Annotated in this window: 91 protein-coding genes, 1 other RNA gene and 1 riboswitch (2 of these 93 only partly in view); of the genes, 15 read left to right on the forward strand and 77 right to left on the reverse strand. The window is 70.1% G+C overall.

Annotation, left to right across the window (positions count from 1 at the left end; translation table 11 throughout):
* The 4 genes from HEP73_RS17915 to HEP73_RS17930 all read right to left on the reverse strand — a co-directional run.
* Window positions 1–173: the 5' portion of a Nudix family hydrolase gene (locus HEP73_RS17915; RefSeq protein ID WP_185820971.1), read on the reverse strand. It extends 790 nt beyond the left edge of the window; only the first 173 of its 963 coding nucleotides appear in the window; its start codon is at window positions 171–173; the stop codon falls past the left edge of the window.
* Window positions 174–396: 223 nt separating this feature from the next.
* Complete coding sequence (locus HEP73_RS17920) at window positions 397–780, reverse strand: VOC family protein (protein WP_458309628.1); 384 nt, start codon at window positions 778–780, stop codon at window positions 397–399.
* Window positions 781–1,266: 486 nt separating this feature from the next.
* Window positions 1,267–4,005, reverse strand: coding sequence for a preprotein translocase subunit SecA (secA, locus tag HEP73_RS17925; protein ID WP_185820972.1), 2,739 nt, complete (start codon window positions 4,003–4,005; stop codon window positions 1,267–1,269).
* A gap of 163 nt (window positions 4,006–4,168) precedes the next feature.
* Window positions 4,169–5,116, reverse strand: coding sequence for a M23 family metallopeptidase (locus HEP73_RS17930; protein WP_185823474.1), 948 nt, complete (start codon window positions 5,114–5,116; stop codon window positions 4,169–4,171).
* A gap of 10 nt (window positions 5,117–5,126) precedes the next feature.
* Here HEP73_RS17930 and HEP73_RS17935 point away from each other — a divergent pair, with 10 nt between their 5' ends.
* A complete protein-coding gene (locus HEP73_RS17935) occupies window positions 5,127–5,603 on the forward strand; it encodes a DUF721 domain-containing protein (RefSeq protein ID WP_185813901.1) in 477 nt (158 codons plus the stop codon).
* Window positions 5,604–5,751: 148 nt separating this feature from the next.
* Here the strand turns inward: HEP73_RS17935 and lpxC are convergent, their stop codons facing one another.
* The 15 genes from lpxC to HEP73_RS18010 all read right to left on the reverse strand — a co-directional run bounded on the left by lpxC (window position 5,752) and on the right by HEP73_RS18010 (window position 23,306).
* Window positions 5,752–6,663, reverse strand: a complete 912-nt coding sequence (gene lpxC, locus HEP73_RS17940) for a UDP-3-O-acyl-N-acetylglucosamine deacetylase (RefSeq protein WP_185813902.1) — start codon at window positions 6,661–6,663, stop codon at window positions 5,752–5,754.
* Between the two features lie 246 nt (window positions 6,664–6,909).
* Window positions 6,910–8,130 carry a cell division protein FtsZ gene (ftsZ, locus tag HEP73_RS17945; protein ID WP_046979230.1) on the reverse strand — a complete coding sequence of 407 codons (1,221 nt, stop codon included), beginning with the start codon at window positions 8,128–8,130 and terminating at the stop codon, window positions 6,910–6,912.
* Between the two features lie 307 nt (window positions 8,131–8,437).
* Window positions 8,438–9,673 (reverse strand): cell division protein FtsA, encoded by a 1,236-nt coding sequence (gene ftsA, locus HEP73_RS17950; RefSeq protein ID WP_003465508.1) that lies wholly within the window; start codon window positions 9,671–9,673, stop codon window positions 8,438–8,440.
* Window positions 9,670–10,512, reverse strand: coding sequence for a cell division protein FtsQ/DivIB (locus HEP73_RS17955; RefSeq protein WP_185820973.1), 843 nt, complete (start codon window positions 10,510–10,512; stop codon window positions 9,670–9,672). Before HEP73_RS17955 ends, ftsA begins: the two co-directional genes overlap by 4 nt.
* A gap of 127 nt (window positions 10,513–10,639) precedes the next feature.
* Entirely contained in the window at window positions 10,640–11,599 is a 960-nt protein-coding gene (locus HEP73_RS17960) for a D-alanine--D-alanine ligase (RefSeq protein WP_185820974.1), read from the reverse strand.
* The gene (gene murC / locus HEP73_RS17965) at window positions 11,596–13,032 is read right to left on the reverse strand and encodes a UDP-N-acetylmuramate--L-alanine ligase (RefSeq protein WP_185820975.1); all 1,437 of its coding nucleotides are present in this window, start codon (window positions 13,030–13,032) and stop codon (window positions 11,596–11,598) included. The genes HEP73_RS17960 and murC overlap by 4 nt, the downstream gene beginning before the upstream one ends.
* Window positions 13,029–14,300, reverse strand: a complete 1,272-nt coding sequence (murG, locus tag HEP73_RS17970) for an undecaprenyldiphospho-muramoylpentapeptide beta-N-acetylglucosaminyltransferase (protein WP_185820976.1) — start codon at window positions 14,298–14,300, stop codon at window positions 13,029–13,031. Before murG ends, murC begins: the two co-directional genes overlap by 4 nt.
* Window positions 14,297–15,619: a putative lipid II flippase FtsW gene (gene ftsW / locus HEP73_RS17975; protein WP_185813906.1), complete on the reverse strand. Its 1,323-nt coding sequence runs from the start codon at window positions 15,617–15,619 to the stop codon at window positions 14,297–14,299. The genes murG and ftsW overlap by 4 nt, the downstream gene beginning before the upstream one ends.
* Window positions 15,619–16,704 (reverse strand): phospho-N-acetylmuramoyl-pentapeptide-transferase, encoded by a 1,086-nt coding sequence (gene mraY, locus HEP73_RS17980; protein ID WP_185813907.1) that lies wholly within the window; start codon window positions 16,702–16,704, stop codon window positions 15,619–15,621. The genes ftsW and mraY overlap by 1 nt, the downstream gene beginning before the upstream one ends.
* On the reverse strand, window positions 16,694–18,232 hold the full coding sequence (locus tag HEP73_RS17985; RefSeq protein ID WP_185820977.1) for a UDP-N-acetylmuramoyl-tripeptide--D-alanyl-D-alanine ligase: 1,539 nt from the start codon (window positions 18,230–18,232) through the stop codon (window positions 16,694–16,696). Before HEP73_RS17985 ends, mraY begins: the two co-directional genes overlap by 11 nt.
* Window positions 18,229–19,722: a UDP-N-acetylmuramoyl-L-alanyl-D-glutamate--2,6-diaminopimelate ligase gene (locus tag HEP73_RS17990; protein ID WP_185820978.1), complete on the reverse strand. Its 1,494-nt coding sequence runs from the start codon at window positions 19,720–19,722 to the stop codon at window positions 18,229–18,231. Before HEP73_RS17990 ends, HEP73_RS17985 begins: the two co-directional genes overlap by 4 nt.
* Window positions 19,719–21,584, reverse strand: coding sequence for a peptidoglycan D,D-transpeptidase FtsI family protein (locus HEP73_RS17995; protein ID WP_185820979.1), 1,866 nt, complete (start codon window positions 21,582–21,584; stop codon window positions 19,719–19,721). Before HEP73_RS17995 ends, HEP73_RS17990 begins: the two co-directional genes overlap by 4 nt.
* On the reverse strand, window positions 21,581–21,844 hold the full coding sequence (gene ftsL / locus HEP73_RS18000) for a cell division protein FtsL (protein ID WP_185813911.1): 264 nt from the start codon (window positions 21,842–21,844) through the stop codon (window positions 21,581–21,583). Before ftsL ends, HEP73_RS17995 begins: the two co-directional genes overlap by 4 nt.
* Complete coding sequence (gene rsmH / locus HEP73_RS18005; protein WP_185823475.1) at window positions 21,841–22,890, reverse strand: 16S rRNA (cytosine(1402)-N(4))-methyltransferase RsmH; 1,050 nt, start codon at window positions 22,888–22,890, stop codon at window positions 21,841–21,843. Before rsmH ends, ftsL begins: the two co-directional genes overlap by 4 nt.
* Before the next feature lie 14 nt (window positions 22,891–22,904).
* Window positions 22,905–23,306, reverse strand: coding sequence for a division/cell wall cluster transcriptional repressor MraZ (locus tag HEP73_RS18010; protein ID WP_255423810.1), 402 nt, complete (start codon window positions 23,304–23,306; stop codon window positions 22,905–22,907).
* Between the two features lie 372 nt (window positions 23,307–23,678).
* On the opposite strand from HEP73_RS18010, the gene HEP73_RS18015 reads away from it, so the two are divergent.
* Both HEP73_RS18015 and rnpB read left to right on the forward strand, forming a co-directional pair.
* The gene (locus HEP73_RS18015; RefSeq protein WP_185820981.1) at window positions 23,679–24,467 is read left to right on the forward strand and encodes an NRDE family protein; all 789 of its coding nucleotides are present in this window, start codon (window positions 23,679–23,681) and stop codon (window positions 24,465–24,467) included.
* A 57-nt stretch (window positions 24,468–24,524) separates the two neighbouring features.
* Window positions 24,525–24,890, forward strand: an RNA gene (gene rnpB / locus HEP73_RS18020) — RNase P RNA component class A.
* 193 nt (window positions 24,891–25,083) lie between these two features.
* On the opposite strand, the gene rsmI is transcribed toward rnpB, so the two are convergent.
* The gene (gene rsmI / locus HEP73_RS18025; protein WP_185820982.1) at window positions 25,084–25,908 is read right to left on the reverse strand and encodes a 16S rRNA (cytidine(1402)-2'-O)-methyltransferase; all 825 of its coding nucleotides are present in this window, start codon (window positions 25,906–25,908) and stop codon (window positions 25,084–25,086) included.
* Window positions 25,909–25,989: 81 nt separating this feature from the next.
* Here rsmI and HEP73_RS18030 point away from each other — a divergent pair, with 81 nt between their 5' ends.
* From HEP73_RS18030 to HEP73_RS18045, 4 genes are read left to right on the forward strand one after another with little or no spacing between them, the layout of a single operon-like run.
* Complete coding sequence (locus tag HEP73_RS18030; RefSeq protein ID WP_185820983.1) at window positions 25,990–27,717, forward strand: penicillin-binding protein activator; 1,728 nt, start codon at window positions 25,990–25,992, stop codon at window positions 27,715–27,717.
* Window positions 27,707–28,075 carry a YraN family protein gene (locus tag HEP73_RS18035; protein ID WP_185820984.1) on the forward strand — a complete coding sequence of 123 codons (369 nt, stop codon included), beginning with the start codon at window positions 27,707–27,709 and terminating at the stop codon, window positions 28,073–28,075. Before HEP73_RS18030 ends, HEP73_RS18035 begins: the two co-directional genes overlap by 11 nt.
* A 1-nt stretch (window position 28,076) precedes the next feature.
* Window positions 28,077–28,622: a metal-dependent hydrolase gene (locus tag HEP73_RS18040; RefSeq protein WP_185820985.1), complete on the forward strand. Its 546-nt coding sequence runs from the start codon at window positions 28,077–28,079 to the stop codon at window positions 28,620–28,622.
* The gene (locus HEP73_RS18045; RefSeq protein WP_185820986.1) at window positions 28,619–30,004 is read left to right on the forward strand and encodes an FAD-binding oxidoreductase; all 1,386 of its coding nucleotides are present in this window, start codon (window positions 28,619–28,621) and stop codon (window positions 30,002–30,004) included. Before HEP73_RS18040 ends, HEP73_RS18045 begins: the two co-directional genes overlap by 4 nt.
* A gap of 231 nt (window positions 30,005–30,235) precedes the next feature.
* On the opposite strand, the gene HEP73_RS18050 is transcribed toward HEP73_RS18045, so the two are convergent.
* The 13 genes from HEP73_RS18050 to HEP73_RS18110 form a co-directional block, all read right to left on the reverse strand.
* The gene (locus HEP73_RS18050) at window positions 30,236–30,964 is read right to left on the reverse strand and encodes a response regulator (RefSeq protein ID WP_185820987.1); all 729 of its coding nucleotides are present in this window, start codon (window positions 30,962–30,964) and stop codon (window positions 30,236–30,238) included.
* Window positions 30,954–33,644 carry a sensor histidine kinase gene (locus HEP73_RS18055; RefSeq protein ID WP_185820988.1) on the reverse strand — a complete coding sequence of 897 codons (2,691 nt, stop codon included), beginning with the start codon at window positions 33,642–33,644 and terminating at the stop codon, window positions 30,954–30,956. Before HEP73_RS18055 ends, HEP73_RS18050 begins: the two co-directional genes overlap by 11 nt.
* Window positions 33,645–33,711: 67 nt before the next feature.
* Window positions 33,712–34,347 carry a potassium-transporting ATPase subunit KdpC gene (kdpC, locus tag HEP73_RS18060; RefSeq protein ID WP_185820989.1) on the reverse strand — a complete coding sequence of 212 codons (636 nt, stop codon included), beginning with the start codon at window positions 34,345–34,347 and terminating at the stop codon, window positions 33,712–33,714.
* Window positions 34,348–34,387: 40 nt separating this feature from the next.
* Window positions 34,388–36,448, reverse strand: coding sequence for a potassium-transporting ATPase subunit KdpB (kdpB, locus tag HEP73_RS18065; protein ID WP_185813924.1), 2,061 nt, complete (start codon window positions 36,446–36,448; stop codon window positions 34,388–34,390).
* Window positions 36,449–36,458: 10 nt separating this feature from the next.
* Complete coding sequence (kdpA, locus tag HEP73_RS18070) at window positions 36,459–38,180, reverse strand: potassium-transporting ATPase subunit KdpA (RefSeq protein ID WP_185820990.1); 1,722 nt, start codon at window positions 38,178–38,180, stop codon at window positions 36,459–36,461.
* 16 nt (window positions 38,181–38,196) lie between these two features.
* The gene (locus tag HEP73_RS18075) at window positions 38,197–38,289 is read right to left on the reverse strand and encodes a potassium-transporting ATPase subunit F (RefSeq protein ID WP_046977662.1); all 93 of its coding nucleotides are present in this window, start codon (window positions 38,287–38,289) and stop codon (window positions 38,197–38,199) included.
* Window positions 38,290–38,307: 18 nt separating this feature from the next.
* Window positions 38,308–39,036, reverse strand: a complete 729-nt coding sequence (locus HEP73_RS18080; RefSeq protein WP_185820991.1) for a TorF family putative porin — start codon at window positions 39,034–39,036, stop codon at window positions 38,308–38,310.
* 187 nt (window positions 39,037–39,223) lie between these two features.
* Entirely contained in the window at window positions 39,224–40,801 is a 1,578-nt protein-coding gene (locus HEP73_RS18085) for a CocE/NonD family hydrolase (RefSeq protein ID WP_185820992.1), read from the reverse strand.
* Between the two features lie 626 nt (window positions 40,802–41,427).
* Window positions 41,428–42,405 (reverse strand): thiamine-phosphate kinase, encoded by a 978-nt coding sequence (gene thiL / locus HEP73_RS18090; protein ID WP_185820993.1) that lies wholly within the window; start codon window positions 42,403–42,405, stop codon window positions 41,428–41,430.
* Window positions 42,406–42,525: 120 nt separating this feature from the next.
* Window positions 42,526–43,002, reverse strand: coding sequence for a transcription antitermination factor NusB (gene nusB, locus HEP73_RS18095; protein ID WP_185820994.1), 477 nt, complete (start codon window positions 43,000–43,002; stop codon window positions 42,526–42,528).
* A complete protein-coding gene (gene ribH / locus HEP73_RS18100; protein WP_058362180.1) occupies window positions 42,999–43,466 on the reverse strand; it encodes a 6,7-dimethyl-8-ribityllumazine synthase in 468 nt (155 codons plus the stop codon). The genes nusB and ribH overlap by 4 nt, the downstream gene beginning before the upstream one ends.
* A 102-nt stretch (window positions 43,467–43,568) precedes the next feature.
* Complete coding sequence (gene ribB, locus HEP73_RS18105) at window positions 43,569–44,705, reverse strand: 3,4-dihydroxy-2-butanone-4-phosphate synthase (protein ID WP_185823476.1); 1,137 nt, start codon at window positions 44,703–44,705, stop codon at window positions 43,569–43,571.
* A gap of 106 nt (window positions 44,706–44,811) precedes the next feature.
* Entirely contained in the window at window positions 44,812–45,411 is a 600-nt protein-coding gene (locus HEP73_RS18110) for a riboflavin synthase (RefSeq protein ID WP_185820995.1), read from the reverse strand.
* 78 nt (window positions 45,412–45,489) lie between these two features.
* Window positions 45,490–45,662, reverse strand: a riboswitch (FMN riboswitch).
* A 218-nt stretch (window positions 45,663–45,880) separates the two neighbouring features.
* Between HEP73_RS18110 and HEP73_RS18115 the strand changes: the two genes are divergently transcribed.
* Window positions 45,881–46,507, forward strand: coding sequence for a hypothetical protein (locus tag HEP73_RS18115; RefSeq protein ID WP_185820996.1), 627 nt, complete (start codon window positions 45,881–45,883; stop codon window positions 46,505–46,507).
* A 123-nt stretch (window positions 46,508–46,630) separates the two neighbouring features.
* On the opposite strand, the gene ribD is transcribed toward HEP73_RS18115, so the two are convergent.
* The 6 genes from ribD to HEP73_RS18145 all read right to left on the reverse strand — a co-directional run bounded on the left by ribD (window position 46,631) and on the right by HEP73_RS18145 (window position 51,907).
* The gene (gene ribD, locus HEP73_RS18120; protein WP_185823477.1) at window positions 46,631–47,746 is read right to left on the reverse strand and encodes a bifunctional diaminohydroxyphosphoribosylaminopyrimidine deaminase/5-amino-6-(5-phosphoribosylamino)uracil reductase RibD; all 1,116 of its coding nucleotides are present in this window, start codon (window positions 47,744–47,746) and stop codon (window positions 46,631–46,633) included.
* 11 nt (window positions 47,747–47,757) lie between these two features.
* The gene (locus HEP73_RS18125) at window positions 47,758–48,249 is read right to left on the reverse strand and encodes a GNAT family N-acetyltransferase (RefSeq protein WP_185820997.1); all 492 of its coding nucleotides are present in this window, start codon (window positions 48,247–48,249) and stop codon (window positions 47,758–47,760) included.
* A gap of 11 nt (window positions 48,250–48,260) precedes the next feature.
* On the reverse strand, window positions 48,261–48,791 hold the full coding sequence (nrdR, locus tag HEP73_RS18130; protein WP_009576486.1) for a transcriptional regulator NrdR: 531 nt from the start codon (window positions 48,789–48,791) through the stop codon (window positions 48,261–48,263).
* 106 nt (window positions 48,792–48,897) lie between these two features.
* On the reverse strand, window positions 48,898–50,151 hold the full coding sequence (gene glyA / locus HEP73_RS18135) for a serine hydroxymethyltransferase (protein WP_185820998.1): 1,254 nt from the start codon (window positions 50,149–50,151) through the stop codon (window positions 48,898–48,900).
* A gap of 124 nt (window positions 50,152–50,275) precedes the next feature.
* Entirely contained in the window at window positions 50,276–50,737 is a 462-nt protein-coding gene (locus tag HEP73_RS18140) for an RcnB family protein (RefSeq protein ID WP_185820999.1), read from the reverse strand.
* A 255-nt stretch (window positions 50,738–50,992) separates the two neighbouring features.
* Window positions 50,993–51,907 carry a helix-turn-helix transcriptional regulator gene (locus tag HEP73_RS18145; RefSeq protein WP_221899355.1) on the reverse strand — a complete coding sequence of 305 codons (915 nt, stop codon included), beginning with the start codon at window positions 51,905–51,907 and terminating at the stop codon, window positions 50,993–50,995.
* 133 nt (window positions 51,908–52,040) lie between these two features.
* Here HEP73_RS18145 and HEP73_RS18150 point away from each other — a divergent pair, with 133 nt between their 5' ends.
* A complete protein-coding gene (locus HEP73_RS18150) occupies window positions 52,041–53,534 on the forward strand; it encodes an MFS transporter (protein ID WP_185821000.1) in 1,494 nt (497 codons plus the stop codon).
* Window positions 53,535–53,680: 146 nt separating this feature from the next.
* Complete coding sequence (gene ettA, locus HEP73_RS18155) at window positions 53,681–55,342, forward strand: energy-dependent translational throttle protein EttA (protein ID WP_185813935.1); 1,662 nt, start codon at window positions 53,681–53,683, stop codon at window positions 55,340–55,342.
* Between the two features lie 186 nt (window positions 55,343–55,528).
* On the opposite strand, the gene def is transcribed toward ettA, so the two are convergent.
* Entirely contained in the window at window positions 55,529–56,044 is a 516-nt protein-coding gene (gene def / locus HEP73_RS18160) for a peptide deformylase (RefSeq protein ID WP_185821001.1), read from the reverse strand.
* A gap of 385 nt (window positions 56,045–56,429) precedes the next feature.
* Here def and HEP73_RS18165 point away from each other — a divergent pair, with 385 nt between their 5' ends.
* Window positions 56,430–57,446, forward strand: a complete 1,017-nt coding sequence (locus HEP73_RS18165) for a DUF4434 domain-containing protein (protein WP_185821002.1) — start codon at window positions 56,430–56,432, stop codon at window positions 57,444–57,446.
* An 18-nt stretch (window positions 57,447–57,464) separates the two neighbouring features.
* On the opposite strand, the gene HEP73_RS18170 is transcribed toward HEP73_RS18165, so the two are convergent.
* The 23 genes from HEP73_RS18170 to HEP73_RS18280 form a co-directional block, all read right to left on the reverse strand.
* Window positions 57,465–58,598 carry an acyl-CoA dehydrogenase family protein gene (locus tag HEP73_RS18170; RefSeq protein ID WP_185821003.1) on the reverse strand — a complete coding sequence of 378 codons (1,134 nt, stop codon included), beginning with the start codon at window positions 58,596–58,598 and terminating at the stop codon, window positions 57,465–57,467.
* 3 nt (window positions 58,599–58,601) lie between these two features.
* On the reverse strand, window positions 58,602–59,282 hold the full coding sequence (locus tag HEP73_RS18175) for an alginate O-acetyltransferase AlgF (RefSeq protein ID WP_185821004.1): 681 nt from the start codon (window positions 59,280–59,282) through the stop codon (window positions 58,602–58,604).
* Window positions 59,279–60,760: an AMP-binding protein gene (locus HEP73_RS18180; RefSeq protein WP_185821005.1), complete on the reverse strand. Its 1,482-nt coding sequence runs from the start codon at window positions 60,758–60,760 to the stop codon at window positions 59,279–59,281. Before HEP73_RS18180 ends, HEP73_RS18175 begins: the two co-directional genes overlap by 4 nt.
* A 27-nt stretch (window positions 60,761–60,787) precedes the next feature.
* On the reverse strand, window positions 60,788–61,018 hold the full coding sequence (locus HEP73_RS18185; protein ID WP_185813941.1) for an acyl carrier protein: 231 nt from the start codon (window positions 61,016–61,018) through the stop codon (window positions 60,788–60,790).
* Between the two features lie 13 nt (window positions 61,019–61,031).
* A complete protein-coding gene (locus HEP73_RS18190; protein WP_185821006.1) occupies window positions 61,032–62,612 on the reverse strand; it encodes an MBOAT family O-acyltransferase in 1,581 nt (526 codons plus the stop codon).
* Window positions 62,613–62,625: 13 nt separating this feature from the next.
* Window positions 62,626–63,750, reverse strand: a complete 1,125-nt coding sequence (locus HEP73_RS18195; RefSeq protein ID WP_255423547.1) for an alginate O-acetyltransferase AlgX-related protein — start codon at window positions 63,748–63,750, stop codon at window positions 62,626–62,628.
* A gap of 3 nt (window positions 63,751–63,753) precedes the next feature.
* A complete protein-coding gene (locus HEP73_RS18200; RefSeq protein ID WP_185821007.1) occupies window positions 63,754–64,752 on the reverse strand; it encodes an alginate O-acetyltransferase AlgX-related protein in 999 nt (332 codons plus the stop codon).
* Between the two features lie 50 nt (window positions 64,753–64,802).
* A complete protein-coding gene (locus HEP73_RS18205) occupies window positions 64,803–67,637 on the reverse strand; it encodes an NfrA family protein (protein ID WP_185821008.1) in 2,835 nt (944 codons plus the stop codon).
* Window positions 67,638–67,641: 4 nt separating this feature from the next.
* Window positions 67,642–69,780, reverse strand: a complete 2,139-nt coding sequence (locus HEP73_RS18210) for a glycosyl transferase family protein (protein WP_185821009.1) — start codon at window positions 69,778–69,780, stop codon at window positions 67,642–67,644.
* 6 nt (window positions 69,781–69,786) lie between these two features.
* Window positions 69,787–72,006, reverse strand: a complete 2,220-nt coding sequence (locus HEP73_RS18215) for a hypothetical protein (RefSeq protein WP_185821010.1) — start codon at window positions 72,004–72,006, stop codon at window positions 69,787–69,789.
* Window positions 72,003–73,187: a non-hydrolyzing UDP-N-acetylglucosamine 2-epimerase gene (gene wecB, locus HEP73_RS18220; RefSeq protein ID WP_185821011.1), complete on the reverse strand. Its 1,185-nt coding sequence runs from the start codon at window positions 73,185–73,187 to the stop codon at window positions 72,003–72,005. The genes HEP73_RS18215 and wecB overlap by 4 nt, the downstream gene beginning before the upstream one ends.
* 475 nt (window positions 73,188–73,662) lie before the next feature.
* Window positions 73,663–78,165: a cellulose synthase subunit BcsC-related outer membrane protein gene (locus HEP73_RS18225; protein ID WP_185821012.1), complete on the reverse strand. Its 4,503-nt coding sequence runs from the start codon at window positions 78,163–78,165 to the stop codon at window positions 73,663–73,665.
* Window positions 78,153–79,316 carry a cellulose synthase complex periplasmic endoglucanase BcsZ gene (gene bcsZ / locus HEP73_RS18230; RefSeq protein ID WP_185821013.1) on the reverse strand — a complete coding sequence of 388 codons (1,164 nt, stop codon included), beginning with the start codon at window positions 79,314–79,316 and terminating at the stop codon, window positions 78,153–78,155. The genes HEP73_RS18225 and bcsZ overlap by 13 nt, the downstream gene beginning before the upstream one ends.
* A complete protein-coding gene (gene bcsB / locus HEP73_RS18235; RefSeq protein WP_185821014.1) occupies window positions 79,313–81,628 on the reverse strand; it encodes a cellulose biosynthesis cyclic di-GMP-binding regulatory protein BcsB in 2,316 nt (771 codons plus the stop codon). The genes bcsZ and bcsB overlap by 4 nt, the downstream gene beginning before the upstream one ends.
* A gap of 47 nt (window positions 81,629–81,675) precedes the next feature.
* Window positions 81,676–83,826, reverse strand: a complete 2,151-nt coding sequence (gene bcsA, locus HEP73_RS18240) for a UDP-forming cellulose synthase catalytic subunit (protein WP_185821015.1) — start codon at window positions 83,824–83,826, stop codon at window positions 81,676–81,678.
* A gap of 96 nt (window positions 83,827–83,922) precedes the next feature.
* Window positions 83,923–84,345 carry a hypothetical protein gene (locus HEP73_RS18245; protein ID WP_185821016.1) on the reverse strand — a complete coding sequence of 141 codons (423 nt, stop codon included), beginning with the start codon at window positions 84,343–84,345 and terminating at the stop codon, window positions 83,923–83,925.
* Window positions 84,346–84,396: 51 nt separating this feature from the next.
* Entirely contained in the window at window positions 84,397–84,855 is a 459-nt protein-coding gene (gene bcsD / locus HEP73_RS18250) for a cellulose biosynthesis protein BcsD (protein WP_185821017.1), read from the reverse strand.
* A 218-nt stretch (window positions 84,856–85,073) separates the two neighbouring features.
* Window positions 85,074–86,255: a nicotinate phosphoribosyltransferase gene (gene pncB / locus HEP73_RS18255; protein ID WP_185821018.1), complete on the reverse strand. Its 1,182-nt coding sequence runs from the start codon at window positions 86,253–86,255 to the stop codon at window positions 85,074–85,076.
* A 122-nt stretch (window positions 86,256–86,377) separates the two neighbouring features.
* Window positions 86,378–87,367, reverse strand: a complete 990-nt coding sequence (locus HEP73_RS18260) for a glycoside hydrolase family 113 (protein ID WP_458309629.1) — start codon at window positions 87,365–87,367, stop codon at window positions 86,378–86,380.
* Window positions 87,349–88,863 carry a hypothetical protein gene (locus HEP73_RS18265; RefSeq protein WP_185821019.1) on the reverse strand — a complete coding sequence of 505 codons (1,515 nt, stop codon included), beginning with the start codon at window positions 88,861–88,863 and terminating at the stop codon, window positions 87,349–87,351. The genes HEP73_RS18260 and HEP73_RS18265 overlap by 19 nt, the downstream gene beginning before the upstream one ends.
* Window positions 88,811–90,715 (reverse strand): glycosyltransferase family 2 protein, encoded by a 1,905-nt coding sequence (locus tag HEP73_RS18270; protein WP_185823480.1) that lies wholly within the window; start codon window positions 90,713–90,715, stop codon window positions 88,811–88,813. The genes HEP73_RS18265 and HEP73_RS18270 overlap by 53 nt, the downstream gene beginning before the upstream one ends.
* A 35-nt stretch (window positions 90,716–90,750) precedes the next feature.
* On the reverse strand, window positions 90,751–91,719 hold the full coding sequence (locus HEP73_RS18275; protein ID WP_185821020.1) for a hypothetical protein: 969 nt from the start codon (window positions 91,717–91,719) through the stop codon (window positions 90,751–90,753).
* Window positions 91,720–91,890: 171 nt separating this feature from the next.
* A complete protein-coding gene (locus tag HEP73_RS18280) occupies window positions 91,891–92,736 on the reverse strand; it encodes a glycosyltransferase family 2 protein (RefSeq protein ID WP_185821021.1) in 846 nt (281 codons plus the stop codon).
* A 369-nt stretch (window positions 92,737–93,105) separates the two neighbouring features.
* Between HEP73_RS18280 and HEP73_RS18285 the strand changes: the two genes are divergently transcribed.
* From HEP73_RS18285 to HEP73_RS18300, 4 genes are all read left to right on the forward strand, one after another.
* Window positions 93,106–94,254 (forward strand): phosphotransferase enzyme family protein, encoded by a 1,149-nt coding sequence (locus HEP73_RS18285; protein ID WP_185821022.1) that lies wholly within the window; start codon window positions 93,106–93,108, stop codon window positions 94,252–94,254.
* Window positions 94,255–94,407: 153 nt separating this feature from the next.
* The gene (locus tag HEP73_RS18290; protein WP_185821023.1) at window positions 94,408–96,570 is read left to right on the forward strand and encodes a TonB-dependent siderophore receptor; all 2,163 of its coding nucleotides are present in this window, start codon (window positions 94,408–94,410) and stop codon (window positions 96,568–96,570) included.
* A gap of 239 nt (window positions 96,571–96,809) precedes the next feature.
* Entirely contained in the window at window positions 96,810–97,391 is a 582-nt protein-coding gene (gene pnuC / locus HEP73_RS18295; protein WP_185821024.1) for a nicotinamide riboside transporter PnuC, read from the forward strand.
* Window positions 97,392–97,743: 352 nt separating this feature from the next.
* Complete coding sequence (locus HEP73_RS18300) at window positions 97,744–98,481, forward strand: UTRA domain-containing protein (RefSeq protein WP_185821025.1); 738 nt, start codon at window positions 97,744–97,746, stop codon at window positions 98,479–98,481.
* 106 nt (window positions 98,482–98,587) lie between these two features.
* Here HEP73_RS18300 and HEP73_RS18305 read toward each other — a convergent pair whose 3' ends face one another.
* From HEP73_RS18305 to HEP73_RS18370, 14 genes are all read right to left on the reverse strand, one after another.
* Entirely contained in the window at window positions 98,588–99,421 is an 834-nt protein-coding gene (locus HEP73_RS18305; RefSeq protein ID WP_185821026.1) for a glycosyltransferase, read from the reverse strand.
* Between the two features lie 6 nt (window positions 99,422–99,427).
* Entirely contained in the window at window positions 99,428–101,728 is a 2,301-nt protein-coding gene (gene gspD, locus HEP73_RS18310; RefSeq protein ID WP_185821027.1) for a type II secretion system secretin GspD, read from the reverse strand.
* A gap of 11 nt (window positions 101,729–101,739) precedes the next feature.
* Window positions 101,740–102,531, reverse strand: coding sequence for a type II secretion system protein XpsN (gene xpsN, locus HEP73_RS18315; protein ID WP_185821028.1), 792 nt, complete (start codon window positions 102,529–102,531; stop codon window positions 101,740–101,742).
* Window positions 102,521–103,315 carry a type II secretion system protein GspM gene (gene gspM / locus HEP73_RS18320; protein ID WP_185821029.1) on the reverse strand — a complete coding sequence of 265 codons (795 nt, stop codon included), beginning with the start codon at window positions 103,313–103,315 and terminating at the stop codon, window positions 102,521–102,523. The genes xpsN and gspM overlap by 11 nt, the downstream gene beginning before the upstream one ends.
* The gene (locus tag HEP73_RS18325) at window positions 103,296–104,420 is read right to left on the reverse strand and encodes a PilN domain-containing protein (RefSeq protein ID WP_185821030.1); all 1,125 of its coding nucleotides are present in this window, start codon (window positions 104,418–104,420) and stop codon (window positions 103,296–103,298) included. The genes gspM and HEP73_RS18325 overlap by 20 nt, the downstream gene beginning before the upstream one ends.
* Window positions 104,417–105,277 (reverse strand): type II secretion system minor pseudopilin, encoded by an 861-nt coding sequence (locus HEP73_RS18330; RefSeq protein ID WP_185821031.1) that lies wholly within the window; start codon window positions 105,275–105,277, stop codon window positions 104,417–104,419. Before HEP73_RS18330 ends, HEP73_RS18325 begins: the two co-directional genes overlap by 4 nt.
* Complete coding sequence (locus HEP73_RS18335) at window positions 105,274–105,924, reverse strand: type II secretion system protein J (protein WP_185821032.1); 651 nt, start codon at window positions 105,922–105,924, stop codon at window positions 105,274–105,276. The genes HEP73_RS18330 and HEP73_RS18335 overlap by 4 nt, the downstream gene beginning before the upstream one ends.
* Window positions 105,921–106,337: a type II secretion system protein XpsI gene (gene xpsI / locus HEP73_RS18340; protein WP_185821033.1), complete on the reverse strand. Its 417-nt coding sequence runs from the start codon at window positions 106,335–106,337 to the stop codon at window positions 105,921–105,923. The genes HEP73_RS18335 and xpsI overlap by 4 nt, the downstream gene beginning before the upstream one ends.
* A complete protein-coding gene (xpsH, locus tag HEP73_RS18345) occupies window positions 106,334–106,783 on the reverse strand; it encodes a type II secretion system protein XpsH (RefSeq protein ID WP_241093847.1) in 450 nt (149 codons plus the stop codon). The genes xpsI and xpsH overlap by 4 nt, the downstream gene beginning before the upstream one ends.
* A 79-nt stretch (window positions 106,784–106,862) precedes the next feature.
* Complete coding sequence (gene gspG / locus HEP73_RS18350; RefSeq protein WP_185813971.1) at window positions 106,863–107,297, reverse strand: type II secretion system major pseudopilin GspG; 435 nt, start codon at window positions 107,295–107,297, stop codon at window positions 106,863–106,865.
* A gap of 694 nt (window positions 107,298–107,991) precedes the next feature.
* The gene (xpsF, locus tag HEP73_RS18355) at window positions 107,992–109,206 is read right to left on the reverse strand and encodes a type II secretion system protein XpsF (protein ID WP_185821034.1); all 1,215 of its coding nucleotides are present in this window, start codon (window positions 109,204–109,206) and stop codon (window positions 107,992–107,994) included.
* A 112-nt stretch (window positions 109,207–109,318) separates the two neighbouring features.
* The gene (gspE, locus tag HEP73_RS18360; RefSeq protein ID WP_185823482.1) at window positions 109,319–111,010 is read right to left on the reverse strand and encodes a type II secretion system ATPase GspE; all 1,692 of its coding nucleotides are present in this window, start codon (window positions 111,008–111,010) and stop codon (window positions 109,319–109,321) included.
* 399 nt (window positions 111,011–111,409) lie between these two features.
* Complete coding sequence (locus HEP73_RS18365; RefSeq protein WP_185821035.1) at window positions 111,410–113,299, reverse strand: S8 family peptidase; 1,890 nt, start codon at window positions 113,297–113,299, stop codon at window positions 111,410–111,412.
* Window positions 113,300–113,460: 161 nt separating this feature from the next.
* A protein-coding gene (locus HEP73_RS18370; RefSeq protein ID WP_185821036.1) for an ESPR-type extended signal peptide-containing protein crosses the window boundary here: on the reverse strand, window positions 113,461–115,343 show its final stretch. 6,337 nt of this gene lie beyond the right edge of the window; only the last 1,883 of its 8,220 coding nucleotides appear in the window; its start codon lies beyond the right edge, outside the window — the gene reads right to left on this strand; its stop codon occupies window positions 113,461–113,463.

A 115,343-nucleotide genomic window follows, 5' to 3' on the forward strand; every position in this document is an offset into this window, starting at 1 on the left:
AGCTCGCGCACCAGGGCCTGCTCGGAGGTCTCGCCCGGCTCGCGCTTGCCGCCGGGGAACTCCCACAGGCCGGCGAGATCGCGCCCTTCGGTACGCCGGGCCAGCAAGATACGGCCGCGGGCATCGGTGATGACCCCGGCGACGACATGGATGGATCTGAGCGGTTCGGACATGGCGCAAGCTTGCCGTCTTCGGCGGTGCCAACGCAATGAATCCGGTTCACATCGTCGGCGATCCGCGTAGCGCGGCAGCGATCCGCACGCATTCGGCCGACGTACGGCGAGGCGACGGCCTGGACGACGCGGCAACAACGACGAAACCGACCGCATGCGGCCATGCACATGGACAATCCGCGGACGGTGGCGCCGGCGGTACCGAAACAGCCCGGTCCCTCCCTCACCCAGGAAGGTCGTGCCCGATCCGCCACAGCACTCCACCCGGATCGTGCAGGGTGAAGTCGCGCATGCCCCACGGCCGATCCTCCGGCACGCCGATGCGCGCACCGTAGCGGCCGGCCAGATCGGCGGCATCGAGCCGCCGCCACCAGGCATCGGCATCCTCCACCCACAGGTGCAGCATCAGGTTGTGCGCCAGCGCCTGCTCGTAGAAATCCTGCAGCAGGAACGCACAGCGCTCGCCATGGCGAAAACAGACGAGTCCGTCGCCAAGCGGCTCCGCCACGAAGCCCACCTCGCGATAGAACTCCACGGACTGCGCGAAGTCGCGCGCCGGCACGAACACCTTCAACTCAAGACTGGCGGAACGCTCCACGGCATGCATCCAATGGCAATAGCGACAGCGAGCACCCTACCCGCAGAACACGCGACACGCCACACCGGCAAGCACGCTCCCAAGCCTCCCCAAAACCAAAACGCCCCGCGCAAGGCGGGGCTATAGATACAAGGGCTTGACCAATCACCGCACCGTCTGGAGCAAAGCCTAGCCCCTCTCCCGTCGGGAGAGGGGTTGGGGTGAGGGTACGGCGCGAAGCGTCTCGCGGAGTTGGGGGCGCACGAGGCTTCGCCCGTACCCTCATCCGGCCCTGCGGGCCACCTTCTCCCGGCGGGAGAAGGAACAGCCGCTTAGCCCCTCTCCCCCCGGGAGAGGGGTTGGGGTGAGGGTACGGCGCGAAGCGTCTCGCGGAGTTGGGGGGTGCGCCGACAGGTGCGAAGTTTTGGAGAGTGATGCGCCGGACTCCACATTTTGCGAAGCAAAACGTAGCGCTGTTGCGCGAATGCGCAACAGCGCTCACGACAGCGCTCCCTCTTAACTCAACTGCCCATGGCAATGCTTGTACTTCTTGCCGCTGCCGCACGGGCACGGATCGTTGCGGCCGACCTTGGGCGCCTCGCGGGTGACCTGCGCCACCTGCTGCGGGTTGTCGCCCAGCGCCATCTGCTCGACTTCCTCGTCGGCGCTGTAGCCGCCGGCGTCCTGATGCTGGAACTGCGCCTGGCGCAGCTGCGCCTCCATCTGCTGGCGTTCCTGCGCTTCCAGCGCCGCCACCTCTTCCTCGCTGCGAATGCGCACGCGCGCCAGCAGGGTCACCACTTCGCGCTTGGCGTGCTCAAGCATCTCCGAGAACAGTTCGAAGGCTTCCTTCTTGTATTCCTGCTTCGGCTGCTTCTGCGCATAGCCGCGCAGGTGGATGCCCTGGCGCAGGTAGTCCATGCGCGCCAGGTGCTCCTTCCAGCTCTGGTCGAGCACGGTCAGCATCACGTGCTTTTCCAGCGCGCGCATGGTCTCGCCGCCGACCGCCGATTCCTTCTCCTGGAAATGGCGATCGACTTCCTCGCGCACCTTCTCGGCGATGCCGGCCGCATCCAGTTCCTCGTGGCGCTTGACTAGGTCGGTCAGCGACAGCGGCAGGCCCAGGTCGCTGGACAGGGTCGCTTCCAGCCCGGCCAGGTCCCACTGCTCGTCGATCGAGTTCGGCGGCACGAATCGCGCCACCAGGTCGTAGATCACGTCGTCGCGGATGCCGTCGACGTTGTCCTTGACCGACTCGGCATCGAGCAGCTCGTCGCGCTGCGCGTAGATCACCTTGCGCTGGTCGTTGTTGACGTCGTCGAAGTCGAGCAGGTTCTTGCGGATGTCGAAGTTGTGCGCTTCGACCTTGCGCTGCGCCTTTTCGATCTGGCGGCTGACCATGCGGTCCTCGATGACGTCGTCTTCCTTCATGCCCATCATCCGCATCGCCTTCTGCACCCAGTCGGAGGCGAAGATGCGCATCAGGTTGTCTTCCAGCGACAGGTAGAAGCGCGAGGAACCCGGATCGCCCTGGCGGCCGGAACGGCCGCGCAGCTGGTTGTCGATACGCCGCGATTCGTGGCGCTCGGTGCCGATGATGTGCAGGCCGCCGGCGGCCTTGACCGCGTCGTGGCGCTCCTGCCAGGCGGCCTTCAGGCGCGCGCGTTCGTCGTCGCTCAGGTCGTCGCCCAGCGCGTGCAGCTCCGCTTCCAGCGAGCCGCCGAGCACGATGTCGGTACCGCGGCCGGCCATGTTGGTGGCGATGGTCACCGCGCCCGGCTGGCCGGCGTTGGCGACGATCTGCGCCTCGCGCTCGTGCTGCTTGGCGTTGAGCACCTCGTGCGTGACCCCGGCCTTGCGCAGGTGCTCGGAGAGCATCTCCGAGGTCTCGATCGAGGTGGTGCCGACCAGCACCGGCTGACCGCGCTTGGCGCAATCCTCGATGTCGGCGAGCACCGCGTTGAACTTGCCCTGGCGGTTGAGGAACACCTGGTCCGGCCAGTCCTTGCGGATGGTCGGGCGGTTGGTCGGGATCACCACTACTTCCAGGTTGTAGATGCTCTGGAATTCGTAGGCTTCGGTATCGGCCGTACCGGTCATGCCGGACAGCTTCTTGTACATGCGGAACAGGTTCTGGAAGGTGATGCTGGCCAGCGTCTGGTTCTCGCGCTGCACCGGCACGCCTTCCTTCGCTTCCACTGCCTGGTGCAGGCCGTCGGACCAGCGCCGGCCCGGCAGCGTGCGGCCGGTGAACTCGTCGACGATGACCACTTCGCCGTCGCGCACGATGTAGTCCACGTCGCGCTGGTAGATCGCGTGCGCGCGCAGCGCGGCGTTGAGGTGATGCACCACGCTGAGGTTCTGCGCGCCGTACAGGCGGTCCTCGTCGTTGGTCAGGATCCCGGCCGCGCGCAGCAGCTCTTCGGCGTGCTCCATGCCCGCCTCGGACAGATGCACCTGCTTGCCCTTCTCGTCGACCCAGAAGTCGCCCTCGCCTTCCTCGGACTCCTGCTTGGTCAGCTGCGGCACGATGCGGTTGACGCGGATGTACAGCTCCGGCGAATCGTCGGCCGGGCCGGAGATGATCAGCGGGGTGCGCGCCTCGTCGATCAGGATCGAGTCCACCTCGTCGACGATGGCGTAGTTCAGGCCGCGCTGATAGCGGTCGGCCTTGGACAGCGCCATGTTGTCGCGCAGGTAGTCGAAGCCGAATTCGTTGTTGGTGCCGTAGGTGATGTCGGCGGCGTAGGCGGCGTGCTTGTCGCTGTGCGGCATGCCCGGATAGACCACACCCACGCTCAGCCCCAGCCAGTTGTACAGCTTGCCCATCTGCGCGGCGTCGCGGCGCGCCAGGTAGTCGTTGACGGTGACCACGTGCACGCCCTTGTCTTCCAGCGCGTTGAGGTACACCGGCAGCGTCGCCACCAGGGTCTTGCCTTCGCCGGTGCGCATTTCCGCGATCTTGCCCAGGTGCAGGACCATGCCGCCAATCAGCTGCACGTCGTAGTGGCGCATGCCGAGCACGCGGCGGCTGGCCTCGCGGCACACCGCGAAGGCTTCCGGCAGCACCTTGTCCAGGCTCTCGCCGCCGGCGATGCGCCCGCGCAGTTCCGGGGTCTTGGCCTGCAGCTGCGCGTCGGAGAGCTGCTCCATCTCCGGTTCCAGCGCATTGACCTTGGCGACGATACGGTGGAGCTGACGCAGCTGGCGTTCGTTGCGACTACCGAAAACGCGAGTAAGCAGACTGTTGATCATTGAAGGAACCGGTTGGAAAGGAACGCCCGTACGGCCCAATCCCCCAGGGAATCGGCGGGCCGCAAACGAAACAGGGCGCGAGGCGCCCTGTCGTGGCAAAGCGTATTGTAGCTTGGGGCGGGCTCCGGCGATTCAAGCGCCGGCACGCCGCCCCAGGCCCGACTCAGCCGCGGCCGCGGCGGCCCACCGGGGTGGCGCCGTCGCCGAGGAACTTGGCCGGATTCATCACCACGCCGTCCTTCCAGACCTCGAAGTGCACGTGCGCGCCGGTGGAACGGCCGGTGGAGCCGGCCTTGGCCACTTCCTGGCCGACCCGCACCAGATCGCCGACCTTCACCGACAGGCGCGAATTGTGCGCGTAGCGAGTGACATAACCATTGCCGTGATCGACCTCGACCACATTGCCGTAGCCGCCGCGCACGCCCGAGTAGCTGACCACGCCATCGGCCACGGCCAGCACCGGGTCGCCGACGTTGGCGTGGAAGTCGATGCCCTTGTGGTTGCCGGCGCCACCGCCGAACGGATCGGCGCGGCCGCCGAAACCGGAGGTGATGTAGCTGTTGCGGATCGGCATCCGCGACGGCACCGCGTTCTGGTCGAGCTGGTGGTCGAACAGCAGCGATTCGAGCACCGACAGCTGCTGGCCGGAGGTGGCGAACTGCTGCTGCAGCCCGTCCAGCTCCTTGTTCAGCTGCGGCGCCGGCATGTCCTGGCTGACCTCGTCGTCGCCGCCACCGACGCCGACCGGCTGGTCGAAGTCGAATTCGCCGTCCTGCAGCTTGCCCATGCGGGTCAGGCGTTCGCCCAGCGCGTTCAGGCGCGTGGCCTGCGCCTGCAGTTCGCCCAGCCGCGCGGCCAGCGCGTTGACCTGGGTCTGCGCGTCGCGGCGCACCTGCGCCAGCTCCGCGTCCTGCCGCTGCACCTTGGCCCGCAGCTGCGCCGAACCGACGAAGCCGGTCGCGGCGCTGACGCCGATGCCGAGTACCATGCCCACCGCCAACACCGTGCCCAGCACGGCCAGGGGACGCCGGTCTGCGAACTCGCGCAGACGCCACGGCAGGTCCTTTATCCCCTTTTCACGCGAATTGATTACGATCTTCTTAAACGCCATATGAGTTTTCATGTCTAAGCGAAAGTCCGGCGAGGGCCATACCACCGCGCCGATGCCGGCGTTGGACGCCGCATTGGCGGACAAGGTGGGCGACCCGTTGCGGCGTGCCTTGTGGCTCGACGCGCTGGACCGACAGTTGCGCCCCCATCTGCCGCCGAATCTGGCCTCCCGTTGCCGGTTGGCCAATGTGAACGGCGAACAGCTCGTTTTTCTCGTTGACTCTCCGGTCTGGCACGCCCGGGTAAGGCTCGCCGAGGCCGATATCCTCGCTGCGGCCCGGTCCCTCGGGCTGAAGGCCACCAGGGTGACCGTCAAGACTGCGACTGCATCCGCGCATTCCCCAATGCAACAGGCAAGAAGCAGGCCAGCACCGGTTTCCGCTGCGACGCACAAGGGTTTGCGCGACGCGCTGGCGTCCTTGCAGGACGTCGATTCCACGACGCCTGAAGCAACGACGGCCTCCGGCCGACGCGGTCTGCGTACGTAGACACGCACGACACGACCCGACGCATCCTAGCGGGCGCCGACGTCGAGGTCGTTATCGATTCGTTAAATAGAAGTTAAGAAGGGCCGAAGACGCGACGGATCGCCCATTCCGTGATCCCTGACCGGCCCCGGCCGCGGGCTGGAAAACTTTAGGCGTAAGCCACGGCCCCGTAGGCCACCGGTGCCGGCACGGCCTTGGAATCGAAGCTCACCCACTCCCACGCGGCCTGCTCGGCGAGCAGCGCGCGCACCAGCTTGTTGTTCAGCGCATGGCCGGATTTGTAGCCTTCGTAGGCGCCGAGGATGGCGCCGCCGGCCAGGTACAGGTCGCCGATCGCATCGAGGATCTTGTGCCGCACGAACTCGTCGGCATAGCGCAGGCCATCGTCGTTGAGCACGCGGAACTCGTCGAGCACGATGGCGTTGTCCATCGATCCGCCCAGCCCTAGGTTGCGCTCGCGCATGTACTCCAGATCGCGCATGAAGCCGAAGGTGCGCGCGCGGGAGATTTCCTTGATGTAGGCCATGGTCGAGAACTCGATTTCCTGGCGCGACTGCTTGGCCGGGATCATCGGGTGGTCGAACTGGATGGTGAAGCCCAGCTTGTAGCCGTCGTACGGCTCGAAGCGGGCGATCTTGTCGCCGTCGCGCACTTCCACCGGACGCTTGATGCGGATGAAGCGCTTGGGCTTGCCCTGCTCGACGATGCCTGCCGACTGCAGCAGGAACACGAACGGGCCGGAGGAACCGTCCATGATCGGCAATTCGGCCGAGGACAGCTCGACGATGGCGTTGTCCACGCCGAGGCCGGCCATCGCCGACATCAGGTGTTCCACCGTCTGGATCTTGGCGTCGCCACGGCTCAGCCCGGTGCACAGCGTGGTCTCGGTGACCAATTGGGCATCGGCCGGCACTTCCACTGCCGGTTCCAGATCGACGCGCCGAAACACGATGCCGTGATCAGCCGGCGCAGGACGCAGGGTCATGTAAACCTTGTCGCCGCTATGCAGGCCTACGCCAGTGGCGCGGATCGTGTTCTTGAGGGTGCGTTGCTGGGTCATGGGAGACAGTCTGGGAACGTCAGCTCACACGGGAACTGAACGGAATTGAGAATATCACGCGTTTAGCCAAATTTTAACAATGCGGTCACAGCGTCCTATTTGCGCAACGCTGGCAGAGGCCGGCGTCGCGGTCGCAAAAACCTGCCGGGTCGAGACGACCCGGCAGCAAAGGACACGGCGCGCCGAACGGGCGGACACTCCCGCTCGGCGGTGTTGCGGCCGGCGCAGGGCCGGCCTGACGAAACCTCAGTCGGCCTGGCGGCGCAAGAACGCCGGGATGTCCAGGTAATCGTTCGGCAGATCGGCCGCCGCCGGTGCCGGTGCGGACGCGCCCATCGCATCGCTGCTCGGACGCCGCAGGCCCAGGCCCATCGCGCCGCCGACGGCCTTGGACACGGCGTCGCCGCCATGCTCGAAGTCGCCGAATTCCGGCTGGCCGGTGGTGGCGTTGCGCACCAGCTTGATCGGCGCGCGCTGCTCCGGACGCTGGGTCTGGCGCGACACGGCACGGTTCAGGCCGGTGGCGACCACGGTCACGCGGACCTCGTCCTGCATGTCCGGGTCGAGCACGGTGCCGACCACGACGGTCGCGTCTTCCGAGGCGAAGCCTTCGATGGTGCGGCCGATCTCGTCGAACTCGGCCATGGTGAAGTCCGGACCGGCGGTGATGTTGACCAGGATGCCGTTGGCGCCGGCCAGGTTGACGTCGTCCAGCAGCGGGTTCTGGATCGCCGCTTCGGCCGCGGCCTGCGCGCGGTCGTCGCCGCGGGCCGAGCCGGTACCCATCATCGCGAGGCCCATTTCCGACATCACGGTGCGCACGTCGGCGAAGTCGACGTTGATCAGGCCCGGACGCACGATCAGGTCGGCGATGCCCTGCACGGCGCCCTGCAGCACGTCGTTGGCGGCACGGAACGCCTGGATCATGGTGGCGTTGCGGCCGAGCACGGTGATCAGCTTTTCGTTGGGGATGGTGATCAGCGAGTCGCAATGCTGGCTCAGTTCCTCGATGCCCTTCAGCGCGACCTGCATGCGCCGGCGGCCTTCGAACGGGAACGGCTTGGTGACCACGGCGACGGTCAGGATGCCCATCTCCTTGGCCAGCTGCGCGACCACGGGTGCGGCGCCGGTGCCGGTGCCGCCACCCATGCCAGCGGTGATGAACACCATGTCCGCGCCCTGCAGCGCGTCCATGATGCGTTCGCGATCTTCCAGCGCTGCTTGACGACCAACCTCCGGATTCGCGCCGGCGCCCAGGCCCTTGGTGACGTTGGTGCCGAGCTGCAGCTGCAGCTTGGCGCCGCAGTTCTTGATCGCCTGCGAGTCGGTGTTGGCGGTGATGAACTCCACGCCGTCCACGCTGCTGCTGACCATGTGCGCGACCGCGTTGCCGCCGCCGCCGCCCACGCCGACCACCTTGATTACCGCGTTGGGTGCCATCTTTTCAATCAGTTCGAAATGCGCCATGTCCGTGTCCTCTTTGAGCCGGGATTCGGGATTAGGGAGTGGGGATTCGGAACAGCTCCGATCCTCGTTCCCGCCTCTCCGTCCGGCGAGTGTTGTTGTTTGGAAGCCGGGATTCGGGATTCGGGAATGGGGATTCGCAAAAGCACGATCGCCCAACCCGTTGCCCGCTCCGCGGCGGAATCACTACAAAAAAAACCTGTCGCCTACCTCTCTCCGCTCTCCGCTTTCTTGCTCTTGCTCTTGCTGTTGCTGTTGCTGTTGCTGTTGCCCTTACGAATCCCAAATCCCCAATCCCAAATCCCGGCCCTCAAAACTCACCGCGATACCAATTCTTCAATTTCTTGAACAGGCTGCCGGCGCGCCCGGTGGGCAGCGACGGACGCCGGGGGTGTTCGATCTGGCTGCCCATCAGCAGCAGGCCCACGCCGGTGGCGTGCACCGGGTTGCCGACCACTTCGCCCAGGCCGGTGACGTGCTGCGGGATGCCCACGCGGACCGGCATCTGCACCATTTCCTCGGCCAGTTCGACCACGCCTTCCATCTTCGAGGCGCCGCCGGTCAGCACCATGCCGGCGCGCACCAGTTCCTCGAAGCCGGAGCGGCGCAGTTCGGCCTGCACCATCTCGAAGATCTCCTCGTAGCGGCCCTGCACCGCCTGCGCCAGCGAATGGCGCGGCATGCGCCGCGGCGGACGGTCGCCGACGCTCGGCACCTGGATGCTTTCCTCGGCGGTGGCCAGCTGCGCCAGCGCGCAGGCGTAGCGCACCTTGATCTGCTCGGCTTCCGGGGTGGGCGTGCGCAGCATGTGCGCGATGTCGTTGGTGACGTGGTCGCCGGCGATCGGCAGCGAGGCGGTGTGGCAGATCGCGCCCTGCACGAACACCGCCAGGTCGGTGGTGCCGGCGCCCATGTCCACCAGCACCACGCCCAGTTCGCGCTCGTCGGCGGTCAGCACTGCCACCGAGGACGCCAGCGAGGACAGGATCAGGTCGTCCACCTGCAGGCCGCAGCGCTGCACGCACTTGCTGATGTTGGCCGCGGCCGACTGCGCGCACACCACCAGGTGCGCGTGCACCTCCAGGCGCACGCCGGTCATGCCGACCGGGTTGCGGATGCCTTCCTGCGAATCGTCGAGCACGTACTCGCGCGGGATCGCATGCAGGATGCGCTGGTCGGCCGGGATCGCCACCGCCTTGGCCGCTTCCAGCACCCGGTCCAGATCGTTCCAGGTGACCTCGCCGTCGCGGATCGGCACGATGCCCGGCGAGTTCTTGCACTGCACGTGGTTGCCGGAGATCGACGCGTACACCGAACGGATTTCGCAGCCGGCCATCAGCTCCGCTTCCTCGACCGCACGCTGGATCGACTGCACGGTGGATTCGATGTCCACCACCACGCCGCGCTTGAGCCCGCGCGATTCGTGCGAACCGATGCCGATCACCTCGATCGGATTGCCGGGCGAATACTCGCCGACCAGCGCGACGACCTTGGAGGTGCCGATGTCCAGTCCAACGATGAGGGATTTGTCGCCTTTGCGGTTCATGTCTTGGAGCCGGGAATAGAGAATGGGGAATTGGGAATGGGGAAGAGCGGGCTCATGCGCGGGGATGGAGGGTCGGCCAGTGCCGCATGGCGCGCGGGTTGGGTCGGAGCCGTGGGCTTTTTCTCCATTCCCGGTTCCCGGTTCACGATTCCCCGCTCCACGGTGAATCCATTGGTGTAGCGCAGGTCGGCGCGTGCGATCGGCGCCTGTTCCGGCGTGGCCAGTTGCGGCAGTACGCGGGCGAAGCGCGCCAGGCGGGCGCGGGCGTCGTCGCGGCCGACCACGACCTGCACGCCGTTGCCCAGTTGCAGCGACCAGCTGCCGCGCGCGTCCATCGCCACGCCATCGACCTGCAACCCGGCCGGCGCGAACAGCGCGCGCGATTCGTTGTACAGCGCGACCACGTCCTGCGCCTTGGCGTCCGGGCCGGCCAGCTGCGGCAACGCCATGCCGCGCAATTCGCTCGGCAAGGCGAAGATGCGACCCTGCTCGGACAGCATGCGATCGCTGCCCCAGCGCGCGAACGGACGGTGCTCGGTGACGCGCACTTCCAGCACGTCCGGCCAGCGCTTGCGCACCCGCGCGCTTTCCACCCACGGCAGCCGCTCGATCGCGTCCTGCGCGTCCTGCAGGCGGACCGCGAAGAAACCGCGGCGCGCATACGGCAGCACTACCTGGCGCAACTGCTCGGCCGGCACGCGCTTGAAATCGCCGCTGACCTGCAACCGGCTCAGCGGCCAGCGCTCGGCGCCGACCCAGCCGTTGAGCACCGCCACCACCGGCAACGCGACCAATGCCAGCGCCAGCAGCCAGGCCAGGATGCGCAGGAGGGCGGTCATGCGGCACTCCGTGCCGTGGGATTCGGGATTCGGAATTCGGGATTCGCGCAAGACACGCACGCGAGCGCAACGGCAGCGCGACGCTGCCGCTGTGCGAATCCCGAATCCCGAATCCCGAATCCCGGCTTCACAGCGTCTGCTCCAGCACGCGCCACACCAGTTCTTCGAAACCGATGCCGGCCTGGCGTGCGGCCTTGGGCACCAGCGAGTGGCTGGTCATGCCCGGCGCGGTGTTGGCTTCCAGCAGGGCGAAATCGCCGCTGGTGCCGTCGCGCATCACGTCCACGCGGCCCCAGCCGCGGCAGCCGGCGGCGCGGAATGCGGCCAGCGCCAGTTCGCCCAGGGCGCGCTCGTCGGCGCCGTCCAGGCCGGGGCACAGGTACTGGGTGTCCTCGGCCACGTACTTGGCGTGGTAGTCGTACCACTGGCCCTTGGGCACGATGCGGATCGACGGCAGCGCGGTGTCGCCGAGGATGGCCACGGTCAACTCGTCGCCGACGATCATCTGCTCCATCAGCAGCTCGCCGTCGTAGCGCGCGGCAAGGGCCACCGCCTCGTCCAGCTGCGCCGGTTCGAACACGCGGGTCACGCCGACGCTGGAACCTTCGTTGGCCGGCTTGACGATCACCGGCAGGCCCAGTTGCGCGGCCGCGGCGCGGATCGCGTCCGCTTGCGCGGTCGCCGCCAGGCGCACGTAGCGCGGCGTCGGCAGGCCCAGCGACAGCCACACCTGCTTGGTCCGCACCTTGTCCATGCTCAGCGCAGAGCCGAGCACCGGCGAGCCGGTGTAGGGCACGCCGAACGCGTCCATCAGGCCCTGCACGATGCCGTCTTCGCCGCCGCCGTTGTGGCCGTGCAGCACGTTGAACACGCGATCGAAGCGCTTGTCGACCAATGCCTGCGCCAACGCAGGAATGCCGTCCACCGCGACCGCATCGACGCCGCGTGTGCGCAGCGCCTCGAGCACGTTGCGGCCCGAATCCAGCGACACCTCGCGCTCGCTGGAGGTGCCGCCGAGCAGCACCGCGACGCGGCCGAACACGGCCGGGTCGGTGTGGCGCGGCGGCGCGAAGGTCGACGCGCTCATGCTTTCACCGCCGCGACGAAACCGTCTTGCGCGATGTGCTGGGCGACGTAGCCGATGTCGCCGGCGCCCATCATCAACAGCAGGTCGCCGTCCTGCAGCACGTCCGGCAGCACTTCGCTCAGTTCGGCGACCTGCCCGACCACCACTGGCTCGCTGCGCCCGCGCGCACGGATCGCACGCGCCAGCGAGCGCGCGTCGGCGCCGGGGATCGGCGCTTCGCCGGCCGGGTAGACCTCGCTGAGCACCAGTGCGTCCACTTCCGACAGCACCGCGGCGAACGCATCGAACTGGTCGCGGGTACGGCTGTAGCGGTGCGGCTGGAACGCGACCACCAGGCGCTTGTCCGGCCAGCCGCCGCGCGCGGCGGCGAACACCGCAGCCAGTTCGCGCGGATGGTGGCCGTAGTCGTCGACCAGGCGCACGCATGCGCCGGCGGCGGTGGTCACTTCGCCCAGGTCGTTGAAGCGGCGGCCGATGCCGGCGAAGCTCTGCAGCGCGCTGGCGATCGCCGCCGGCGCCACGCCCAGCTGCCAGCCGATGGCGGCCGCGGCCAGCGCGTTGAGCACGTTGTGCCGGCCCGGCAAGGCCAGCGTCACCGGCGTGCTGCTGCCTTCCGGCAGGCGCAGGGTGAAGCGCATGCGCGGGCCGTCCTGGACCACGTCCTCGGCGCGCACGTCGGCGTTCTCGCTGAAGCCGTAGCTCATCACGTGGCGCGGGGTCTTGGCGGCCAGCGCGGCCACTTCCGGATCGTCGATGCACAGCACGGCCAGGCCGTAGAACGGCAGGCGCTGCAGGAATTCGGCGAACGCGGCCTGCACCCGGGCGAAATCGTTGCCGTAGTTTTCCAGGTGATCGGCGTCGATGTTGGTGATCACCGAGATCAACGGATTCAGGCGCAGGAAGCTGCCGTCGCTCTCGTCGGCCTCGGCCACCAGCCACTGGCCGCCGCCGAGCTTGGCGTTGGCGCCGGCGGCAAGCAGCTGCCCGCCGATCACGAAGGTCGGGTCCAGCCCGCCTTCGCTGAGCACCGCCGCGGCCAGGCTGGTGGTGGTGGTCTTGCCGTGCGTGCCGGCCACCGCGATACCGCGGCGGAAGCGCATCAGCTCGGCCAGCATCGCCGCGCGCGGCATGATCGGGATGCGCTGGCTGCGCGCTTCCATCAATTCAGGGTTGTCGTCGCGGATCGCGCTGGACACCACCACGCAGTCGGTGCCGAGCACGTTGGCCGCCGAATGCCCGCGCATCACCCGCGCGCCGAGCGTGACCAGGCGCCGCGTCGCCGCGTTGTCGGCGTTGTCCGACCCGGACACTTCGTAGCCCAGGGTCAGCATGACCTCGGCGATGCCGCTCATGCCGGTGCCGCCGATGCCGACGAAGTGCACGCGCGGAAACGCGCGGACCAGATCGCCGGTGTCGTGGAGGCGGCGGATCACAGGGCACCTCCGGCGGAGGTGCCGGGATTGGGGATTGGGGATTGGGGATTGGTGGCGTCGCCGGTGGCCTGTTGCCGCGGCGCCTCGCCCTGTACGGATGTCTGCATGGTGTCCTGCTTGTGCTCCTGCTCTTTACGAATCCCCAATCCCGAATCCCGACTCCCGGCCTCTTCCAGAATGATGTCGGCGATCCGCTCGGCTGCATCCGGCTTGGCCAGGCTGCGCGCGGCGTCGGCCATGGACAGGCGGCGTGCGGGGTTGCCGAGCAGGTCGCGCAGCACGCCCTGCAGGTTGGTCGCCAGGGCGTCGTCCTGCTTCAGCAGCACGGCGGCGCCGCGTTCGACCAGGTATTCGGCGTTGCGGGTCTGGTGGTCGTCGACCGCGGCGGCGAACGGCACCAGCACGCTGCCGATGCCGACCGCGCACAGTTCGGCCAGGGTCGAGGCGCCGGCGCGGCACACGATCAGGTCGGCCCAGGCGTAGGCGGCGGCCATGTCGCCGATGAAGGCTTCGACGCTGGCGGCGACGCCGGCGTCGGCATAGGCCTGGGCCGCTTCGTCGCGCAATTTCTCGCCGCACTGGTGGCGCACTTCGACCTGCGCACCGAGCGCGGCCAGCGCGCGCGGCAGCGCCTGGTTCAGCGCACGCGCGCCCTGGCTGCCGCCGAGCACCAGCAGGCGCACCGCGCCGTCGCGCGCGGCGAAACGCTGCGCCGGCGGCGCCAGCGCGGCGATCTCGGCGCGCACCGGATTGCCTACCGCTTCCTCGCGCGCGGCGAAGCTGCCCGGGAACCCGGTCAGCACGCGACGCGCGACGCGCGACAGCACCTTGTTGGTCAGGCCCGGCGCGCGGTTCTGTTCGTGCACCAGCAGCGGCAGTTTCATCAGGCGCGCGGCGATGCCGCCCGGGCCGGCAGCGAAGCCGCCGAAGCTGACCACCGCGCGCGGCATGCGCCGGCGCAACACGAAACCGGCGGCGCGGATCGCGCGCATGACCCGCACCGGCGCGCCGAACAGCGCCAGCGCGCCCTTGCCGCGCAGCCCGCCGATCTCGATGGTGTCGATCTCGATGCCGTGCTGTGGCACCAGTTGCGTTTCCATGCGCCCGGCCGCGCCCAGCCACACCACCGGCACGCCGCGCGCGCGCAGCACCTTGGCCACCGCCAGCGCCGGGAAGATGTGCCCGCCGGTGCCGCCGGCGAGGATCATCACCGGGCGCGACGCAGCGTCGGTCACGACGGTGCTGGTCATCGGCACGGACACACTCATCCCAGCCTCCCGAAGGTCGGCTCGACCCGCGGCTGCATGCGGCTGGTACCGCGCGCCGGGGTGCCGGCCTGGATCGCCGCGGCCACCGCGCTGGCACTGGCCTCGCGTGCGGCCTGCAGGTCCTCAGCGCTGTCCACTGTTTGCCTAACCGGCGGCGCCGCATCGCTGCGCACCTTCGCCACCTGGCGCTCGGCGCGATCGAGTTCGTAGGACACGCGCAGCAGCAGGCCCATCGCCACGCAGGTCATCAGTACGCTGGAACCGCCGGCGGAGATCAGCGGCAGGGTCAGGCCCTTGGTCGGCAGGATGCCCAGATTCACGCCGACCGAGACGAAGCTCTGCAGGCTGATCCACAGGCCGATGCCGAAGGCGATGTAGCCGGAGAAGTGACGCTTCATTTCCACGCAGCGCATGCCCAGCCAGAACGCGCGCCCGACCAGCAGCGCGTACAGCGCGATGATCAGGCACACGCCGGTGAAGCCCAGTTCCTCGGCGATCACCGAGAAGATGAAATCGGTGTGCGCTTCGGGCAGGTAGTTGAGCTTCTGCACCGAGCCGCCCAGGCCGACCCCGAACAGTTCGCCGCGGCCCACCGCCATCAGCGCGTTGGACAGCTGATAGCCGGAGCCGAGCTGATCGGCCCACGGGTCCAGGAACGAGGTGATGCGGCGCAGGCGGTACGGTTCCAGGATCGCGATGAAGGCGAACACCGGCAGACCGATCACGATCGGCATCGACATGCGCGGCAGGTTGACCCCGCCCAGCACCAGCATGCCGGCGGTGATCGCCAGCAGCAGCGTGGAGGAACCGAAGTCCGGCTGCATCAGCAACAGGCCGACCAGCGCCACCGCCACGCCCAGCGGCTTGAGCATCGCCGGCCAGGTCGCGTTAACCTCGTCGCGGAAGCGCACCAGGTAGCTGGACAGCCACACGATGTACAGCACCTTCACCGCTTCCACGGTCTGGAACTTGGAGATGCCCAGGTTGATCCAGCGCCGCGCGCCGTTGACGCTGCTGCCCAGTCCGGGCACGAACACCACGATCAGCAGGCCGAAGCAGGCCAGCAGCAACAGCTGGTTGTACTGCTCGATGTTCTTCAGCTCGGTGCGCATCGTCCAGATCGCCAGGCCGATGCCACCGGCCAGGAACAACAGGTGCCGGGTCAGGTAGTAGAACGGGCTGACGGTCAGCTCGATCGAGCTGGAACCGACCATCACCACGCCCAGCGACGCCAGCGCCACCACGGCGCCGAGCAGCCACGGGTCGTAGCGGCCGCCGATGGCCTCGAGTCGGGTTGCCTGGCGTGCGGCATCGTTCATCAGCGCACCTTCAACGTGGCCAGGCCGACCAGCACCAGCACCACCGAGATGATCCAGAAGCGCACGATCACCCGCGGCTCGGGCCAGCCCTTCAGCTCGAAGTGGTGGTGGATCGGCGCCATGCGGAACACGCGCTTGCCGGTGAGCTTGAACGAGGCGACCTGGATCATCACCGACAGCGTCTCGACCACGAACACGCCGCCCATGATCACCAGCACCAGTTCCTGGCGCACGATCACCGCGATGGTGCCGAGCACCGCGCCCAGCGCCAGCGCGCCGATGTCGCCCATGAACACCATCGCCGGGTACGTGTTGAACCACAGGAAGCCCAGGCCCGCGCCGGCGATCGCCGCGCAGATGATGATCAGCTCGCCGGCACCGGGGATCGAGGGAATCTTCAGATAGGCGGAGAACACCGCGTTGCCCGAGGCGTAGGCGAACACGCCCAGCGCGCAGGCCACCAGCACGGTCGGCATGATCGCCAGCCCGTCCAGGCCGTCGGTCAGGTTGACCGCGTTGGAGAAGCCGACGATCCAGAAGTAGGCGATGGCGACGAAGCTGATCCCGGCCAGCGGCAGCGCGATCGACTTGAACATCGGGATGTAGAAGGTGATCGCGGCCGGCACGTCGGCGGTGTAGTACAGGAACAGGCCGGCAGCCAGGCCGAAGATCGACTGCAGCAGGTACTTCCAGCGCGACTTCAGCCCGTTCGGGTCGCGGCGCACGATCTTGATCCAGTCGTCGTACCAGCCGATCACGCCGAACGCCAGCATCACCGCCAGCACCAGCCACACGTAGCGGTTGCGCAGGTCGCCCCACAGCAGCACCGACAGCAGCACGGTCAGCAGGATCATCGAGCCGCCCATGGTCGGCGTGCCGGCCTTGGAGAAATGGCTCTGCGGGCCGTCCTGACGAATCGGCTGGCCGCCCTTGAACTGCGCCAGCTTGCGGATCACCGCCGGACCCAGCCACAGCGACAGGAACAGCGAGGTCAGCGCCGCGAGGATGCCGCGGAAGGTGAGGTAGCCGAACAGCCCGAACAGGCTCTCCAGCTGCTGCAGCCAGCGGGACAGTTCAAGCAGCATGCGGCGCCTCCTCTCCCTGCGCCAGCAGCGCGCTCACGATCTTGTCCATGGCGCTGCCGCGCGAACCTTTGACCAGGAGGGTGGGAGGAGCCGGGAGTCGGGAATCGGAAATCGGGAATCGGGGCGGCACAACGCCGTCTGCCACCGCGCCGGTGTTCTCATCCATCAGCTCTGTTTCCTGCTCTTGATCTTGCTCTTCACGAATCCCCAATCCCAAATCCCGACTCCCGGCCGCACGCAGATCCGCATGCAGCGCGGCGATCAACGCCGCATGGCTGTCGAACACGCGGCCGTTCTCGCCGAAGGCCTGTGCGGCGACGGCGCTGAGCGGGCCCAGCGCGTACAGCCGGGTCAGGCCGGCGTCGCGGGCGCGGCGGCCGCCGCTGGCGTGCAGCGCCTCGGCGCCGTCGCCGAGTTCGCGCATGTCGCCCAGCACCAGCCAACGCTCGCCGCCGGCCGCGGCCAGCGCGTCGATCGCCGCGGCCAGCGAACCCGGGTTGGCGTTGTAGCTGTCGTCGATCAGCACCGCGCCGCCGGGCAGCGTGTGCGCGATCTGTCGGCCCGGCACCGGCTGCACCTGCGCCAGGCCCGCGGCGATCAGCGCCGGCGCGATATCCAGCGCCAGCGCCAGCGAGGCGGCGGCCAGTGCGTTCATCAGGTTGTGCCGGCCCGGCAACGGCAGCGTGGTCTCGATCTCGCCCTGTGGAGTGACCAGCACGAACTGCGAGCGGTCCGCGCGCATGCTCAGCTGCGTGGCGCTGACCTCGGCGCTGGCCTGCAGGCCGAAGCGCAGCACGCGCGGGGCCAGCGGCGCCGGCAGGCGCTGTTCGAACCACAGCCCGAACGCGTCGTCGGCATTGACCACCGCGGTGCCGTCGGCGCTCAGTGCGGCGTAGATCGCACCCTTGGTCTCGGCGACGCCGAGCAGGCTGCCCATCCGCTCCAGATGCGCCGGCGCGATGTTGTTCACCAGCGCCGCATCGGGGGCGACGATGTCGGTCAGGTAGGCGATGTCGCCCGGCTTGCCGGCGCCCATCTCGTAGATCGCGTAGTCGGCCGCGTCCGGCGCTTCGATCACCGCCAGCGGCAGGCCGATCTCGTTGTTGCGGTTGCCGGGATTGGCGTAGACGCTGCCGCCGTTCACGCGGCAGGCATGCTGCAGGATCGCCAGCAGCAGCGCCTTGACGCTGGTCTTGCCGTTGCTGCCGGTGATCGCGGCCACCCGCGTGGCGCGGCCGCGCTGCATGCCGGCGGCGATCCGCGCCAATGCCAGCTGGGTGTCGGCGACCAGGATCTGCGGCAATTCGATTTGCGGCTGCAACAGCTCCACCAGCAATGCGCTGGCGCCGCGCGCGGCGGCATCGGCGACGAAGTCGTGACCGTCGAAACGTTCGCCGCGCAGCGCCACGTACAGGCTGCCCGGCGCCAGCGTGCGGGTGTCGTGGGCGATCGCATCGATCGCCACGTCGTCGCCGTGCAGCTCGGCGCCGGCCCAGTGCGCGATCATCGACAGCGGCAGGCGCTTCATCGGGCGTGCTCCACGGTCGGTGCGGCGCGCGCCTGCAGCGCCTGCGCGGCGACCTCGGTGTCGTCGAACGGATGCTGGATGCCGGCGATGTCCTGGTACGGCTCGTGGCCCTTGCCGGCGATCAGCACGATGTCGTCGGGACCGGCTTCGGCCACGGCCAGGGCGATGGCCTGCGCGCGGTCGCGCTGCACGCGCACCGCCTGCAGGTCGGTGAACCCGGCCAGGATGTCGGCGACGATGCGATCGCCGTCCTCGCCGCGCGGATTGTCGTCGGTGACGATCACCGCATCGGCCAGGCGCTGCGCGATCACCGCCATCTGCGGACGCTTGCCGGTGTCGCGCTCGCCGCCGCAACCGAACACGCACAGCAGGCGGCCGTGGACGTGGCCGCGCAGGCTGTCCAGCGCCTGCTCCAGCGCGTCCGGGGTGTGCGCGTAGTCGATCACCAGCAGTGGCTGCGCGTCGCTGCCGCCGAGGCGGTTCATGCGTCCGCGGATCGGCTGCAGCTGCGACAGCGTCGCGGCGATACGCGCCGGCGCCACGTCCAGCGCGTACAGCGCGCCGGCCACGGCCAGCAGGTTGTCCACGTTGAAGCGGCCGAGCAGCGGCGACTGCACCGAATGGCGCGCACCGTCGATCAGCAAGTCGAAACCGATGCCGCGCGCGTCCAGGCGCAGCGCCTCGGCGCGCAGCGTGGCGCCGGCCTGGCCGCGCGAGCTGACGCCGATGCGGCGCAGCGCCGGGTCCAGCGTCGCCAGCAGCTCGCGGCCGAACGCGTCGTCGAGATTGACCACCGCGGCCTTCAGACCAGGCGTAGCGAACAGCCGCGCCTTGGCCGCGCCGTAGCCGGCCATGTCGCCGTGGTAGTCCAGATGGTCGCGGGTGAGATTGGTGAACACCGCCACGTCGAAGTGCACCGCATCCACGCGGCCCTGGTCCAACGCGTGCGAGCTCACTTCCATCGCCACCGCCTGCGCGCCGGCGTCGCGCAGCTGCGCCAGCAGCGCGTGCGTCTGCAACACCAGCGGCGTGGTGAAACCGGTCGGCACCACGTCGCCGTACAGGCCGACGCCGAGCGTGCCGATGCTGCCGCTGCGCGTGCCCAGGCACTGCCAGGCCTGCGCCAGCAACTGCACGGTGGAGGTCTTGCCGTTGGTGCCGGTGACCCCGACCATGGTCATCGTCTGCGACGGATGGCCGTGGAACTGGTCGGCCATCGCGCCCATGCGCGCACGCAGGCCCGGCACCGCGATCGCGTCGGCCGGGGCCGGCAATTCGGCCGGCGCCGGCGGTTCGAACAGGATCGCCGCGGCGCCATTGGCCTGCGCCTGCGCGACGAAGCCCAGCCCGTGCGCGCCGAACCCGGCGATCGCCACGAACGCATCGCCGGCGCGCACCGCGCGGCTGTCCATGACCAGCCCGGACACCTGCACGTCGCGCGCCAGCGCCACGTCCGGCAGCAGCTTCGACAGCGGCAGCGCGCGGCTCACTGATGCGTCTCCTGCAACGGCACCGGCTGCGCGGCCGGCGGCGGCGCGATGGCGCGCGCGGTCGGCAGCGCGGCTTCGACCTCGGCGGCGGCGTCGGGCACCACGGCCGGGTCCGGCTCCACCGGCACCGGCGGCGGCGCATGGCCGCTCTTGCCGGCGGCCTGCGCCGCCAGCCACGCCTGGATGTCGTCCGGCGGCACGTCCATCAGCCGCAGCGCGCCTTCCATCACGTTGTGGAACACCGGCGCCGAGACCAGGCCGCCGTAGTACTTGGCGCCCTGCGGATCGTTGATCACGATGACCGTGGCGAAGCGCGGATTGCTCGCCGGCACCAGGCCGGCGAACAGCGCGTTGTAGTGGCCGCGGATATAGCCGCCGGGACCGTTCAGGCGCGCGGTGCCGGTCTTGCCGGCGACGTGGTAGCCGAGGATCGCCGCGCCCTTGGCGCCGCCCTGGGTCACCACGGTTTCCATCATCGATACCACTTCCTTGGCGATCGCCGGGCTCAGCACTTCCTTGGTGTCCTCGTGCTGGCCCTTGATGAAGGTCGGCGTGACCAGCTTGCCGCCGTTGCCGAGCGCGCAGTACGCGCGCGCGATCTGCAGCGGCGTCACCGACAGGCCATAGCCGTAGGACATGGTGGTCTTGGACGACCCGCTCCAGCGGCCCGGCGACGGCAGCACGCCGGCCGATTCGCCGGGGAAGCCGCTGTGCGGGGCGCTGCCGTAGCCGTAGCTGTGGATCTGGTCGTAGAAGGTCTGGTCCGGCAGCTTGGCCGCGATCTTGGCCGCGCCGATATTGGAGCTGCGGGTGATCACGCCGGTCACGGTCAGCACGCCGTTGTTGCGCGGCACGTCCTTGATGGTGAAGCGGCCGATCGCCATGTAGCCCGGGTTGGTGTCGATCAGCGTGTCCTTGGTCACCACCCCGGCCTTGAGCGCGGTGGAGATGGTCAACGGCTTCATCGTCGAACCCGGCTCGACCAGGTCGGTGACCGCGCGGTTGCGGCGCGCATCGGAATTGACCCCGGTGACCGAGTTCGGGTTGTAGGTCGGCAGGTTGACCATGGCCATGATCTCGCCGGTGGCCACGTCCATCACCACGATCGAGCCGCCGGCGGCATTGTTTTCCACCAGCGCGTTGCGCAGCTCCTTGTACGCAAGGAACTGGATGCGGCGATCGATGCTGAGGGTCAGGTCCTTGCCCGGCTCGGCCGGCTTGACCAGGTCGATACTCTCCACGATCGCGCCCTTGCGGTCGCGGATCACGCGCTTGGAGCCGGGCTTGCCGCGCAGCCATTCGTCGTACGCCAGCTCCAGCCCTTCCTGGCCGCGGTCGTCGATGTTGGTGAAGCCGAGCACGTGCGCCATCGCTTCGCCCTGCGGGTAGAAGCGGCGGAACTCGCGCTGCGAGAACACGCCCGGGATGCCCAGCGCGACCACCGCATGCGCCTTGTCCGGATTGATCCGGCGCTTGAGGTACATGAACTCCTTGTCCGACTTCTGCGACAGCTTGGCGGCCAGTTCGTCGCTCGGCAGTTCCAGCGCCTGCGCCAGCTGCGGGATGCGGTCGGGATTGCGCAGCAGTTCCTGCGGATTGACCCAGATCGATTCCACCGGCGTGGACACCGCCAGCGGCTCGCCGTTGCGATCGGTGATCATGCCGCGCGAAGTCGCGATCGGCAGCTCGCGCAGGTAGCGCGCCTCGCCCTGGCGCTGGTAGAAATCGCTGTTGATGATCTGCACGTAGGCGGCGCGGCCGATCAGGGTGACCGAGCACAGGCTCAGCGCCGCACCGACCAGCACCAGCCGACCACGGAGATTGAAGTTGCTGCGCGGGCGGTTGCGGCCGGTCTTGCTCATGGCCGCACCACCACGATGTCGCCGGTTTCCGGAAACTTCATGCCCAGCCGCTCGCGCGCGACCTGGTCGACGCGATTGCTTTCGGCCCAGGTCGCCTGCTCCAGCTGCAACCGGCCGAATTCGATGTTCAGCTCGTCGCGGTTGTGCTCCAGCCGCGACAGCTCGACGAACAGCTGGCGATGGCGATGGCGCATGTACACCACCCCGATCGCCGAAGAGATGGTGCAGGCGAGCAGGACGATGAGCAGCAGCCGGCTCATTGGGCGTCTCCTGCCGGAGACGCCGGGATTGGGGATTCGGAATTGGGGATTGGGCGAGCGCTCTTCTCCAATCCCGAATCCCCAATCCCGAATCCCAGCTTCTCAGCCACCCGCAGCACCGCGCTGCGCGCACGCGGGTTGCCGGCCAGTTCGTCGGCATCGGCCTTGATCGCGCCGCCATGCAGTTGCAGGGTCGGCACGAACGGCTGCGCTTCGGGCAGGCGGCGGTTGCTCGGCGGGGCCTTGGCGTGGCGGTTCATGAATTGCTTGACGATGCGGTCTTCCAGCGAGTGGAAGCTGATCACCGCCAGGCGTCCGCCCGGCTTGAGCCTGGCCAGCGCCGCGTCCAGCCCGGCTTCGAGGTCGGCCAGCTCGCGGTTGATGTGGATGCGGATCGCCTGGAAGCTGCGCGTGGCCGGATGGGTCTTGCTGTCGCCGCGCGGCATCACGCTGTCGATCAGCTCGGCCAGCTGCGCGGTGCGGGTCAGCGGCTGCTCGGCGCGGCGCGCCACGATCGCGCGGGCGATGCGCCGGCTCTGGCGTTCGTCGCCATAGGTCCACAGCACGTCGGCGATGGCGCGCTCGTCGGCGCGCGCCAGCCACTGCGCGGCGCTTTCGCCGGCGTCCGGGTCCATGCGCATGTCCAGGGGGCCGTCCTTGCCGAACGAGAAGCCGCGCGCGGCCACGTCCAGCTGCGGCGAGGACACCCCCAGGTCGAACAACACCCCGTCCAGGTCGGCGGCGGCGTCCCATTGCCCGAGTTCAGCGAAGCTGCCGCGGCGGATGCGCACGCGCGCATCGCCACCGAACGCAAGTTCGGCTTCGGCGATCGCTTCGGGATCCTTGTCCATCAACAGCAGCCGGCCTCCTGGGCCGAGTTTGTGCAGCACCCCGCGCGCGTGTCCGCCACGCCCGAACGTGCCATCCAGATAGATTCCGTCTTCGATCACCTGCAGCCCGTCCATGACCTGCGCGAACAACACCGGCACATGCGCCGCCGGCGGTTGCGACACCGGAAGGTGACCGGCCTGCGCCTGTCCGCGCATCCGGACACCCCGGCTCACAACTTCAGATCGAGCAATCCATCGCCCAGATCCTCATCAGACAATGTCTGCTGGATCAGTGCACGATGAGCCTGCTCGCTCCATAGTTCGAACTTGTCGCCCATGCCCAACAGCACGGCGCGCTTTTCGATGCCCACCGCGGCGCGGTGGCTCGGCGGGATGGTGATGCGGCTGTTGGCGTCCAGCTCCAGCGCGGCCGAGGAACCCACCAGCTTCTGCTGCAGGACCCGCACCACGCGCTGGGTGTTGGGCTTGGCCATGACGTCGTCACGGACCCGCGCCCACTCCTTTTCCGCGTACAGCCACAGGCATCCGGCTTCGAACGGGTTGTAGGTCAGCACCAGCCGATTGCCGCTCGCGCGCACGACGAGGTCGCGGTACGCGGTGGGAACCGCCATACGCCCCTTGTCGTCCACTGTGATTGCGGTCTCGCCCTGAAACACGACGCCTACACCTTTCCAAATCCGCCTGGACGGTCATTGAACCACGAAAAACCACAAAAAACCCGGTTTCCCCTCGAGTGCCCACCTTAGCAGCGCCCGAAAGGTTGTCAACAACTTTGCGAGCGATAAATCGCTAGCCACATCAATGGCTTGCGCCATTCTTTAGAGACTTGTTCAAAGCTTATCCACAAGTTGCTGTTTCGTCTCATATTTTGAGATTGAGCGGAAATTCAGCCCCGTGCACAAGGCGTTAAGACAGCGGCCAGCTGCCGCGGTCCCCACCGACCGGCTCGCAAGCCGCTGCGCAAAACCGCACAATCCGCCGCTATGTGCCTGGTCGCCCTCGCCCTCGAATCGCACCCGCGCTGGCGCCTGCTGCTGGTCGGCAACCGCGACGAATTCCACGCCCGCCCGACCGCGCCGCTGCAGCGCTGGGCGGCGCCGGCGGAGCGGGTGCTGGCGGGGCGCGACCTGCGTTCCGGCGGCAGCTGGGTAGGCCTGGACGACACCGGCCGCTGCACCGTGGTCACCAACGTGCGCGACCCGCTGGCGTCGATGTCCGGCGCCTCGCGCGGCGCCCTGGTCGCCGACTACCTGACCGGCGCCGAACCGGCGGCCGCGTTCGCCGACGCACTGGCGCTGCGCGCCGACGCCTATCCGCCGTTCAACCTGCTGCTGGCCGACGCCGACGGCGCCGACCACCTCGGCAACCACCCGCCGGCCCGGCAGCGCCTGGCACCCGGCATCCACGGCATGTCCAACGGCGCACTGGATGCGCCCTGGCCGAAAACGCTGCGCCTGTGCGAGGTCCTGGCGGGCTGGACCGCCGCCGGCGACGAGGACCTGTCCCCGCTATGGCGGGCGCTGGCCGACGAGACCCTCGCCGCCGACGCCCAGCTGCCCGACACCGGCGTGGGCCTGGAGCTGGAGCGGCGCCTGTCGCCGGCCTTCATCCGCGGCCACGACTACGGCACCCGCGCCAGCACCATCGTGGCGGTGGACGGCGACGGCCGCGGCTGGATCCACGAGCGCCGCTTCGGCCCGGATGGGGTGTTCCTGGGGGAGACGCGGCTGGAGGGGCTCGGGACCGGGGACTCGGGACTCGGGTCCCGGTAAGAGCGGAATCCGGACCGCGCGGCGCAGCGGCGCCGCACATGCGACAATAGCGACGGCGGAGTCGGCCAGACAGTCGCGTCATCCCGGTGCATTTCGGTGCAGTGAGATGCCGAGGAAAGTCCGGGCTCCATAGGGCAAGGTGCCAGGTAACGCCTGGGCGGCGCGAGCCGACGGAAAGTGCAACAGAAAGATACCGCCTAAGTCTGCGCAAGCAGACCGGTAAGGGTGAAATGGTGCGGTAAGAGCGCACCGCGAGTCCGGCAACGGACCGGTACGGCAAACCCCACCTGGAGCAAGACCAAATAGGGACCTCATGGCGCTGCCCGCGTCGGGTCCGGGTAGGTTGCTTGAGCGCCGCGGTGACGCGGCGCCTAGAAGAATGACTGTCCACGACAGAACCCGGCTTATCGGCCGGCTCCGCCACTTTCTCAAAAAATCCCCAGACTCCGGGCCAGACTCCCGGGTTCGGAGGCTTTAGCCTCGCTTTGACTCAACGCCTTTTAGGGCAAGCAGGTTTCCGATTCCGGCAGTCGCCTGACAGCGCATTCGCCTGGGAACGGCAGGTTCGCGATTGCCCGCTGCAGGTCAGCCGGCATCCGCTCGGTATGCGGCCACCTCAGCCCCCATACAACGCCTTGCGCGGCGCCCCGGTGATTTCCGCGGCCAGCTTGGCGGCGGTGGACGGCGGCAGGTGCGCGCTGAGCGTGGCGTAGACGCGGCGGCCCTCGGCCAGCTGCGCGTCGGCATCGTCGCCGGCGCCCTGCACGATCAGCACGAACTCGCCCTTGCGCTGGTTGGCGTCGGCTTCCACCTGCGCCTGCAGTTCGGCCAGGCTGCCGTCGAGCACGGTTTCGAACAGCTTGGTCAGCTCGCGTGCCAGCACCGCCGGGCGCGCGTCGCCGAAGGCGGCGCGGCAGTCGGCCAGGGATTCGACGATGCGGTGCGCCGATTCGTAGAACACCAGGGTGCGCGGCTCGCCGGCCAGGCGCGCCAGACGCTCGCGGCGGCCGGAGGCCTTGGCCGGCAGGAAGCCCTCGAAGCTGAAACGGTCGCTGGGCAGGCCGGCCACGCTGAGCGCGGCGATCGCCGCGCAGGCGCCGGGCACCGGGCTGACCCGCACCCCGGCCTCGCGCGCGGCGCGCACCAGCCGGTAGCCGGGGTCGCTGACCAGCGGGGTGCCGGCGTCGCTGACCAGGGCCAGCGATTCGCCGCCGAGCAGGCGCGCGACGATGCGCTGCGCCAGCGCGTCTTCGTTGTGCTCGTGCAGCGCGACCAGCGGCTTGTCGATGCCGAAGTGCGACAGCAGCTGGCCGCTGCGGCGGGTGTCCTCGGCGCAGATCGCGGCGACCGCGCGCAGCACCTCCTGCGCGCGCGGCGTCAGGTCGGCGAGATTGCCGATCGGCGTGGCGACGACATGCAGGGTTCCGGGCTGGGCGCTCATCTACGGCTTTCCATGGTCAAGGGTAGAATCGTAGCGGTTTTCCCCGGCGCGCCCAGGCGTGCCCTGCCGAATGGACCAGAAATGAACAAGCGATTCGCAAGGATTTCCGCCCTGTCGCTGCTGGCGCTGCTGTTCGCCGGCTGCGCCACCACCAGCGTGACGCAGAGCGCGTCGTCGCCGGCCCAATCCGCGGCGCTGGCGCTGCTCGACCAGGGCAAGCCGCGGGAAGCGGCGCAGCAGCTCGAGGCGCAGGCCGCCACCGCCACCGGCAGCGAGCGCAACCAGTTGCTGGCCGACGCCGCCTTCGCCTGGTACGAGGGCGGCGATGTCGCCCGCGCGCGCAGCCTGGCCGCGCAGGTGCAGCCGCGCCAGCTGTCGGGCCTGAGCAAGGTGCGGCTGGCCCTGGTCAACGCCGAGCTGGCGCTGGTCGACCGGCAGCCGGCGCAGGCGCTGCAGGCGCTGGGCAGCGATCCGCAGGCGGTGCCGCAGAACCTGCGCGCGCGCTGGCACCTGGCCCGCGCGCAGGCGCTGGAAGGCACCGGCGACGCCACCGCTGCGCTGGACGAACGCGCCCGCGCCGATATCGGCCTGACCGGCCAGGCGCGCAGCGACAACCAGCGCGCCATCGTGCGCCAGCTCGCGGCCTTGAACGACGCCACGCTGCAGGCCCGCGCCGCCGCGCTGCCGGCCGGCGATCCGCTGTACAACTTCGCCGGGCGCGCACTGATCAGCCGCGGCCTGGCGCTGCCGCGGCCGTTCGACCGCGGCGAGCAATGGGGCTTCGACACCAGCAAGCGGCCGCCGGCCGAGCGCGACGGCTACCGCCCGCCGGCCAAGCTGGCGGTGCTGCTGCCGCTGAGCGGCACCCTGGCGACCGCGGCCGCGCCGGTACGCGACGGCCTTCTCGCCGGCTACTACGGCGAGACCCGGCGCCGCCCGGAGATCAACTTCATCGACACCACCGGCACCGCGGCCGGCGCGCTGGCCGCGTACCAGAAGGCGATCGACAGTGGCGCCGACTTCGTGGTCGGCCCGCTGGGCCGCGACGAGGTCAGCGCGCTGTTCGCCCGCGACGCGCTGCCGGTGCCGCTGCTGGCGCTGAACCGCGGCACCAGCGCGCCGCCCGCCGGCAGCGCCGGCTTCTCGCTGGCGCCGGAAGACGACGGCATCGCCGCCGCCGAATACCTGCTGGCGCACGAGCGCCGCAACGCGCTGGTGATCGGCAGCAACGACGACAACGGCCGCCGCGCGGTGGCCGCGTTCCGCGAGCGCTTCAGCGAGCGCGGCGGCAAGGTCGCGGCCAGCGTCAGCGTGGCCGAGGTGCCGGGCGATGTCGGCGCGCAGCTGCGCAACGCCGGCGCCGCCGACGCGGTGTTCCTGGCGGTGAAGGGCGGCACCGCGCGCGCGCTGGCGCCGCAGCTGGCGCTGGCCGGCTTCGCCGGCAAGAGCCGGGTGGCGACCTCGCAGCTGGTGCTCGGCACCGGCAAGCCGGAGGACGACCTGGTACTGGACGGCATCGCCTACCCGAGCGAACTGTGGAACGTGCGCGGCGTCGGCGGCCTGCCGGCGGCGACCAGCGTGGCCGAAACGCTGCCGACCGCGCGCGGCCCAGGCGCGCGCCTGTTCGCGTTCGGCTACGACGCCTGGCAGATCAGCGCCTACCTCGAGAAGCTCGCCACCGGCGCCGAAGCCAATCTGCGCGGCGCCACCGGCGTGCTGCACCTGGACGGCTTCGGCAACATCCTGCGCACCCCGGCCTGGTCCACCTTCAGCGGCGGGCGCGCGACGCCGCTGCCCGATGGGCGTTGACCGCCGGCAACGCGGCAACGACGTGGAAGCGGCGGCGCGCGCCGAACTGGAACGCGCCGGGCTGCACCTGATCGCCGCGAACGTGCGCTATCGCGGCGGCGAACTGGACCTGGTGATGCAGCAGGCGCAGTGCCTGGTGTTCGTCGAGGTGCGCTACCGGCGCAACGACGCGTTCGGCGGCGGCGCCGCCTCGGTCGACCTGCGCAAGCGCCGCCGGCTGGTATTGGCGGCGCAATTGTTCCTGGCCGCGCATCCGCACTACGCGAACTGGCCGTGCCGCTTCGACGTGGTCGAAGCCGAAGGCGAACCGCCGCGGCTGACCTGGCTGCGCGACGCGTTCCGCGCCGACGACTGCTGACGTGCCGAGCATCTTCACCCACGCCGCGATCCCGCTGGCGCTGTGGGCCGCCGCCGATCGCGGACGCATTTCCACGCGCCTGCTCGGCGCCGGCATCGTCGCATCGATGCTGCCCGATCTGGACGTGGTCGCGTTCGCCCTGCACATCCCCTACGCCGATGCGTTCGGCCATCGCGGCGCCAGCCATTCGCTGCTGTTCGCCGCGGTGCTGGGCGTGCTCGGTGCGCTGCTGCACCGAGCGCTGCGTGCCGGCGCGCTGCAGGCGGCGACCTGGATGTTCGTCTGCACGGTCTCGCACCCGCTGCTCGATGCGCTGACCTCCGGCGGCCTCGGCGTCGCCCTGGCCTGGCCGTGGAGCGAGCAGCGCTGGTTCGCGCCGTGGCGGCCGATCCGCGTGTCGCCATTCGCCAATGGTTTCTTCAGTGCGCGCGGCGTGGCCACGCTGTGGTCCGAAGTGCGCTGGGTGTGGCTGCCGCTGGCGCTGGCGGTCGGCACCTGGAAACTGCTGCAGTCGCCTCCCTCTTCCACTTCGCGATCCCAGCCATGACCACGCCGCTGCCTGCCGCCCTGACCGACACCCTCGCCGCGCTGCTAGGTAGCAACGGCTGGCGTACCGACGATGCCAGCCGGCGCAGCTACGGCGAGGACGATTCGCGGCGCTGGGCGCTGGCCGACGCGGTAGCGCTGCCGCAGACCCGCGAACAGGTGCAGGCGATCGTGCGCGCCTGCCGCGAACACCGCGTGCCGATCGTCGCACGCGGCGCCGGCACCGGCACCGCCGGCGCCGCGGTGCCGTTCGACGGCGGCGTGGTGCTGTCGTTCGCGCGCATGAACCGCATCGTGCAGTTGCGCCCGCAGGACCGCTGCGCGGTGGTCGAACCCGGCGTGCTCAACGGCGAGCTGCAACAGGCGCTGGCGCCGCACGGCCTGTTCTGGCCGCCGGACCCGTCCAGCGCCGAGATCTGCAGCGTCGGCGGCAACCTGTCGACCAACGCCGGCGGCCCGCGCGCGGTGAAGTACGGCGCCACCCGCGACAACGTGCTCGGCGTGGTCGCGGTGACCGGCGCCGGCGAATTGATCCGCTGCGGCGGCGCCTACACCAAGGACGCCACCGGCTACGACCTGACCCACCTGCTGGTCGGCAGCGAAGGCACCCTGGCGCTGATCGTGGAGGCCACGCTGAAACTGTCGCCGCGGCCGCTGGCGCAGGCCGGGCTGCGCGCCTTCTACCGCGATGCCGGCAGCGCCGCGGCGGCGGTATCGCGACTGATGGCGCAGCCGACCACGCCGGCGATGCTGGAATTCATGGATCGCAGCGCGATCGCGTTGCTGCGCCGCAACGGCAGCGACGTGCCCGAAGCCGGCGCGATGCTGTTGATCGAAGCCGACGGCGACCACGACACCCTGCCCTATGCGCTGCAGGCGCTGGGCGCGGCGGCCGAGGGCGACGGCCTGCTGTCGCTGGACGTGGCCACCGACGGCGCCGCGCGCGACCGGCTGTGGGCCGCGCGCCGCGCGCTGTCGCCGGCGTTGCGCACGATCAAGCCGGGCAAGATCAACGAAGACGTGGTGGTGCCGGTGTCGCGCATCCCCGAACTGGTCGCCGGGGTAGAAGCGCTGGCGGCGGAATTCGACCTGCCGATCGTCGCCTTCGGCCATGCCGGCAACGGCAACCTGCACGTCAACATCATGTACGCACCCGACGATGCCGCCGAGACCGCGCGTGCCCACGCCGCACTGCCGCGCCTGTTCACGCTGGTGCTGGCGCTGGAAGGCACGCTGTCGGGCGAGCACGGCATCGGCGTGGCCAAGCGCGACTACATGGCGCAGGCGTTCGACGCAGCGACGCTGGACGCGATGCGCGCGGTGAAGCGCGCACTGGACCCGGACGGCATCCTCAATCCGGGCAAGGTGTTGCCGGATGCGTGAGCGGGACTCGGGACTCGGGACTCGGGACTCGGGACTCGGGACTCGAAGAATCGGCCTGATGCCGCGTGCAGGCAACCGTCGGCCGCTTTTTGTAGGAGCGGCTTGAGCCGCGACGAACGAAGCGGAAAAGGCAGACGACTTGGGAACCTGTCGGGGCTGAAGCCCCTCCTACAGTGCACCGGGCCAGGTTATCGACCGTCTTGCAGAACCGACTGCGATTGTCCGCGTGTCTCAGGCGCTGCGTTCGCTCACCCCGATGAAGCGCAGCCCCACGCCCGGCTCGGTGGCGATGTAGCGCGGCGTCACCGCGCTGTCGCCGAGTTTCTGCCGCAGTTTGCCGACCAGGATGCGCAGGTAGTGGGTGTCTTCCTGGTGGGTCGGCCCCCACACTTCGCGCAGCAGTTGCGGCTGGGTCAGCACGCGGCCGCTGTGGCGCAGCAGCAGCGCGAGCAGTGCGTATTCCTTGCGGCTCAGCGGCAGCGGCTCGCCGTCCAGGCGCACCTCGCGCAAGCCCAGGTGAATGTGCAGGTGGCCGTCGTCGAATACCGGCTCGGCTTCGCCGGCGGCGGGCTGTATGCGCAGCAGCACGCGGATGCGCGCCATCAGTTCCTGCACGCCGAACGGCTTGGTCACGTAGTCGTTGGCGCCGGCGTCCAGCGCCTGCACCTTCTCCGCTTCGCCGGCGCGCACGGTGAGCATGATCACCGGCACCGCGGACCACTGCCGCAATTCGCGCAGCACGCTGTGCCCATCCTGGTCGGGCAGGCCCACGTCCAGCACCACCAGTTCGGCGCCGTGCGCGGCCAGCTGCGCCAGGCCGTCGCCGCCGGTGGCCGCCTGCAGCACGCGGTAGCCCTGCGCGCGCAGGCTGATGTCCAGGAAACGCCGGATCTGCGGCTCGTCGTCGATGACCAGCACGCGCGGCGGCGGAATCGGATCGGCGTGGGACTCAGTCGGCATCGGGACGGGGTGGCGGGGCGGCGGGTTCGATCAACGGCAGAGTAATGCGGATCGTGGTGCCGCGACCATCGGCGCCGGGCAGCGCCTCGACGCTGCCGCCGTGCGCGCCGATCATGCCCTGGCAAATGGTCAGGCCCAGGCCGGTGCCGTGGCGGCCGCGGTCGCCGCGCTCGACGCTGTAGAACATGTCGAAGATGCGTGCACGCTCGTCCTCGGGAATGCCCGGGCCGCGGTCGCCGATGTCGATGCGCAGGCGCCCGTCGACCATCGCCGCGGCGACGCGGATCGCCTCGCCCTCCGGCGAAAATTTCGCCGCGTTCTCCAGCACGTTGAAGATCGCCTGCTCGACCAGCGCCGGATGCACCCACAGCGTCGGCAGTTCGGCGGCCAGGGCGATGTCCAGGCGCACCTGCGGCTGGTAGCGCTGCAGCCGCCGCGCGGCCGAGCCGATCAGTTCGTCCACGTCGATCCAGTCGCGGTTCAAGGTCAGCCCGGTGTGGCCGAGCTTGGTCATGTCGAGCAGGTTCTGGATGTAGCGATCCAGGCGCTCGCCTTCCAGCTGGATCGTTTCCAGCAGGCTGCGGCGGTCCTCGGCGTCCATCGCCTGGCCGTAGCTGGCCAGACTGCTGGCCGCGCCGATCATCGCCGCCAGCGGCGAACGCAGGTCGTGCGAGACCGACGACAGCAGTGCCGAACGCAGGCGCTCGGTCTCGCCGCTGACCCGCGCGCTTTCCAGGTCGGCGACCAGGCGCGTGCGCAGCGCCGCCTGGCCGATGTCCTCGACCATGGCTTCAGCCAGACGCTGCTGCTCCAGCCCGGGACGCTGCACGCCGGCGGCGAATTTGAGCCCGACCACGCCGATCGCGCCGCGCTCGTGGCGCACCGGCAGGAACCACCAGCTGGCGCCGGCCAGGGTGTCGGTGAAGCGGCCGGTGGCCTGGCCGTGGCGCTGCGCCCAGTCGGCGGCGCTGCGGTCCACCGCCGCCATCGACGCGGCGTAGTCGTGCGCGCCGTCCTGCGCGGCGGCGTGCGCCGCTTCCAGCGGCTGCAGCCGCACCCAGGCCTCGGCCTCGAGCGTGGCAGCCAGCGCGCGGCGCCCGGCCTCCAGCACCTGGCCCAGGTCGGCGGCGCTGGTCAGTTCGCGACCCAGCCGCTGCAGTGCGGTGGTCTGCGCGTTGGCCGCGCGCAGCGCCAGCACCTGCATGCGCAGCCGCGACGCCAGGCGCCCGGCGACCAGCGCGGCGACCAGGAACAGCAGCACCGTGACCACGCCCTGGCGCGCGCCGATGTGCAGCGTGTAGCGCGGTTCGATGAAGAAGAAGTTGTAGGCGAAGAAGCTCAGCAGCGCCGACAGCACCGCCGCGGCCATGCGCGTCTTCGCCGCGACCATCACCACCGCGACGATGAACACCATCGACAGGTCGTCGATGCCGACCCAGCGTTCGGCGATCCAGGCCACCGCCACCGCCAGCAGCGACGCGACCGTGGCGAACACCAGGTCGTCGCGCGACAGCCAGTGGCCGGGACTGCGCCAACGCCGCCGCGCGCGCGCGCGCGCCTCCGGCGAACTGATGATGACCAGTTCGTAATGCGCGCCGCGCTGCAGCAGCTGCTGGGTGAGCGTGCGGTTGATCATCCGCGCCAGCGGCCGTTCGCGGGTGCGGCCGAGCAACAGCGTGGACACGCCGTTGTGCGCGGCGTGGTCGAGCAGCGCATCGGCCACGCTGGCGCCGTGCAGCAGCGCGGCGTCGCCGCCGAGCCGCCGCGCCAGCGCGAAGGCGCGATCGACCTCCAGTTGCCACGCTTCCTCCGGCTGCGCCTGGGTCTGCACGGTAACCACGCTCCACGGCGCGCCGCGGCGCTCGGCCAGGCGCCGCGCCACCCGCACCAGATAATCGGACTGGCCGCGTCCGTCGATCGCCACCAGCACCCGCCGCCGCAACGCCACGCCGGGCCGGCCCTGCGCGGCGTGCTCGTCGCGCAGGTCGTTGTCGACGCGGTCGGCCGCGGTCTGCATCGCCAGTTCGCGCAACGCGGCCAGGTTCGACGGCGAGAAGAACGCCTGCAACGCCTGCCCCGCCTGCTCGGGCAGATACACCTTGCCTTGCTGCAGGCGTTCGATCAGTTCGCGCGGCGGCAGATCGACCAGCACGATGTCGCGCAGGCGGTCGAAGATCGCATCGGGCACGGTCTCGCCGACGCGGATGCCGGTGATGCGGTGGACCACGTCGTTGAGGCTTTCCAGGTGCTGAATGTTGACCGTGCTGTAGACGTCGATGCCGGCGTCGAGCAGTTCCTCCACATCCTGCCAGCGCCGCTCGTGGCGGCTGCCGGGCGCGTTGCGGTGGGCGAGTTCGTCGACCAGCACCAGCGGCGGGCGCCGTGCCAGCAGCGCGTCCAGGTCCATTTCCTCAAGGGTGCGGCCGCGGTACTCAACGCGCTGCCGCGGCTGCACGGCCAGCCCTTCCAACAAGGCGGCGGTCTCGGCGCGGCCGTGGGTCTCGACCACGCCGACCACCACCTCGCTGCCCTGCTGCTGCAGCTGGCGCGCGCGCGACAGCATCGCGTAGGTCTTGCCGACCCCGGGCGCCGCCCCCAGGAACACGGTCAGTCGCCCGCCGCGTTCGCGCTGGAGTGCGCCGATCAGCGCATCGGCCTGCTGGGTGCGTGAGTCGGACATTTGAGGAGCCGGGATTGAGGATTCGTGAGTAGGGATTCGCAGAGCCTACAGCCTTGGGCCGCCGGCACTACGGCTTTTGCGTTTCCCCATTCCCGATTCCCTTCTCCCCATTCCCGGCTCCATCCAACGCTAGGTTCAGCGCCAGCACATTCACCCGCGGCTGACCGAGCACGCCGAACTGGCGCGGCTGCGCCTGCGAAGCGACCAGCGCCGCGACGGTCGCCACCGGCAGTTCGCGTGCCTTGGCCACGCGCGCCACCTGCTGCTGTGCCGCGGCCACGCTGATATCCGGGTCCATGCCGCTGCCGGACTGGGTCAGCAGGTCGTCCGCCACCTGCGCCGGGGCCACGCCGTCGCGCGCGGCCACGCTGGCGCGCGCGTCGGCAATGCGCTTCTGCAGCTCGGGATTGCTGCGCGCCTGGTTGCTGCCGGCCGCGGCCATCGGGTCAAACTTGGCCGCGGACGGCCGCGGCTGGAAATAGCCGGGCGCGGCGAACGGCTGCGCGACCAGCGCCGAGCCGAGCACGCGGCCATCGCGTTGCAGCAGGCTACCGTTGGCCTGCGCCGGGAACAGCGCGCCGGCGAGCAGGGTGGACAGCAGCGAATACAGCGCGGCGGCGCCCAGCACCAGCAGCGGCAGTACCACGGCGGCACGCCAGCGCAGCGGTTCGCGGTAGGAAGAAGAGACCGGAGAAACGTTCATCGCAGGAGATCCGAAAAGAAGCGGGAGATCGGTGCCGGGCTCAGCCCAGCGCCACCAGGATCATGTCGATCAATTTGATCCCGACGAACGGCAGCAGCACGCCGCCGACGCCGTAGATCAGCATGTTCCGGCGCAGCAGCGAGGTCGCCGTGGCCGGGGTGAAGCGCACGCCGCGCAGCGCCAGCGGGATCAGCGCCGGAATCACCAGCGCGTTGAAGATCAACGCGGCCAGCACCGCATGCACCGGGCTGGACAGGCGCATCACGTTCAGCGCGGCCATCTGCGGGATCGAGGCGGCGAACAGCGCCGGCAGGATCGCGAAGTACTTGGACACGTCATTGGCCAGCGAGAAGGTGGTCAGCGCGCCGCGGGTGATCAGCTGCTGCTTGCCCACTTCCACCACCGCCAGCAGCTTGGCCGGATCCGAATCCAGATCGACCATGTTGCCGGCTTCCTTGGCCGCCTGCGTGCCCGAGTTCATCGCCAGGCCGACGTCGGCCTGAGCCAGCGCCGGCGCGTCGTTGGTGCCGTCGCCGACCATCGCCACCAGGCGCCCGCCGGCCTGCTCGGCACGGATGCGCGCGAGCTTGTCTTCCGGCGTGGCCTCGGCGATGTAGTCGTCGACGCCGGCCTCGGCGGCGATCGCCGCGGCGGTGAGCGGATTGTCGCCGGTGATCATCACCGTCTTGACGCCCATCGCGCGCAGCCGCGCGAACTTCTCGCGCACGCCGTGCTTGACCACGTCCGACAGTTCGACCACGCCGAGCACATGCCGGCCCTCGGCCACCACCAGCGGCGTGGCGCCGCTGCGCGCGACCTGCTCGACGCGGCCCTTCAGTTCCGCCGGCACCTGCCCGCCCAGCGCGGTGACGTGGCGGATCACCGCATCGGCCGCACCCTTGCGGATCGAACGCGGCGGCTGTTGCCCCTGCGCGGCCAGATCGACGCCGGACATGCGCGTCTGCGCGGTGAAGGCGACGAAGCTGGCGCCGTCCGGATCGGCCGGCGGCATGCCCTGCTCGCGCGCCAGGCGCACGATCGACTTGCCTTCCGGGGTCGGATCGGCCAGCGAGGACAGCATCGCCGCCTCGCGCAGTTGCACCGCATCGACGCCGCTGAGCGCATGGAACGCGGTGGCCTGGCGGTCGCCGTAGGTGATGGTGCCGGTCTTGTCCAGCAGCAGCACGTCGACGTCGCCGGCCACTTCCACCGCCTTGCCCGACTTGGCCAGCACGTTCGCCGACAGCGCGCGGTTCATGCCGGCGATGCCGATCGCCGGCAGCAGCCCGCCGATGGTGGTCGGGATCAGGCACACCAGCAGCGCGATCAGCAGCAGCGGATCGATGCGCACGCCGACATAGCCGGCGATGATCGGCAAGCTCGCGACCACGATCAGGAAGGTCAGGGTCATCGCCGCCAGCAGCATGGTCAGCGCGATCTCGTTCGGGGTCTTCTGCCGGTTGGCGCCTTCGACCAGCGCGATCATGCGGTCCAGGAAGCTGTGGCCCGGCTCGGCGGTGACCTTCACCACGATCTCGTCGGACAGGACCTTGGTGCCGCCGATCACGCCGGAACGGTCGGTGCCGGCCTCGCGCAGCACCGGCGCCGATTCGCCGGTGACCGCGGCTTCGTTGATGGTGGCCACGCCGTGCACGATCTCGCCGTCGGCCGGGATCAGTTCGCCGGCGGAGATCACCACCAGGTCGCCGGGCTTCAGTTCGGCGGCGGGAATGCTGGTTTCGCCGTCCAGTTGCGCGCTGCTCACCCGGCGCGCCACCAGGTCCTTGCGTGCGCGCCGCAGCGAGGCGGCCTGGCCGCGGCCGCGCGCCTCGGCCACCGCTTCGGCGAAATTGCCGAACAGCACGGTGATCAGCAGGATCGCGGTCACCGCCCAGCCGAACGCGGGCGCGCCCTGCCCGGCCACGGTGATCAGCGCCGACAGCAAGGTGCCGGCGAACACCACCGCCATCACCGGACTGCCGAGCAGATGGCGTGGCGAAAGTTTCAGCACGCTGGCGCGCAGCGCCGCACGCAACGCGGGGCCGTCGAGCAGACCGGGCTTGTGGACGGAAGAAGAAGCTTGCGGAAGCGGGGTGCTCATGGTCGTGGTCTCAGTGCGCGGCAAGCGTCAGGTGATCGGCGATCGGGCCCAACACCAGTGCCGGCGTGAATTGCAGAACGGTCAGGACCGCGATGACCGCGATCAGGGTCAGCGCGAAGGTCGGTGTTTCCACCTGCAGGCTGCCGCCGGTTTCCGGCGCCACGCGCTTGCGCGCCATCTGCGCGGCCACGATGAGCGGCACGATCAGCGCCGGATAGCGACCCAGGATCAGCACCAGCGTGCAGGTCAGGTTCCACCAGGGGATGCCGTCGCCGAGGCCTTCGAAGCCGGAGCCGTTGTTGGCGAACGCCGAGGTGTACTCGTAGAACACCTGGCTGATGCCGTGGAAGCCGGGATTGGAGGTGGCGGTGATCGCCGCCGGCATGGCCAGGGTCAGCGCGGTGAAGCCGAGCAGCACCAGCGGCTGCAGCAGGATCAGCAAGGCCAGCAGGCGCACTTCGCCGGCTTCGATCTTGCGCCCGAACAGCTCCGGCGTGCGCCCGGTCATCAGCCCGGCCAGGAACACGCTGAGCAGCAGGTACACCAGGAACTGCTGCAGGCCGCAGCCGATGCCGCCCCAGATCGCGTTGACCAGCATGTTGACCATGGCCACGCCGCCGGTCAGCGGCGCCAGCGAGTCGTGCATCGCATTGACCGAGCCGTTGGAGGTCTGCGTGGTCAGCGACGACCACGCCGCCGAGGCATCGGCGCCGAAGCGCACTTCCTTGCCTTCCATCAGCGCCGCACTCGCGGTGCTGGCCGAATGGCCTTCGGACCACACCGACACAGCGGTGGAAGCCAGCGACATCGCCAGCATGCTGCCGAACACCAGCACGGTGAATTTGCGCCGGCCGGTGAACGGCCCGACCATGAACGCGATCGCCACCGGGATCAGCACGATCGCCAGCATCTCCAGCAGATTGGAGAACGGGGTCGGGTTCTCCAGCGCCATCGCGCTGTTGGGGCCGTACCAGCCGCCGCCGTTGGTGCCAAGCTGCTTGATCGCCACCATCGCCGCGACCGGGCCGAGCGGGATCTTCTGCGCGGCCATGCCGGCGCTGGCGTCCAGCGGCGTCGCGGTGGGGCCGGCGGCCAGCGTGGACGGCACGCCCTGCTGGGTCAGCAGCACGGTCCACAGCAGGCACAGCGGCAGCAGGAAGCGCAGCGTCGGCCGAATCACATCGGCCCAGTAGTTGCCGACGTCGGCTTCGTCGACGCTGAGCGTGGCGCTCTGCGAACCGCCGCTCGCCGCGGCCGTTCGCCCGCCGAACAAGGCACGCAGCGTCGCCACCACCAGCGCCAGGCCCATCATCGGGGTGACGAACTGCAGCCCGACCACGCCCACCGCCTGCGACAGATACGACAGCTGCGCCTGGCCGGAGTAGTGCTGCTGGTCGGTGTTGGTCAGGAACGAGACCATGGTGTGCAGCGCCACGTCCCAGCGCATGTTGGGCACCGCATCGGGATTCAGCGGCAGCCACGCCTGGGTCACGAACAGGACGAACACCAGCACGCCCAGCACGAGGTTGCTGGCCAGGAACGCGCCGGCATAGCCGCGCCAGCTCATGCCGCGCGCCGGATCGGTGCCCAGCAGGCGGTACAGCGGCCGTTCGATCCAGCCGAACAGCGCGTCGCCGCGCATCGGCGCACCGCGCATCACCTTGGCCAGGTACAGGCCCAGCGGCCAACCCAGCAGCAGCGCGAGCGCATAGACAAGCAATGTATCGATCATGGAAGTGGCACTCGGCTCAGAAATCTTCGGGACGCAGAATCACGTACAACAGGTAGCCGGCGGCGACGATCACCGCCACGCCGCAGATCAGCGATAGCCAGGTCGGCATGTCATCTCTCCTCGGAACTCAAAAGGTGGCTTGCAACGCGGCTTCGACCCGCGTGCCGGCCATGTCGGGGAACAGCCGCTCGGCGGCGCGGTCGGTGTCGTGCGCGGTCAGCCGCAGCTCCAGCCCCGGTCCGCCCTGGCGGATGCTGGGCAGGGTGAACACGGCGCTGACCAGCCCATGCGTGTAGCTGTCCGCGTAGCTGCGGGCGAGCCAGTAATGGCCCACCGCCGCCTCGACGCGGAAGCGCTCGTTGAACGGATAGCGCGCGCCGAGCTGCGCGTAGGTGCCGGTGCTGTCGCTGGCCAGCGCATCGTCGGACCAGCCCAACTGCGCCCACACGCGCTGCTTCCAGGTCACGGTGGCGCCCAGCTCGGTCCAGTTCAGCGCGGCGGCCGAGGGGTATTGGTAGCGGGTCAGGTTCGCGTCCCAGGCCCAGTCCGGCGTCCACTGGCCGCGCCAGCCGATCACGCCATCGACTTCGGTGCTGGCGTGCGGGGTGCTGTCGAACTTGATCGACGAGGCCCACAGCGACGCGTACGCGCCGTTGTCGGCGGCCAGCGCCAGACCGGCCTGCACGGCGGGATCGCCGTCGCTCTGGGTGCTGCCGCGCCAGACGTAGTCGCTGGTCAGCGTGGCATTGCCGCTGACGCTGGCGGCATCGGCCGCTGCGCTGCCGGCAACGAGAAAAAGCGCAAGCGCGCCGCGCGACAGGCGTCGGCGGGCGGCACAGGAAAGCGGGGAACGCATGACGTCGGATCCAGGGCGGAACCATTCCGCCTACCTGGTCATGTTCCGGCGCGGGGCCGTAAAGTCGCTATCGGCCGATGCCGGCTGCCGCGTAAATTTCGCGTAATTTCCGTGACCGCGGGGCTGCGGGGCTACGGCAAGACGCAGGAAAGGCCGGCATTGCGCCGGCCTTTCCGTCACACGCAGGTCAGTGCAGCGGCACGCTCAGGCTGGACGGCGCGGCCGCCGGCGAACTGAAGCTGACGCTGCCGCCGAAGCGGCTGGCCGAGCTGTAGCGCGGATCGGTGGTGTCCACCACCAGCACCAGGCGGTTGCCGGCCGGGATATCGGCGGCGGTCGCCTGCAGCGGCAGGTCGATCGTGGTCGCCACGCCCGGGGGCGCGTTGCGCAGCGTGTACGGCGCGTGGCTGAGCAATTGCGCCACGCCAAGCCCGTTCATGCTGTAGAGGTAGGCGAACAGCGACACGTTGGCCTGGCTCGGGGTCACCGTCACCCGCAGCGACGGGCTGCCGGCCAGGCGCTTGGCGCTGGTGTACACCGGCCCGCTCCACACCGCCGCGCCGTTGCGATCCACCAGCGGGATCGAGGTGGTGACCGGCTGGCCCAGACCCTGCAGCAGGCCGCTGACCAGCAGCACGCCCGAATCGGCCAGGGTCGGTACGCCGGTGGCGATGCCCTTGCTCCAACCGCTGCTGGTACCGCTGCTCAGCGCGCCGGTCGCGATCAGGCCGCTCGGGCGGGTCAGACCATAGCGGGTCGCACCGGCCTGCACGCTGTTCCAGTCGGCGTAGCGCAACCAGGTGCCGTTGAGCGTGGCCAGTTGCACCGGCTGCTCGCTGTCCACGCCGTTGGCCTGGCCCTTGAGGTAATGGTCGAACCAGCGGGTGGTTTCCGTGTAGACCTCGTTGGGCAGGCCGAGCGCGCCCGGCAGTTCGGCCGTGGCGTGATCGCCCTGGCTGAACATCAGGTGCTTGGGCCCGCTCAGGCGGTTGTACAGATCGATGTACTGGTTCGGCGGGAACAGGCCGTCATTGAACGCATTGGCCATCAGCACCGCGGTGCCGTTGCGGTTGAGCGCCTGCACTTCGTTGATCACGCTGCGCTCGCCGGCCTTGGGCAGGAAGCCCTGCACCGCGCCGTCGTAGTCGCCGACCGCGACCCGCGCGCTGATCTGCGCCAGGTCCGGCCCGGGCCGGCCGGTGATCGCGCCGGAGGCCACCAGCAGGCCGACGCCCTGTTCGCTGACCGTGGCGTTCGCGTACAGCGAGGCCTGCAGGTCGGCCCAGCCGCTGAGCGCGGCCACCGCCTTGATCCGCGGATCGCGCGCGGCGGCGAGCAGGCTGGTGCCGGCACCGTAGGAAATGCCGGACACGCCGATCGCCTTGGCATTGGCCGGGGTATTGGCCAGCGCCCAGTCGATCACCGTGCTGACATCTTCCACCGTCGGCGCTCCGGCGATATCGATCACGCCTGCCGAATCCCAGAACCCGCGCGAGGTGTAGCTGACCACCACGTAGCCGTTGCTGGCCAGTTCGCTGGCGCGGCCCACGTATTCCAGGTTGGGCAGCGACCAGCTGGCCGGCATCACCACCAGCGGGAACGGCCCGGTCCCCTGCCCCTGCGGCACCAGCACCAGCGCGCCGAGCTTGGTGCCGTCCCAACTGGAAATGGTCTGGTACTGCTTGCTGAAACCTCCGGCGGACGCGGCGGCGGAGAACAACAGCATCGCGCACAGGGCGATGCAGCGGGACAGGGACATACGCATGTACTGCCTCCCAAACGGCGCCGGGTCGGAATGGCCCAGCTGCCAGAAACGGTTACGGGTGCGCGATGCGGGGGAATCGGGCGTCGCGACCATACCAGCCGGTACGGACAAGTTCACGCCGCAGTGCGGCACGGTATGGTGGGGCGCTTGTGGCTGCCCTGGGTTCTCAGCTGGTCCGCCGTCTTTAGCTTCGGCCGTACCCTCATCCGCCCCTTCGGGGCACCTTCTCCCGATGGGAGAAGGGAACAGCCGCGGCGTGCTTTAGCCCCTCTCCCGCCGGGAGAGGGGTTGGGGTGAGGGTACGGCGCGAAGCGACTCGCGGAGTGGGGTGCACGAGGCTTGCGCCCGTACCCTCATCCGCCCCTGCGGGGCACCTTCTCCCGAAGGGAGAAGGAACAGCCGCGGCGTGCCTTAGCCCCCTCCCACCGGGAGAGGGGTTGGGGTGAGGGTCCGGCGCGAAGCGACTCGCGGAGTTGGGTGCACGAGGCTGAGCCCGTACCCTCATCCGCCCCTGCGGGGCACCTTCTCCCGAGGGGAGAAGGAACAGCCGCGGCGTGCCTTAGCCCCTCTCCCACCGGGAGAGGTGTTGGGGTGAGGGTCCGGCGCGAAGCGACTCGCGGACTTCCCTACCCGGCGAAGAAATGCTCGTAGCCGCGCCGCGGCGGCTGCCAGGGCTGGCCGTCCGCGTCGCGCACGACGATGCCGCCGCCGGCGACGATTCGCCCGATCGGCGTCGCTTCCTCGCCGATCGCCTGCAGCGCCTGCACGATGGCCGCGCGTTGCGCCGGTGCGGCGGTGAAGCACAGTTCGTAGTCGTCGCCGCCGCCCAGTTGCCAGGCGTGGACCTGCGCGGCGCTCGCCTCCGCCGGCGCGGCGACCGCCGGCAATGCGGCAAGCCACAGTTCGGCGCCGACGCCGCTGCGCGCGCAGATATGGTCCAGGTCGGCCAGCAGGCCGTCGGAAATGTCCACGCAGGCGTGCGCCAGGCCGCGCAGGCGCAGCCCGGCGTGGACCCGCGGCGACGGCCGCAGCAGGCGCTGGCGCAGATGTTCGTGCACGGGATCGGCGGCGGCACGGGCCACGTCCAGGCGCCCAGCCTGCCACAGCGCCAGCGCCGCAGCGGCCTCGCCGGGATGGCCGCTGACCCAGATCTCGTCGCCCGGCTGCGCGCCGTCGCGGCGCAGCGCCGCTCCGGGCGCCACACTGCCGATCGCGGTGACCGACAGCGACAAGGGCCCGCGCGTGGTGTCGCCACCGGCCAGCACGATGCCGTGCGCATCGGCCAGCGCGAAGAAGCCGTCGGCGAAGGCGTCGATCCAGCCCGCATCCTCGTGCGGCAACGACAGCGACAGCGTGCACCAGCGCGGCTGCGCGCCCATCGCGGCGAGATCGGACAGGTTCACCGCCAGCGTCTTCCAGCCCACGTCGGCAGGCGCGGTCTCCAGCGGAAAGTGCACGCCGGCGTTGAGCGTATCGGTGGTGATCGCCAGTTGCTCGCCCGGCGGCGGCTGCAGCAGCGCCGCATCGTCGCCGATGCCCAACGGCACGTCCGCATGCGTCCCGATCCGGGCACGCAGGCGATCGATTAGATCGAATTCGGGCATTTTGGAGGCCGGGATTGGGGATTCGGCATTCGGGATTGGCAACAGCGAAGCGCCGGCCGTGGTGTGCGCGGGAATGCCGCTTTAGCGAATCCCCAATCCCCAATGCCCAATCCCGCGCCGCTAGGCGCCACCGCCACCCGACTCCACCGTGCGCCATTCCAGCGCGGCGCGGTCGAGCACGCCGTTGACGTAGGTGTGGCCGTGTTCGGAGCCGAAACGCTTGGCGGTTTCGATGGCTTCGTTGATCACCACGCGGTACGGCACGTCGTGGCGGTGCAGCAGTTCGTAGGCGGCCAGGCGCAGCACTGCGCGCTCGATCGCGTCCACTTCCTCGACGGTGCGGTCCAGGTAGCCGACCAGCGCCGCATCCAGTTCGGCGCGGTGCTTGAGCACGCCTTCGACCAGGTTCTCGAAGTAAACCAGGTCGGCGATCTCGTGCGCCTGCTCGTGCGCGAACTGCGCGATCACGTGCTGCGTGGTGCCGCCGGCGATCTGCCAGGCGTAGATCGCCTGCAGCGCGCGCCGGCGTGCGCGCGAACGCAGCACCGGATCGACGCCGTCGCGGCGGACATGCTTGTGGCCAGCGGGCTTGTTCATCGCAGCAGCTCCAGGAGATTGACCATTTCCAGCGCGGTCAGCGCCGCTTCCTCGCCCTTGTTGCCATGGCTGCCGCCGGCGCGCGCCTCGGCGTCCTCGACCTGCTCCACCGCCAGCACGCCGTTGAGCACCGGGATGCGGAAGTCCAGCGATACCCGCAGCAGGCCTTCGGCGCAGCCATCGGCCACGTGTTCGTAATGGCGGGTGTCGCCGCGGATCACGCAGCCCAGCGCGATGATCGCCGCGTGCTTGCCGGCGGCAGCCAGGCGCGCGGCGGCCAGCGGCAGTTCCCACGCGCCGGGCACGCGGATCACGTCCACCGCCTCGTCGGCGATGCCGTTGCCGGACAGGCTCTCCCGCGCGCCGGCGACCAGCACGTCGGTGATGCGCGCGTTCCAGCGGCTGGCGATGATCGCGAAACGGGCCGCTGCAGGAGCGCGGAGGTCGCCTTCGTAGTGGGTCATGGCGGTGGCAGGTTCAGTGGGTGGGAGAGTTTAGCAGGCGGCGTGTTTGGGGCCGGGAACCGGAAGCGCTTGCAGCGCCGATAGCGAAGCAGCGCATGGGCATCAGCCTTTTCCGAATCCCGCATCCCGCATCCCCAATCCCGGCTCCAACTCCACATGCTCCACCACCTCCAGCCCGAACCCGGCCAGGCCGACCTGGCGGCGCGGCGTGCCCAGCACGCGCAGCTTGCCCAGGCCCAGGTCGGCTAGGATCTGGCTGCCTGCGCCGTTGCGCCGCCACTGCCCCACGTCCTTGCTGTTGGCGACCACGTCCGGCTGCTTGCGCAGCCGCGCCAGCAGCGCCTGGCTGTCGCGCGGCGCCGACAGCACCACCATGACCCCGCTGTCGGCGGCGGCGATCGCGCGCAGCGCGTCGCTGGCGGCCACGCCGAAATCGTCGCGGCGCCAGTGCAGCAGGTCGGCAAGCGGGTTCTCCACCTGCACCCGCACCAGGGTCGGCGTGTCCGCGTCCGGGGTGCCGCGGACCAGCGCGAAATGCAGGTCGTGGGCGATGCGGTCGCGGTAGGTGATCAGGGTGAAGCCGCCGAACTCGGTCTCGATGCTGCGCTCGTCGATGCGCTCGACGGTGTGCTCGGTGGCCAGGCGGTAGGCGATCAGGTCGGCGATCGAACCCATCTTCAGCCCGTGCAGGTGCGCGAATTCTTCCAACTGCGGGCGCCGCGCCATGCTGCCGTCGGGATTGAGCACTTCCACCAGCACCCCGGCCGGCTCCAGCCCGGCCAGCAGCGGCAGGTCGCCGGCGGCCTCGGTGTGGCCGGCGCGGGTCAGCACGCCGCCGGGCTGGGCGATCAGCGGGAAGATGTGCCCGGGCTGGCTCAGGTCGTGCGGCTTGGCATCGGGTTTGACCGCGGTGCGCACGGTATGCGCGCGGTCGTAGGCGGAAATGCCGGTGGTGACGCCCTCGGCGGCCTCGATGCTGACGGTGAAGTTGGTGTGGAACTGCGCGGTGTTGTGCTGGACCATCGGCGCCAGCCCGAGCTGCGCGCAGCGCTCGCGGGTCAGCGACAGGCACACCAGGCCGCGCGCATGGGTGACCATGAAATTGATGTCCGAGGGCTTGACCAGCTCGGCGGCCATGATCAGGTCGCCCTCGTTCTCGCGGTCCTCGTCGTCGACGATGACCACCATGCGGCCGGCGCGGATTTCCTCCAGCAGTTCGGGGACGGGGGCGAAGTTCAGGCTGGGGGCGGTGGATGGCGACATGAGGGACTCGCAGAAGACGGAAGGCGCCGCCCGCCGCCGCGGGCAGCGGCGACGGCACGGCAGATGACGGGTGCGGCGCAGGTCAGCCCTGGCGGCCGTGCAGCAGGCGTTCGACGTAGCGCGCGACCAGGTCGATCTCCAGGTTCACCGCCGCGCCGACCGCGGTGTGCGCGAACGCGGTGTTGGCCACCGTGTGCGGGATCAGTGCCACCTCGAAGCCGGCGTCGTCCACGTCGTTGACGGTCAGGCTGACCCCGTCCACGCAGATCGAGCCCTTCTTGGCGATGTAGCGCAGCAGCGCCGAGGGCGCGGCAAAGCGCCAGCGTTGCGCGCGCGCGTCCTCGTGGATCGACAGCACGCTGCCGAGGCCATCGACATGGCCGCTGACCAGATGCCCGCCGAGCCGGTCGGTCGGGCGCATCGCCCGCTCCAGGTTCAGCGCCGCGCCTTCGGCGAGCGCGCCGAGTGTGGTCAGGGACAGGGTTTCGGTGGACGCATCGGCCTGGAACGACGCCGCGTCGAAGGCGACGACGGTCAGGCACACGCCGTTGACCGCAATGCTCTCGCCGAGCTGCACATCGGCGAACGGCAGGCTGCCGGTGGAGAAGGTGAAGCGGATATCGCCGCCCTGCGGCTGGCTTGCGGCCAGGCGGCCGACGCCTTCGATGATTCCAGTGAACATAAACGTTTCTCGCAAGGATGGTGAGCGAAAAACGCCACAAGGCATACAGGCACGCGCACAGCCGCAAGGCTGCGCGAAGGCCGTCTTCTTTCATCCGGACTATACCGTCGGCTCCGGCATCTGACCGGATCTGCTGACCTTGGATTCCCGCACCCGCACTGCATGCCGGTTCGACGACCCAAGCGCTCGCGGGCTCGTGCGCGAACGCACCTACCGCCGGTGGGGAATCGCACCCCGCCCTGAAGACGTTTGTGGTTGCCGGCGAACCGGCGTGCGCATTCTAGCAGGGGTGTTCGGTGTGACGAGCTTCCATCCCTGCAATGCCGATAGGACGCTGCATCGCGTCGGGAAATTCCTGATGGCCGGTTTTGTGAATAATCGGTTAAGGTGCGCACCGCGACGGGAGACGTCGCTTTTTTGCCTCGCAACGAGGCGAAGACACGGACATCAATTCGGAGAGAAGCACTCAATGCGCAACACCCTGATTCTGGCTGCCATGCTGGCGGCCGCCCCGTTCGCCGCTCACGCCGAAGGCCTGAGCTATACCTATGTCGAAGCGGGCTACTCGCGCCTGGATCCGAAGTCGGACGATCTCGATGGCGCCTATGTCCGCGGTTCGTTCGCCATCGCCCCGCAGGTTTTCGTGTTCGGCGGCTATACCCGCGTTACCGACACTCAGAGTTACTCGATTTTCGGCGATGGCAGCAACGACTTGAACGAAAAGTACGTCAGCAGCGATGCCGAGATCGGCATCGGCTACCACATGGAACTCACCGAGAAGCTGGACTTCGTCGCCGATGCGGCGTTTCAGCGCAGCGATGCCGAAGTCAAGTCGAACTTTCTCGGCGACCGGCAGACGACAAAGGCCCACGCCAATATCGGCCAGGTCACCGCTGGCGTTCGCGGCAAGCCGTCGGCACGCACCGAAGCCTGGATCAAGGGCGGTTATTTCGACAGCAATGCGCTGGACGAGGGCAAGTTCCTCGGCGTGCTGGGCGGCCAGGTCAACTTCACTCGCACCTGGGGCCTCGTCGCCGAATTCCAGTTCTTCGAGCACAGCAACCAAGGCTGGCTGGGCGTCCGCGCAAGTTTCTGATCGCGGCGCAAGCATCACCCGGAAAGGTCCCGAACGGGACCTTTCTTTTTGGCGCGCGATCGGCCATCTGCGACGCATCGTCGGTCGCTCGCAACGTGGAGCCGCCACGACGACACGCTCCTTTCAGGCGCCCGTCACCACCGGCCGCAGCAGCAGGCGCAGGTCGTCGCCGATCTGGCGCGTCTCCAGCAACTGCAGCGGCACGCGCTGGGCCATGGTGTCGATGCCCAGCCCGGCCAGCAGCGGGCGCGCGTCGCCGCCGAGCAGCAGTGGCGCCAGGTACAGCAGCAGTTCGTCGACCAGGCCGGCGCGCAGCAGCGCGCCGCTCAGGGTCGCGCCGGCCTCGACCTGCACCTCGTTGATGCCGCGCGCGGCGAGCAGACGCAGCACCGCGTCCAGGTCGAAGCGGCCCGACTGCAATGCGACCGCGGCGAACTCGACGCCAGGCAGCGAGGGCGACGCCACGCCCGGCGCATGCAGATATAGGGTCGGCGCCGCAGCGTCGCGCACCTTGGCCTGCTGCAGCGTGCGCAGTTGCGCATCCAGCACCACGCGCAACGGCGGTACGACTTCGGTGGCGTCGTCCAGGCGCACGCTCAGCGACGGATCGTCGGCCAGCACGGTGCCGGCGCCGGTGAGGATCGCCCCGGCGCGCGCGCGCCAATGCTGCACGTCCTGGCGCGCGGCCGCGCCGGTGATCCATTTCGATTCGCCACTGGCCAGCGCGGTGCGTCCGTCCAGGCTGGCGCCGAGCTTGACCCGCAGCCACGGCCGGCCGCGTTCCACCCGCGACAGGAAGCCGCGATTCAACGCGCGCGCCTGCGCGTCCATCAGCCCGAAACGAACCTCGATGCCGGCTTCGCGCAGCAGCGCGAAGCCGCCGCCGTTGACCTGCGGAAACGGATCGGCCATCGCCGCCACCACCCGCGTCACCCCGGCTTCGATCAGCGCCAGCGCGCACGGCGGGGTGCGCCCGTAGTGCGCGCACGGCTCCAGGGTCACGTAGGCGGTGGCGCCGCGCGCGCGCGCGCCGGAGGCGCGCAGCGCGAACACCTCCGCATGCGGACCGCCAGCGCGCTGGTGGAAGCCCTCGCCGACCACCTCGCCGTCGCGCACGATCACGCAGCCGACCATCGGGTTGGGAAGCGTGGTGTAGGCGCCGCGCTCGGCCAGGCGCAGCGCCTGTGCCATGTACAGATGATCTTCGGCGGAGAAGTCGTTCATGCCGTCCGCGCTCATGACGTCCGCGCTCATGCGGTCTGCGCCCGTGCCGCCAGCCCGCCGGCGTCGATGCGCATCACCGTCACCTGCAGCGGCCCCAGCGGCAGCTGCACATGCGGCTCCCAGCCCAGTCCTTCGTAGTACGGCACCAGCCGCGCTTCGCAATACAGATACAAATACCCCACCTGCAGCCGCGCCGCGGCCTGCACGCAATGCGCGACCAGCTGCGCGCCAACGCCGCCGCTGCGCGCCTGCGGGCGCACGTACAGCGTCGCCAGCCACGGCGAGAACTGGCGGATGCGCGCATCGTCGTTCTGCAGCAGGCTGACCGAACCCAGCCAGTCGTCGCCATCGAGCGCGATCCAGCTGGTCGGGATACGGCTGTCGCAGCGATGGCTGCGCAGGTCGGCCTCGGCCTCGACCAGGTTCCACTCCGGCAGCAGCTCGCCGAAGGCCTGCAGGTGTTCGCGGGCCAACGCCGGAATGTGCTGCGGCGCCTCGGCCAGGCAGACGATACGCATGCCGTCCGCCTTCAGCGCTTGCCGGACTTGTCGCCCGGCTTGTCGGCGCGGACCAGTTCCAGCAGCGGCAACTGCTCGCTGCCCACCGGCAGCTCGCGCTCGAGCTTCTCGATCTCCTCGCGGAAATCGGCCACGTCCTGGAAGCTGCGGTACACCGAGGCGAAGCGCACGTAGCCGACGTGGTCGAGCTTGCGCAGCTCGGCCATCACGTATTCGCCGACGCGGATCGACGGCAGCTCGCGCTCGCCGGACATGCGCAGCTGGTGCACCACCGCACGCACCGCCGCCTCGATCTGCTCCTCGGCCACCGGCCGCTTCTGCAGCGCGCGATCGAAACTGGTGCGCAGCTTGCGCGCATCGAAGGCCTCGCGGCCGCCGTCGCTCTTGATCACCGTCGGCAGCTTCAGCTCGATCGTCTCCAGCGTGCTGAACCGCTCGCCGCACGCCTCGCACTCGCGGCGGCGACGGATCGTCGCACCGTCCTCGGACACCCGCGAATCGATCACGCGGGTATCGGTGTGCTGGCAGAAGGGGCAGTGCATTCAGAGCGCCGGGATTGGGGAGTGGGGAGTGAGGATTCGGAAACGCGCGGGTCCACGGGAATGGCCGTTGGCCAATCCGGAATCCCCACTCCCGAATCCCCGCCGCTCAGCCATACACCGGATACTTCCTGCACTGCGCGGTCACCGCGTCGCGCACGCGGGCGATGACCGCGGCGTCGGCCGGAGCGTCGAGCACGTCGGCGATCCAGTTGGCCAGGTCGATGCTGTCCTGCTCCAGGTAGCCGCGGGTGGTGATGGCCGGGGTGCCCAGGCGCAGGCCCGAGGTCACGAACGGCGAGCGCGGGTCGTTGGGCACTGCGTTCTTGTTGACGGTGATGTGGGCCTTGCCCAGCGCCGCTTCCGCGTCCTTGCCGGACACGTCCTTGCCGATCATGTCCACCAGCATCAGGTGGTTCTCGGTGCCGCCGGAGACGATCTTGTAGCCGCGCGCGATCAGGGTCTTGGCCATCGCCTGCGCGTTCTTCACCACCTGCTGCTGGTAGGTCTTGAACTCCGGCTCCAGCGCTTCCTTGAACGCCACCGCCTTGGCCGCGATCACGTGCATCAGCGGGCCGCCCTGGATGCCCGGGAACACGATCGACTGCAGCTTCTTGACCAGCTCCTCGCTGGCGCCCTTGGCCAGGATGATGCCGCCACGCGGGCCGCGCAGGGTCTTGTGGGTGGTCGAGGTGACCACGTGCGCATGCTCCAGCGGGCTCGGGTAGACGCCGGCGGCGACCAGGCCGGCCACATGCGCCATGTCCACGAACAGCACCGCGCCGACTTGGTCGGCGATGGCGCGGAAGCGCGCCCAGTCGATCTTCTGCGAATACGCGGAGAAGCCGGCCACGACCATCTTCGGCTTGTGCTCCAGCGCCAGCCGCTCGACTTCGTCGTAATCGATCAGGCCCTGCTCGTTTACACCGTACTGCACCGCGTTGAACAGCTTGCCGGAGACGTTGACCTTGGCGCCGTGGGTCAGGTGGCCGCCGTGGGCCAGCGACATGCCCAGGATGGTGTCGCCGGGCTGCAGCAGCGCCAGGTACACCGCCTGGTTGGCCTGCGAACCCGAATGCGGCTGCACGTTGGCGTAGTCGGCACCGAACAGCTGCTTGACCCGATCGATCGCCAACTGCTCGGCGATGTCGACGAATTCGCAGCCGCCGTAGTAGCGCTTGCCCGGGTAGCCCTCGGCGTACTTGTTGGTCAGCTGGCTGCCCTGGGCTTCCATCACCAGCGGGCTGCAGTAGTTCTCGCTGGCGATCAGCTCGACATGGTCTTCCTGGCGGCCGGCTTCGGCGGCGATGGCCTGGGCCAGTTCGGGATCGTAGGTTTCGATGCGGGCGGCACGCGGGAACATCGGGTCTCCAGGGGGCATGGACAAAAGGCAGACCGCTAGTTTAAGCCCCGCGCAGGGCCGGCGGCGAACCAAAACGACGACGGCCTCCCGAAGGAGGCCGTCGTGGCGTGCCGTGCGGCCCGGATCAGCGGCCGTTGAGCACCAGGTCGGCGATGATGCCGCTGGCGATGGCGACCATCAGCAGGTTGCCGCGGTCGTCGCGCACCCAGCGGTAGCCGTACGGCGGGCGCCGCACCTGGTAGCGGTCGTAGTCGTAGACCACGTAGTTGGGACCGTGGTAGCGCTGGCCGCGCGCCCACGGCGGCGGACCCGGACGGTAGTAGACGACGTCCGGACGGCCGCGGTAGCCGTCGCGATAGCCCTGGCTGTAGTAGCGGCGGTCGTCGTGGCGTTCGCGTTCGCGCCAGTAGCGGTCGCGATCATGGTCGTGCCGGTCGTAGTCGCGGTCGCGCCGGTCGTGATCGCGGTCGTGCCAGCCGCGCGGATCGCGGTTGTCCCAACCGTCGCGGGCGAATGCCGCGGGCGCCATGAAACCCAGCGCCAGCAGGGACGAAAGGGCAAGGGTGGCAATGCGTTTGATGTTCATGGCTGCTCCGTCACTTTTGGTGTCACGACTGCATTAATGCGCTTGTCGTCTGAACCGCTTCCTGCTGGAACCGGTTACGTATTCAGCTTTCCCGAAACGGGTAAGCGCGCATTACGTTTCGGCCCTCTTTTTCCTGTCCACGGCGGCGTTTCGACGTGATCGGCGACACCGGCGCAGGCCTGTCCGCCGCAACCCGGCACGCATGCCGCCATCTGCGCTGATCCGGCGCCCTGGCTCCAGCCTGCGCACCTGCGCTCAGTGGCGGTGGGCCGGCGCGGCAACCTCGGCCGGCTGCGCATGCAGTTGCAGCAGCGCAGCCCGCGCCGCCTCGTCGGCAGGCAGGTACACCACCAGCCGATTGCCGTTGCGCGGCGCCGACCACCAGTTGACCTGCTGCAGCTGCAGTTCGCCCGCCTGCGGGTGGTGGAAGCGCTTGAGCTGGTTTTCCACTCCGCGCACCTCGCGCCGCTGCTGCCACAGGCCATCGAACTCGGGCGAGGCGGCGCGGTAGCGCGCCAGCAGGCGCTCCCAGGCCGGTTCGCCCAGGTGCTCGCCCATCGCGGCGTGCAACAGCGCCACCATGTGCTGCAGCGCGTTGTCCCGATCGGCCAGGCGCGCGCGCCAGTGCGGGTTGGTGAACGCCTGGTAGACGCAGTTGCGGTCGGCTTCCGGCAGCTCCACCAGGGTCACTCCCATCAGCCGCTCGAAGGCCGGATTGGCGCCGAGGATGTCGAAGCGCGGACTCTGCAGCATCGCCGGCCAGGGGCCGAGCTGATCGAGCAGCATGCGCCCGGTGTCGGTCAATCGCTCGCACGGCGGCTGCAACCGGGGCGCCACATCGCCCAATCCGGCAAGCGCCAGCACGTGGCCGGTTTCCACCTCCGAGCACTGCAGGGCGCCGGCGATGGCGGTCAGCACGCGTGCGGAGGCGCGCACCGGCCGCCCCTGTTCGAGCCAGGTGTACCAGGTGACGCCGACGTCGGCGAGCGCGGCCACCTCCTCGCGGCGCAGGCCCGGCGTGCGGCGCCTGCCGGCACGCGGCAGGCCCAGCCGCGCCGGATCCAGGCTCTCCCGGCGCGCCCGCAGGAAGGCGCCGAGCGCGCGCGCACGTTCGACCGCCAGCGCGGGGCCGTGCATGGCAGCGGCAGCGCCGCCCGCCGCGTCGGTCATGGGATCCACCCGATCACCCGTCATTTGCCGTTCTCCCTGCTCCACCGCAGCGATCCCAGTCGCAGGCAGGAAGCGCCAGTACCAGGATAAATAACTACTTGTACCAGTTTAAGCAGTCCGGATACTGCACGCCATGACCACCTCCTCCGCTCCCGCCGCCGCGCCCCATTCCCTCGACCGCCTCGACCGGCAGCCGCCGGCGTGCGCCTGCCCGAGCGCCTCGCCGCCGAGGCTGGGCGCCTGGGGCCTGGCGATCCTGCTGCTCGGGCAGATGCTGCCGCTGATCGACTTTTCCATCATCAACGTCGCCCTCGGCTCCATCGCCCACACGCTGCATGCCTCGGCGACGGCGCTGGAACTGATCGTGGCGGTGTACGGTGTGGCCTTCGCGGTGGGCCTGGCCGCCGGCGGGCGGCTGGGCGACAACCTGGGCCGGCGCCGGGTGTTCGCCGCCGGCGTGCTGCTGTTCGCGGTGGCCTCGCTGCTGTGCGGGCTGGCCGGATCGGTGGCCGCCCTGCTCGCTGGTCGCGTGCTGCAGGGCCTGGGCGCGGCGCTGGCGGTGCCGCAGATCCTCGCCACCATCCACGTCAGCCTGCGCGGCACGGCGCATGCGCGGGCGCTGGCGCTGTACGGCTCGCTGGGCGGGATCGCCTTCGTCATCGGCCAGGTGCTGGGCGGCACCCTGGTCACCGCCGACATCGCCGGTTCCGGCTGGCGCGCCATCTTCCTGATCAACCTGCCGTTCTGCCTGCTGGCGCTGGCGGGCCTGCGCGCGGTGCCCGAGACGCGCGCGGCGCGGCGGATGCCACCCGACCTGGCCGGCGCCGGGTTGCTGGGGCTGTTCCTGGCCTGCCTGCTGCTGCCGCTGGCGCTCGGCCCCACGCTGCATTGGTCGGCGCCGTGCCTGGCGGTGCTGGCCGCCACCGTGCCCTTGCTGGCGGCGCTGGTCCGCACCGAAGCCTGGCAGGAGCGCCGCGGCCGCGTGCCGCTGCTGCCGCCGGCGCTGCTGCGCCTGCCCAGCGTGCGCTTCGCGTTGCTGCTGGGCGCGCTGTTCTTCGCCTGCTGGAGCGGCTTCATGTTCGTGCTGGCACTGACCCTGCAGTCGGGCGCCGGGCTGTCGCCACTGCAGTCGGGCAATGCCTTCATCGTGCTCGGCGCGGCGTACTTCTGTTCGGCGCTGCTCAGCGCGCGCGCGGTGGCCCGGTTCGGGCTGCTGCCGACGCTGCTGCTGGGCTGCACGGTGCAGATGCTGGGCCTGCTCGCGCTGGCGTGGACCTTGCACGCGGTGTGGCCGCATCCCGGCTGGCTCGCGCTGGCGCCGGCGACGGCGCTGATCGGTGCCGGACAGGCGTGGATCGTGGCCTGCTTCTACCGCATCGGCCTGTCGCAGGTGCCGACCGAGCATGCCGGTGCGGGCAGCGCCATGCTTTCCACCGTGCTGCAGGCGGCGATGGGCCTGGGCCCGGCGGCGCTGGGCGCGGTCTATGCGCATGCGCGCGGCGGCGGCAGCCTGGCGGCGATGCAGGCGGCATTGGTCAGCGAGTGGCTGGCGATGCTGCTGCTGGTGGCGTGCACGCTGGTCTACCGGCAGCGCCAGCGCCGCCTGGTACGCGCCGCGGCGACCTGAACCCAGCCGCTCCCGGCACCGCGTCGATACGCGGCGCAGGCAAGCCGGCAGCCGACGTGCCTACGCAGGTGCCGCTATAATCGCGGGCATCCATTTCGCGCCTTCCGGCCCCGGCCGGCGGGCGTCCTGCGCCTTCCGGAGACCCCATGTCGCAATACATCTACACCATGAACGGCGTCAGCAAGACGGTGCCGCCGAAGCGCCAGATCATCAAGGACATCTCGCTGTCGTTCTTCCCGGGCGCCAAGATCGGCCTGCTCGGCCTCAACGGCGCCGGCAAGTCCACCGTGCTGAAGATCATGGCCGGCGTGGACACCGATTTCAGCGGCGAAGCGCGCCCGCAGCCGGGCATCAAGGTCGGCTACCTGGCGCAGGAGCCGGAGCTGGACCCGGCCAAGACCGTGCGCGAAGCGGTCGAGGAAGGCGTCGGCGAAGTGCTGCAGGCGCAGGCCGCGCTGGACAAGATCTACGAGGCCTATGCCGAGGAAGGGGCCGACTTCGACAAGCTCGCTGCCGAGCAGCAGCGGCTGGAGGCGATCCTGGCTGCAGGCGATGCGCACATGGTCGAGCAGCAACTGGAGATCGCCGCCGACGCGCTGCGCCTGCCGCCGTGGGACGCGGTGATCGGCCCGCTGTCGGGCGGCGAGAAGCGCCGCGTGGCGCTGTGCCGGCTGCTGCTGCAGAAGCCGGACATGCTGCTGCTCGACGAACCGACCAACCACTTGGACGCCGAGTCGGTGGAATGGCTGGAGCAGTTCCTGGCGCGCTACACCGGCACCGTGGTGGCGGTGACCCACGATCGCTACTTCCTCGACAACGCCGCCGAATGGATCCTGGAACTGGACCGCGGCCGCGGCATTCCGTGGAAGGGCAACTACACCGACTGGCTGATGCAGAAGGAAGAGCGCCTGAAGCAGGAAGACAACCAGGAGAAATCGCGGCAGAAGGCGATCCAGAAGGAACTGGAATGGTCGCGGCAGAACGCCAAGGGCGGCCGCACCAAGGGCAAGGCGCGTCTGGCGCGGCTGGAAGAACTGCAGTCGGTCGATTACCAGCGCCGCAACGAGACCAACGAGATCTTCATTCCGCCGGGCGAGCGCCTGGGCAACGCGGTGCTCGAGTTCAAGCACGTCACCAAGAAGTTCGGCGACCGCCTGCTGATCGACGACCTCAGCTTCCTGGTGCCGTCCGGCGCCATCGTCGGCATCATCGGCCCCAACGGCGCCGGCAAGTCGACGCTGTTCAAGATGATCATCGGCATGGAAAAACCGGACTCGGGCGAGATGGTGCTCGGGCCGACGGTGAAGCTGGCCTACGTGGACCAGAGCCGCGACAAGCTGGAAGGCAACCACAACGTGTTCCAGGAAGTCTCCGGCGGCCTGGACATCCTCAACATCAACGGCGTGGAAATCCAGTCGCGCGCCTACCTGGGCCGCTTCAACTTCAAGGGTCAGGACCAGCAGAAGCTGGTCGGCAGCCTGTCCGGCGGCGAACGCGGCCGTCTGCACATGGCCAAGACCCTGCTGCAGGGCGGCAACGTGCTGCTGCTCGACGAACCGTCCAACGATCTGGACATCGAGACGCTGCGCGCACTGGAAGACGCGCTGCTGGAGTTCCCCGGCAACACCTTCGTGATCTCGCATGACCGCTGGTTCCTGGATCGCATCGCGACCCACATCCTGGCGTTCGAAGGCAACTCGCACGTGGAGTTCTTCCAGGGCAACTACCGCGAGTACGAGATCGACAAGCGGCGGCGCATGGGCGACGACGCCGGTCCGAAGCGGTTGCGTTTCAAGGCGCTGAAGTAAGCGGGCGCGGAACGCGCAGATGCACCTTGCCACGGCCCGCCTGACAGCGGGCCGTGTGCATTTCGGCGCTCGTGTTCTCTCGGCCGCCTTGACCTGTAGGAGCGGCTTCAGCCGCGACAGGCACCTTCGGCAAGGACATGTCGCGGCTGAAGCCGCTCCTACAGGGGCGAAGCCCCGGCCAAAGCCCTACAGCTCGTAGGACAGCACGTCCTCGAAGCCGAACTTGCCGAAGTCGCGGATCCGCGACGGGTACAGCCGGCCGATCAGGTGGTCGTGCTCGTGCTGCACGACCCGCGCATGGAAGCCCTCGGCCTCGCACACCACCGCGTTGCCGTCCGGGTCCAGGCCGCGGTAGCGGATCTGCCGGTAGCGCGGAATCACCGCGCGCAGCCCGGGAATGGACAGGCAGCCTTCCCAGCCGTCTTCCAGTTCGTCGGACAGCGGCTCGATCTGCACGTTGGCCAGCGCAGTGCGCGGCACCGCCGGCGCATCGGGGTAGCGCGCATTGCTGTCGAAGCCGAACACCATCAGCTGCAGGTCCACCGCGATCTGCGGCGCGGCCAGGCCGACGCCGCGCGCGGCGTCCATGGTCTCGAACATGTCGGCGACCAAGGCGTGCAACTGTGCGCTGCCGAAATTGTCGACCGGCTGCGCGATGCGCAGCAGGCGCTGGTCGCCCATGCGGATGATGTCGCGGATCATGCCCTACTCCTGTGCCCGAGTGCCGCGCCGATTATCCGACGACTGGCGCGCGCTTGCAGCTGGTCGCGTCAGCGTCACCGAGGGTAGTCCCGGCGGCGGATGCGGTCGGGGCTGAAGCCCCTCCTGCAGTGCGCCCGGCCGGCCATTCGCAAGTGCTTTGCAGCGGCGGCTGCCGGTGGTGTCGGCCGTCATCTGGCGGCCTTTCCTGGCCGGCGTGCCTGCCGCCTCATCGAGCCGGACTCAGGCCGGCGCCGCGCGCCGCTGCAAAATCCATCTGCAGCGGCGTTTTTGCGGCGTCAGACACGCCGCATCGCGGAGACGATGCGACGCGCTCTTTCGTGGCGATGCTGTAGAACAACGACCTGGACTCCGCCGCGCGCAAGCAATGCACAACGATCGCTTTGGATCCGCTTCCTTCTCGCCCAGCCGGCGCGACCTGCTGCGTCTGGCCGTGCTGGTTCCCGCTGCGTGCGCAGTGGGCATGTTGCCGGGCTGTGCGACGCCGCCGCGGTTCGACGGCAGCTTCATCCAGCCGTGGCGCAGCCACCTGGAGCTGGGTGCGCAGGACTGGCAACAGCACATGGCGCTCGCCCAGCGCCTGGGCTGCCGGCAGATCGTGGTGCAGTGGGCCGGGCTGTACGGCGGCGGCGGCGATGCGGACTGGACCCTGCCGGACAGCACGCTGCAGCTGATCTTCTCCACCGCCGCCGCCGCCGGCCTGCAGGTGCGGGTCGGCCTGCCGTATCACAGCGGTTGGTGGAAGGCGCTGCAGACGCAGGACCTGGCCACGCTGGATGCGTTCCTGTCACTGACCCTGGACCACGCACGCGCCTATCTGCAGGGCGCGCCGTGGAGCAGGCAGGCCAACTTCGACGGCTGGTACCTGCCGTACGAACTGGAGCAGTTCCACTGGGCGCAGGACGCGCGGCAGCAGCGGCTGTGCGGCTGGCTGGCCGCGCTGTGCGCTGCGGCCAGCGCCGGCACCGAAAAGGTCAGCGCGATCTCCACATATTTCAGCCGGCTGCAGACCAACGGTTCGCTGCCGCAACTGTGGAACCGCATCCTCGACCAGGTGATGCTGCGGCCGATGGTGCAGGACGGCGTCGGCGTCGCCGGGCTGGACAACCTGGACGGGGTGAATCCGCTGCTGGCGGCGCTGCGCGCGCGCCAGGTCGCCTTCGACGTGGTGGTCGAGCTGTTCGAGGAATTGCCTAGCTCGGCCGCCGACGGCAGCCACTTCCAGGCGCAGACCGCCGATGCCGCACGCATCCAGAAGCAGCTGGCGTGGGCGCAGCGCAGCGGCGCCGCCGGCATCTTCGCGTTCGCGCTGGATCCTTGGTTGTCGCAGGACTCGCCGCGCGCGCAGGCGCTGCGCCGGCAGTGGCGCGCCGGGCGCCAGTAGCCGCCCGGCGCGCGCCTGCTACAGGGCGCGGCCGATGATGTCGCGCAGGATCTCGCTGGTGCCGCCGAAGATGCGCAGCGCGCGCGCATCGGCCCAGGCGCGGCCGATACCGTACTCGCTGCTGTAGCCGTAGCCGCCATGCATTTGCAGCAGCGCGTCCAGCACCTGACCCTGGATCTCGGTGGCGTTGAGCTTGGCCATCGCCGCGGTGGTCGCCTGCAACCGGCCCTGCATGTGCGCGTCCAGGCACTGGTCGAGGAAACTGCGCAGCATCGCCAGCCGCGACGCCGCGTCGGCGAGCACGAAGCGGGTGTTCTGGTGGTCGATCAGGTGGCGGCCGAAGGCCTTGCGCTGGCGCACGTAGGCCAGGGTCTGGTCGAGCATGCCTTCGGCCGAGGCGGCCGCGCGCAGCGCGATCGCCAGGCGTTCGGCGGCCAGTTGTTCGCCGAGATAATCGAAGCCGCGCTGTTCCTCGCCGAGCAGGTGCGAGACCGGCACCGCCACGTCCTGGAAGAACAGCTCGCTGGTGTCTTGCGCGTGCTGGCCGATCTTGGCCATCGGCGCGCCGCGGGTGACGCCGGGCAGCGCGGTCTCGACGCAGAACAGGGTCAAGCCGCGCGCGCCCAGTTCCGGCGCCACGGTCGCCACCACCACCGCCACGTCGGCGTTGCTGCCGTTGGTGATCCAGGTCTTCTGGCCGTTGAGCAGGTAGTGCTCGCCCTGGCGCACGGCGCGGGTGCGGATCGCCTTGAGGTCGCTGCCGGCGCCGGGTTCGGTCATCGCGATCGCGCCGATCGCCTCGCCGCGCGCCATCTTCGGCAACCATGCGTCGCGCACCGCGTCGCTGCCGTACTGCATCAGGTACGGCGCGACCATGTCCGAATGGATCGAGAAGCCGATGCCGAGGAAATTGGCCCGCGCCAGTTCCTCGATCACGCAGGCCGCATGCCCGGCATCGCCGCCCAGGCCGTAGGGCTCGGGCAGTTGGCAGTTGAGCAGGCCGGCCGCGCCGGCCGCACGCCACAGCGCGCGCGGGGTGATGCCGTCGCGCTCCCACTGCGCGTAGTGCGGGGCGATCTGGCTGTCGATGAAACGCCGCACCTGGGCGCGGAACAGCGTGTGGTCTTCGCGGAACACGGGACGCTCGCGCATGGCTCAGCGGCCGACCGGATCGGTGCCGCTGAGCTGGCCCTGCAGCACCGGCGCGCTGGCGCTGCCGCTCAGGAACAGGCTGTAGTGGTCGCCGGGCTGCAGCGACGGCAGCGCCAGCGGCGCGCTGTCCTTGCTGCCGCACGCGGCCACCAGGCGCGCCTTGACCGGGTTGATCGCACGCGCGCCGCTGGCGCCCGCGGCGACGGCCGGGAACACCACCGCGCCGTTGTCGGCGATCGCCAGCCGCGCCTGGCTGCAGCCGCTGGCCAGGTTGTAGAAGCGGATCTCGGCCTTGAGCGCATCGCTGCTGCCGCCGCCATCGGCCAGCACCGCCAGCGGCCGCGACGGCGTAGCCGGGTCCAGCACCAGTGTGGTGAAACTGCCGGCGGCGACCTGCGCCTGCTCGCGGGCCTTGCCGGCCACGCGCAGCGCGAACGGCTTGCCGCCTTCGATGATGGCGTAGCGGGTGGCGCGGGTGGCCGGACCGATGCGCTGTGCGGCGCCGTTGCCGATGCCGACCTCGAGCGCGGCGTTGCCCGGGTTGAGCACGCGCACGAACGCCGAGCCGGCCGGCGGGCGCGCGGCGTACAGCTGCGCGAGGCGGCCTTCCGCGGCGTCCTGTTGGGCGTTGGCGGCCAGTGGCGCGAGTGCGGTGGCGGCGAGCAATGCGAGCATCAGTTTCATCGTGGCGTTTCCTGGCTGCGGAGCGTGCGCGCCATGGCATAGCGCTGCTCCAGTTGTTTGCGATCGACCTTGTCGCTGTTGCCAGTCGGCAACGCGTCCACGGCGATCAGTTCGGAGGGAATCATGTAGGCCGGCACGCGGCGGCCGAGTTGCTGCTTCCAGTCCTGCAGTGCGTCCGGCAGCGGCTGTACCGCACCGGCGCCCGCTGCCGCCAGTTCGACGAAGCCGATCATCCGCATCAGGCTGCCATCGGGCCGGCGCAGCACCACCGCGGCACCGGCGACCACACCGTCCAGGGTCGACAGCGCCGCATCCACTTCCGCCAGTTCGATGCGGTAGCCGTTGAGCTTGATCTGGTCGTCCCTGCGCCCGCGGAAGTACAGCCGGCCCTGCGCATCGACATCGCCCAGGTCGCCGCTGCGGTAGGCACGTTTGCCGTGATGGTTGAACAGCACGCCCTGGTCGAGGTCGGGACGATCCAGATAGCCGCGCATCACGTGGTCGCCGGCCATGCAGATCTCGCCGGCGTCGAGGAACACCTCGGCATAGGGCTTGGCCACGCCGATCGGGAACGGGTTGGGCGCGGCCGCGCGCAGTGCTGGATCGATCTCCACCCAGGTGGTGGAACAGGTCGCTTCGGTCGGGCCATAGGAGTTGACGATGCGCGCCTGCGGGAAGCGCGCCCACAGCTCTTCGGCCACGCGCGGGGTCAGCGACTCGGCGCCGAACACGAACACCTGCAATGCGGGCAGGTGTTCGGCAGCGAAGCGTGGGTTGAGCAGTTGCTGGCGCACGAACGACGGTGTGGACGCCCACACCGCCACCTCGGACTGGCGCAGGCGATCGACGAAACGTTCGCTGTCGGCGATCACCTCGCGCGGGCACAGCACGCAACACCCGCCCAGGCCGAGCGCGCCGCACAGGTCGAACAGCGAGAAATCGAAGTTGAACAGCATCTGGTTGAGGAACGCCGGCGCCGGCGCCGGCCCCAGCGCCAGGCAGTCGCGGATCCAGCCGGCGAACAGCGCCACGCTGTCGCGGCCGATCTGCACGCCCTTGGGATCGCCGGTGCTGCCGGAGGTGAACATGATGTAGGCCAGGTCCGGCACCGCCAGCGCGCGCGCGGCATCGGCACCGGGGCCGAACGCATCGGTGGCGGCGTCGTAGACCGCGGCGGCATGCACCAGCGCGACGATGCGCTGCAGCCGCGCCGGCGGATTGATCGTGTCCACCGGCACATAGGTCACGCCCAGTTGCAGGCAGCCGAGCATGGCCACCACGAAGGCGGCCTGCTTGTGGCCCCAGATCACCAGCGCATGGCCCGGCCGCACGCCAGCGCGCTGCGCGCGGGCGATCCAGTCCTGCGTGGCCAGCTCCAACCCTGCCCAGTCCAGCACGCCGTCGGCAGCGTGCAACGCCGGCGCCTGCGCGCCATGGTCGCGCTCGACGAAGCGGCAGCGGTCGAAATCAAAGCGCATGCGTGCAGCTCCTTGCGCGGTCCGCGCTCAACGCCGGTGCGCGGCCACGTACTCGGCCAGCACCTGCACCGATTCGACCAGCGTATCGATCTCGTCGATCGGCAGGGTCACGCCGAGGCGGTCCTTGACCTCGACCATCAGCTGCACCTTGGACATCGAATCGAACAGCGATTCCATGTACTCGTCGGGCTGCACGCGGGTGCCGATCACGCTCTCGACGATGTCGCCGAGCTGGGTCTGGAGGGTCTGCATGTCCATGGGGTTCACCTTGTCAGAACTGGAAATAGAGAAAACGCGATGCCTTGTGCAGGCTCGACAGGCACAGCGCGAGCAGCGACAGCATGGCCAGCAACCACGGCAGGTTCGGCTGCCAGCGCATCCACGCGCGCGGCGCCGGGCTCGGCTTGGCCAGCGCGGGCGAGTACACGCCCATGATCTGGTGCGCATTCGGCGCCAGCCACACGATCGCCAGCAACGCCGCGACGTAGAGCGCCTGCAGGTGGTGGCCGATCAGCAGGCGCCAGGCATCGCCCACGTCCATGCCGGCGACAAGGCCGAGCCCGTGCAGGCCTTCCACTCCGCGCAGCCCGGCCATGCCCTGCACCAATCGCCAGGCATCGCCCACCCCGTCGGCGCGGAAGAAGGCCTGCGCCACCAGCACCGCGGCGAAGGTCAGCACCAGATAGCCCGCATGCTGCAGTGGCCTGGGCGTGCGCAGCGCCGCCGGTTTGCGGCCGACGACGAAGATGCGCCAGGCATGGTTGATCGCCAGGTAGGCGGCATGCAGCAGGCCGAAGATCAGAAACTGCAGGCCGGCGCCGTGCCAGATCCCGGCCAGGCCCATCGCCCACACCGTGGGCAGCACGATCAACGACGCGAAGCCGCCCGCCGACGCCACCGCGCCCGGGCCGCTGGCGCGCCCGTGGCGGCTGCGCCAGCGGGTCACCGCCATCGCCACCGGGTAGTACAGGTAGGCGGTGATGTAGCGGGTCAGGGTCATGTGCCAGCGCGACCAGAACTCGATCACGCTGATCGCCTTGTACGGCGAGTTGAAGTTGAGCGGGAAGCGGATGCCGAACATCCGCGCCAGCCCCAGCGCCATGTCCGAGTAGCCGGAGAAATCGAAGTACAGCTGCAGCGCGTAGCTCAGCGCGGTGGCCCAGGCGCCCCACAACTGCAGCTCGCCGGTGCTGGCGAAACCGGCGTCGGCGTACGGCGCGATGCTGTCGGCCAGCAGCACCTTCTTGGCCAGGCCGATCACGAACAGCATGCCGCCGACCGACAGGTTGTCGGCGTGGAAGCGGTAGGTCTCGCGCCTGCTGAACTGCGGCATCATTTCCTTGTGGTGGAGAATGGGGCCGGCGATCAGGTGCGGGAAGAAGGTCACGAACAACACGTAGCTGAGCGGGCTGCGGTCGTTGACCAGGCCGGCGCGGCAGTCGAGCAGGTAGCCGATCTGGGTGAAGGTGAAGAAGGAAATGCCCAGCGGCAGGATCAACGCATCCATCGGGCCGATGTCCACGCCCAGGCCGTGCACGAAGGTGACCATCGCCGCGACGTACTTGTAGTGCACCAGCAGCGCCAGGTCGGCGGCCACGCCCAGCGCGACGACCAGCAGTTGCAGCCGCGGCCGCCGGGCCAATGCCAGCACGCTCAGGCTGACCAGGTAGTTGAACGCGATCGAGCCGAGCAGCAGCACCACGAACTGCGGGTTCCACCAGCCGTAGAACACGATCGAGGCCACGCACAGCCACAGCGCGGCCAGGCGCGGCTGCAGCGCACCGAGCAGGTAGTGCACGCTCAGCGCGATCGGCAGGAACAGCAGCAGGAACAGGAAGGAGTTGAACAGCATCGTCGGTCGGCGCTCAGTCGATCCCGGCCAATGCCGCCTGCTCGCCATCGGTCAGCGGCAAGGACAGGGCCATTTCGGAGAATTCCCAGATCACCAGCTTCAGGCTCGGCGGCCATTGCGCGCGCTGCGGCCAGGCCGCCAGCAGCGCGCCGGAGAACTGGCCGCCGTCCAGGCTCTGGTTCCACACTTCGCGGCCCAGGGCATTGCCCAGGCGCTCGCCGAACAGGCTGCGGCGCCCGTTGGAGCTACCCAGCAGCAGCACCTCCACCGGTGGCGTGTCGTCGAGCAGACCGCCACCGCGCAGCGGTGCGATGCTCTGCTCCGGTTCGCGATCCAGCGCCGGGCGCCAGGCCGGCGGTGCGTGCTCCAGGCCGGCCAGCACGATCAGGTCGCCCATCCGCGGCGTCGGCGCGCCGGGCGCAGCGACCGCGAAGGCCTGCCCGCCGCGCCCGCCGAGCAGCGGCAGCGCGGAGGCGGCCACCGCGTCGGCGGCACGCTGCGCGCCGATCCGGTTCATGTGCACGTCGGTGCGGAAGAACACCGGCGCGTCGCCGGCCTGCAGCACCGGCAGCAGGTCGGTTGAGGCCACGCCCGCGGCGGCCAGCGCCTGTTGCCATTGCCCCAGCCGCGCGCGCATCGGCGCCGAATAGCCCAGGCCGCAGGTGTGCGCCTGCTCGATCCGCGACTTGTCCGGCACCACCACCACCAACAGCTGCACGCCCTGCGCCTGCAACTGCCGCGACCAATGCCGCATCAGCCGCACGCGCTGCGCGAACACCGCTGCGCCGGCCGCCGCCGGCGGACGCAGACCATCGCGGTAGAACAACCAGCCCGGGCAACCCAGCGCGACCTGCGGCCCCGCATCGCCGAGCAGCCGATAGCGCAACGCCGCGCCGACCAGATCGGCGCGCGCCTGCAACGGCAACTGCAACGCCGCATCGATCGCACGGCCGGCCGCGCCATCGCTCCAGCGCGCCGGCGCCAGCGACGCCGCCGGCAGCGGCGCGCGGCCCAGCAGCCAGCCTCCTGACAGCAGCCCGGCGACAAGCAGCACCATCACCACCGCAGCGGTGGTCACATGCGCACGCGCCGGCGCGGCCGGCGGCAGGGGCGCAGGCGCGCCGGGACGTGCAGGCATCGGCTACTTTCCCACGGCCTTGTGCAGGCGCGCCTGCCACTGCGCCGCACTCATGATCGAGGCGTTGTCCCACTGCCCGCGCGCATCCGGGCCCTGCGCATAGGACGGCTCGAACATCTGCCACACCAGCACCTGCGGCCTGGCCTTCTGGAACTCGGGCGATTCCAGGTATTCCAGCAGCATCGCCCAGGGACCGACGTTGCCGGGCTTCCAGTTCACCGAGACCGGGCGATCGAGCAGGTTGGACAGTTTCTGCGGGAAGCCGAAATACGGCTGCACCATGCTGTGCCCGGTGACATGCAGCGGCGCCGGCGCGTCGTCCAGCAGGGTCTGCTGCTCGGACTGGCGGCGCACGGTGAAGGTGTCGCGGCCGATCGCCTTGCGCTGCGCATCGGTCAGGAACAGTTCGGCCAGATCGCCGAAGCGGCGCTCGGTGATCTCGCTGCCCAGGGCCATGCCGGTGCCGTCCTGGCCCCGCAGCCGCGGCACCCGCTGGCGGACCTGCGCGGCCACCGCCACCGCCACCGCGTCGGCCGCCGGCTGGGTCCAGTGCTGGTCGCTGCGATAGAACACCTCCTGCCCGCCCTGCTTGACCTGGCGCAGCACCTGCAGCGCATCCACCGCCGGCACCTGCGCCTTGCCCAGGCCATCGTGAATCAGCGCATAGCGCCCGCGCACCGCATCGCTCATGCGCTTGCCGTCGGGCAGCTTGTCCTCGTAGAACAGCGCCTTGTCCGGCAACACCAGCACGTCCAGCTCGACGCCGGCCGCGGCCAGCGCGGTGCGGGCTTCGGCGATCAACGCGGTGTTGCGCTCGATCGCCGCGCCATCGACCTCGGTCAGGCTGCCCCAGGCAGGGAACAACCAGCCGTCCTTGCCGACCAGCACGATCGAGGAATCCTGCGCGGCGGCGGAGGCGGCGGCCGGAGCCGGAGCCTGGGCAAGCGCCGGCACAGCGGCGAACGCGCACAGCAGGCCCAGCCACAGGGCACGCGTACGCATGGGAACAATCGGGGCGACGGCATCGGTCATGGCGGTTCTTTCGGCAGGTGTCAGTAATTGAAGGTGGCGGTGGCGAACAGGCCCTTGGCGCGCTGGGAATCGCCGCCACCTAATGCGAAGCGGTACTGCACGCTCAGGTCCAGCGAGGAGCGCGCCGCGTTGTAGCGGTCCTCGCGGAACCAGTAGCGCACGCCGAGGCCGGGGCCGGCGCCCAGCGACCAGCTGCGATCGGTGTCGGACAGGGCGAACGACTGCTCGCCGATCAGCGGGTAGTCGATGCCGCTGACCCGCGAGCGCTGGTCGAGCCAGTCCGCGGCCACCACCAGATAAGGATTGAGCACCCAGCGGGTCTGCTCGGCGCCGAACCGGTAGCTGCGGCCGGCACGCAGTTCCGCGGCGGCGAAGGCTTGCGTGCGGTGCAGGCGGCCATCGGAGTCGAGCAGGGTTTCCACCGGCGCGCCGGTGGCGTCGAGCCGATCCACGCTGAAGCGCGCGCGGTTGTCGTCCCAGCTGTAGCCGGCCTGCGCATAGCCGCTCAGCGTCCACCACTGGTTGACGTCGGTGCGCACGCCGGTGCCGTGATAGAAGCCGTAGGTCAGGTACGACATCCAGCCGCCGGCATGGTCGTCCAGGCGATAGCGCGCCAGCGTGTTGATCTGCTGCGGCTGGTTGGAGTCGCGCTGGATGCGGCACTGGATCGCGGCCGCGTCCGGATAGACGCCGCCGCTGCGGGTGCCGCTGCCGAGGAACTGGCGGCGCTCGATGCCGGCGCTCAGGCCGGTGCGGCCGAACGCGTAGCGCACGCCGAACGATCCGACGGTGGAGGGCCAGCCGGCGCTCGAACGCGAGCGGCTCAAACGCTCGGCGCGGGCGCGCGCGTCCTCGGTGGCTTCGCCGGTGCACGGGTCCACGGCGCGCACGGATTCGAACGTGCCGCCCTCGTCGTAAAGCGTGTTGGCCGCGCGCGCATACGCTTCCAGCGTGCCATGGCGGTTGTTGAGCGCCGCGGGCCGCCAGAACGCCTCCAGGGTGCTGAACACCGAATCGCCGGGGGTGCTGATCGCCGTGCCGCCCAGGTTGCTCGCGGCCTGGCGCGCGCCGCGGTAGCCGGCCGAGGCGGTGATGCCCCACTCGCGCCCGAGGTTGGCGATCGAACTGCGCGTGTTGTAGCGCTGCGCCTTGTCCAGCGGCAACGCACCCTGGTCGGCGCGGTCGATCGCGCTGCGCAGCAGCGCCACCGCCTGCGCGTTGTCGCCGTTGGCGGCGCTGGCATAGGCCTGGTCCAGCACCACGCTGGGCGGTGCCTTGCCGGTGGCCTCGGCCGCGCGGAAATCGTCGAGCGCCTGCGCCGGTTGCCCTTCGCGCTGCTGCAGGTAGCCGCGTTGCATCAGCAGCCCGGCATCGGCCGGGCGCTGGCCCAAGGCGCTGTCCAGGCGCTGCCGCGCCTGCGCGCGTTGCTCGCGGTCGCCGGCGGCCAGCGCGGTGGTGAGCAGGTTCTGCAGGCTGGCGTTGTCCGGGCTCTCCTGCAGCGCGCGCTGCGCTTCGCGGATGGCCTCCTGGTAATCGCGCCGTCCGTAGGCGGCGTAGGCGCGCTGCGCGGCGCTGCCGGTGCCCTGCAGGTCGGCCGGCGTCAGTTCGCACTGGGTGCCGTAGGGCGTATCGCGGCATTGCTGGAACGGTGCCGGGTACATTGCCAGGGTCAGCGACGGCGCCGGGCGCGCGCTGCGCAGCGCCTTCTCGCGCTGGGCGATGGCCTGGCCGAGCTGCTTGCGCGCAGTCTCGTCCGCGCCGGCCAGCGGATCGGCCTGCAACGGCTGCAGCAGGCGCGCGCCACGTGCACGATCGCCCGCGGCGATCGCCGCATCCACCGCCAGCAGGCGCACGTTGCGCTGCTGCTGCGGATCCAGCCAGTCCTGGCGCAGGGCCGCGTCGAAATCGGCATTGGCCTGGTCGGTATGCAACTGGCGCTGGCGCAGATACGCGCGCATCACCAGCGCCACGGTGTCTTCGCTGTCGTTGTCCAGCGCCGCGTCGGCGGTGGCCTCGGCGGCGGGCAGTTGCCCGTCCAGCAGTTGCGCGGTCATCAGCAGCAGGCGATGCGAGGCCACGTCCGGCGCATACGCCACCGCTTGCCGGGCGTACCCGGCGGCGGTGGCGAAGTCCTGTTCGATCAACGCCTGGTAGCCCTGCTGTGCCGGCCTGACCGCGCGCTGGCGGCCCAGCGCCACGCGCTTGGCCTGCAGGTCGGCGACATTCGGCGCGCCCAGCTGGATCGCCGCGGCGGCGGCGGCCTCTGCCTGTTCGAACTGCTGCCGGGCCTCCAGCGCGGCCACCCACAGCACCGCCCAGGCGCCCTGCTGCGGCTGCTGGCGGAAGGCCTGTTCGGCCTTGTCCGCGGCCTCGGCCATGCGATCGTTGTTGTAGGCGTCGTAGGCCTCGGTGGCGAGCGCGAACGCGCGCCGGTAGGCCTGCTCGGCCGCGCTCGGATGCGCAGTGGCGCGTGGCGCGGGTGCGCCGCCGGCGCGCGCAGCCGCCGCCGTGGCGGGTGCCGCGTTCGCGCTGGCCGCCAAGTGCGGCAATGCCGGATCCTGCAGCCCATCGGCCAGCGCACGGCGTGCCTGCGCGCGCGCTTCGTCGCCGCGGCCCAGCTTCTGCAGCGCGTAGATCTGCAACAGGCGCAGGCGCACCACGTCCGGGCGCAGCCACGCCGCTTCGGCGGCCTGGCGGCTGGCCTGCGGGTAATCGCCGCGGGCATAAGACGCGTAGGCATCCTCGGCGATGCGGTAGGCGGCGCCGGCCAGCGGCAGTTGCTGCGCGTGCGCGGTGACGCTGCCCAGGCCGAGCAGGCTCAGTGCGATCACGCCGGAGAGCAGGCTGATTCTCATGCGCTCAGCTCTCCGCCAACGCTGTACTGAGGGGATTGGCCGCACGGCGATGCTGCTCGCGCACGGCGGCGGCGATCGCCGCCTGGGTGGCGACGCCTTGCTTCACCAGGTGATCGCCGATGCGACCGTCGCGTTGCGGCCGGTATTCGTCCAGCACGCGTTCGAACTGGTCGCGCGCGATCAGACGCAGTTCCACCAGCAGATCGCCCAGCAGCGGCACCGCGTCGACGCGGTAACTTTCGCCGCTGATCAGACGCAGGCCGGCGTTGATTTCGCTTTCGCGCGCGATCGCCTGCCTGAGCACGCTCGCGTCCAGATCGTGCAGCAGCCGCGCCTGCTCTTCTTCGGACAGCGCATTGGAGACCGCGACCGCCACTTCGCCGGGCGTGTCCGACGGCAGCGGCAGCAGCCGCCATTGCACGCAGGCCTGCACCGACAACGGGAACCGCCCGGCCTGCAGATACGCCACGTCGATCGCCGCGCGCGGCAGGTCGCCCTGGAAGGCGATGGCTTCGGCCAGGGTTTCGTCGTCCAGCCAGCCCTGCGCCACCAGGATCCGTCCCAGCGGTTGCTGGCGCCCGCCCTCCTGCTGCCGCAGCGCCTGCACCAGGCGCTCGGGCTCGACCGCTTCCCAGGTTGTGAGCAGTTCGCCCAGGCGCCTGCGCGTATGCACCAGCTGCGCGGCGCTGGGGAAATCGTGCATGGTCTTGTCCCACACCATGCGCTTGCCGAACAGCAGGTACAGCAGGAACAGGCGCCAGGCGCGCGCGGTGGCCATGAAGTTGATCATGTTGCCGACCACCATGCGCGGGATCGACATCAGCGCGTGTTCCCAGCCGTACAGGCGGTTGACGAAGTAGAAGCGCTGCGCCACTCGTGTGGCCAGCGCGGCGGTGGTCAGCAGCGCCACGTTCATCTGCCAGGTGCCGCGCTGGAAGATGGTCGGGAACTGGGTGTCCCACGCGCCGGCGATCTTGAGCAGCCAGAACAGCAGCAGTTGCAGGAAGATCAGATAGGCGAAGACGCTGACGAACGAGGTGACGATGCCCTTGCGGTCGCGCGCGAGCAGGTACTTGGTCGCCAGCGAACCGCGCCAGCCCAGCGTTTCCCAACTCTGCAGGCCGATGCCCAGCACCCAGCGCGCCTTCTGCCGGTACGAGGCGCGGAAGTTGTCGGGGAAGTATTCGCGCACGCACAGCGCCATGTGCAGGGTGCGCTCGCGCACCGGGCCCCAGCCGAACCACGACGGGCGGCGCACGCGGAACTGCACCGGGAAGCGCGCGAAGATCGAGTGCATGCCCATCGCCGCCAGGCGTGCGCCGACGTCGTAATCCTCGGTCAGGCTGTCGGTGTTGAACGGCTGGTTGTCGCTGGCCTGGCTCAGCGCCAGCAGCGCCTTGCGCGAGAAACAGGTGCCGACGCCGGCCGACGGCACCATGCCGGACACGCTTTCGCGCACCACCAGGTCCTTGGCGTGCCATTCGGCGAATTCGTCCATGTACACGCCGGCCACCAGCTCGTACCACTCGCGGTCCAGCGAGGTCACCGGCAACTGGATCATGTCCTTGCGCGGCAGCAGGTAGTTGAAGAAGCGCAGCTCCATCGGGTGCAGCACGTCTTCGCTGTCGTGCAGGACCACGCCGGCGAACTCGATGTCGTTCTGCTTCTCGTACTCGAAGATCGCCAGCACCAGCCAGTTCAGGCAGTCGGCCTTGCTGGTCGGGCCGTCGTGCGGCACCTCGATGCGGCGCATGCGCTTGTAGCGGCGGCGCATGCGCTCCACTTCGGCGATGGTCTGCTCGTCGTTGGGATAGGTGCCGACGAAGACCATGTAGTCGTGGTAATCGAGCACGTCGATCATGTTCTCGACCATCTGCCCGATCACGTCGAACTCGGCCCAGGCCGGCACCATGATCGCCAGGGTCTGTTCCGGGCGCTGCAGCAGGTCCTGCTGGGTCAACGGCCGGTATTCGCTGCGTTGCTTGACGACCACGCTGCGCCAGATTTCGCGCACCCAGTACCAGGCATCGATGAACAGGTCGTCGAGACTGGAGATCAGGATCACCACCGCGACCACCACCGCCGCCGTCTCCAGGAAGGCGTAGTAGTTGGCCAGGTGGATGTTCCAGTACAGGCTATCCACGTGCGATCAGTTCCCGCTCTGCGCGGAGCGGCGGCGGCGACGGACCTGCACCACGCGGGCGGCCAGCAGCATGAACGCGATCACCCCCACCAACACCACCAGCCACACCATGTGCTGCTGCCACAGCGGCTCCGGATTGCTCTGCTCGGCCATGCGCGCGCCGGTCGGGTCCTGGCCGTCGAAATCCTGCACCACGCCGCTGGCATCCAGCAGCGCCAGGTTGCCGCGGATCAGCCGGAACGGTTCGGCGATCTGCGGTCCCTGCGTGCCCAGCTCGCGGTAGATCACTCCGGTGTTGGCGCCGCTGCCGACCACTTCGACCAGGGCGGCGCGGTCGAGCCCGGCCAGATCCAGCAGCACCAGCTTGCCCGGGCCGGACACCACCAGCTTGCCGTCGCGCACCGCCCCGCTCTGCGCCAGCCCCTGCGGCGCCAGCACGAAGCTGAGGTAGGGACCGGTCGGCGCGATCGCGGTCTTGGCATCGCCGACCTTGAGCGCGGCCTGCATCGGCGAGGCACCGGTCGCGCCGGCGAGATGGATCACCTTGGCCAGCGACGCCGGTGCGTCCTGCAGCCAGGCGCTGGGCACGAACACCTCGTGCGCGCCGGCCAGTTGCGAGGCCGCGCCGACGAAATCGGCGGCGAGGCTGCGTTCGGCAAGACGGATATGGCTGCTGGGCAGCACCGACACCGGGTAGCCGGTGGCCGGATCGTGGCAGTACGGACGCGCCGGCTGGCGCAGGAAGCTGATCCGCACCTGGTTGCGCGCGGCCAGCGCGTAGCTCGGCACCTTGGCGACCAGCCGCTGCGGCTTGCCGTCGGCGGCCAGCACCTTGGCGCCCAGCAGATAGTCGTTGAAGAAGATCGAAGCGACCGCGCCCTGCCCGGCCGGGTTCGGCGCCGCGCTGACGTCCACCACCACTTCGCTCGGCAGGCGCCCCTCGCTGGACAGCGCGCCCAGGTCGAAGTTCGCGGTGCGGTCGCCGCGCGAGACGATGTCCAGGGTCCCGGCCATGTCGCCGAGGCGGCCGAGCAGCACCACATCCTTGTCGGCTGGCGGCAGCAACGCCGTGCTGACCAGCAGCGCACGGCCCTGCGCATAGGCGCGCCATTGCTGGGTCAACAGACCGGCAACCTTGGCACCGGCGCCGCTGGCGACCAGCAGGGTCGGATGCCCGCCGAGCAGCGCCACCTGCACCGATGCGGTGCCGGCCGGCTGTTCGAACCCGGCCATGTCGGCCTTGCGCCACGCGGCGAACGCGCCGGCCGCGTCCGGCGCGGCGCTGGCGACCTGGGTACCTAGCGCATCCAGCGCGGCGCGCACGCCGGCGCGCAACGGATCGCTCAGCACCGCCACGTCGACCGCGAGCGGACCGCCATCGCCGAGCGACAGCAGCGCGCCGACTTCGGCCAGGCTGCCGATGCGGTGGCTGGCGCTGCCATCGGACAAGGCCGCGTAGGCTGGGATGCCGGCCAGGCTGGCCGGGATCGCCAGCCCGCGCAGGTCCACGCTCGCGCCCACTGCCGGCAGCGCGACCACGTCGACGCGCTTGCCGCCGTTCTCCAGCGCCGTGCCCACGCGCCAGGCGGTGTCGTAGCTCTGCACGCTGGTGGCGCGGCCCTCCACCAGCAGCCGCACGGTGGCCGGCAACGCGCCCCAGGCCTTGGCCACGGTGTCGATCGCGCGGCCGTCGAAGCGGTAGCTGAAGCGCGACTCCGGCGACAGCCGCAGCACGTTGGCCGGCGCGCTCTGGTCGGCGCACTCGTACTCGGAGACCACCGACCACCAGCCCACGCCGAAGCGCACGAAGCCGTTGGCGCGGGCGAAGCCGTCGATGCCGATGCGCTGGCTGAGATCGCCCTGGGCATCGGTGATCGAACGCGCCGACACCGGATCGCCGTCGATCGACAGCAGGCTGGAACTGCGCCCGGTGTGCCCGCGCACGTAGCGCGCATCGACCTGCAGTTGCGCATCGCGGGTCGCCACGCCGGCCGGCACCGGCAGGTAGATCTCGCGCTGGCTTTCCTGGCCGCTGAGCACCAGCGGCTGCTTGAAGCCGAGTTCGCGCAGGGTCATCGAGCGGGTGACCGTGGTGGCGCCGGCCCACTCGCCGAACTGGCCGGCGACGGAGTCGGCGGCAGCGGCAGGCGGCAGCGCGGTCGCCAAGACCAGGGCCAGCGGCAAGACCAGGGGAAAGCGTGCGGTAGGACGGCGGGTCTGGGTCATGGCATCGATTCTGAAAAAAGAGGGAGGTGGGACACCGCCGCGGCACGGCCGGGCACGAAACTGTCGAAGGGCTGGCCGCGCAGCGCGGCCACGATCCGCGCCGCTGCGCGGCCATCGCCGTAGGGGCTGGCGTGGGGCAGGAACCGCGCGGGCCGCGCCGGCAGGTCGCAGGCCGCGGCGACCGCGGCCACGATCCGCGCCGGATCGGTGCCGACCAGGGTCACCACGCCGGCCTGGACCGCCTCGGGGCGCTCGGTGACCTCGCGCATCACCAGCACCGGCCGGCCCAGCGCCGGCGCTTCTTCCTGCACGCCACCGGAATCGGTCAGCACCACGTGCGCGCGCTGCATCAGCCGCACGAAGGCGAGGTAGTCCTGCGGCGCGATCAGGTGCACGTTGTCCAGCCCGCCCAGCTGCGCGTGGACCGGACCCTGCACGTTCGGATTCAGATGCACCGGGTAGACGATCTGCAGGTCCTTGCGCTGCGCCAGTTCGGCCAGCGCACGGCAGATGTTGGCGAAGCCGTCGCCGAAGCTTTCGCGGCGATGCCCGGTGACCAGCAGCAACTTGCGCCGCGGATCCAGGAACGGGAACTGCGCATCCACCGTCGCGCGCAGCGCGGCATCGCGCTCGAGCCGCTCCACGGTCAGTTGCAGCGCATCGATCACCGTGTTGCCGGTGACGCTGATGCGGCCGGACAGCTGTTCGCGCTGCAGGTTGCCGCGCGCGCTGGCGGTGGGCGCGAACAGATGGTCGGCGACCACGTCGATCACCCGCCGGTTCATTTCTTCCGGCCACGGCTGCTGCAGATTGCCGGTACGCAGGCCCGCTTCGACATGGCCGACCGGAATGCGCCGATGGAACGCGGCGAGCGCGGCGCTCATCGCGGTGCTGGTATCGCCGTGCACCAGCACGCGGTCCGGCTGCAGCTGCGCGTACAGGGCATCGAGTTTGGCGAGCAGCCGCGAGCACAGGCCGTTGAGGGTCTGGTCGGCCACCATCACATCGAGGTCGTGATCCGGCTGGATCGCGAACAACGCCATCACCTGATCCAGCATCGCCCGATGCTGTCCGGTGATGCAGACCAGGGGATCGATGTCCGGCGCGGCGTGCAGCGCGCGGACCAGCGGCCCCATCTTGATCGCCTCGGGGCGCGTACCAAAAACGCAAAGAACCTTCACCAACCACTCCATTGGTCACTAACTAATAGTGACCATCGTCACACAAGATGTGCGAACTGGTGTGTACAAATCGTGCGGACTACAAGACGATGGTCAGCCTGATGCGGCGCATCGCCAAGCGCAGCAGGGCGCTTGGCCTCCGTCCTGCGTGGGTGAAAGCTTGAATTTGCAGGGCGTATCGCCAGCCTCGCGCTGGCGTCGCACAGGTGCGTGCGCCGCCGGCGGCGCCGCGTTCCGCCGCCTCACCGTCGCTGCACAACCGCTTGAATGGTGCGGCGCAGCGCGATATCGGCCCCGCCAATCGCGCCGGCAGACGCTCAGCTTCGAACCCAGCGGCCTTGCTTCGGGGTGCCGAAGCAAGGCCGCTGTCTGGCGCAGGCGTCGGGGCCGCAGCCCTCCCGCAGGGTCTGCGGCCACTGGCCGCGAGCCCCTGCGCGAGCGACCTCGGGCGCGACGCAGGCAGCGCGCTCCTGCCCTACTCGCCCACGTACGGCGAGGCCAGCACCTGCGGGCGGCGGCCGAGGCCGGCGCCGAGCCGGTCGAGCACGAAGCGCACGTAGAGGTTGGTGCTGAACTGGTTGTAGTCGCGGGCGTTGTTGAAGATCAGCCGCCCGCCCAGGAACAGCTGCGGGGCCAGTTGCCACTCGGCCGCGCCAGCGACGTTGTAGGACACGCCGGTCTTGCTCTGCCCGGCGTAGACCGGCGCGGTGTAGGTGTTCACCAGGCCCAGCAGCGCGGCCAGCGATGCGGCGTCGTAGGCGTCCTGCTGCATCTGCGCGCTGGTCGGGAAGTAGTTGCTGTCGTCGCTGCGGAAATGCTGCACGCCGACGCTGGCGTCCACGCTCCAGTTGACCTTGCGCCCGGACGAACGCCCGCTCCAGTGCACCGGGAAGCCGAGATCGACGTAGTCCTGCGGGCTGAAGTAGCCGCCCTGGCCGTAGGTGTAGCCGCTCAGGTTCTTGTCGTACTGCATCGCGGTCAGGTTGAGGCCGGCGGTCAGCGACTGGTTCTCGGTCTCCAGCGCGTGCACGTACACGCCCAGGTCCACCTGGCGGTGGTCGTTGTCGGCGACGTTGTGGCCGACCAGGCGATCGGCGGTCAGGTTGGCGTAGCCGCCGAGCAGGCCGTTGTCGAGCGTGGCCGACAGGCGCACGCCGTTGCTGGTCACCCCGCCCCAGCTGAGTCCCGCGCGGCCGTCGTCGACGCCGGCGAAGGACAGCAGGCTGTCGCTGACCGCGCGCCGGAATGCCTGGCCCGAGTAGGTCAGGTTCTCGCCGATCTGGCCGCGGTAGCCGACGCCGCCGACGATGCGCTGCTCGGGGAAGCCGACCGGGGTGCTGCCGAGGTCGGCCGCGAAGCCGCCGTGCTTGTACTTCACCGACACGCCGACGCCGCTGGCGTCCTGGCCCATGCGCCGCGAGGCCGAGCCGTTGGCCGCCATCGTGTACAGCGCCTGGCTGAAGCCGGCCGGGGTCAGGCTGGCCGCGGTGGTGTTGGCAGCCAGCGCCTGGAAGCGGGCGATGTCGGCCGCGCTGAGATCGGCGCTGCGCGAGGCGTCGCCGAGGATGGCGCTGGCCAGGGTGCTGATCGACACGTCCGCGGCGACGTTGCCGAGCAGGAACGCCGACAGCGGCTCGGCGTATAGCGCCTGCAGTGCCGCGGCTTCGCGCTGCGCGTTGGTCAAGGTGGCGTCGGTGTCGTTGTACAGCTCGTTGTACAGGCCGGTGTTCACCGCGTAGGTGCGCAGCGCGTTGCGGGTGGCGTTGGTGTCGCCCTCGGTGAGCAGCAACTGGTACAGATCGCTGCCGATCAGCTCGTTGATCGGAGTGCGATCGGCGGCCAGCGCATCGCCCATCGCCGCGGTCGGGCCGGCGCCGAAACGGCTGGCGGTGGAATAGGCGGTGTCGAGCGTGCCGGCGTCGAGCAGGGTCGGAGTGACATCGACGCTGAGCTTGCCTTCGCCGACCGCGAATTCGCCGTGCAGCGGCACTTCCAGATCGTTCAACTTGCCCAGTCCGGCCTCGCCGTCGCGCGCACGGTAGGTGGCGCCGGCGGCCAGGCTGTCGCTGTTCTCCGACTGCACTTCGCGCAGTTCGTCGAGCACCGTGCCGGTGCGCGCCGGGGTCGCCAGCGCCTGCGCCTGGCGCGCGCTGCCGGTGGTGGCGACGCGGTCGTCGGGATAGTAGGACGGGGCCAGGCTGGCCGCGGCCGGCGCGCGCTGGCCCGGCACCGGCAGCGCCGCCAACTGCACGCCGCCGGCCGCGCTGGCGGTGGCCGGCGGCGGCAGGTCGTCGCCGCTGGCGTAAGCCGCGCCGGCACCGGCCGGCATCGCCGGGAGCGGCGCCTGGCCGGCCGCCGCATAGGCCGGCGCCGGATAGCCGCCGCCGAGGCTGTCGGAGACCACCGCCGGGCTGCGCGGCATGCGTCCGCTCATGCCGGCGAACGGGTTCAGCGGGCGCCCGGCGCCGGCGAAGGACGCCGGCCCGTTGGCGGTCGGCAGGCCGTTGTCGTGCTGGCCGGCCTCGCGCGCTTGCGCCGCCAGCGCGGCGCGGAAATAGCTCTCGGCCTTGCGGCTCTTGCCGGCGCTGCGGTACACGCGACCGGCGGCGCTCAACACCGCCGGCGAATCCGGCGCCTGCGCCAGCGCACGCTGCAGATAGTCCTCGGCGCTGTCCAGGTCGCGCAGTGCGGCGGCGGTGTTGGCCGCGGCGATCAGCGTGTCCAGGTCGTTGGGCGATTGCTGCAGCTGCTGCTGGTACAGCACCAGCGCCTGGCGCTGGTCGCCGGCACCGGCGTACAGCCGCGCCAGCGCCGCCACCGCCTTCGGATCCTGGTTCTGCTGCGCCAGCAGCGGCGCCAGCGCGTCGTAGGCCGCTTCCAGGTTGCCCAGTTCGCGCAGCGCATCCACCTGGCGCAGCGTATAGCCGCTGCGCAGCGCCTGGTAGCGGCGCTGCTGTTCGGCGTTCATGTCGGTGTCGCGCAACTGGCGCAGCGTGGCCGCCAGTTCGGCGTCCTGCTGCGCGCGCAGCAGCACGCTGGCGTACTGCAGCCGCGCCTCGGTATTGGGGTTCTGCGCGACCAGGCGCTGCGCCAGGGTCAGCGCGCGCTGGTTGCTGCCGATGTCGGCATAGGCGCCGGCCATCGACGCCAGCAGCGCCGGCTGTTCCAGCGCACCGCCGAGCGCGGCCTCGGTGCGCGCCAGCAGCAGCTGCGCCTCGCCGGCGCGGCCCTGCTGTTGCAGCAGCCGCGCCTGCGCGGCCTGCTGTTCGACCCAGGCGGTGTTGCGCAGCGCGCTCATTTCCGCGGTCCGCGCCGCGCCGGGAATGCGTTCCAGGCTGGCGTAGGCGCTGGCCCAGTCGCCGCGTTCCTGCGCCAGCAACGCATTGGCGTACAGCGCCTCGGGCATGTCGCCATGCACCGCGAGCAGGCCGTCCATCACGCTGCGCGCCTGGTCCGGGCGCCCGGCCTGCTGGTACAGCCGCGCCAGGTCCAGCCGCACCCACGGATCGCCGGGACGCTCGACCATCGCCGCTTCCAGTTCGCTCTGCGCCGAGACCGTGTCGCCGGCCTCCAGCGCCTGCTTGGCGCGGGCGCGCTGCACGTTGGAGCGCAGCGTGGTTTCGCCGCCGGCCTTCTCGCGCTGCGCCGGGCTGAGCTTGGCGAACAGGGCGGTGGCCTCGTCGGCGCGGCCCTGGCGGCTGTACAGGCCGATCAGGCCCTGCAGCGCGCCGGCATTGTCGGCGCTCAGCGCCAGCGCCTGGCGATAGCTGCGCTCGGCCGCGGCCGCATCGCTGGCCGCCTGCAGGTCGCCGAGCAGCACGTAGCCGGTGGCTTCGTTGGGCTGCAATTTGAGCGACTGCTGGATCAGGCGCAGCGCTTCGTCGCTGTCGCCGCGGCCACGCGCGGCCTGCGCCTGCTGCAGTTGCAGCCAATAGCGCGCGCTGTCCAGCGCCGAACGCCACTTGCCGTTGCCGGCCGCGGCCGGACGCAGCAATTCCTGCGCCTCGCCGAAGCGTTGCTGGCGCAGGCGCACCGAGCCCAGGCCGCCGAGCGCGTCGGCATCGCGCGGACGCGCGCGCAGCACCTGGGTGAAGCGCTGCTCGGCCACCGCCAGGTTGCCGGCGTTGAGCGCCTTGAACGCCTCGCCGAGTTGTTCGCCGGCCGGATCGCCGGCCTGCGCGGCACGCTGCTCGCCCAGCTTGGTGGCCTTGGCGGCGACCTCGGCATCGTTCGGATTGGCCGCCAGGAACGCCTGGTACAGCGGCGCGTCGGCGTTGCCGGCATTGAGCCACAGCAGCGCCTGGCGCCAGGCGGCGCGGGCCGGGCCGCCGACATCGGGACGCTTGCTCATCGCGCCGAGTTGGGCGATGCCTTCGCGCCGCGACGGTTCGCGGTAGGTCAGCACCTGCGCCAGCGCCAGTGCCGCCGCGCCGTTGTTGGGCTGTGCGGCGGCCAGGCGGCGCAGGCCGTCGCGGGCGCCGTCCCAGCCTTGCGGGGTGCCGGCCAGGGCCTGGTAGTACTCCAGCGCCAGGTGATCCGGCGGCGCCTTGCCGTCGAACAGCGCCTGGTACTCGCGCACCGCTTCCACGTAGCGGCCGGCCGAGGCGGCGCGGCGCGCGTTGCGCAGGTTGGCGCTGTCGCCGGTGCCGCCGATCGCCTGGCTCAGGCGCTGCGTCTGCGGCGCCTGCGGATGGGTGTTCTGCAACTGCTGCAGGCGCTTGCGCGCCTCGCCCTGGCGGCCCTGCGCCAGGTCGATCTGGGCCAGGCCGAGCAGCGCATCGGGCTGGTTCGGGTCGACCCGCAGCAGCTTGCGCCATGTATCGGCGGCGAGATCGTCGCGGCCCTGGTCGTGCCAGTAGTTGCCCTGGCTGACCAGTTGCTGGGTGGCGTTGCCGGTTTGCGCGTGCGCGTTGCCGGCGAGCAGGCACAGGTCGATCATGCCGGCCAGGTAGAGAGGCTTGAGTTTCATGCGGAACATTGGGTTCTCCAGGCGGGCTGCAGCAGGCCGTCTGCGGAAAAGCGATAGCGGTTATCGAGCCAGCCGCGCCCGAACAGGACCAGCACCCGATCGTAATAGGGAAGTTTCGCCGCGGCGGCATCGCCGGGCGCGGGAATCAGTTGTGCCTGCGCCTTCAGCAGCAGCGGTTGCCGCAGCGCGCTCAGGTACGGCAGCAGCGCGGCGGCGAAGCCCGGCGGCGCGGTGCCGCTGCCGACGCCCAGGCGCGTGTCCACCTTCTCGCTGAAATGGCCCTGCGCCTGCAACTGCTGCAGCGGACCGGACAGGTCCTCGAGCAGGGCATTGCGCAGCGGTTCGCCGGCATCGAGCATGCCGGCCCACAGGTACACGCGGACCGCGTCGTAGCTGCCCAGCGCGCCCTTGCCCGGATCGACCGCGAACGCGCGGCCATCCCAGCCGATCCAGTCCGGGGCGAACCCGACCGGCGCGCTGTCGCGCAGCAGGCGCGCGCTGCGCTGCGCCAGTCCGGCCCACGGCCCTTTCGGATCGGCGGCGGCGAAACGGCGCAGCAGTTGGATCGGCATGTAGCTGGGATTGAGCGTCCAGCGCGGCGGCTTGGCGAAGCCCTGCATCGCCGGCAACAGCATGCCGCCGAAGCCGGGCAATTCGGCCAGTTCGTGGCGCCGCACCAGCGCCAGCATCTGCATGCCGGCCTGGGTGTAGCCGGGACGCTTCCACAGGCGCCCGGCCTCAAGCAGCGCGTAGGCGATCCACAGGTCGGCATCGCTGGCGGTGTTGTCGTCGAGCACGCGCCAGCTACCGTCGCCGGCGCGGCCCCACAGCCAGGCCGGCAGCACCTGTTGCGGGCGACCGCCGCTGAGGTTGTGCCGGGTCCAGCCGAGCAGCCGGTCGAACAGCACCTGGTCGTTGGCGACCAGCGCGAAGAACAGCGCATAGGACTGGCCTTCGGAGGTGCTGCGCTGGTCGGCGTTGCTGAAATCGATCACCCGCCCGCTGGCGTCGATGTGCTTGGCGACGAAGCCGGTCCACTCGCGCCACGGCGCGCAGGCCGCCGCCGCGGCGCTGGCCGGCAGCGATGGCAGCAGCGCCGCAGCGCCCGCGGCGAGCGCGCCGCCGAGCACGCGGCGGCGCTGTCGCGCGTGCGGGGTCATTGCCCTTCCCGCAACCGTTGCGCCGAATGCCGGCGCAGCACCACGCGTGCGGCCAGCGCCAGCAGCAGGCTCAGCAGCACCACCGCCAGGCCGAGCAGCAGCGGATGCTGCGAGAAGTACCAGCGCGCCCAGGTCGGCAGCGGCAGGTGGCCGACGTAATAGGACTGGTTGCCGGCCAGGCTGCGGATCTTGCCCTGCTGCAGCAACACCACGCTGCCCTGGAAATCCTTCAGCGTGGCTGGCTCGAACCAGGCGTCGAACAACTGGCCGACGCTGGCCGGATCCTCGGCCAGCAGCGCGACCACGCTGCGCCCGGGCTTGAGCGGCGACTCGAAGCCCATCAGCACCACGTCGCCCGGGGCCGGCTTCACCGCCACTTCGGCGGTGGTCGGCAGGTCGGTGCGGCGCGCATCGAAGGACAGGAAGCCGGGCAGCTTGTCCATCACCCAGTCGGTCATCGAGAAGCGCCGGCCGGTGGCGCCGTCGCCGATCGGCAGGTGCTCGCTCCAGCGCTGGAACAGCGGCTGCGAGCGCGAGGAGCCGAACACCAGCAGGTCGCTGTCGGCGTGCTGGTCCACTTCGCCGGCATGGATCAGGGTGGCGCGCAGCGCCGGATAGCCGGTGGACGCGCCGAGCTTGCCGAGCAGGGTCAGCAGGTTGGACACGTCCTGGTCGCTGGCTTCGTCCGGCACCACGATGGTGGATTCGGACAGGTCGGCCAGGCGCGTGAACGGATAGCCGGCATTGCCGAACGCGGCCAGGTTCGGCATCGCCATGTAGTGGTGGAACGAACTCAGGTCCACGCTCGAATCGGCGTCGATCGCGCCGGACACGTCGGGGAAGGTGTTCTTGCATTCGCCGGCCTGCGGGCGGTCGAAGAAGAAGTGGAAGCGCAGCTGGCTGTTGGCCGAGAACGGGCCGGTCGGCAGCAGCAGTTTCTGCTCCACCGGCATCGCGCCCTTGGCCTTGAGATCGTGCCACCACTGCAGCGGCAGCGATTCGGCGTACGGGCGCCCGCTCAGCGGCAGCGTGGTGACGAAGGCATCGTTGATGCTGACGTTGAGCGCGGACTTGTTGCGCACGTCCGGCACCGTGTAGCGGTAGCGCAGGTTGACCGGGATGCCGTCGCGCTGCCACACGAACAGGTCCGGCGGCAGCTGCAGGCCGACCCGGATCAGGTCCGGATGGTAGCCGCTGACATTGAGCTGCGAGGTCTGCGCGACCAGGTCGGCGAAGCGCACCGGGCCATCGCTGGAAATCCAGTTCGGCGCATCGTAGGGCTTGCGCGGCTGCGCCTGCTTGAGCTCGCCGATCCTGGCCACGGCACCGTTGAACGGCGTGCCCAGCGCCAGCGCGGTGGCGGCCTGCTGCAGGTCGTTGTCGTTGCGGCCGAGCACCAGCAGCAGCTTGCCGGCCGGATCGCGCGGATTGGAAACCACCGCCAGGGTCGGGCCGGCGATCTCGCCCAGGCCGTTCTCGGCGGTCGCCAGTTCGGCCGGCAGCGTGTTCGGGGTGGCGAACAGCACCGCGTTGCCGGTCGCCGGCACGTCGCCGATGGAGACGTTGAACACCGCGCCGCGGTAGCCGGCCTGCGCGCCGAACCACGAGGACACGATGCCGGCGCTGCGCAGCGTGGCCAGGTCCGGACGCTGCGGGAACACGAACGGCAGTTCCAGCCGGCGCGTGTCGCGCTTGTCGTAGAACGGCACCGGCAGCAGCGCCAGGTCGTTGGCCAGCACCAGCGGCGTGGTGCTCAGCGACAGCCGCGTGGCCGGGTCGATGTTGGCCCACAGGCTGGTGTGGTCGGGATCCTCGCATTCGCGGGTGTAGTGCCCGATCAGCTGCAGGTTGAGCTGGTTGTAGTCGCTGACCAGGCGCGGATCGATCGGCACGTCGGTCTGCTGCAGCTTGCCGGCGTTCTCGCGGGTCACCGGCAGGGTCGCCACGGTGACGCCGTTGACGGTGACCTTCAGGTGCGACAGCTCCGGCAGCAGCGCCGGCGAGTAGCTGTAGCTCAGGTGCAGCGTCGCCGCCTCGACCACCTCGTCGGTGCGCGCGCTGAACGACACGCCGGCGCTGCCCTGGATGCCGCGCAGGGTGATCTCGTAGTCCATGCCGAGCTGCTTCAGCGTCGCCGAGCGCTCCTGCACGCCCAGCGTCGGCGCGGCGGGCGCCGGCGCTGCCGGCAGCGGCGCAGCGGCCGCGCCGGCGGTGGCCGGCGCCGCCGGAGTGGCGGGAAGCGTCGGCTCCTGCGCCAGCGCCAGGCCGGACAGGATGGTGAGGCAGCATGCAGCCAAGGCAGGTAGACGCATCGAGGGAAACCGGAAGAAAGAGGAGAGGAAAGACGGGGAAACGCGGCTCACGGCGCGGATTCCTCGCCGGCCGGACGCGAACGGAAACCGCCGCGTACGCTGTCGCCGACATGCTGGCCCAGGCGCTGGAAGCCGCGCATGCTCGCCGCGAACACCTGGCCCATCGATTTCCAGAAATTGTCGCGGTCGTGGCGGCCCCACTGCGACACCCAGATGTCGGCGCGGGCGAAGGTGCAGGCGACCAGCCAGCGCTCCTGCTCGATCGACATGGCGCGGAACTGCACGCTGATGTGCCCGTCGCGGTCGTGGCGCACGATCGCCGGCAGGCGCCGTTCGACGTTGCGATGCGACAGGCCCACGTCGACCAGCATGTCCGGCTCCACCGGCGACGCCTCGACCAGGTTCAAGGCCATGCCGCCGGTAGAGAAGTTGACCGTGCGGCAGGCCAGTTCCTCGCCGTCGGGCAGGTACAGCGTGGCCGGGATGTCCAGCGGCACGCGGTGCGAGCGGCGCACCTGGCGCATCTCGCTGGCGGTGGCGATGGTGGCGCCGAGCAGCAGCACGTTGTAGACGGTCCAGACCAGGTTGAACCAGATCGTCTGCGCTTCGCCGGTGGCGTCGGTGTAGACCAGGCGCAGCGCCCCGGCGGCCAGGCCGGCCAGGTTCAGCACCAGCAGGAACAGGTAGGGCTTGGCGATCTGCCGGTCGAAATAGCTGCGCGTGACCAGGCCGCCCTTGGGGGTGACGTTGAACTTGCCGAGCTTGGGATTGAACAGCGCCACCAGCGTCGGGCGCAGGATGTACCAGGCCAGCGTGGTCTCGTAGACCTCGTTCCACAGCAGATGGCGGAACTTGCCCTGGGTGCGCAGGTTGGTCAGGTTGGCCTGCATGATGTGCGGCAACGCGTAGGCCAGGATCATCAGCGCCGAGGCGTGGATCACGTGCGCGCCGAAGAACAGGAAGGCCAGCGGCGCGGTCAGGTAGATGATGCGCGGCAGCCCGTAGAAGAAGTGCAGCATCGCGTTGGCGTAGCACAGCCGCTGCGACAGGCGCAGGCCCTTGCCGAGCAGCGGGTTGTCCAGCCGCGCGATCTGCGCCATGCCGCGCGCCCAGCGGATGCGCTGGGCGACGTGGCCGGACAGGCTCTCGGTAGCCAGGCCGGCGGCCTGCGGCACGGTGATGTAGGCGCTGCGGTAGCCGCGCCGATGCAGCTTCAGCGCGGTGTGCGCATCCTCGGTGACGGTTTCCACCGCCACCCCGCCGATTTCCTCCAGCGGCTTGCGCTTGATCACCGCGCACGAACCGCAGAAGAAGGTCGCGTCCCACTGGTCGTTGCCGTCCTGCAGCAGGCCGTAGAACAGCTCGCCCTCGTTGGGCACCTTGCCGTGGTTGCCGAGATTGCGCTCGAACGGATCGGCGGAGAAGAAGTAATGCGGCATCTGCACCACCGCCAGCATGCGGTCGCGCAGGAACCAGCCCATCGCCACCTGCAGGAACGAGCGGGTGGGGATGTGGTCGCAATCGAAGATCGCCACGTACTCGCCGCTGGACTTCTTCAGCGCGGCGTTGATGTTGCCGGCCTTGGCGTGGAAGTTGTTGGTGCGGGTGACGTAGTGGATGCCGGCCTGCACGCAGAACTCGCGGAACTCCTCGCGGCGGCCGTCGTCGAGCAGGTAGATGTTGAGCTTGTCCGCCGGCCAGTCCATCACGCTGGCGGCCAGGATGGTGGAGCGCACCACCGACAGCGGCTCGTTGTAGGTGGGAATGAACAGGTCCACCGTCGGCCATTGGCTCTGGTCGGCGGGCAACGGCACCGGGCGCCGGTTGAGCGGCCACAGCACCTGGAAATAGCCCAGCACCAGGATCGTGAAGGCATACACCTCGGCCAGCAGCAGGCCCAGGCCGAGGCTCAGATCGACCACGCTGCTCACGCCCATGGTCTGGGTGATGCGCCACCAGATGTAGCGCGAGGACATCGCCAGCGACAGCGACATCATCACCAGCACGGCGAGCCGGCTGCCGCTGCGGCGCAACAGCATCGCCGCGGCGAACACCACCAGCGAGAACAGCATCTGCTGCGGCACGTCCATCGGAATGGCGACCACGAACACCAACAACAAGGCGCCCAGCGCCCACAGCGACCAGGTGGCCAGTGTGTGCATGGGTTGACCGGTACGCGATGCGGACGCAGCGCTCATCAGCGATTCCTAACGAAAAGGGGGCGAAGCCGGCGCGCGTTTTCCCCTCCGCGCGGCGACAGGACGACGATGCGCGGCGCAGCGGCCGCGCGCGGGTCAGCGGTTCTGGAAACGCTTGAGCGGGCTATCGGGCGCCGCTGCGCGCGCGCTGTCGCTGTCGAGCAGGCGCTGGAACAACCGGGTCAGCGGCGTGGCCGCGCTGGCCGGCGCCGCCTCCGGCAGTGCGGGCTTGGCCAGCGGCGCGCGCGCCGGCTCGGCCGCGAGCGGCCGGACGGCGGGAGGCGCTGCCGCCAGCCTGGGCTCGGCCGGCGCACGCACCACCGACAGCGTCGGCGCCGGTGCAGCGGCAGGCGGCAACACCGCCGCGGCTGGCGGTTCGGCGGCGGCAGGCTCCGGCGCGCTCAGCCGCGCCCCGGAAAAATCCTGGTACGCACTGGCGCCCTGGCTGCCGAGCTTGGCGAACAGGCTGGAAATGTCGTCGGCCGCATCGGCGCCCGCATGGTCGGTTTTCTTGGACATCGATCACCCCCTAAGATGATTTTTTGTAGCCGGTGGAATCGGATGGCCCGCTCAGGCGACCCGGCACAGCACGAAACGACGGACATCCTCTTCGACGGCCGGCACTGCGCGGATCCCCAGACCCGCCAACATGCCGGCCTGCTCGAACCAAGCGTGGTACACCCCTTCCAGGAATCCATCCGCTCCGGCCGTCTCCCCGGCCAGGGCGATCTGCAACGGCGAGCCGACGTGGGCCAGGTCGACCCGGTCGGCCTGCTCCTCGAAGCGCGCATATCCCCACTCCATGCGGTCCCAGACCCGGTTGACCCCGGCCTGCAGCTCGTCCAGCGTGGCGCAGGCCCCGATCGGATGCTCGCCGGCGAAGCGACGCCCGATCCGCGCCATCAGCAACCCCAGGTCCTCCGTCGACAGCTCCGCCGCGAACTCCTGGGCCAAGGCGCGCAGAAAGCCGCGCCACTGCCGCGAACAGGCCTGGGTGCGGAAATGCGTCTGCAGCTCGGGAGAGCTCATTCGGTGCTGCCTCTGATGGAAAAATGACGCGACGAGCGCCTGGCAAGGGTATCCAGCAAGCACGATGCCAAGATGGCAGCCGCTGCCACTAATGCGACACAGTTCTCACTTTCAGCGCCAATGGTAGCCCACTGCTGCGCCACAGCAAAGTCCCTACAACCGAATCCTCGCTGCCATTTTCGTCGCAACCGGCCGCAGCGAGGCAGGCACACGTCCCACTATGCGGGATCGGCGGCCACGTCAAAGACCTGGCGCAGATAGGCCAGGTACGCCGGGTCGTCGCACAGGTTCTTGCCTGGCGAGTCGCTGAGCTTGGCCACCGGCTGGCCGTTGCAGCGGACCATCTTGATCACGATCTGCAGCGGGGCCGGCCCCAGGTCGTTGGTGAGATTGGTGCCGACGCCGAAGGCGAGCATGCAGCGGCCCTGGAAATGCGCGTACAGCCGCATCACCTTGTCGATGTCCAGGCCGTCGCTGAACACCAGGACCTTGCCGCGCGGGTCCACCCGCTGCCGCTGCAGGTGCGCCAGCACGCGCTCGCCCCATTCGAACGGGTCGCCGGAATCGTGGCGCATGCCGTCGAACAGCTTGCAGAAGTAGGGATCGAAATCGCGCAGGAAGGCGTCCAGCCCGACCACGTCGGACAGGGCGATGCCGAGGTCGCCGCGGTATTCGCGCGCCCACGACTCCAGCGCCGCGGCCTGCGAATCGCGCAGCCGCGGACCCAGCGCCTGGAACGCCTGCAGGTATTCGTGGGCCATCGTGCCCAGCGGGGTCAGCCCGTAGCGATGCGCGAAATACACGTTGCTGGTGCCGACGAACTGCGCGCCCAGGGTCTGCTGCAGCACCGGCAACAGCTCGCCGTGCCAGGCCCGCGAATAGCGGCGGCGGGTGCCGTAGTCCGCGATCGCGCAGCCGCCGTAGCCGCTGCTGTCGCGCAACAGCGCGATCTTGGCCTGCAGCCGGCGCAGGCCCTCGGCATGATGGTCGCCGCCGCTGTTGCGGAACCAGACCTCGTTGACGATCGCCAGCAGCGGCACCTCGAACAGGATGGTGTGCAGCCACGGCCCGCGGATGCGCAGTTCGATCTCGCCCGGCACCGTGGTCGAGGCCTGCAGCTGCAGGTACTTGCGGTCCAGATGGAACAGCCCGAGGAAATCGGCGAAGTCCGGCTTGATGAAGCGCAGGCCGCGCAGGTAGTCCAGTTCCTCGGCGCGAAAGCGCAGCGTGCACAGCGCGTCGATCTCGTCGGAGATCTGCCCCAGGAACTGCGCCAGATCGATGCCCGGCGTGCGGCACTTGAAGCGGTATTCCACCTGCGCGCCGGGATGCTGATGCAGCACCGCCTGCATCATCGTGAACTTGTAGAGGTCGGTGTCGAGCAGCGAATCGATAATCATCGCGCGATTATGCGCCCAGCGTGCCGCCGGCTCCCGCCTTCTCCCCTGTAGGAGCGGCTTCAGCCGCGACCGGGTCTTGCCGGATGATGTCTGTCGCGGCTGAAGCCGCTCCTACAGAAGCGTCAGTGCGCAGCACTGCGCGCCAGCACCGCCTGCGCCGGCTTGTGCTGCACGGTGAAATCGCTGTCGTGCGCGCCGCCGGCATCCGGATCGGTGTACCAGCACCACAGCGCGATGCCGGCGATGCGCTGCTCGCCCAGTACGCGGCGCCAGTCCTGCAGCACCTGCGCCTGCAGCGCGGTATCCACCGCGGCGCTGCGTTGTTCAGGACTCTCCCAGGGCGCGGCCAGGCTGCCGCGCGCCGAGCGCAGGCCCAGTTCCGCCACCCACACCGGGCGTCCGCTGCGCGTACCCAAGGCCTGCACCCGCGCCGCCGCGGCGCGCATCTGCGTCAAGCGCTGCGCCGGCACCGCCGACAACGCCGGATACAGGCTGGTGCCGACGAAATCGAAGCGTTCCCAGTAGCCGAACCGCTCGGCCTGCTCCAGGCCGTCGGCCACATAGCCGAGCGGACCGCGATAGACCTGGCGCACCGCCGCCACCAGCGCCGGCCACTGCGGCGCGTCCTGCAGGCCGCGCAATTCGGTGCCGACGATCAAGGCCGCGGCCCGCTCGTCGGCGGCGACCTGCGCCAGCTGCAGCAGCGCGCGCTGGTAGGCGCCGAACCAGGCCGCGCGATCGGCCGGCGCGGCGTCGCCGGCCCAATGGCCGGGGATCCACAGATGCACCTTCAGCACCGGCTGCAGGCCGGCCGCGCGCATCTGCCGCAGCCCGGCGCGCACCTGCTCCACGCTGCTGTCGCTGCCCAGCACCGGATCGTCGGACTGCGGCGTGGCCTGCCAGACGAAGGCGACCAGCAGCGCGCGCTGCGCGCCGGCATCGGCCAACTGCTGCAGCGAGCGCTGCGCCGCGTCGCTGCCCCACGGCGCCTGCGCCGACACCTTGACGTTGGCGCCCATCCACGGCGCGGCCGCGGGCGTGGCCGCGCCGCAGCCGCACACGCTCATCGCGAACAACATGCCCAGCAGCCACCTCAAGGCGATCGACGCCATACCCGGTAGGACCCTTGTCGGTAGACCAGACTGTAGCCCGGCAGGCCCTGTCGCCACAGCTGCGGCAGGCGCCGGTTGACGCTGTCCAGGACCCCGGCCTGGCTTGCCGGGTCGGCCACCACCACCTGCGCCGGCATCTGCCGCGGGTCGTCCAGCGCGCGCTTGAAGCGCGGGTCGAACGGCAGGATCAGGCCCTGCGCATCGCCGCGCGCCACGATCACCGCGTAGCCGGCGCGATCGTCGAGCAGGGTCGGCAGCCGTGCCTCGGCCAGCCAGGCGCCCAGCCGCGCTTCGTCCGGATGCCGCGGCGCCACCGGCGCGCGCAGTGCCGTCGCCCAGTCGCGGGTGGTCGAGGCGGCGGTCTGCGCGATGACCCAGCCGCTGGCGACGGCGCCCAGCAGCAGCAGCGCCAACGCCGGCCAGCGCAACGCGCGGCGCAGGTCGCCCAGCAGCAGCGCCGCCGGTACCACCATCAGCGCCAGGAAATCCAGCGGCTGCGCGCTGAAGCGCGCCCATGCCGCCAGCGTGCCGGCGCCGATCACGGTGACCGTCGCCACCAGCACCCAGCGCCAGGTGTTGCTCAGGCGCGTGCGCCGCACCAGCAACAGCAGCGGCGTGGTGACCAGCCCGGCCAGCGCCAGGTACAGCGGTGGCCACCACGGCCGCGCCATGGCCTGCTGCAGCCACGGCTGCAGCGCGGCCTGCGCGTAGCTGCCGCGGAACGCCGAATGCTGGTCGCGCACGAACAGCAAGGCATCGCCGAAGAACAGATAGTTGAGGTACATCCAGGTCGCGACCGCGAACAGGAACGGCAGGTAGCACACCAGGTAGAACGACAGCGGCGCACGGCGCAGCATGCCCTGCGGCGCGATCAGGCCCAGCCACGGCGCCATCGCCACGGCCAGGAAGCAGGCGCGCTCGTCGACGAAGAACAGCAGGCACAGGCCCAGCGCCAGGCGCAGGTAGGCGAAGGCTTCCGGATCGTCGCGGAAATGGCGCAGCGCGCGGCAGGTCAGGTAGAACACCAGCAGGCCCAGGCCCTGGTTGTTGCCCGACAGCGTCGGCCACAGGAAGAACGGCTGCAGCACCAGCGCCGCGCACAGGCCCCAGGCCCAGGCGCGGCCCAAACCCGCGGCGAGGTCGCGCCACAGCAGGGTCACCATCGCCGCGCCGGCCAGCACGTCCACCAGGTACGGCAGCAACGGCGTGGACAGCCCCGGCACGCCGCCGATCAGCAGGCCCAGGTACAGCGAGGCCTGCGCGTACAGGAAGCCCAGGTATTCGGTGCGGAAACCGGCCGCGTCGCGCAACAGCAGCAGCTTGGCGTACTGCGCCATCGCGTCGTCGCTCATGTAGCCGTGCGCGAGCAACCGCTGGCACAGCAGCGCCAGCAGCGCGGCGGTGACCACGAACACCGCGACGCCGCGCGGGCGCCGCGGCGTGTCAGTCGTCGAGTGCGGCGCGGCGCTCTTCGGCCATGTGCTTGCTGATGCCATGGGTGGTCTTTTCCCAGTAGAACGGATTGTGGATGAGCTGCCACAGGCCCTTGTAGGCGGCAACCGATTGCAGCAGCCAGTACAGCGGCACGGTCAGCGCGTACGGCGCCAGCCGGAAGTAGTCGCGCTTGAACGCCGCCAGCAAGGTCATGTAGATCAGGAAGCCGTTGCCCAGCAGCAGGTTGAGCAGGCTCAGGTACAGCAGCGCGGGCGGGAAGAACGGATTGAACGCATGCGTGTCGGTCAGCGCCCAGATGCCGTAGATCAGCCACATCGGCGGGGCGATCAGCGCGGTGAAGAAGGTGCCGCCGACGAAGAACTGGAAACCCCAGAAGCCGCGGAAACCGACCGAGCGATACAGCTGCACCGGATCGCGCATGTGCACCAGCCAGGTCTGCATGTAGCCCTTGAGCCAGCGCGAGCGCTGCCGGATCCAGTTGGGAATGCTGACGTTGGCTTCCTCGAACGTGGTCGAGTTGACCACGCTGACCCGGTAGCCCTGCTGGGTCAGGCGCACGCCCAGGTCGGCGTCCTCGGTGACGTTGTACGGATCCCAGGCGCGCACCTTGCGCAGGATGTCCAGGCGGAAATGGTTGGAGGTGCCGCCCAGCGGGATCGGGATGCGCAGGGTTTCCAGCGCCGGCAGGTAGAAGTCGAACCACAGCGTGTATTCCAGCGTGAACATGCGCGTGAGCCAGTTCTCGTCGGCGTTGTAGTAGTTCAGCCGCGCCTGGATGCAGGCCACGTCGGCAGGCGACTTGCGGAACGCGGCGACCGCGCGCTTGAGCTGGTCCGGCTCCGGCTTGTCCTCGGCGTCGTAGATGGTGAGCATCTGCCCACGCGCGAACTGCAGCGCGTAGTTGCACGCCTTCGGCTTGGTCTTGGGCTGCGACGGCGGCACCCGGATGATCTCGAAGAACGCCTCCAGGCCCAGCGCCTTGGCCGCCTCGATGGTCTCGGTGTCGTCGGCCTCCAGCACCAGCTTCACGTCCAGCTTGGAGGTCGGGTAGTCGAGCCGGCGCAGCGCGTTGGCCAGGATCGGCAACACGTCCGGCTCCTTGTACATCGGCACCAGCACCGTATACACCGGCAGATCCTCGTCGCTGAGCGCGGCCACTTCCGCGTCGGTGACCTTGATCTCGATGCGGCGCCGCGCGCCCAGCCAGGCCAGCGCGAACTTCAGCGCGAACGTGGCCACGAAGGCGATGCCGACCACGCTGTTGAGCGCGATCAGGCTCGGCACCGGCCAGATCGCCAGCGCCAGCAGCGACAGCACCGCCACCGTGCACAGCGACACCACCTGCTTGCGGGTGACCACCTGCTTGGCCGAATGCTCTGGCGCGTGTTCGGCGAGCAGGTTCAGCGCGTCGTGGGTGAGCTGCGCATCGGCCTGCTGCTGCAGGCCCCAGACGACATCGAACTTGGAGGTGCCGACGAAGCGCACGTCGGCGCCGTACTGATTGCGCGCCCAGGCGAAGGTCTCCGGGCCGGGATCGGCCACCGCCAGCACCAGCCGGCCCTCTTCCATCCGCCACGGCAGCACCAGGCGCTGCGCGTAGTCGGCCAGCCGCGCCGGTTCGAACAGGGCGGGGTCGATCGGCTGCTGCAGCAGGTTGACGAAGTTCAGCCCGAAATGCGCCGACAGCACCGTGTAGAAGCGCAGCGCGGTGACCCCGCGCTGAGCCAGCACCACGTCGCCCAGGCGTGAACGCCAGCGCGCCTGCAGCGCCAGCGCCTCCTGCAACTGCGCCGCGTCGATGACCCCGGCTTCGACCAGCGCAGTGCCGATCGGGCTCTGCCAGCCGCGCGGCTCGGGCACGCTGCCGAGCGGACCGATCGCGTCGCCGGCCATGCCGATCGTCGCGGGAGGATTGACCGCCGCCACCGTCAGAACCGCCACCAGGCGGCGACGAACGGGCCGCCAGCGCCGCCGGTGTTGCGCCCGGCCACCGGCTGCTGGTAGCCGAGCTGCAACTGGGTGCCGCCGGGCAGCGTATGCAGCAGCGAGGCCTGCAGCTTGGTCAGGTCGTAGTTGTTGCCGCGGATCGGGGTGCCGGGCGCGTACACCGGGTTGGGACCATTGCCGTTGCCCAGCCCCTGGATCACGTTGAGTTCGCCGATCAGCATCCAGCGCGGCGCCAGCGCCAGGCCGCTGCTGATGTCCACCCGCGCCTCGTCGGCCGAGTCGCCGCCGCGCAGGCGTACCGCCGCGCCTAGGTCAACATAGCCGTCGAGGTTGCCGGCCCGATAGCCGCGGCCGACGCTGTAGCGCAGTTCGGCGCCGTAGTCGCCCTGCCCCAGCGCCGGATGGTCGCGGTCGTCGGCGCCCTGGCGGCTGTAGCCGGGGATCAGCGCCAGCACCTGCAGCGCGCCCTGCCAGGGGCCGTCGCGGCCGTCCGGGTCAAGGCGGTAGCGCAGGCCGACTTCCTGGTCGGCCCAGCCGGTGGTGTGCTGGTTGCCGTAGCCGCTGTCGTTGCGATAGCCGACCTTGTCGAAATAGAAGTTGCCGACCAGGGTCAGGTCCGCGCTCAGGCCGTACTCGGCGTAGAGATTCAGTTGGTCCTGGCGGCTGCGTCCGGCATCGGGGAAGTTCTGGTCCTGGCCGTGGCTGTTGTAGACCGCGCCGCCGTCGCTATGGCTGGCCTTGAGGATCGCCAGCGCGGCGCCGTCGTCCTGCACCCAGGCACCGGCGAAACACGGACCGGCCGCCAATGCGGCCAGGCCCAGCGCCAGCGTCGACAGCCTGCGTGCGCGCCGGGCAGGTCGGTGCCGGGCGCGGCCAGCGCCGGCCACGGAAGAGGGAGCCGCGCATAGGCGCGACCACGAGCGCAGACGCTCGCCGTACGACTGGTTCATCGCAATTGTTTCCTGGAGGGGGGCCCCTGGAACAGGGAGCAGGAAACGATTCCGTAGCGGAATCGCGACAGGAACGTAGCACCTTTCCTATGTGATTCAAATCACGCGATAAATGAACTGCTCATCACGCATACAGCCTGCGACAGCGCACGCACCAGCCTGGTGCTGCGTTCAGCCAGGACGGCGCCAGCACAGCCTGGCGAAGGTCACCCAGGCGTGCAGCCAGATCACCGCCCACACCGCCGCACGCACCGGCGCGGTGCGCGCCGGCGCCTCGAACTTGCGGAAATAGCGCCACAGCCCGCGGTGTTTGTGCCATTCCACGAACCAAGGCCGCTTGCGGCTGGAAACGCCGCGCACGTGCAGCACGCGCAGGCGGTTGAACACCGCCACCGTGGCCCCGGCCTGGCGCGCGCGGCGGCACAGGTCCAGGTCCTCGGCATGCAGGCGGTAGCCGGCGTCCCAGCCGCCGATGCGGTCGAACAGCGCCCGCGGCAGCAGCATCAGCGCGCCGGAGATCGCGTCCACGCGCTGCAGCGGCTGCGCCGGATCCACCGTCACTGCCAGCCGCGAACCGGCCAGCGGATGCCGCAGCATCGCCGCGAAGTCCGGATCGCGGCGGCGCACCGCGGCATCGGCGCGGCCGTGCTCGTCGACCTGCTCCACCCCGAGCAGCGCGTCGCCGAGCGCGGCGACCTGCGCGCGCAGCAGCGCCAGCGTGTCGGTCTCCACCATCAGGTCCGGATTGACGAACGCCAGCCACGGCGCATCGCTGGCCGCCGCGCCCTGGTTGCAGGCGCTGGCGAAACCGGGATTGTCGGGGTTGGCGACGAAGCGCACGCGCCGGTCCTCCAGCGCGTGGCGCTGCACGATCGCCAGGGTGTCGTCACGCGAGGCGTTGTCGACCACGCGGATCTGGGCGACGTCCGCCGCCGCGCGCAGCCGCTGCAGGCAGGCGTCGATGGTGCTGCCGCTCTCGTAGGTCACCACCACCACGGCCATCTGCTGTTCGCTCATGCGCCGATTATCCGGGCAAAGCCGCGCGCGCAGAAGGCGTCACACTAGGCCGGCGTTCGCGCGCGGCGATTATGGGGCGTCGGCGCCGTGCCGACGCGGTAGAATCTCCGGTTCCATGCCTTGCGCGGTGTAGATGACGGCTAGCGCCCACTACCGCGCGCTGCCGCCAGGATCGATACGCATCGGTCGCCCAGTTCGCTGGCGGCCGTGCATGCCGATGGCCCGGCAGCGTCGCCGCTTTTCGACCGATGTCGCCGTCGGCCGCAGCCGCAAACCCCAGCATCCCTGGTCTAGACCAACTTCCGAATGGCGCGAAGCATCGCGCCATTGCGACGCCATGGGTGCGTCCACGCCGCCGGGACAGGCCCGATGAGCGCGCACCAGATCCACGGCATGAGCCTGGCCCCGGCCGCGGCGGACTGGCCGCCGCTGCGCAGCGACGAGGTGGACGCGCTGCTGCGGCACATGGGCCTGCCCGACGCGGTCCGCGCCTTGCGCTGGCACAGCCCGCGCCCGTTCTCCGCCGCGGCCGAGGTCGAGAGCGCCGTGGGCACGCTGTTCGTCAAGCGCCATCACCGCAGCCTGCGCGATGCGCGCACGCTGGACGAGGAGCACCACTTCATCGAGCACCTGCGCGCGCGCGGCATGCCGGTACCGGTCCTGCTGCGCGCGCCCGATGGCGCCAGCGCGATCGCGCTCGGCGACTGGACCTACGAAGTGCAGCGCGCCGCCACGGGCGAGGACCTGTACCGCGACACGGCCTCGTGGCTGCCCTTCGCCGACACCGCCCATGCGCAGGCCGCCGGGCGCGCACTCGCCCTGCTGCACCGGGCCGCGGCCGGCTACACGGCGGCGCCGCGCAGCACCACCCAGTTGGTCGCCAACCTGCGCCTGTTCGGCAGCGCCGATCCGCTGCAGGCGCTGCAGCAGGACCTGTGCGAGCGGCCGGCACTGGCCGCCTGGCTGCAGCGGCGCGACTGGCGCGGCGACCTGCGCCGGCATCTGCTGCCGTGGCACGCGCGCGCCTGGCCGCTACTGCAAACACCGGCGCCGCCGCTGTGGACGCATGGCGACTGGCACGCCTCCAACCTGCTGTGGCAAGGCCACGGCGCGACCAGCGCGGTCAGCGCGGTGTTCGATTTCGGCCTGGCCGACCGTACTTTCGCGCTGTTCGATCTGGCCACCGCGATCGAGCGCAACCTGGTGCCGTGGCTGGAGCTGGACGCCGGCGGCCGCGCGCCCGCCGACCTCGATCAACTCGACGCGCTGCTGCACGGCTACGTGCAGCTGCTGCCGCTGGACGCGGCGCAGCTGCGCCTGCTGGCCGCGCTGTTGCCGATCGTGCATGCCGACTTCGCGCTCGCCGAGATCGACTATTTCGCCGGCATCACCGGCTCCGACGCGAATGCCGAGATCGCCTATCGCCGCTACCTGCTCGGCCATGCCGACTGGTTCGGCGGCGAGGAAGGCCAGCGCCTGCTGCGGCGGTTGCAGCGGCATGCGGACGCGGCGCGATGAGCGTCTCGCGTTCGCTGCCGCGCGCGCCGGCGCGCCCATCGCGCGTGCATGCCAGGTCGCGCTGCCGGCATCGCGTCTGCCTTCGCCTCCGCCATTGCCCGCGCGCAGCGGCCTCCGTCTTTTCCGTTCCGACTTCCGCTTAGAGGTTCTCCCATGTCCCATGCCTTCCCCGCACTCGCGCCGCTCGCCCTGGCCTTGGCGCTGGCCGCCACCGCCGCACCGGCACGCGCCGCCGATGCCGACACGCAGACACCGGTCGAGCTGGATGCGGTCAACGTGCAGGGCGAGCAGCCGCGCAACCGCTCCGCGCTGGGCGGCTACGGCGACGCCGCGCTGCTGGACACGCCCGCCTCGATCGCGGTGATCGACCGCACGCAGTTGGACGACCGCCAGGTGCGCGTGCTCAGCGAAGTGCTGCGCGCCGACGCCTCGGTCGGCGACAGCTATGCGCCGATCGGCTACTACGAGAACTTCGTGGTGCGCGGCTATTCGCTCAACGCCGCCAACAGCTACCGCATCAACGGCCTGACCGTCGCCGGCGAGCAGAACGTGGCGCTGGAGAACAAGCAGCAGGTGCAGGTGCTCAAGGGCCTGTCCGGGCTGCAGTCCGGGCTCACCGAGCCGGCCGGCGTGATCGACTACACGACCAAGCGCCCGCAACAGGTGCGCACGCTGACGCTCGGCACCGACGACGACGGCGGCCGCTACGCCGCGGTGGATCTGGGCGACTGGTTCGGCCGCGACCGCCAGTTCGGCCTGCGCGTCAACGCCGCGCACGAGGACATCCGCAGCTACGTCGAGCACGCCGACGGCCACCGCAATTTCCTGTCGCTGGCCGCGGACTGGAACATCGATCCGCAATCGACGCTGCAGCTCGACGTGGAATACCAGGACCGGCAACAGCGTTCGGTACCCGGCTATCAATTGCTCGGCGGCGAGCGCGTGCCCGGCGACGTGTCGGTGCACCGGCTGCTGGCCTACCAGCCCTGGTCCAAGCCGGTCGGCATCGACTCGCTCAATGCCCAGCTGCGCTACCAATACCGCTTCAACGACACTTGGCGCATGCAACTGGCGGCCGCCCACAGCCGCGCGGTGATCGACGACTATTCCAGCTTCGCCTGGGGCTGCTACGGCGCGGCCAGCTGCGCCAGCGACGCGATCCCCAACTATTTCAGCCGCGAAGGCGACTACGACCTCTACGACTACCGCAGCCCCGACGACACGCGCCGCAACGACCAGGTGCAGGCGACCGTGTCCGGCAGCTTCGCCACCGGCGCGCTGCAGCACCAGCTCAACGTCGGCGTGGACTACCTGCAGCGCAACATCGATCGGCATGGCTCGATCAACGAATTGATCGGCAGTGGCAACATCGATGCCGATCCGCCGCTGCTGGCCCAGGCCGACGCCGAACTCGACCCCAAGCGCCGGCGCCTGGACAGCACCCAGCAATCGCTGCTGGCCAGCGACCGCATCGGCATCGGCGAGGCCTGGCAGCTGCTGCTGGGCGCGCGCCAGGTGCGCTACGACGAGCGCGCCTGGGACCGCGACGGCGTGCTGACCCGCCACACCCGCCGCTCGGAGTTGCTGCCGCAGGCGGCGCTGCTGTTCAAGCCGCAGGACACGCTGTCGCTGTATGCCAGTTTCGCCAAGGGCCTGGCGCCGGGCGGCACCGCGTCGTGGTTCGCCAGCAACGCCGACGCGATCCTCGCCCCGACCAGCGCCTACCAGACCGAAGCCGGCCTGAAATACGAGCGCAACGGCCTGGCGCTGGGCGCGGCCGTGTTCGACATCCGCCAGGCCTACCAGTACGCGCAGCCGCAGGCCGACGGCAGCTTCCTGTACCTGCAGCAGGGCCGCCTGCACAACCGCGGCATCGAACTGTCGGCCGACGGCACGATCGGCGAGCGCCTGCACCTGCAGGCCAGCGTCGCCGGCATCCGCGCGCGCGCCGAGGACACCGGCACGCCGGCCTACGAAGGCCACCAGGCCTTGAACGTGCCCAGGCTGCGCGCCAGCGCCCAGGCCAGCTGGGACGTGCCCGGGGCGAGCGGCCTGGCGCTGCTGGGTGGCGCGCAGTACAGCGGCGCCAAGTACGCCGACCGCAGCGGCCGCGTCGCCGTCGGCGGCTACACCGTCTACAACCTGGGCGCGCGCTACGCGACGCGGCTGGGCACGGTGCCGACCACGCTGCGGCTGAGCGTGGACAACCTGACCGACAAGCGCTACTGGCGCGACGTCGGCGACTACATGGGCGACGACTATCTGTTCCTGGGCGCGCCGCGGACGGCGCGACTGGCGGCGCAGTTCGACTTTTGAGGGCCGGGATTGGGGAATCGGGATTGGGGATTCGTAAAGGCCGGGAGCGGGACGCGGAGCGTCACTGTCGCGGCAGCGGTTTTAGCCGCGACCGGTCTTCCCTGGAACGCCTGTCGCGGCTGAAGCCGCTCCTACAAAAACGAGCGCATCGCTTCGCGCTCGCGGAACATCCCCAATCCCCAATCCCCAATCCCAATCCCAATCCCGAATCCCGAATCCCGAATCCCGGCCTTCCAACCATGTCCCCCCTCGAACTTCTCGCGGTACTAGTCAATGTGCTCGGCGTGTGGCTGACCGCGCGCCGCGTGCGCTGGTGCTGGCCGGTCAATGTCGTCGCGGTGCTGCTGTACGCGTGGCTGTTCTACCAGTGGAAGCTGTACTCGGACATGCTGCTGCAGGCCGTCTACGTATTCCTGCAAGGTTACGGCTGGTGGCGCTGGAGCCAGGGCCGGCTGGACCATGGCAAGGTCCAGGTCGGCCCGCTGCCGCGGCGCGAAGCGGCGCTGTCGCTGCTGGCCGGCGCCGCCGGCGCGCTGTCGCTGGGCTGGCTGATGCATCGCCATACCGATGCCGCCCTGCCGTGGCTGGACGCGGCGCTGTCCGCCTTCAGCCTGGTCGCCAGCTTCTGGGCGGCGCGCAAGCGCATCGCCAACTGGACCCTGTGGATCGTGCTCGACTGCCTCTACGTCGGCGTCTTCGTCTACAAGGGGTTGTATCCCACCGCGGCGCTGTACGCAGGCTTCGTGGTGCTGGCGATATACGGCTTGTGGCTGTGGCGGGCGGACCTGCGGCGCGCTGTCGCCACGCAGTCGTCGCCATGAACCGGCGCATCCGCCTGCACCGCAATCGACGCAGGCCGGCGTCGGCGAGCAGGCCGGCACGATGGTCGTGACCGGCACGCAAGAGGCGCAGACGATTCAGGCCAGCCTGCGTTAGTCCGGCGTGCCGGTCGCACCGCAGTGCCACGAGCGCACGCGGCATCGCTATGCTGGAGCATTCTCGATCCCGGGCATGTGCAGTGAGCGGAGTGTTGTGGAAACGACTGCGGGTGGCTTCGTGCCATTCGCCGCGACAGGCTTTGCAATCGAGGTCTGCCGAGACTGCAGTCGCTCCACCAAGCTTCGTCGCCTGCGACCATGGGCAAGTGAAGTGCAGCACCGCCACGGAGACCGCATGCCCACGCCGTTGAATCCTGCCGCCGGCTTCGGCCAGCGCATCGTCGATGCACTGCTCGCGCGCATCGTCGGCGGCGAATGGGCCGCGGACCAGCGCCTGCCGGTGGAGCGCGAACTGGCCGCGCTGTTCGGCTGCACCCGCATCACCTTGCGCGAGGCGCTGCAGCAACTGGAATCGGAAGGCTACATCTACCGCGAGAACCGGCGCGGCTGGTTCGTCAGCGCCGCGCGCGTGCGCCACGATCCCACCAGCATCGCCGGCTTCATGCAGTACGTCGCCGCGCAAGGCGGCACGCCGCGCACCGAACTGCTCGGCGCGCGCCGCCAGCCGGCCGGCGCGACGCTGGCGCGGCACCTGGAACTGGACGATGCGCAGGCCGAGGTGTTCGTGCTGCAGCGCCGGCGCTGGATCGGCCGCCGCGCGGTGCTGCTGGAGACCAATGCGATTCTCGCCGCGTGGGCGCCGAGCCTGCTCGATCACGATCTGGCCGGCTCGCTCAGCGCGGTGCTAGGACAACGGCTCGGATTGCGCCAGGCACGCAGCCGGCTGTCGATGTACCCGGCCACGCTGGTCGCCGAGCAGGCCGCGCTGCTGCAGTCCACCGCCGGCACGCCGTGCTTCCGGCTGCAGCGGGTGAGCTACGCCGCCGACGGCCGCGCAGTGGAATTCGACATCGAGTCCTGGCGCCACGACGTGCTGGAAGTGACGGTGGAGGTGCAGGCGCCGCCGGAGTGAGGCCGGCCTGCGCATTGGCGAAACGCACCTGTGTAGGAGCGGCTTCAGCCGCGACAGATTGCCGGCAACTTGTCGCGGCTGAAGCCGCTCCTACAGGTATCGCGCGCTAGGCGTCGAACAGCGCGCGCTGCGGGTCCGGCGGCGGCAGGTCGGCGTACAGGCGCTGCAGGTCTTCGCGGCGCGCGCGCAGCGGATCGTGCATCAGGAAGCCGGCCAGGCGCGCGTGCCACGCCGGCCAGCGCGTGGCCAGCGCGTCCATGTCGCCGTCGGCGGCGCGGCCTTCACCGCTGCGCGCCACGTAGGCGGTCTCGCACAGTACGTTGCGCCAGCCGAGTCCGGCCATGCGCAGCGACAGGTCGATCAGCGCCGCGTACCAGGAACCATAACTGCTCGCGTCCAGGCCGCCGGCGCGCTGCCGCGCCGCACCGCGCAGGGCCACCGCGTGGCACACCGCCGACGGCAGCTCCGGATGCTCCGGGGGCAGCGCCGCGCAGGCGCGCGCCAAGCGCTCACCATCGTCGGGCAGCGGATTGATCTCGCCCAGCCGCGGCCAGGCGCAGGCTTCGCCGGCATTGCTCCATGGCGTGGCGCTGGCGATGGCCGCATCGTGCGCCAGGCACGCGCTCAGTTGCTGCAGCCAGCCGGGCAGCGGCTGCGCATCGGCGGCCAGCACCACCACGTCGGCGGCGGCGCAGGCGCGCAGCATCTCGTCCAGGTGCGCGACCTCCCCGAGCATGCGCGGGCGCCGCGTGTAATCGGCCTGCAGGCGGGTATGCGCCAGCCAGGCCTCGACCACGCGCTGCCCGCGCGGCCCGGCCTGCGCGTCGTCGGCCAGCCACACGCGGGTGCCGGCCGGAGTGTGCGCCTCCAGCGCGCCCAGGCATGCGTCCAGCGCGGCGTCGTCGACGCCGACCGGCAGCAGCACGATGGGCAGGGTCACCAGCGCTTACTTCTTGCCCGAGGCCGGCAACGGCTGCATCGACTTGAACTTCTGCCCGTACTCGTCGGTGAGATTGCGCGCTTCCTGCGGGTTGCGCACGATGGTCGGAGTGAGCAGCACGATCACTTCGTTGCGGGTCTTGTCCTGCGTCTTCTGACCGAACAGCGCGCCGACCACCGGCAGCTTGCTCAGCAGCGGCACGCCGGCGCTGCCGTCGGTGGTGCTGTCGTTGATCAGGCCGGCGAGCATGATGGTGTCGCCGCTCTGCACCGCCGCCTCGGTCTTGACCCGGCGCGTGTTGATGTCCACGTTGCAGGACGCGCTGTTGGCCACGGTGGAGGTGCCCGAGGTGCACGCCGCCGGACGCGCGCCGGGCGTGCTGACTTCCTGCACGATGTCCAGGAACACCATGCCGTCCTTGGTCACCCGCGGACGCACCTTCAGGATCACGCCGGTATCGATGTATTGCACCGACGAGTAGGTGCTGTCGGTGCCGATGCCGGTGTTGATCGAGGTCGAGTTGATCGGGATGCGCGTGCCCACGTTGAGCGTGGCCTCGGCGTTGTTGCGCACGAACACCGACGGGGTCTGCAGCAGCTTGAGATTGGTGACCTGGTCCAACGCGCTGATCACCGCCGCGGCGTTCTTGCCGAGAAAAGTCCAACCAAGACCGCTACTGCTGGTGACCTTGCCAGCGATGTCACCCCAGATGCTGCGTCCCGCGGCGCTGGGCAGGCCGGCGCCGGCGCCGAGTCCGGTGCTGTTGGCCACGGTTCCGTCGGCGGAGGCATTGACCGAATTTTCGAAGAACCAGTTAACGCCGTACTGCAATTTGCCGGTCAGGCTGACCTCGGCCACCTGGGCCTCGATGTGCACCTGCATCGGCATCACGTCGAGCTTCTCGACCACGTCGCGGATCGAACGCCACGACTGCGGCGTGGAGCGCACCAGCAAGGTGTTGGTCTCCTCCACCGCCGACACGCCGACCTTGTCGCCCTGCACTTCCAGGGTCACGCTGCCGTTGCCGGAGGTGCGCGGCGACAGTTGCAGGCTGCCGTTGCCCAGACCGCCGCTGCTGCTGCCGGACGAGGAACCACCGCTGCTTGAAGACAGGCTGTCGCTGCTGCCGTTGAGGCTGCCGCTGCCGCCCAGGCTGCCGTCGCTGCTGCCGTTGAGGCCGCCGCCGCCCATCTGGCTCAGCTGCGTGCCCGGCATCAGCGAGGCGTTGGAATCGCCGCGGTTGCCGCCGGCGCCGAACACTTCGGCCAGGCGGTCGGCCAGGTCCTTGGCCTTGATGTATTTCAGTTCGTAGGAGAACAGCCGGCTGCCGCCGCCGGCGCTGTCGATCCGGTCCAGCCACTCCTGGATCTGGTCCAGATAGCGCGCCTGCGGGGTGATCACCAGCACCGCGTTGGCGTTCTCCAGCGGCATGAAACGGAACATGCCGGCACTGGGCGTCTTGCTGTTTTCGCCGAACACCTTTTCCAGGTCGGCGGCGACCTGCTCGGCCTTGCCCGTCTGGATCGGGAACACACCCACCGACATGCCCGACAGCCAGTCCACGTCGAAGATCTGCACGGTGCGCAGGTAGTTCTCCAGTTCCGCGCGGGTGCCGCCGAGGGTGATGACGTTGCGCGAGCCGTCGATGCCGACGATCGCGTTCGGCCGCGCGTACGGCTCCAGCACCTTCTTCATTTCGCTGGCGGAGATGAACTTCAGCGGCACCACCCGCACCTCGAAGCCGCGCGCGCTGGCCGGCGAGGCGGTGCTCGGCGCCACCGTGCCGGCCAAAGCCTGGTCGGCAGGCACGATGTTGTAGCGGCCGCCGCTGTAAACCATGCGCGCGTTGTTCCAGCCCAGCACCATCTCCAGCAGGTTCAGCGCCTGCGCCGGCGACACCGGCTTGGGCGTGGCCAGGGTCACCGTGCCCTGCACGCCCGGCGCGATCACGTAGTTCTGCCCGAGCATGTCGCCAAGGATCGCCTTGACCACCGCATGCACCGACTCGCCTTCGAAGTTGAAGGTGGCGCTGCCACTGCTGGCGTTGCCCAGCGACGGCGCCGGCGCGGCGGCGGCGCCGGAATTGATCATGGTGCCGCTGCCGCGGCGGATCACCGGGGCGACGCGGTCCGGCACGTCGTTGGGATCGGCCGTGCCGGTGGTTCCGTCGGTCGTGGCGCTGGTGCTGCCGGCGGCGCCGACGTTGGGATTGATCGCGGCGCCGCGGCGGACGTCCGGCGAGGGCGTGGTGGCGCAGCCGGCCACCAGGCCGATCGCGAGGAACAGGGAAAACAAGCGCGGCGTCATGCGATCACTCTTCAAGGGTTCTGGCCGGGGGTGGTGCCGTTCTGGCGCTGCTGCTGCAACTGCCGACGGCGGGCTTCGATACGTTCGCGGATGGCTTGCAACTGTTCCGACGACGGCGCCGGCGCGGCCGCCGGTGCGCTTGGCGCAGGCGTTGCCGGCGTGCCGTTGGCGCCCGCCTGCGGCGTGGCGGCGACGGGATTGACCGGGGCGTTGACCGCAGGCGCGGCAGGTGGCGGTAGCGGCGGTAGCGGCCCCGACCCCGACTGCATGCCCGGCGGCCGCGCGCCCTGGCCGAGCGCGGTCGGCGGCTGCCCGCCCTTGCCGTCGAACACCTGCAACTCCAGGGTCTGGGTGCCGCTACCGCCACTGACCACCGCGCGGCGCGGTTCCAGCGACAGCAAGCGCCAACCCTTTACCGGGTCGCGGCCTTCCTGCAGGCGCAGCGATTCGCCCTGCTCGGTGGTCAGCGTGGCCATCTTGAAGCTGTCGGTGAGCAGCACGCCGGTCAGGCGCACGCTCGGCGCGGCGCCCTGGCCGTTGTCGGCGCTGAGGAAGAACGGATGCGGCCGGCGGTCTTCGGCGAACACCGGACGCGCGGCGATTTCGGCATAGCGCGAATAATCGCCGAGGCGCTCGGCAGACGCCGCCGGCAAGCTCGGCAGGCGCTGGGTCATGCTCGGATCGTCGGGCAGCGGCACGATGCGCTGGCCCAGGCCGGCCAGGCCCAGCGCCCAGATCAGCAGCCCCCACAGCGCCAACGTCGCCAGCCACACAGTGCGCAGGCCGATCGCTTCAATTCGCATGCGCGCCCTCCACTTGTTGCGGCGGCTGCGGCATGGCCGCATCGCGCATGGCAGGCGGTGCCTGCGCCGGCGGCTCGCTCGGCCCGGGGCCGGCGGGCGTGCCGGCGTCCATCGCCGGCGCGCCGGGCGGTGTCCCCGCAGGCGGCGACGGTGGCATGCCAGGCGGCATGCCCGCAGCGGCGGGCGGCGGCAGCATCGCGTTCGGGCGCAGATAGCCGGCCAGCTCGAAGGCCACGTCCAGGCCGTTGCCGCTCTCGCCCGGCGACAGCTGGTAGCGCTGCGCCATCACGTTGAGGTTGTCCACGAACAGCGCCGGGGTGCCGCTCTCCAGCGCGTGCAGCACCGCCGCCAGTTCCGGCGTGCCGCAGCGCAGCCGCACCTGCACCGCGACGCGGGTGAAGCGGTCGCGGCGGTTGTCGGCGGCCAGCGGCGAACGGTTGCTGATCGCGCAGCTGCGGTTGCCGGGGCTGGCGGTGGCCACCGCGCTTTCCAGGCGCTGCACCAGTCCGGCCGAGGCCAGTTCGGCCGAGGTCTCACGCAGGAAGCCCGGGCGCGCGGCCAGGTCGCGTTGCGCCTGCTGCAGCCGCTGCGCCACCTGCGGCGCCTGCTGCAACTGCATGCGCACGCGCAGTTCGCGCTGGCGCAATTCCTGGATCTGCGCCTCGACCTCGCGCATCGGCACCGTCCACCACGGATGCACCAGCAGCAGATAGGCCAGCGCCAGCGCCGCCAGCAGCAGGCCTAGCGCCAGCCAACGGTCGCGCTTATCGACCTGCACTGGCATTGGCGGCCTCCTTGCGCTTGGTTCCGGCCAGTTCGGCGGTCAGGGTGAAGCGGTCGCGGTGGCTGCCCGGATCGGCCTGCAGCACGCCGGTCAGCGACGGCGTGCGCCACAGCGGCGAGCCCTCCAGCCGCCCGACCAGCGAGGACGCCTCGCTGCTGAGGCCGATCAGCTGCAACTGGTCGCCCTCGACCGAGAATTTTTCCAGATAGGTGCCCTCGGGCAGGCGCTTGCTCAGTTCGTTCCAGATTTCCAGCGCGGTCGGGCGCTCGGCGCGCAGTTGGTCGAAGAAGGCCGCGCCTTCGACCAGGTCGACCAGCTGCTGGCGTTGCGCGGACACGCCGCGCGCGCGCTGCGCGCCGCTGTCCACTTGCGCGCGCAATTGCTCGAGCGCGTCGCGGCGGTTGTCCAGCAGCTGCCAGCCGGCGGCGAACAGCGCCAGCAACGCGGTCGCGGCCAGGATCGCGTTCCAGCGGCGCATCGGATCGGCGCGGCGATGGCGCTGCTCCGGCGGCAGCAGGTTCACGCCCAGCGGCGCGCCGTCGGCGCCGGCGACATCGACTCCGGCCAGGGTCGGGCGCAGCGCGCCGGCGCTGGCGTGCAATTCGTCCAGCACGCGGCGCGGCGCCACCACCAGTTCGACGTCCAGTTGCGCATCGTCGCGACGCGCGCCCAGGCGCACGTCGTAGACCACCTGGTCGGCCTGGAACGGCGTCTGCCGGTCGATCTCGAAGCGGACCACGTCGCGCAGGTGTTCGGCGGCCGCGGCCGGAAGGCGCAGCGTGCGCTGCAGCGCGGACTGCGCCGGCAGCAGCCAGACCCGCGGCAGTGCGGCCAGGCGCGGGCCGAGCACGGCCTCCAGGTCGCTCGGCAGCAGCGGCCACGGCAACGCCAGCGGCGTGCCCAGTTCGGCATCGATCTGGCGCGCGACGTACAGCTGTTCGCCCTCGCGCCACAGCAGCAGCCGCGCCTGCGACCAGCCCAATTGCAGCTGCCAGCGCGGCGGCAGCCACGCCATCAGCGAGCGCTGCCACCAGGCCAGCAAGCCGCCGGCACCGGGTGCCATGCGCACGCCGAGCTTGTCCATCGTGTCCCGCCACGCAGTCATCGAACGGTCGATCCTTCTTCCCATCGCAGCACAGTGTAGGCGGAGCCCGGTAGCGCCGACGAGCCTGGACGCACCACCGCGCGCAGCACCGCCGCGCGCCCCGCGGCCAATTGCGCCCGGCTTTCGATGCTGTAGGTGCCGCCGCCCCCGCCGATCGCCGCGGCCTGCGCCGGGTCGTTGCGCTCGCGTTGCGCCAGCACCTGCTGCGCATCCAGGCCGAGCGCGGTCAGCACCGGCGCCGGCGCGAAATCCGGTGCCGGGCGCGAAATTCCGCTGTACAGGGTCAGGTTCGGCAGCAGCTTGGCGTATAGATCCGCGTCCATGCCCAGCACCAGTTGCAGTTCGGCCAGGCTCTCGAACGGCGCGTCCTTGGCGCCGTACGGCAGCCCGGCGGCGGCGTAGTCCGGGTCCTCGGCGCCGCCGTTGGGCTGGCTGAGGTTGTCGGCGTCGCGCCAGTCCACGATCGCCGCGGCGATGCGGTCGGCGCGCTGCGGATCGCCGCCGACCGCGCGCACCAGCGCCGCCAGCAGCGGCGCGTCGGCCAGGTTCAGATCGACCTTGCCGCTCTCGTCGGTGATCCGCAGGTCGACCGTGGCGTCTTCGTACTGCCAGCGGTAGCGGCGCCCGTCCGCGCGCCAGCCCGGCTGCGTCGGCGTGCCTGCGAGCCGGGTTAGCGCGTATTCCAGCCCGGCGCGCGCGCGCTCCTGCGCCGCCGCGCCGTCGCCCAGCACCTTGCCTTGCAGTCCTTCCGTGCGCGCGGTCAGCGCGAACGCGCCGATCAGCGCGGTCAGCAGCGCGATCAGCCACAGCACCAGCACCAACGCCGCGCCGCGCGCCTGCCGAGGTGCCGCGCTCATTGCCGCGCCTCCGCGCCGCCGGCCTGGCGCAACGCCACCACCAGCGGCGGCCACACCATGCCGTCGTCGCTGCTCAGTTCGATCGACACCAGCAGCGGCAACTGGTCGGTCTTCTCCCAGCGCTCCTGCCAGGGGCCGATCGTGCCGCGCTCCGGATCGATGCCGCGGTAGCGGAAGCGCACCTGGCGCAGGCCCTCGGCCAGCGGCTCGGGCGCACGCGGCTTCTCTTCGGCGATCTGCTTGCCGGCCTGCACCTGCACCAGCGCGATCGCCAGCCGCTGCCGGCCGCTATCGCCACTGACGCTGAGGTCGTGCACGTAGGGGCCGCCGCGACCCAGATAATCGGGAAGATCGGCCACGAACTGCATGCGCTGCGGTTCGCCGACGAAGCGCACCGGCTGCAGCGTGCGGCTGTCGATGTCCAGCGCCAGCGCCTGCGCGCCGCTCAGGCGCCGGCGCAAGAAGCCCTCGACCGCGCGCATGCGCTCGCTGCGCCCGGCGATGGTCTCGCCGCGGCCGCTGATCGCCGTAGCCGAGCGCAGCGTGGCGAAGGCCAGGGTCAGCCCGCCGACCAGCAGCACCGTGGCCAGCAGTACTTCGATCAGGGTGAAGCCGCGCGCGGCGGCGCGGCGCGGTGCGCGGTTCACTGCGGCACCCCGTTGCTCTGCGAGCTGACCAGGCGCAGCGTCTTCCACTGCAGCGCCTGCGCCGGCGCATCGCCCCAGCGCACCTGCAGGTTCAACTGCAGCAGCGTCGGCGCGCCCGGCGTCAGGGTCGGGTCCGGCGGGCGCCGCGCATCGACGTACGGCGCCACGTCCAGGGTCCAGCGGTAATGGCCCTGCTCGAAGCTGCCCTGTTCGCGGCCGGGCTGCAGCGGCTGCTCCACGCCTTGCGCGGCCAGCACCGATTGCGCGTACAGCGTGGCGCGGCTGAGCTGGTCGGCGCGCTGGACCTGGCGTGCGGCGCCGGACAGCGAGCCGAGCAGCAGGGTCAGCGCCAGCGCCAGCAGCGCGAACGCCACGATCACCTCGATCAGCGTGTAGCCGCGTTGCGCCTTCATGGCATGCCCTGCTGCGGCGGACGCCCGACCTTGACCTCGCCGGTCAGCCAGGCCACGTCGATGCGCCAGCTGGCCTTGCGGGTCAGCAATTCGATGCGCCCGCCGGTGGCGGCGCCGTCCTCGAAGAACTGGATCGCGCCTTCGTCTTCGCGCCGCTGCGCCTCGCGCGCGCCGCTGAAGCGGATCGCCAGCGACGGCGGAATCTCGCCGTGACGGCCGTTGGGCGCCTGCCAGCGGTGCGCCTGCGGATCGATCAGGAAACGCTGCGGCTGGCCAGTGGCGATCGCCTGCGCCCGCGTGTAACGTAGTTGCGCGGCGATCTCCTTGGCCGACGAGCGCAAGCGCATGCCGTCGATGCCGCCGGTCAGCACCGAGGCCGCCAGCATCGCGGCGATCGCGATCAGCCCCACCACCAGCAGCATCTCCAGCAGCGACACGCCGCGCATGCGCGCACGCGCCAGCGGTACGCACGCGTGCGCACCGCGCTGGGGAACGCCGGCAGGGGCATGGATCACGGCGCCGGGATCACTCGTACTTGATGTCGGCGTCGTAGCTGGTGCCGCCGGGCTGGCCGTCCTTGCCCAGGCTGATCAGGTCGAACGGCTTGCCGTCGCCCGGCACCTTGTACTCGATCGGGTGGCCCCACGGGTCGTTCAACTCCGCGGGCTTGGCATACGGGCCGAGCCAGCCGCTGACGCCGCCCGGCGCGGCGACCAGGTCGTCGAGCTTGGACGGCAGCTTGCCGGTGTCAAGCTGGTAGTTGTCGATCTTGCCGGCCATGGTCTGGATCTGCGACTTGGCCAGGTTGGCCTTGCCGCGATCGGCGCCGCCGAGCACGCGGCTGCCGACCAGGGTCAGCACCGCGCCGATCAGCACGATGACGATGATGATTTCCAGCAGGCTCATGCCCGACTGGCGCGCGGCGGAAGGAGAACGGGTCAGGGAACGGATATTTCGCATTGCATCGGATCCTTGCGGTGGAAAACCTTATGTAACCGAACGCGGTGACAAGGGTCGCCATCGTGTGCGGTGCGTGCAGCTGCGCTTCATGCGCGGGAACGGGATTGGCGTGGCGGCGATCGACGCATGCCGCAGTTCGAGCATGATGTGGCGCACAGATGCCGTGGTCATGGTTGCCGCCATCGCTTGGACCGCGCGCGGCGCCCTGGGTTCACGTTGCCATTCATGGCGCGACACGACGGCCGCAGGAGCCGCCGGCCGACCTATCCGTGGCCGGGCGTTCGGCGCCACATGCGCCATGGCGCAGCGCGAGGATGCTGCAAGCATGTCCGCTGCCGTCCATGGCGCGACATCGCCGCGCCCTGACAGACCTGCCCGGCCATCCATGGCCGGGCGTTCGGCCATGCGCGAACCAGTGGTTCGCAAACGCATGGCCTCCTTCAATCCGGCAATTCGCTGCGTCTTGGGTTCATGTCGCCATCCTTGGCGCGGCACCACGTGCGCCGAAACCGCCGGCCCGGCCATCCCTGGCCGGGCGTTCGGCGCCACATGCGCCATGGCGCAGCGCGCGGATACTTCCGGCATGGGCGTCGCCGTCCATGGCGCAACAGGGCTGCACACGGACAGACCTGCCCGGCCATCCATGGCCGGGCGTTCGGCCATGCGCGAACCAGTGGTTCGCAAACGCATGGCCTCACCCAATCGCATTGGTCAGGTCGTACAAGGGGACGAGGACAGAAATGATCACCAGCCCGACCACCGAGGCCAGGACCAGGGTGATCAACGGCACCAGCGCGGCGAGCAGGCGGTCGATCGCCTGCGCGGTTTCCTGTTCGAAGGTGTCGGCGGTCTTCAGCAGCATCGTGTCCAGCGCGCCGGATTCCTCGCCGACCTGGATCATCTGCAGCGCCAGCCGCGGGAAGCGCTTGCCCTTGGACAGCGACGCCGACAGGCCGTGGCCGTTCTTGACGTCGTCGGCCGCGGCGCCGACGTCGGCGGTCAGCGCCAGGTTCGACAGCACGTTGCGCGAGATGCCCAGCGCGGCCAGCAGCGGCACGCCGTTGCGCAGCAGCGTGCCCAGGGTGCGGGTCAACCGCGCGGTTTCCAGCCGCGCGATCAGCACGCCGATGAAGCGCTGCTTGAGCAGCCAGGCGTCGAAGCTGGCGCGGAACACCGGATCGCGGCGCTTGCGGTCCACCGCCAGCAGTGCCAGCCCGGGCACCACCAGCAACACGATCCACCAATCGCGCACGAACAGGCCCACGCTCAGCACCGCCTGGGTGAACCACGGCAGCTGCACGTCCAGGCTCTCGTACATCAGCGCGAACTGCGGCACCACGTAGCCGAGCAGGAACAGCAGCGCGCAGCCGACCACGCTGACCAGGATCGCCGGATAGATCAGCGCATTGATCACCCGCCCCTTCAGTTCGCGGCTGCGCTCCAGGTATTCGGCCAGGCGCTGCAAGGTGTCGTGCAGGCTGCCGCCGGCCTCACCGGCGCGGACCATGTTGATGTACAGGCGCGAAAACAAACCATGCTGCCGCTCCAATGCGGTGGACAGCGGCGCGCCGCCGCGCACTGCGTCGCGGATGTCGCCGACGGTGCGCTTGGAACGCTCGTCTTCGGGCAGTTCGAGCAGGATCGTCAGCGCGCGATCCAGCGGTTGGCCGGCGCCGAGCAGGGTCGCCAGCTGTTGAGTGAACTGCACCAGCGCCGCACCGTCGAACGGCTTGGGCCGGAACAGGCCGCGCAGCGAGGTGCCGCCGCCCTGCGCCGCGAGCTTGGCCTCCATCGGCATATGCCCCTGCTCCTGCAGGCGCAGCGCCACCTCGGCGTCACTGGCGGCCTCCATCTGGCCTTCCAGGATCTCGCCGTGCGGGTTGAGCGCTTTGTAGCGGTACAGGGGCATCAGGGCTGGGAGTGGGGAATGGGAAACGGCGAACCGGAAAGCGGGCTGCGCGCGTGCCGGCGCGGCCGCGGCAGATCCACGATGCAAATGCGCGCTGACGCGCCTGCGCGCATCAGGTTTCCTCCGTCACGCGCAGCACTTCCTCGATCGTGGTCTGGCCGCTGAGCGCCTTGCCGATGCCGTCCTCGTACATCGTGCGCATGCCGGCTTCGCGCGCCAACTGTTCGATTTCGCCCATGCCGGCGTGGCGCATCACCGCGCGGCGCAGCGCGTCGTTCATCACCAGGAATTCCATGATCGTGGTGCGGCCCAGGTAGCCGGTCGGCGCGATCGCCGAAGGCCGCGGGCGGAACAGGAAGATCTCGCCTTCGGGCTGCAGCCGGCGCAGTTCGAACTTCTCGATCTCCTCCGGCGAGGCCGGGTAGCGCTCGGCATGGGTCGGCTCCAGCCGCCGCACCAGGCGCTGCGCCAGGATGCCGTTGATGGTGGAGGTCAGCAGATAGTCCTCCACGCCCATGTCGAGCAGGCGGGTGATGCCGCCGGCGGCGTTATTGGTATGCAGCGTGGACAGCACCAGGTGGCCGGTCAGCGCCGACTGGATCGCGATGCGCGCGGTTTCCAGGTCGCGCATTTCGCCGATCATGATGATGTCCGGATCCTGGCGCACGATGCTGCGCAGCGCGTGCGAGAAATCCAGCCCGATCTGCGGCTTGGCCTGGATCTGGTTGATGCCCTCGATCTGGTATTCGACCGGATCCTCGACGGTGATGATCTTGACGTCTGAGGTATTGAGCTGGCTCAGCGCGGTATACAGCGTGGTGGTCTTGCCCGAGCCGGTGGGGCCGGTGACCAGTAGGATGCCGTGCGGCTGCTCCAGCACCTTGCGGAACTGCGGCAGGAACGCGTCGGTGAAGCCGAGCCGGTGGAAGTCGAACACCACCGTCTCGCGGTCGAGCAAACGCATCACCACGCTCTCGCCGTGCGCGGTGGGCATGGTGCTCACGCGCAGGTCCAGTTCCTTGCCCTGCACGCGCAGCATGATGCGTCCGTCCTGCGGCAGGCGGCGCTCGGCGATGTTGAGCTTGGCCATGATCTTGACCCGGCTGATCACCGCCGCGGTCAGGTTGGCCGGCGGGCTTTCGCCGTCGATCAGCACGCCGTCGACGCGGTAGCGCACCTTCAGCCGGTTCTCGAACGGTTCGATGTGGATGTCCGAGGCGCGCAGTTCCACCGCGCGCTGGATCACCAGGTTCACCAGCCGGATCACCGGCGCTTCCGAGGCCAGGTCGCGCAGGTGCTCGATGTCGTCGGCCGCCGTGCTGTCGCCGTCGGCGGTCTCCACGATCGCGCCCATCGCGCTGCGACCCTGGCCGAACCAGCGCTCGATCAGGTCGTCGATCTCCGAGCGCAGGCCGACCCGCGGCAGCACCTGGAAACCGGTGGCCAGGCGCACCGCATCGGCGGCATAGGCCTCGTGCGGGTCGGACATCCACAGTTCCAGCACGCCGTCGTGCTCGCCCAGCGGGCACACGTGGAATTGCTTGAGGAAGCGCAGCGACAGCGGCTGCGCCTCGGGCAGGTGCTCCGGCGCGGTGGCCGGCAATTGCTTGGCGTCGAGCAGCGGCAGGCCCAGCACTTCGGCGCTGACCTCGGCGTGGTCGCGTTCGGACACCAGCCCCAGCCGCGCCAGCAGCGACAGCAGGCCGCCGCCGGATTCGCGCTGCAACTGGCGCGCGCGCAGCAGGTCGCCCTCCTTGAGCCGGCCCTTGGCCAGCAACGCATCGACGATGCGCGCCTCGGGCATATCGACAGCGGCAGCAGTGTCCTTGACGAGCGCGTTCACACAATCCCTCCAGAGCGTGCGGCGACTTTAGCAGTTCGGCGCGACTTGCCGCCTGCCTGCGCCGCGCCGGCCCGCCGCACTGTCTACGACGCCGCGGCAGCGCGGCACGCCGTCATTGGCATGACATACGCGGCGCGCAACATCGCGCGTTGCGGCGTCGTATGCATGGCGAGCGCGGCGTCGGCGCTGCAGCGCACAAGCGCAGTGGACTGCGGCCGCACGCCTGCGCAACGGCGGCTGCGCCGGCAGCGGCCGCGACCGCTGCGCTCGCGGTTTTCAGCTCCCGAACGCAGAAAACCCGGCCGAAGCCGGGTTTTCTGGGTCACTCCGGCGCCGTCGCCGGCGCCGTCCAATGCACGCTTACTGGCGCGCGACCAGGCTGACGCCGCTGTAGCTCGAGGTGCCGACCAGCTTGACGTAGTAGGTGCCGGCCTGCGGCGCGGTGAAGCGCACCGTCTCGTTGTTGCCCGGGCGCGCCGACTTGGCGTCGTAGCTGGTGGTGCTGGGCTCCTTGTCGAAGCTCACGTACAGCGACACATTGCCGCTGCCGCCGTAGGTGAGGAAGCTCAGCACCGCGCCGGCCTCGGCCTCGAAGCTGTACAGCACCTCGTTGCCTGCGGCACCGGTCAGGCCGGCCACCGCCACCTTGTTGGTCAGCGCGGTCGCCGGCGGTGCGCATTCCTCGGTCTGCGGATCGCACGGCACTTCCAGCGCCTTGTCCAGCGCAGCCTTGGCATCGACGATGCCGGTACCGATCGGGGTGCTGGTCGGGATCGACACCGGGAACGGACGCGCGGTCTGCTTGAGCAGGGTTTCCAGCGCGGCCGGGGTCAGCGGCGCATTGCCGGCGGCGATCACCGCGCTCTGCACCAGGGCCGCCACCGCCGCCACGTGCGGCGAGGCCATCGAGGTGCCGCCCATGCCCATGTAGGTGTAGTTGCCCGAAGTCGGCGTGGTCGCGCCGGTGTAGCCGTTCTGCCAGACGTAGCCGCCCGGGTTGCCGTCCACGCCGCCGCCGCCGCCCGGACCGGACAGGTCCACCGCCGCGCCATAGTTGGAGTAGGAGGCGATGCCGCCGGTGATGCGCGTCGCGCCGACCGCGATCACATTGGCGCAGCTGGCCGGACGGAAGTTGGCGGCATTGCCGGCGCTGTTGCCGGCCGCCACCACCACCGTGGTGCCGCGCGCCACCGCGCCGTTGATCGCATCCTGGTACAGGGCGTCGCAGGTGCCGCTGCCGCCCAGGCTCATGTTGATGACCTCGGCCGGATTGGCGTTGGCCGGCACGCCGGCGACGGTGCCACCGGAGGCCCAGGTGATCGCGTCGGCGATGTCGGACAGGTAGCCGCCGCACTTGCCGAGCACGCGCACCGGCAGCACCGTGGCGTTCGGCGCGACGCCGGCCATGCCAACGCCGTTGTTGGTGGCCTCGGCGACGGTGCCGGCGACATGGCTGCCGTGCCAGGAGCTGTCTTCGGCCAGCGAGCCCGCATAGCACTCGTTGTCGTTCTCGACCCAGTCGCCGTAGTCCAGCGCGCCCGGCACGCGCGCGTCGGTCGGACGCCGCGAGGTCTCCGCATCGGAGATGAAGTCGTAGCCCTGCAGCAGGTTCACCGCCACGTCCGGATGGTTCGGCAGGATGCCGGTATCCAGCACCGCGACGACCACGCCGTCGCCCTTGGACACGTCCCACGCCGCCGGCGAGTTGATGCCGCCGGTGGCGCTGCTCAGATGCCACTGGTACTGCGCGTACAGCGGGTCGTTGGGCACCAGCTGCGGCTGCTCCAGCGCAGCCTTGGGCAGCTCGGAGCGCTGCTGTTTGAGATCCTTCACCGCGTACTTGACCGCCGGATCGGCGGCGATTTCCGCCACCACCTTGTCCACGTCGGCCTTGCTCAACTTGCCCGATAGGCGGATCAGGTCGGCGCCCACGCCGAGGGTGCGCACGTATTCGGCGCGCACGCTGGCGGCCGCGGCACGGGAGATGCCGTTGCTGCCGCCCAGGCTGGCGCGGGTCACCGCCGACTGCACCGCCGACAGCTTGGCGCTGCGGTCGCTGGCGGCGGCGGTGCCGGCGTTGTAGCGCACCACGATGCGGCTGGAAGTCTGCGCGTCGGCCGGCGCGGCCTTGGCCGGCTGCTTGACCGGCAGCGACGCGGCACCGGCCGCGAATGCGCTCGAGGCCCCCAGCGACATTGCCAGCATGGCGGCGGCGATGGCATTGATACGGAGATTTTGCTTGTCGATCACGTTGACGTCCTCTTCAAAGTTTCGTGGATCAGGCGACTGTTGCGGCCGTAAAAAAGCTCCTTTTTCCCGAATCCGTTGGCCGGCCCAGCCAAGGTCCTTAGGTCTGCCCCCTCAGGCCATTGCGTGGGCGGACGACGGCACGCGCCGCCGTCCGCGATGGCTCACCAGCCGAAGCCGGCGCCGATGCCGACCGAGCTGTCGTCGCCGCTGAACGCGCCGCCGATGGTCAGCGTGGCGCGATCGCTGAAGGCGCGCTGGTAGCCCACCGACAACGCCGACTCGCCGTTCTGGAAACCGACGCCGGCACCGACCCGGTTCTGGGTGCGGATGCCCGCGGCGCTGGTGGCCATGTTGAGCATCGCCGCGCTCATCGCGCCCTGCCGGTCGATGCGGCGGTCCTGGTCGCGCAACCGCGCATCGACATCGCCGCGCAGCACGTCGAAGCTGTCGGCCATGGTGTTGAAGCGCGTGTCGGTGTACGACTTGGCGGTGGCGACGCCGCTGTCGAGCTGGCCCTTGTTGACCGCATCGGTGGCCTGCGTGCCGGCGGCGACGTTGGCGACCTGGCGCTCGTTGCCGGCGCTGCCCACCGACACCGTGTTGGCGCGGTCGGCGACCGACCCCTGGCCCAGCGCGACCGCCCCCTGCGCCGTGGCGCTGGCGCCCTGGCCCAACGCGGTGCCCGAGGCCGCGGTGACGCTGGCGCCCTCGCCCATCGCCACCGCATTGGTCGCCACCGCGGCGATGTGGCTGTTGGCGCCCACCGCGGTGCTGCCGTCGGCGTTGACCTTGGCGTTGCTTCCGATCGCGGTGTCGTTGGGGCCATGCGCATAGGCGCTGCCGCCGATCGCGGTGCCGGTGACGTCGTTGGCGCGCGCCGCGGTGCCGACCGCGGTCGCGCTCGCCCCCGCATCGGCCACGACCGCCTCGCCGACCTGCGCGGTGGACGCGGTACCGGATACCGTCGCCGACTCGGACGCCGCCTGTGCGGTGGCCACGCTCGACTCCGGCTCGGCCACCGAGGCCACGCTGGCGACACGCGCATTGCGGGAGACACTGGCAGTGCCGCCGCTGCGCGCATCCAGTTCGCTGACCTTGCCATCCAGCGCCGCCAGCGCATCGCCGACGTTGCTGTAGCTGGCGCCCTGGATCACGTAGGTCGGCGCCACGAACAGGCCTTGCGCGCCGAGCCCGGCACCGCCGCCGAGGAACGTGGCCATGTTGCTCAGCGACTGGTACAGCTGGCTGCCGTTGATCGCCTCGGTGCTGCCGGCGGCGATGCTGCCCGCGGTCAGATTGACGATGCGCCGCGTGGCCGGGCCGCCGCGGCCGTTGCCGCTGCCCAGCGACACCGTGTCGGCCTCGTACACGCGCGAACCGGCGCCGAGCGCGACCGCATTGTCGGCCGAGACGCCGGCGTTGGCGCCGATCGCCACGCCGTTGCTGCCGCTGTTGCGGACGAAGCTGTTGTAGCCCAGCGCCACGCCGTTCTCGCCGATCGCATTGGTCTGCAGGCCGATGGCGGTGCTGCGCGCGCCGCTGGCCGAACTGCTGGCGCCCGACGCGGTCGCGCCGGCGCCGCTGGCGAGGCTGTCCACGCCCAGCGCGGTGCTGCGCAGGCCGCTGGCGGTGGCGCCGGCACCGGCCGCGGTGCTGTTGACGCCGCTGGCGCTGGCCACGCCGCTGCCCGAGCTCTGGAAGTCGGCGCTGGTTTCGCCGGCGGCCGCCGCCACCGCATCGAGCTGCGTCTTGTTCACCGCATCGGTGGCGTTGACCGCCGCGCCGACGTTGGTGATGCGACGCGTGGCCGGCGCGCTGACCCCGTTGCCGCCGCCCACCGACACCACGTTGGCTTCGCTGGCGCGCGAACCGGCGCCGAGCGCGACGCTGTTGCTGCCGCTGGCCCAGGCGCTGGTGCCCAGCGCGGTGGCGTTGATGCCGCTGTAGGCGTAGGCATCCTGGCCGATCGCGGTGCCGCCCTGCGCCGTGGCCCAGGCGAACTGGCCCACCGCGGTGGTCTGCGCCGCGGTGGCCCAGGCCGACG

Origin of the sequence: Xanthomonas sp. GW (assembly GCF_014236815.1) — a bacterium.
Taxonomy (GTDB): Bacteria; Pseudomonadota; Gammaproteobacteria; order Xanthomonadales; family Xanthomonadaceae; genus Xanthomonas_A.

Coding starts and splice junctions, on each gene's coding strand:
- HEP73_RS18035 (WP_185820984.1), top strand. CDS start 27,707: ATGGGCGTTGACCGCCGGCAACGCGGCAACGACGTGGAAGCGGCGGCG.
- HEP73_RS17960 (WP_185820974.1), bottom strand. CDS start 11,599: ATGAGCGCGTCGACCTTCGCGCCGCCGCGCCACACCGACCCGGCCGTG.
- xpsI (WP_185821033.1), bottom strand. CDS start 106,337: ATGAAGGCGCAACGCGGCTACACGCTGATCGAGGTGATCGTGGCGTTC.
- HEP73_RS17920 (WP_458309628.1), bottom strand. CDS start 780: ATGCATGCCGTGGAGCGTTCCGCCAGTCTTGAGTTGAAGGTGTTCGTG.
- gspD (WP_185821027.1), bottom strand. CDS start 101,728: ATGACGCCGCGCTTGTTTTCCCTGTTCCTCGCGATCGGCCTGGTGGCC.
- HEP73_RS18045 (WP_185820986.1), top strand. CDS start 28,619: ATGACCACGCCGCTGCCTGCCGCCCTGACCGACACCCTCGCCGCGCTG.
- ribH (WP_058362180.1), bottom strand. CDS start 43,466: ATGACCCACTACGAAGGCGACCTCCGCGCTCCTGCAGCGGCCCGTTTC.
- HEP73_RS18015 (WP_185820981.1), top strand. CDS start 23,679: ATGTGCCTGGTCGCCCTCGCCCTCGAATCGCACCCGCGCTGGCGCCTG.
- HEP73_RS18055 (WP_185820988.1), bottom strand. CDS start 33,644: ATGTCCGACTCACGCACCCAGCAGGCCGATGCGCTGATCGGCGCACTC.
- gspE (WP_185823482.1), bottom strand. CDS start 111,010: ATGCCCGAGGCGCGCATCGTCGATGCGTTGCTGGCCAAGGGCCGGCTC.
- HEP73_RS18110 (WP_185820995.1), bottom strand. CDS start 45,411: ATGTTCACTGGAATCATCGAAGGCGTCGGCCGCCTGGCCGCAAGCCAG.
- HEP73_RS18215 (WP_185821010.1), bottom strand. CDS start 72,006: ATGACCCAGACCCGCCGTCCTACCGCACGCTTTCCCCTGGTCTTGCCG.
- HEP73_RS18190 (WP_185821006.1), bottom strand. CDS start 62,612: ATGCTGTTCAACTCCTTCCTGTTCCTGCTGCTGTTCCTGCCGATCGCG.
- ftsL (WP_185813911.1), bottom strand. CDS start 21,844: ATGAGCCGGCTGCTGCTCATCGTCCTGCTCGCCTGCACCATCTCTTCG.
- HEP73_RS18300 (WP_185821025.1), top strand. CDS start 97,744: ATGCCCACGCCGTTGAATCCTGCCGCCGGCTTCGGCCAGCGCATCGTC.
- xpsN (WP_185821028.1), bottom strand. CDS start 102,531: ATGCGAATTGAAGCGATCGGCCTGCGCACTGTGTGGCTGGCGACGTTG.
- def (WP_185821001.1), bottom strand. CDS start 56,044: ATGATCCGCGACATCATCCGCATGGGCGACCAGCGCCTGCTGCGCATC.
- HEP73_RS18180 (WP_185821005.1), bottom strand. CDS start 60,760: ATGCGCTTTGATTTCGACCGCTGCCGCTTCGTCGAGCGCGACCATGGC.
- murG (WP_185820976.1), bottom strand. CDS start 14,300: ATGAGTGTGTCCGTGCCGATGACCAGCACCGTCGTGACCGACGCTGCG.
- ftsA (WP_003465508.1), bottom strand. CDS start 9,673: ATGAACCGCAAAGGCGACAAATCCCTCATCGTTGGACTGGACATCGGC.
- HEP73_RS18185 (WP_185813941.1), bottom strand. CDS start 61,018: ATGGACATGCAGACCCTCCAGACCCAGCTCGGCGACATCGTCGAGAGC.
- HEP73_RS18030 (WP_185820983.1), top strand. CDS start 25,990: ATGAACAAGCGATTCGCAAGGATTTCCGCCCTGTCGCTGCTGGCGCTG.
- HEP73_RS18165 (WP_185821002.1), top strand. CDS start 56,430: ATGCACAACGATCGCTTTGGATCCGCTTCCTTCTCGCCCAGCCGGCGC.
- ftsW (WP_185813906.1), bottom strand. CDS start 15,619: ATGAACGATGCCGCACGCCAGGCAACCCGACTCGAGGCCATCGGCGGC.
- HEP73_RS18010 (WP_255423810.1), bottom strand. CDS start 23,306: ATGGCGGTTCCCACCGCGTACCGCGACCTCGTCGTGCGCGCGAGCGGC.
- HEP73_RS18260 (WP_458309629.1), bottom strand. CDS start 87,367: ATGGCGTCGATCGCCTTGAGGTGGCTGCTGGGCATGTTGTTCGCGATG.
- bcsB (WP_185821014.1), bottom strand. CDS start 81,628: ATGCGTCTACCTGCCTTGGCTGCATGCTGCCTCACCATCCTGTCCGGC.
- gspG (WP_185813971.1), bottom strand. CDS start 107,297: ATGCGAAATATCCGTTCCCTGACCCGTTCTCCTTCCGCCGCGCGCCAG.
- lpxC (WP_185813902.1), bottom strand. CDS start 6,663: ATGACCCAGCAACGCACCCTCAAGAACACGATCCGCGCCACTGGCGTA.
- HEP73_RS18270 (WP_185823480.1), bottom strand. CDS start 90,715: ATGGCCGGCGACGCGATCGGTCCGCTCGGCAGCGTGCCCGAGCCGCGC.
- nrdR (WP_009576486.1), bottom strand. CDS start 48,791: ATGCACTGCCCCTTCTGCCAGCACACCGATACCCGCGTGATCGATTCG.
- HEP73_RS18200 (WP_185821007.1), bottom strand. CDS start 64,752: ATGCGTACGCGTGCCCTGTGGCTGGGCCTGCTGTGCGCGTTCGCCGCT.
- HEP73_RS18225 (WP_185821012.1), bottom strand. CDS start 78,165: ATGTTCCGCATGAAACTCAAGCCTCTCTACCTGGCCGGCATGATCGAC.
- HEP73_RS17985 (WP_185820977.1), bottom strand. CDS start 18,232: ATGAAGCGCCTGCCGCTGTCGATGATCGCGCACTGGGCCGGCGCCGAG.
- kdpA (WP_185820990.1), bottom strand. CDS start 38,180: ATGATCGATACATTGCTTGTCTATGCGCTCGCGCTGCTGCTGGGTTGG.
- pnuC (WP_185821024.1), top strand. CDS start 96,810: ATGTCCCCCCTCGAACTTCTCGCGGTACTAGTCAATGTGCTCGGCGTG.
- HEP73_RS18170 (WP_185821003.1), bottom strand. CDS start 58,598: ATGCGCGAGCGTCCCGTGTTCCGCGAAGACCACACGCTGTTCCGCGCC.
- HEP73_RS18050 (WP_185820987.1), bottom strand. CDS start 30,964: ATGCCGACTGAGTCCCACGCCGATCCGATTCCGCCGCCGCGCGTGCTG.
- HEP73_RS18245 (WP_185821016.1), bottom strand. CDS start 84,345: ATGTCCAAGAAAACCGACCATGCGGGCGCCGATGCGGCCGACGACATT.
- ettA (WP_185813935.1), top strand. CDS start 53,681: ATGTCGCAATACATCTACACCATGAACGGCGTCAGCAAGACGGTGCCG.
- HEP73_RS17930 (WP_185823474.1), bottom strand. CDS start 5,116: ATGGCGTTTAAGAAGATCGTAATCAATTCGCGTGAAAAGGGGATAAAG.
- HEP73_RS18085 (WP_185820992.1), bottom strand. CDS start 40,801: ATGCGTATGTCCCTGTCCCGCTGCATCGCCCTGTGCGCGATGCTGTTG.
- HEP73_RS17955 (WP_185820973.1), bottom strand. CDS start 10,512: ATGACCGCCCTCCTGCGCATCCTGGCCTGGCTGCTGGCGCTGGCATTG.
- xpsH (WP_241093847.1), bottom strand. CDS start 106,783: ATGCGCGGCGTGTCGCTGCTGGAGATGCTGCTGGTGGTGGGGCTGATC.
- xpsF (WP_185821034.1), bottom strand. CDS start 109,206: ATGCCCCTGTACCGCTACAAAGCGCTCAACCCGCACGGCGAGATCCTG.
- HEP73_RS18195 (WP_255423547.1), bottom strand. CDS start 63,750: ATGCCTGCACGTCCCGGCGCGCCTGCGCCCCTGCCGCCGGCCGCGCCG.
- HEP73_RS18280 (WP_185821021.1), bottom strand. CDS start 92,736: ATGAGCGAACAGCAGATGGCCGTGGTGGTGGTGACCTACGAGAGCGGC.
- bcsZ (WP_185821013.1), bottom strand. CDS start 79,316: ATGACCCCGCACGCGCGACAGCGCCGCCGCGTGCTCGGCGGCGCGCTC.
- HEP73_RS18290 (WP_185821023.1), top strand. CDS start 94,408: ATGTCCCATGCCTTCCCCGCACTCGCGCCGCTCGCCCTGGCCTTGGCG.
- gspM (WP_185821029.1), bottom strand. CDS start 103,315: ATGCCAGTGCAGGTCGATAAGCGCGACCGTTGGCTGGCGCTAGGCCTG.
- nusB (WP_185820994.1), bottom strand. CDS start 43,002: ATGAACAAGCCCGCTGGCCACAAGCATGTCCGCCGCGACGGCGTCGAT.
- HEP73_RS18075 (WP_046977662.1), bottom strand. CDS start 38,289: ATGCCGACCTGGCTATCGCTGATCTGCGGCGTGGCGGTGATCGTCGCC.
- thiL (WP_185820993.1), bottom strand. CDS start 42,405: ATGCCCGAATTCGATCTAATCGATCGCCTGCGTGCCCGGATCGGGACG.
- bcsA (WP_185821015.1), bottom strand. CDS start 83,826: ATGAGCGCTGCGTCCGCATCGCGTACCGGTCAACCCATGCACACACTG.
- HEP73_RS18205 (WP_185821008.1), bottom strand. CDS start 67,637: ATGAGAATCAGCCTGCTCTCCGGCGTGATCGCACTGAGCCTGCTCGGC.
- bcsD (WP_185821017.1), bottom strand. CDS start 84,855: ATGAGCTCTCCCGAGCTGCAGACGCATTTCCGCACCCAGGCCTGTTCG.
- secA (WP_185820972.1), bottom strand. CDS start 4,005: ATGATCAACAGTCTGCTTACTCGCGTTTTCGGTAGTCGCAACGAACGC.
- HEP73_RS17995 (WP_185820979.1), bottom strand. CDS start 21,584: ATGAGCAAGACCGGCCGCAACCGCCCGCGCAGCAACTTCAATCTCCGT.
- HEP73_RS18175 (WP_185821004.1), bottom strand. CDS start 59,282: ATGAAACTGATGCTCGCATTGCTCGCCGCCACCGCACTCGCGCCACTG.
- kdpB (WP_185813924.1), bottom strand. CDS start 36,448: ATGAGCACCCCGCTTCCGCAAGCTTCTTCTTCCGTCCACAAGCCCGGT.
- HEP73_RS18150 (WP_185821000.1), top strand. CDS start 52,041: ATGACCACCTCCTCCGCTCCCGCCGCCGCGCCCCATTCCCTCGACCGC.
- ftsZ (WP_046979230.1), bottom strand. CDS start 8,130: ATGGCGCATTTCGAACTGATTGAAAAGATGGCACCCAACGCGGTAATC.
- mraY (WP_185813907.1), bottom strand. CDS start 16,704: ATGCTGCTTGAACTGTCCCGCTGGCTGCAGCAGCTGGAGAGCCTGTTC.
- HEP73_RS18285 (WP_185821022.1), top strand. CDS start 93,106: ATGAGCGCGCACCAGATCCACGGCATGAGCCTGGCCCCGGCCGCGGCG.
- glyA (WP_185820998.1), bottom strand. CDS start 50,151: ATGTTCCCGCGTGCCGCCCGCATCGAAACCTACGATCCCGAACTGGCC.
- HEP73_RS18080 (WP_185820991.1), bottom strand. CDS start 39,036: ATGCGTTCCCCGCTTTCCTGTGCCGCCCGCCGACGCCTGTCGCGCGGC.
- HEP73_RS18265 (WP_185821019.1), bottom strand. CDS start 88,863: ATGGCATCAGCAAGCACATGGCCGAAGAGCGCCGCGCCGCACTCGACG.
- rsmI (WP_185820982.1), bottom strand. CDS start 25,908: ATGAGCGCCCAGCCCGGAACCCTGCATGTCGTCGCCACGCCGATCGGC.
- HEP73_RS18140 (WP_185820999.1), bottom strand. CDS start 50,737: ATGAACATCAAACGCATTGCCACCCTTGCCCTTTCGTCCCTGCTGGCG.
- HEP73_RS18275 (WP_185821020.1), bottom strand. CDS start 91,719: ATGAACCAGTCGTACGGCGAGCGTCTGCGCTCGTGGTCGCGCCTATGC.
- HEP73_RS17935 (WP_185813901.1), top strand. CDS start 5,127: ATGTCTAAGCGAAAGTCCGGCGAGGGCCATACCACCGCGCCGATGCCG.
- HEP73_RS18325 (WP_185821030.1), bottom strand. CDS start 104,420: ATGACTGCGTGGCGGGACACGATGGACAAGCTCGGCGTGCGCATGGCA.
- kdpC (WP_185820989.1), bottom strand. CDS start 34,347: ATGAACGTTTCTCCGGTCTCTTCTTCCTACCGCGAACCGCTGCGCTGG.
- pncB (WP_185821018.1), bottom strand. CDS start 86,255: ATGATTATCGATTCGCTGCTCGACACCGACCTCTACAAGTTCACGATG.
- HEP73_RS18145 (WP_221899355.1), bottom strand. CDS start 51,907: ATGACCGACGCGGCGGGCGGCGCTGCCGCTGCCATGCACGGCCCCGCG.
- HEP73_RS18330 (WP_185821031.1), bottom strand. CDS start 105,277: ATGAGCGCGGCACCTCGGCAGGCGCGCGGCGCGGCGTTGGTGCTGGTG.
- HEP73_RS18115 (WP_185820996.1), top strand. CDS start 45,881: ATGCGCAACACCCTGATTCTGGCTGCCATGCTGGCGGCCGCCCCGTTC.
- HEP73_RS18125 (WP_185820997.1), bottom strand. CDS start 48,249: ATGCGTATCGTCTGCCTGGCCGAGGCGCCGCAGCACATTCCGGCGTTG.
- rsmH (WP_185823475.1), bottom strand. CDS start 22,890: ATGCGCGGACAGGCGCAGGCCGGTCACCTTCCGGTGTCGCAACCGCCG.
- ribD (WP_185823477.1), bottom strand. CDS start 47,746: ATGAGCGCGGACGGCATGAACGACTTCTCCGCCGAAGATCATCTGTAC.